This window comes from Sphingobium yanoikuyae, assembly GCF_034424525.1.
Lineage (GTDB): Bacteria > Pseudomonadota > Alphaproteobacteria > Sphingomonadales > Sphingomonadaceae > Sphingobium > Sphingobium yanoikuyae.
On record NZ_CP139979.1, the window covers coordinates 3,357,656 to 3,472,998 of the forward strand.

Here is a 115,343-nt window from a genome sequence, read left to right on the forward strand (position 1 = left end):
GACATCGGCCAGCACGCTCTCGATCCGCCCCGACGCCGCATCCTCAAGCCGGTCCCGGTCGATCTTCACGGAGCCGTAGGCCGGTGTCCCCGGTGGCAGGGCGAGGCCCGTCCCCGTCACCACGATCGACGCGGCGGCCATCACCTCGCCCGCGTCATCGGGCGCTTCCGCCTGCGCCGCAAAGGGCGCCATTGCCATGCCGAGCGCGAGCCATTTTGTTCTGCGCATATATCCTCCCCTGCCGCCCCGTCATGCGAAGGGGCGGCATCCCTCGATAGGATGCCGCCCCTTGCCGGAACATTGGCCTTTGGGCCGATGGCCCTTCTTCCGCTCAGAAGAAGAGGATGGCGCCGGCAGCGATCGTGTCGCCCTCCGCCTCATTGCCATTATGCGCCTTGGACCTGCTGTGGATATATTCGCCGATCAGCGTCACCCAGCTGGTCAGGCCATAACGGCCCTGCCCCACCCAGCTGCTGTTCTTGCGGATAAGCGTCGGGTTGGCGAGCGCATCGGCGGCATTGGCATAATGGAGATTGCTCTCGCCATAGCTGCCGCCGACCGAGAATTTGCCGAAGGTCGCCAGCCCCTGAAGATAGAAGCCGTCGCTGTCGCGCTTGTTGCCGGCGGCATCCGTGTCGAACAGGTTGAGCGCCGTCGTGCCCAGCCCCGAGCCATTATAATAATAGCCGGTAAGGACGATCGGGCCGTAGCCGATCTTGGCGCCGGTATCGAAGCCGCTGCCGGTATAGGAAATGCCATCGACGCGATTATGCCGCTGGGTGATGCCCGACAGCCAGGCGCGGGCCGAGAAGTCGCCGAACTTGCCGTCATAGACGATCTTGCCCTGGAAGCCGGGCGACTTGTTGCTTTCACCCGGTCCCGTCAGCGATTCGAGCGGCTGGAAGACGCCGACCGAGACCTGGAAGCCCGACAGGCTGGGCGAGGTATAAGTGATCTGCGGCTGGAAGTCCGTGTAGATATAGCCGATGCCGATGCGGCCGAGCGAGGTGTTGGACGGCGCGACATTGCCGCCGCTCGCCCCGACCGACAGCAAGGTGATGTCGTTCAAGATGCCTTCCGATCCGAACAGGCCGATGTCGCGACCCAGCTTGAACTCGCCCAGGCCGGAACGGCCGATGGTCATGTAGGTCTGGCGGAAATCGATGCCGGCGGTCTGCAGCGCCACCGGCCGGCCGCCGGCATTGGCGCCGCCGCCGACGGAATAATCCGCACTGTTGATGCCGGGATACATGCCGAAATGGGCGCCGACGTCCCAGCCGCCCTGGTTGGTCGTGACGTCGAACTTCAGATAGCCGGGCAACAGGCCGTTGCGGATCGCCGAACTATTGCCGCCAACCGGCACCACGCCGCCGACGACATCGGTATTCGGCCCCGCCGCCTGGCCATTTTCATGGGTGTAGAAACCATTGACCGATCCGGACATCTTGACCGTGACGTCGCCCACCTCGAAGCCGACGCCGCTGTCGGCGACGCGGACCACGGGCTTCCCGTCCGACGCGGCGGGCGCAGCGGCAGCGGCCGGCGCCGCAGCATCTTCCTTCGCCAGCTGGGCATATTCCTCGTCGGTGAGGATCCCCTTTTCATGCAGCCTTTTCAGCAGCTCCGTCGTCGTCCCGGCGCTGGCCGGCGTTGCCCCTGCGACGAACAGCAACGCCATGGCGGCGCTGCCGAGGAATGTTCCCCGTGCCATCTCATCCTCCCTCTTGTGCGCCGGTCGTGCCGGCTGTCGGGAAGAGTGGGCGGCGGCGATGGCGGCTGAAATTGGACTTTGGTTCTCATCCTCCCCCCGCGCGCCGCGCTATACTTTTGGTCAGGGCGCGACGGCGATGCCCCACGGCCCGGCGCCGACCGCTACCGTGCCGACGACCTTGCCGGCGGCCAGATCGATCACCGAGACATTGTCCGAAAGGCCATTGGCGGCAAAAGCACGCGCGCCGTCCGGGCTGACCGCGACATGCCAGACCCGTTTGCCGACCGGCACATAGGCCCGGACCTTGCGGGTGGCGACATCGACCAGCGCGACATGGTTGGCACGGCCCAGCGCCACGACCGCCGTCTTGCCGTCCGGCGTGAAACGGATGCCGCAGGGCAATAGCTGATAATCCTGCACGCCAGGAATGGTGAAATGCAGCGTCTCGACGATCTTGCGCGTGGCCGGATCGGCAATCTGCACCGTGCCGCCCATCTCCGCCGCGATCCACAACTCCTTGCCATCGGCGGTAAATTCCACATGGCGCGGGCGCTGGTCCGTCTCGGTCGCATCGACCATCGTCTTGCTCGCCAGGTCGATCCAGTTGACGACGCCGTCATCCTCCGATGTCACCACCACCCATTTGCCGTCGGGACTCTGCGCCACGCCCTCGGGCTCCTTGCCGACATCGACCTGGAAGGCGACCTTGCGGCTGTCGAGGTCGATAGCGGTCAGCGCGGCATTATCCTCATTGGCGACGAACAAGGTCCGGCCATCGCGCGACAGGAAGAATTGCTCGGGATCCTGGCCTGAAGGCAGGTCGGCGATGACCTTGCCGGTCGCGCGGTCGATTATCTGCACCGCATGGTCGTTGCTGGCGCAAAGCAGGATATATTTGCCGTCCTTGGTGAGGGTGATACCGCGCGGCCGTCCGCCCACCGGCCAGGTCGCGACCGTCTGCATCGTGGCGGCATCGATGACGCTGATGCTGTTGCCGCGTTCGTTGGAGACATAGAGCGTCTCGGCCCGGACGGACGGGATCGCCGCCGCCAGCGCAAGCCCCGCAATCATGCCCTTCATCATGCCCGCATCCTCTCGTCCTTTTGGCCTGATAGCGGATTAGCCCCCGGCCCGTCGCGGCGGGATTGTACCAATGGCCAATGGGGGCCGGTCCCGCCCTCCCCTACAGTCGTCAGCGACAGGGACGACATGCGGCCAGCACAGGCACGCGGCACAGACGAGGGTTTGGGATGAGGAATTACGGACGGATCGCATTGTTCGGCGCGGCCTGCCTGGCGGGCGCATCGATCACATCGGCACTGATGGCGCATGGCAACGTCACGCCGCAGGCGGTCGACACATCGGCCCTGCCGGAAATCGGTGCCGACTGGGTGCAGCACAATCCCTATCGCGGCAATGCCACGGCGGCCAAGATCGGCGAATCCGCCTATGGCCAGAATTGCGCGCGCTGCCACGGGCTGGACGCGGAAAGCGGTGGCATCGCGCCGGACCTGCGCTATCTGGAAGTCGGCGACAGCGGCGATGAATGGTTCATCCAGCGTTACCAGCATGGCTCCAGCCATGACGGCAAGGTCTATATGCCGCCCTTCGGCGACGTGCTGGGACAGAAGGCCGGATGGGCGATCCGCGCCTGGCTCGAAACCAAGCATCAGGAGTGACCGCGATGGATCGCCGCGCCTTCTTGAGCAGCGCGGCGGCCGCCGCGCTGATTGGCTATATTTCGAGCGGGCAGGCGGCAAAGGCCGCGCCGCTCGGCAAGGTCAGGGAATTGGGTGTCCTTCGGGTCGCAGTCTATAAGGACAACCGCCCCTGGTCCTGGCGCAAGGACGGCAAGCTGACCGGGATCGACGTCGACCTGGCCCAGGCGCTGGCCAAGGGGCTGGGCGTGCGCGCCGACATTGCCGAACTGGTCGCGGACGAAAGCGCCGACGACGACCTGCGCAACGGGGTGTGGAAGGGCGGCCTTTTGGGCTTCCAGCCGGCCGACATCATGCTGCATGTGCCGTTCGACCGGACTTTCGCCGCACGCAACGATCAGGTCGCGATCATCGCGCCTTATTATCGCGAAAGCTTCCAGTTTGCGGCGGTGAAGGGCGAGATCGACGTCAATGCGCCGCCGACCCAATATCGCGGCAAGCGGCTGGCGGTCGAGATCGACTCCATTCCCGATTTCTACCTGATCGGCACATTCGGCGGCATATTGGCCAGGGATGTCGTCCATTTCCCCGGCGGGACAGAAGCCGTCACCGCGCTGATCGATGGCCGGGCCGATGGCGCGCTCGCCAGCCGGGCGCAGATCGAGGCGGTGCTGCACGACAGCGGCGCCACCAACATCGTCCGTCGCACCAGCCCCCTGCCCGCCTTCACCTCGGCCGGGTGGGACATCGGCATGGCGGTGAAGGAGAATAGCCGAAACCTGGGCGATGCGGTCGAGACCATCCTGGCCGACATGACGCAATCGGGCGCGCTCAAGGCGATCTTCGAACGCCATGGCGTCGCCTATGCGCCGGCCGTCGCGGCGGGCTGAACGGGCGACCCAAGGTCCAATTGGCACGGCCGCCGGGCCTCATAAGGTGCTGCATCGACGGCGTTGATCACGCCGGAAAACAAGGGAGGATGACTATGACGGGACGTTTCACGCGTTCGTTCCTGGGGGCAGCCGCGATCGCGCTGGTGGCCGGGGCCGCGCCGCTGCTGGCGGCCGATACGGCAGGCGGGCCGACCGATGCCGACCTGATGAACGACGCCGCATCGACCGGCGACGTGCTGACCTATGGCATGGGACCGCAGGCGCAGCGTTTCAGCACGCTCAACCAGATCAACACCGACACCGTCAGCAAGCTGGTGCCCGCCTTCGCCTCGTCGCTGGGCGGCGAGAAGCAGCGCGGCCAGGAGGCCCAGCCGCTGGTCTATGACGGCACCATCTATGTCACCGGTTCCTATTCGCGGCTCTATGCCTTCGACTCCCGCACCGGCGAGGAGAAATGGGAATATAATGCCCGCCTGCCCGACGACATCATGCCCTGCTGCGACGTCGTCAATCGCGGTGCGGCGATCCATGGCGACAAAATCATCTTCGCCACGCTCGACGCGCGACTGGTGGCGCTCAACCGCCATACCGGCAAGGTGGTGTGGAACAAGCAGATCGCCGATTACAAGGCCGGCTACAGCGCGACCGCCGCGCCGCTGATCGTCAAGTCCATGGTCATCACCGGCAATTCGGGCGGCGAGTTCGGCATTGTCGGCGCGGTCGAGGCCCGCGACGTCGATACCGGCGAGCTGATCTGGCACCGCCCGGTGATCGAAGGCAACATGGGCACCCTGCGCGGCAAGGATAACGGCATCACCGGCAAGCTCAACGCGACCTGGCAGGGCGATCTCTACAAGACCGGCGGCGGCGCAACCTGGCTGGGTGGCACCTATGATCCGGAAACCAATCTTCTCTATTTCGGCACCGGCAACCCGGCCCCCTGGAACAGCCATTTGCGGCCCGGCGACAATCTCTACACCGCGTCGACGCTGGCGATCGATCCCGAAACCGGCGTGATCAAATGGCATTACCAGACCACCCCGCATGACGGCTGGGATTTCGACGGGGTCAACGAGTTCATCCCGTTCGACGCGACGATCAACGGCAAGCCGATGAAGCTGGGCGCCAAGGCAGACCGCAACGGCTATTTCTTCGTGCTCGACCGGACCAACGGCAAATTCGTCAGCGCCAACCGCTTCGTGATGCAGACCACCTGGGCCAGCGGCTATGACAAGAATGGCAAGCCGATCGTGATCCCGGCCGGTCGCCCCGGCGCGCCGAGCGCCACCGAAAAGGGCAGCACCGTCTTCTCCTCGCCCAGTTTCCTGGGCGGCAAGAACTGGATGCCGATGGCCTATAGCAAGGACACCGGCCTGTTCTACATCCCGTCCAACGACTGGGGCATGGACATCTGGAACGAGCCGATCGCCTACAAGAAGGGCGCCGCCTATCTGGGCGCGGGCTTCACCATCAAGCCGATCGCCGAGGATCATATCGGCGCGCTGCGGGCGATGGACCCCAGGACCGGCAAGATCGTCTGGGAATATAAGAACAAGGCGCCGCTGTGGGGCGGCGTGCTGTCGACCGCCGGCAACCTGGTCTTCACCGGCACGCCCGAAGGCTATCTGAAGGCCTTCGACGCCAAGACCGGCAAGGAGTTGTGGAAGTTCCAGACCGGGTCGGGCGTGGTCGGATCGCCGGTCACCTGGGAACAGGATGGCGAACAATATGTCGCCGTCATGTCCGGCTGGGGCGGCGCGGTGCCGCTGTGGGGCGGCGAAGTGGCCAAATCCTTCAAGGACATCAATCAGGGCGGTTCGCTCTGGGTGTTCAAGCTGGCCAAATAAGGAGGCGAGGACGATGATCGTCATGGGGCGCGGACAGACTATGCACGGCGGAAATCGCGGGCAATTTGCCGCGCCCCCGCCTATGATCCATCATCATGGCCAGGGGGCGGACATGCAGGTCGAAGACAGTGATGCGATGATGGAAAGGGTGCTGATCGTCGACGACCACCCGCTGGTGCGCGACGGGCTGCGCAGCGTGATCGCGGTCAGTTTCGACGGCTGCGAGATTTTCGAGGCCGCCAGCCTGGAGGAAGCGCTGGCGACGCTGGAAAAACAGTCCAATTTCGATCTGGTGCTGCTCGACCTCAATATTCCCGACGTGAAGCGGCTCGACGGCCTGAAACTGCTGCGCAGCCGCCACCCGATCCTGCCGGTGGTGATGGTGTCGGGCGCGTTCGACCGGGGAATCGTGCGCGAGGCGCTGGGCGCCGGCGCGGCCGGCTTCATCCCCAAGTCGATGAAGCGCAGTTCGATCGTCGATGCGCTGCACCGGGTGGTGTCAGGCGAAATCTACATGCCCGACGCGATCGACGAGGCGCCGCAGGAAAGCGCCGAGGAAGCCGATATCCTGACCCGGATCGGCAGCCTGACGCCGCAGCAGCGGATCGTGCTGACCCATCTGGTCCATGGCCGGCTGAACAAGCAGATCGCCCATGACCTGAGCGTATCAATGACCACGGTGAAGGCGCATGTCTCCGCGATCCTGCAGAAGCTCAACGTCTTCAGCCGGACCCAGGCGGTGATCCTGGCCAATCGGGTCCATTTCGATGGCGACAACTGACCGCGCAAAATAGGAAATCCCGCGCTTAACTTCGCATATTTCCCGCACATTTCGACATTTTGATGCCGATGTTGGAAATCATGTTGCGCGCCCCATCCCTATCGTCCCCTGTTCCCGACTAGCATGGAACAGGGGCTGTAGGACAGGCAGGGACGGGTCAGAAGCTGGCCTTCAGCCCGTCGATCACGAACTGCGCCGCGAGCGCGGCGAGCAGCACGCCGAGCAGGCGGGTAATCACCGCCTCGATCTTGGTGCCCAGGATCGCCATCAGCGGCCCGGCCGCCAGCAAGGCGCCCAGCATCAGCACCAAAGTCACCGCGACGGCGACCAGCACGACCAGCCGGTCGACCATGCCATCGGCGCGCGACATCAGCAGCATGACGGTCGCGATCGAGCCCGGCCCGGCGATCATCGGCATCGCCATCGGGAAGACGGAGACATCCTCCACCTCCGGCGTCTCGGCGATCTTCTGCGCCCGGTCCTCGCGCCGCTGGGTGCGCTTTTCGAACACCATGTCCATCGCGATCATGAACAGCATGATGCCGCCGGCAATGCGGAAACTGTCCAGTTCGATGCCGAGCACGCCCAGCAGCTGCTTGCCCCACAGGGCGAAGACCAGCAGGATGGCGGCGGCGATGCCGACCGCACGGATCGCCATCGACCGGCGCTGGGCAATGCTCGCCCCGCTGGTCAGGCTGGCATAGATGGGCGCGCAGCCCGGCGGATCGATCACCACGAACAGGGTGACGAAAGCGGATATGAACAATTCCATCATGACGGCGCCCCCACCTTGTCGTCGATCACCACATCATAGCCGGTCCCGTTCCACATGCGGACGGTGACCCGGCGGCTGCCGTCGGTCGCGACATCAGCGGACCAGATCAGGCTGTCATCCTGCGGCACCGGCGGCGCCTCCCCCTTTGCCGGGGGTGGACCTTCGGGCCGCGCGCCGCGCTTGCAGGTCGCAACCTTGCCGGTCAGAAATTCCGGCGCGTCCCGTTCGGTCGCCAGACGATCTCCATGATCGAGGATCCACTGCCAGCGGCCCTTCTTGTCGCGCCGCCACAGGGTGGTGAAATAGCCGACCGATCCGTCCGGCCGTTTCCAGTTGCCGGTGCTGGCGGCGAGCAGGCCGTCGCAGGAGACATAGACGATCGAGGGCGACCAGCTGACCGAGGCCGGCGGGTCCGCCTGCTTTTTCAGCCAGTCCTTCGCCACCACCCGCTGCGGCACGAACATCACCGCGTCGTCCGCCGCCGTTTCGCGAAAGGCGGTCCATTGCCCCTTTTGCTGGGCAAGCCGGTTGAAGGCGATTTCGGCTGCGATCACCGAGCTGGGATCGGGCTGGTAACGCATCGGCGGCTTGGCCGCGACCAGCATCACCAGGCTGAGGGCGAGGAGCGCGCCGCGCCCCGTCACAGCCCCTCCGGCTTGGCGAGGCCCGCACGCGCATGGGCGGCAACCAGCGTGTTGCGCAGCAGCACGGCGATCGTCATCGGGCCGACGCCGCCGGGCACCGGGGTGATGGCGCGGACATGCGACAGCGCTTCGGCGGTGGCGACATCGCCGACGATCCGGCCCTTGCCATCTTCGGTATCGACCACGCGGTTGATGCCAACGTCGATCACCGTCGCGCCCGGCTTGATCCATTCGCCCTTCACCATTTCGGCGCGGCCGACGGCGGCGACGACGATGTCGGCACGGTGGACGATGCTGGCAATGTCGCGGGTGCGGCTATGGGCGATGGTGACGGTGCAATTTTCGGCCAGCAGCAGCGCCGCCATCGGCTTGCCGACGATGTTGGAGCGACCGACCACGACCGCCTCCATGCCCGACAGGTCGCCCAGTTCATCCTTCAGCAGCATGATGCAGCCGAGCGGCGTGCAGGGCACCAAAGCCTCCTGCCCGGTGGCGAGGCGCCCCGTATTGACGACATGGAAGCCATCGACATCCTTGGCCGGGTCGATCGCGGCGATCACCGCTGCTTCATCGATATGCCTGGGCAGCGGCAGCTGAACCAGGATACCATCGACCCGGTCGTCATGGTTCAGTTCCTCGATCAGATCGAGCAGGTCGTCCTCGCCGATGCTGTCGGGACGCTTGAACTCCAGGCTTTCCATGCCGGCCGCGACCGTCATCTTGCCCTTGTTGCGGACATAGACGCTGCTCGCGGGATCTTCCCCCACCAGCACCACGGCCAGGCCCGGCTTGCGGCCCGTCTGTTCCACGAAGGCGGCGACGCCATCGGCCACCTTGTCCCGCAGTCCAGCCGCAAAAGCCTTGCCGTCGATAATCTTGCCGATCGTCATGTCGCGTCTATCCATGTCTCGATGATGGCGGTCAGCCGGTCCAACGCCTGCGCCCCGCCCTGTATCCGCAATCGCTTTAGCCGGTTGGTATCACCCGATTCCAGCAAAATCGCGCCCCTGGGCCAATCCAGCCGCTTGGCCAGCAGCGCGATCAGCGCCGCATTGGCCTTTCCCTTTTCCGGCACGGCGCGCACGCGGGCGGACAACCAGTGCGCGCCATGTTCGTCGATCCAGCGCCCGCCGACATCCTCGCGCGTGGCGCCGGGCGTCAGGCGGACCGCCAGAATGAGGTCATCCCCGTCCCGGCGCCACCCGGTCAGAGACTGTTTGAGAAAGCCGGTACCAGCCCGCTCCCCCGCCCAACCACCCGATCCAGTGTCATCCTGTCGGGTGGTTGGGCGGGGGAGCGGGCTGGTACCGCGCTGAAAAATCGCTCTTTCGCGATTTTTCAAACAGCCGGTCACATCAGGCTGGAGAAGAGCGGCGGCAGGATCGCCTGGCGGATGATGAGAATGCCCAGCAGGACGACCATCGGCGTCAGGTCGAGCGCGCCCAAGTCCGGCATGACCCGGCGGATCGGATTATAGATGGGCGCCGTCATCCGATCGAGCGCGACCATCACGGTGCGCACGAAATCGCTGCCCATGTTGACGACGTTGAAGGCGATCAGCCAGCTCATGACGGCCTGGATGATGATGATCCACCACAGCACGTCGAGCAGGATGACGATGGTCTGATAGAGGGCGTAGGCCATGCGGTCTCCGAAAGAGCGGTTGGCGCTCGCTCTAGCCGAGGCATGGGGCCGGCCACAAGTCGAGACAGTCCCTTATTCCACCAAAGGACGCCATAGTTCTGCAAAAGCCGGTTCGACAGGAAGGGGTAGCGGGACCAGCCTGTCGCGCTATAGCTGGGTCATGGATTTTCGTGACGCCTCCCCCGCCGACGCCCCGCTGATCGCCGCCATGCATGTGGACAGCTGGCGCATCGCCTATGCCCATATCATGGACCCGGCCTATCTGGCGGGCGGGATCGAGGCCGAGCGGCTGGCCACCTGGACGCAGCGGCTCGAACATCCGGCGCCGGGACAGCGCATCATCATCGCCGAACGGGACGGGCAGCCGATGGGCTTCACCTGCATCATCGGCGGGGCCGATGATCGCTGGGGCACGCTGGTCGACAATCTCCACGCCCTGCCTGCCGCGCGCGGCACCGGTCTTGGCACGGCATTGCTGGCGCGCGGGGCGCAATGGGCGATCGAGGGCTGGCCGCAGACCGGCCTGTTCCTGTGGTGCTACAGCGACAATTTGGCCGCGCGCGGCTTCTATGCCTCGCGCGGCGGGGTCGAGGTCGAGGATTGGGACAAGCCCGGCCCGGACGGCCGGACCCTGCCGGAAAAGCGCATCTACTGGGCTGATCCGGCAATCCTGCTCCGATAAATCGGCGCTTATTTGCGGATCAGCGTGCCCGCGCCGCGATCAGTGAAGATTTCCAGCAGCATGGCGTGCGGCACCCGGCCATCGAGGATGACGGCGGCATCGACGCCGCTCTCGACCGCCTTGACGCAGGTTTCCAGCTTCGGGATCATGCCGCCGGTGATGGTGCCGTCGACCTGCAGCGCATGGATCGCCGCCGGATCGAGATCGGTCAGCAATTCCTTGTCCTTGTTGAGCACGCCCGGCACGTCGGTCAGCAGGAAGAAGCGCGACGCCTGAAGCTCGGCGGCGATCGCGCCGGCCATGGTGTCGGCGTTGACATTATAGGTATGGCCGTCGGCGCCGATGCCCACGGGCGCGACCACCGGGATGATGCCGTCCTGGGTCAGCGTGTCGAGGATGCGACGATCGACCGAGACCGGATCGCCGACGAAGCCCAGATCGACATGGCGTTCGATGCCCGAATTGGGATCGGGCGCGCGGCTGTGGCCGACCTTCTCGCACAGGACGAGGCCGCCATCCTTGCCCGAGATGCCGACCGCGCGGCCGCCCGCGCCGCTGATCCAGCCGACGATTTCCTTGTTGATGGAACCGGCCAGCACCATTTCGGCGATCTGGGCGGTTTCCTTGTCGGTGACGCGCAGGCCGTTCACGAACTGCGATTCGACGCCCAGCTTCTTGAGCATCGCGCCGATCTGCGGCCCGCCGCCATGGACGACGACGACATTGATGCCGACCGCCTTCATCAGCACCACGTCCTCGGCGAAGTCGCGTGCAGCCTCCGGATCGCCCATGGCGTGGCCGCCATATTTCACGACGAAGGTCTTGCCCGCATAGCGCTGCATATAGGGCAGCGCCTCGACAAGGGTTTCGGCCTTCGCGAGGAGCGCGGGATCGGGGGCGTAGTTGCTGGTCATGCGCGCGCGCATAAGCCCATATGCGCGCTACGGCAAGTTATCGATCGAGGCGACGGCCCAATGCGACCGCGGCCGAGATGAGCGGCGGCACCAGGATGATCGACAGCAGCACCTTGGTAATCATCTGCCCGACCATCAGGTCCATGATCGGCCGCTCGCCATAGAAGGAGATGGTGATGAACAGCAGGGTGTCGACGATCTGCGACACGACGCTGGCCACCATGCCGCGCAGCCAGACCAGACGGCCCTCGCCCCCGGCCAGTCGCGAGAAGATGAAGACGTTGAGCGTCTGCGACGTGCCATAGGAAATGAGGCCCGCCAGCATCATGCGCGATCCCTGTCCCACGACGATCGGGAAGGCATCGACCGCGGGCGGATACATGCCCGGATCATACGGCAGGGCGATGACGATATGAATGAGCGCGGCCGACACCAGCAGCGGCACGAAGCCCAGCCGCACCAGCGCGGTCGCGGTCTTTTGCCCGTGCAGTTCCGACACGGCGCTGGAAATGATGACCAGCAGCAGGAAGGCGAAGATGCCGGCCTCCACCGCGAGCGGCCCTAGGGCGACCTGTTTCACCCCCAGCACGCCGGCCATGCAGACCATGCCGCCATAAAGGATGGAAAAGACGAAGAGGGAGCGGGTCAGCGGCGCGGGCGATGAAGTCATCGCCAGCCCTTACCGGGATTCGGCCTGCGGGGGAAGATGGCGCGGCACGCCCTGCCCCGTCCCCTTTCAGGCCAGCATGGTGCGCAGCAGCGCGCGCAGCTGGGCGGGCTTTACCGGCTTGTTGAGCAAAGGGATGTTGGCGGCGGCGAGCTGGGTCTTGAGCGGTTCGCCGCGATCGGCCGAGATCATGACGGCGGGGATGCGGACGCCGAAATGATCGTGCAGGCGGGTGATGACCGTGTCGCCGGTTTCCCCGTCCTTGAGATGATAGTCGACCAGGATGATGTCGGGCCGGCGGCCATCGGCGAACAGGGCGGCCGCCTGGTCATAGCCGTCGGCGGTGACGACGCTGCATCCCCAGCCGGTGAGCAGGGTGCGCATGCCCGACTGGATCTGCTTTTCATTGTCGACCACCAGCACCGACAGGTCGCGCATCGACCGGTCGCGGGTCGGCTGGCCGGTATCGCCATCCTCCTCGCGCTGGGGCTGGCCGATGGGCAGGGCGATGGCGAAGGTCGCCCCCTGCCCCGGCTGCGAGCGCAGGCTGATGGGGTGGCCCAGCATGTCGCTGGCGCGCTTGACGATGGCGAGGCCCAGCCCCTTGCCCTGGCTGCGGGTGTCGAGCCGGCGAAATTCCTCGAAGATCAGCGCCTGCTGCTCGGGCGCGATGCCGGGACCACTGTCGGTCACGCTGATTTCCACCCGGTCGTCATGCTGGATGCAGGCGACCGAGACCGTCCCGCGCGGCGTGTAGCGGATGGCGTTGGAGATGAAATTCTGGAGGATGCGGCGCAGCAGGCGCAGGTCGGTTTCGACCCAGAGCGGCTGCGCCTCGATCCGGAAGATCAGGCCAGCCGATCGGGCCATGGGGGCAAATTCGACATTCAGCGTCTGGAGCAGCCGGTCGATGCGGAACGGGCCGATTTCCGGCTGGATCGCACCGGCGTCGAGGCGCGAGATTTCCAACAGCGCCTCCAGCAGATCCTCAACCGAGTCGAGCGCGGTCGAGGTCTGGTTGACCAGCGCGCGGGTCGGCAGCGCCAGCCGCCGGTCCCCCAGCGCCGCGACGAACAGCCGCGCGGCATTGAGCGGCTGGAGCAAGTCATGGCTGGCGGCGGCGAGAAAGCGGGTCTTGGACAGGTTCGCCTTTTCCGCGACGATCTTGGCATCGATCAGCGCCGCCTCGATCGCGCGGCGCTCGGCCACTTCGCCTTCCAGCTTGCGGTTGAGGTCGACCAGTTCGCCGGTGCGTTCCGACACGCGCCGTTCCAGCGTCTCGGCGGTTTCCTGAAGGCTGGCCTGGGCGCGCAGCATGTCGGTGACGTCGGTGAAGCCGAACACCTGGCCGCCATCGGCCATCGCGTTGCTGCGCAATTCGAAATGCCGTTCCCCGGCGGTGCAGAGGCAGACCATCGCCTGCTGGTCCGCGCCGCCACCGCGCCAGTCGAGACAGCCCTGATCGTCCATCGCCAGCGTTTCGCGGCACCAGCGCTGCAATTCGGCATGGCTGCCAAGCGCGCCGGCGAAATTTTCCGGCAAAGCGAGCAACCGGCGCAGCGCGTCGTTCCAGGCGGCCAGCTGTCCACTGCCGTCGAACACGCAGACCCCCTCCGACAGATTGTCGAGCGTGGATTGCAGCACGACGTTGCGTTCGGCCAGTTCGCGGGCACGGGCGCGGGCATCCTCCGCCTTCGCCTCGGTAATGTCGGTATAGATGCCGACGATGCCGCCTTCGCTGGTGCGCAGTTCGTTGATCTGTATCCAGCGGCCATCGGCCAGCCGCTGCACCTGGCCGCCATCGGCGATGCCGTGCTTGGCCAGGCGATCCGACACCCAGCGATCGGGCGCGACCTGTGCCCCGGCCGGCCCCTGACTATGGGCGGCGATGCGGGCGATGTCGTGGAAGGTCAGATTCTGGTCCAGCCGCTCGGCGACCTGCGGCCAGAAGCCGAGATAGGCTTCATTGTAGAGGATCAGCCGGTCTTCGGCATCGAACAGGACGAAGCCTTCGTTGATCGATTCGATCGCATCGCGCAGGCGCACCTGCGCGGCGTCCGCATCGGCATGGGCCTCGGCCAGATCGGCATTGGCCTTGGCGAGGCGGCCCAGCGCATCTTCCAGCTGGAGCGTCCGGTCGCGCACCTTGGCTTCGAGCGAGATGGCGGTTTCGAACATGGAAAAGGCGTTGGCCGACATGTCGGTCGAGCGTTCCACCCGATCCATCAGCGCGCCGTTGATCTTGCGCAGCTTGCGCACCTCCTCGCGCAGGGCATCCAGCTCCGCGTCGGTTTCAAGGGCGGTGCGCAGCTCGCTCATCGGCCGATCGCCAATCCGCTGAAGGTCTGGTTGACGTGCAACGCATGATATTGCTCGCCATAGGTGTTGAAGCCGATGACCCGGTTGCCGGCATAGAGGGCAGAGACATCGCGCGAAATCTGGCGCTGCTCCGCATCGATGCGGTTGAGCACGCAGTCGAAGGCGATGATCCGGTCCACCTCGCCCACGCGGGCGTGCAAGTCGGAGAAGAGCTGGCGCATGCCGGCGATCCGATCCACCGGCTCGCCGATGTTGAGGACGATCCCCTCGTCGATCGCGCAATAGAAGGTCAGGCTGCCGTCCGCATTGGCGCTCTGGATCGAGCGGACATGATATTCGCCGCCGGCCCGGACCATCGGCGGATGCGCCGCGAAAAATTCCATCCCCAGCTCCTCGCCGGCATGGCCGGCCAGGCGCAGATATTCGGCCGCGGCCGGCTCTGCATTGATCTCGGTCACGATGCGTTCGTGCGGGATCGCGCCGGTAATCACCATCTTGGCGGCGCCAGGCTGATAATGCTGCGCCTTGAAGACGTGCATCGGCCGGGTCGAGGAGAGGATCGCGACCACGGCGGCGCGGGCATGGAAGCGGCCGCCATCGAAGATCGCGGTCTGGCGGAAGGCGAGATCGTCGCCGGACGATCCGCCGATCAGCGGAATGTCGCCCAGCGCATCCTGGATCGTCATGGTCAACAATTCCTCCCGGTGCGAGAGGCCGTCGACCAGGAACAGCGCGACATGATTGACCAGCCCGCCCAGCCGGCGGCTGTCCCGTTCCGCCTGCGCCGCCAGCGCGCGCACGATTTCGCGCGCGGCGACCGGATCGAAATTGTCGATGTCGTCGAAACAATGGGAGGTCATGCAGAAATCGGCCGCAGGAAAGCCGATCACGGTCAGGCTGTCATGATCATAGCCCGCATCGGTCAGTTCGCCCGAGCTGGTGCAACCGATCACGGTGGTGCATTCGCTGTGCAGGTTGATCGCCCGCGCCAGGCTGTCCCGGTCATAATGCTGGGAACAGAAGATCACGGCGCCGGCCAGCGGCTCCGTGCCGAGTTGATCCACCAGATCCGCCATCGCCTCGAACGGATCGTCGGCATGGGAGGACGCAAACCCTATCCCTGCCCTTACCCCTGCGCCTGTCGCCATTGTCTCTCCCCATCGCCCATTTTCTTATGCTTTGGGGCATTATCATGTAGCGGGTTCCGCCGGCCTGTCACGCGAAACAAGCCGGCTTCTGGCGCCGTGGATCAGGTGGAAGACCAGCAATGCGACGAATGGCATGGCAAGCCCCAGCAGCAGCGTCGCGGACAGGCGCGGCCAGTGCTTTTCCACGGCCTTGAGCGGATAGGAGAGCAGGCCAAGCGCATAATAGCTGACGGCAACCGTCGACAGCCCCTCAACCAGTTGCTGAAGCTGGAGCTGCATCCGCGCGCTGCGGTCCATCGAGGCGAGCAGGCGGCCATTCTGGTTCTCGATATGGGTTTCGATCCGGGTGCGCAGCAGGGCGGTGAACTGCGCCGCGCGGCCGTTGAGCAGCGCCAGCCGATCGGTCAGCGCCGCGCAGGTGCGCACGGCAGGCCAGAGCCGCCTTTCGGTGAAGTCGGCGAGCGAGCGATGACCGGCGATCGGCACGACATCCAGTTCAGCGAGGCGACTGGCGACGATCCGGCCATAGGCGGCGGTCGCGCTCATCCGATAGGCGCAGCCGCTGTCGATCGACAATATGTCGGCGGACAACTGGATCAGTCGGCCCAGCAGCACATCGTCGCGCACCTCGCCGGCGGCCAGCGCCCGGCCGACCTGCTCCAGCGCCTGTTCCAGCCAGTCGAGATCGGCCCAGGCCGTGCGCGCGGGCGGCAGGCCAAGCAGCGCCAGATTGCGATAATTGCCCAGTTCCTGCAGCCGCTGGACGCAGCGGGCAAGATCGCCGGGCAGCAGGCCGTTGGCGGCCACCACCATCCGGCCATAGCCATCATCATGGATGCGGAAATCGGTCCAGATGCGCGCGCCGCCACCGACATGGCAGGTGACGAGCTGGCCCGCCGGGAAACCGGCACTGGCCACCAGCTCAGCGGCGGCGCCTTCATCCGCGACGATCGCCAGCCGCACGGCGCGGATCACCGCACCCGGCAGATATTCGGCCCAGGCGATCGCGGCACGGGCGTCGGCCGCATCGGGAAAATCCCAGCCGACCGGATCGCTGCCGCCGCGCACCAGGGTGACCGTGCTGGCCTCGCTATGCTGCTCCCAGTGAAGATGGATGTCGGCGCCCAGCCGGGTCTCGCGATGGCGGCTGTCATGCCCTGGACGCAGATCGCCCGGCATGGCGGACACGGCCGCCAGTTCGGCCGTGCGCGCGTCCGCATCGAGCAGGCGGACAAGCTGGATCATCCGTGCCGGGACCGTCAGCGCAGGTTCGCGGCGCAATTGCATCTCGCCCACCACCTGCGGGCGCAGCGCATGTTCGGTGAAGCGCCGCTCAGCCACCACGCGCCGGCTCTCCAGCGGCTTCCAGCAGATCCGCCTCCGCATCGGTGAAGACGCGCGAGCGGACGATGAAGCGCTGCCCCTCCGGGCTTTCGAGCGACATGCCGGCGCCCCGCCCCGGCACCACGTCGATCGTCACCTGGGTATGGCGCCAATATTCGAACTGGGCCGCGCCGATCCACACCGGCACATCGCCCGCGACATGGCCCAGCAGCACATCCTGCGGGCCGACCCGGAACTCGCCGCGCGGGAAGCACATCGGCGCGGAACCGTCGCAGCAGCCGCCCGACTGGTGGAACATCAGCGGGCCATGCTGGTCGGTCAGGCGCGCGATCAGCGCGTCGGCCGCGGGCGTGGCGAGAATGCGGGCAGGACAATCGGCCATCGATCCGATCCTTCAGAACCAAAACCGCCATTGGCAACATTGGCAGAACCAAAGCTGGCGGGCATCCGGGGGAGGATGCCCGCCAAAGGTGCGGAGCGCCGAGAAAGGAGAGAGAAGGGGCGCTCCGCTGTGGATCCGTCAGAAGAAGCCCAGCGCCTTGGGGCTGTAGCTGACCAGCAGATTCTTGGTCTGCTGATAATGGTCGAGCATCATCTTGTGATTTTCGCGGCCGATGCCCGACTGCTTGTAACCACCGAAGGCCGCATGGGCCGGATAGGCGTGGTAGCAGTTGGTCCAGACGCGACCGGCCTGGATGCCCCGACCCATGCGATAGGCACGGGCGCCGTCGCGGGTCCACACGCCCGCGCCCAGGCCGTAGAGCGTGTCATTGGCGATGGCGAGCGCCTCCGCCTCGTCCTTGAAGGTGGTGACGGCCAGCACCGGGCCGAAAATCTCCTCCTGGAAAATGCGCATCTTGTTATGGCCCTTGAGCACGGTGGGCGTCACATAGAAGCCATCGGCCAGTTCGCCGTCATGGGTGGCGCGATCGCCGCCGGTCAGCACTTGTGCGCCCTCTTCCTTGCCGATCGCGATGTAGGAGAGGATCTTTTCGAGCTGGTCGTTCGACGCCTGGGCGCCGATCATCGTCGAGGGATCGAGCGGGCTGCCCTGCTTGATCGCCTTCACCCGCGCGATCGCCCGTTCGATGAACTTCTCGTAGATCGATTCCTGGATCAGCGCACGGCTGGGGCAGGTGCAGACCTCGCCCTGGTTGAGGGCGAACATGGCGAAGCCTTCGAGGCATTTGTCGAAATAATCATCGTCCGCATCCATCACATCCTCGAAGAAGATGTTGGGCGACTTGCCGCCCAGTTCCAGCGTGACGGGGATCAGGTTTTCCGACGCATATTGCATGATCAGCCGGCCGGTCGTGGTCTCGCCGGTGAAGGCGATCTTGGCTATCCGCTTGTTCGACGCCAGCGGCTTGCCCGCTTCCACGCCGAAACCGTTGACGATGTTGAGCACGCCCGGTGGCAGCAGGTCGCCGATGATCTCGGCCAGCACCAGCACCGACATCGGCGTCTGCTCGGCAGGCTTGAGCACGATGCAGTTGCCGGCGGCGAGCGCGGGCGCCAGCTTCCACACCGCCATCAGGATCGGGAAGTTCCAGGGGATGATCTGGCCGACGACACCCAGCGGCTCGTGGAAATGATAGGCGATGGTGTCATGGTCGATCTCGCTGATCGATCCTTCCTGGGCGCGGGCGCAGCCGGCGAAATAGCGGAAATGATCGATGGCGAGTGGAATGTCGGCATGGGTGGTCTCGCGGATCGGCTTGCCATTGTCGATCGTCTCGGCGAGCGCGATGAGGTCGAGATTGGCCTCCATGCGATCGGCCATCTTGAGCAGGATGTTGGACCGCTGCGTCGACGACATCTTGCCCCAGGCGTCCTTGGCGGCATGGGCGGCGTCGAGCGCGGCCTCGATATCCTCCGCCGTGCCGCGCGCGACCTGGCACACGACCTGGCCGGTGACCGGCGAGATATTGTCGAAATACTGGCCCTTGGCCGGTGCCGTCCACTGGCCGCCGATATAATTGTCGTAGCGGTCGCGGATCAGGGTCTGGCCGGCGAATTTATCCAGCGCCTGTTGCAGCATCATCTTGTCTCCTGGGTCGATTTTGTGATCGTCTTTCAGCCTTCAGAAGATGGCAAAGCAGGCCGCCGGTGCAATTGGACCTTCGGTCGGATCGCTCCGTCTGCGGGACGAGGCGGGCATGAAGCGCGACCTGTGCCGCCCCCTCGACAGCGACCCGACGGGCTGCTCTATCTGGCAGGCCCCTTCCCTGCCCGGAGAGATTTCCCCCATGTTCCAAGTTTCCCACCTGGTCATCGTCGGTGGCGGGTTCAGCGGCACGCTGCTGGCGATCAACCTGCTGCGCTACGGGACGATGCGGGTGACATTGGTCGAGCGGCGGCCCGAACGGCTGGGCAAGGGCGTCGCGTTCGGCAGCGCCCTGCCCGACCATATCCTGAACGTCCGCGCCGGCAACATGAGCGCTTTTCCCGACCAGCCGGGCCATTTCGCGCAATGGCTGGCGGAGACGAGTGGCGGGTCGGACGCCAGCTTCGCGACGCGGGCGACCTATGGCCGCTATCTTTCCGCGCTGCTGGACAAGACCCGCGCCGAGGCGGGCGACCGGCTGGACGTGATCGATGACGCGGCGGTCGACATCCGCATGACCGGCGATGGCTGTGTCGTCAAACTGGCGTCGGGCAAGATGCTGGCGGCCGACGCGGTGGCGCTGGCGCCGGGCAATCTGCCGCCGCATGACCTGCCGCCATTCCGGGACAAGGCGCCGCCGCTCTATGTGTCCGAACCCTGGGGCGCGGACATTGCCGAGGGGCTGACGCCGAGCGACAAGATATTGCTGCTGGGCACGGGCCTGACCGCGGTGGATTGCGCGCAGACGCTGGACAGCGCGGGCTTTCGCGGATCGATCTTGGCGCTGTCGCGGCGCGGGCTGGTGCCGCACAGCCATGCGCCGGCCACGCCCTTCCCTGCCCTGCGCGAACGGCCGGCCGCCCATTGCGCCGGGCTGGTCCGCACCATCCGCCAGCGGGCCGAGGCGGTCGGATGGCGCCGCGCGGTCGACGAACTGCGCCCCTTCACCCAGGATATATGGCGGGCGGCCTCCCCGGTCGAACGGGCGCGCTTCCTGCGCCATGCCCGGCCCTATTGGGACGTGCATCGCCACCGCATCGCGCCGCAGGTGGCCGAACGGATCGCTGCGATGCAGGCAAGCGGGCGGCTGCGGATCGCGGCGGGCCGGATCATCGGCGCGCGGGACGCCGACCAGGGACTGATCGTGCAATGGCGGCCGCGCGGCGGCGAACAGGCGCAGGAAATCCGGGTGGCGCGGGTGGTCAACTGCACCGGGCCGCTGGCCGACCTTGGCCGGGCCGACGATGTGCTGCTGCGCCGGCTGGCGGATCGCGGCGCGATCCGGCCCGATGCGCTGGCGATCGGCATCGACACCAACCGGCAGGGCCATGCCATCGCACGCGACGGCAGCGCGCAGGAGCGGCTGCTGGTGGTCGGGCCGATGACGCGCGGCGCCCATTGGGAGATCGTCGCCGTGCCCGATATCCGCCGCCATAGCTGGGACATGGCGCGCGCGCTGACCGGCGCGCAATGGGTGGAGGCGGAAGGGCTTTAGAGCAAATTCCGATCCGACTGCGTCAGATCGGTTGCTCTAAGTTTTTGGTTTAACGCGTTTTCCGAGGCATCAGGTAATTCCACCTGATTAGAAAACGCTCTAAACCGGCAGCTCGACCTGCGCGCGCAGCCCGCCATCGGGGGTGCGCGCCAGCGACACCCGGCCCTGATGCGCCTGCGCCGCCGATTGGACGATCGACAGCCCCAGACCCACGCCGCCGGTGCTGCGGTTGCGGGAGGGTTCGCCGCGATAGAAGGGCTCGAAGGCGCGGGCGATATCGGCCTGCTCCATGCCCGGCCCGTCATCCTCGATCGTGACGATCGCCCGCCCCTCGTCGCGCATCACCCGCACCCGCGCGCGGTCGCCATATTTGATCGCATTGTCGATCAGGTTGGTGAACAGCCGCTTGAGCAGGATCATGTCACCCGCGATGATGACAGGCTCCGCGCCCGTCAGGGTCACGTCGCGGCCCATGTCGGCGAAATCGTCGACCAGCCCCTCGACCAGCAGGCCAAGGTCGAGCGGTTCCTTGAGGCGGGGGCGATTTTCATTGTCGACGAAATCCAGCGTCGTGCCGATCAGCGCCTCCATCTGGCGGATTTCCTCCTCGGCTGCGATCCGCACCGGCGCGGGCGCGGCGGTGAGGTGGAAATGGAGGCGCGACAGCGGCGTGCGTAGATCATGGGCGATCGCGCCGACGACCGAGGTGCGTTCGCGCACATAGCGGGCGATGCGCGCCTGCATTTCGTTGATCGATTGCGCCGCCAGCCGGATCTCGCTCGGCCCGTCGAGCGGGATCGGCTGTTCCTCCTGCCCTGCCCCCATCCGCTCGGCCGAGGCCGCGAAGGCGCGGATCGGGCGGGTCAGCCGCGCGCTGAACCAGAGGCTGAGCGGCACCACCAGCAGGATGCCGACGAGGAAGGCATATTGGCCGAGCAGCCGCCAGAGCGACCGCCCGCCCCGCGCTTCCCGCGTGATCATCCGCCACTGACCGTCGGGCTGGCGGATCGCGGCGGTGAAGGTGCCCAGGATGAAGGGATCAGCAACGCCATCGGGGCCGTAGAGCTGCATCTCCTCGACGAACTGCCCGATCCGCTCGCGATCGCCGGGGTCGAGGCGGATGCGCACATCGGCGGCTGGCAGGGCAAGGCGCCGGGCCAGCAGCGCGGCGATCAGCCGATCGGCCGGGTCGGTCGATGCCGGCGGCGCGGCCGCCTGGCGCACCTCATGCACCACCGGCTCGTCGCGCAGCAGGGGCTGGCCATGGACGATGCGGGCAATCTCATAGACCGACAGCGGCACCCGTTCGGGCGGAATGAAATAGAGCAGCAAGGTGAGGCTGAAGGCGGTCAGCGTCAGGATCACGACCAGGGCCAGCGCCAGCAGATGGGCGTGGATCGAATTGGCCCAGCGCAGGAAGCCCGCCTTCATCCGCGCTGCACCGGCGCCTGGAAGATATAGCCTTCGGACCGGACGGTGTGGATCAGCTCACCGCGCGCGCGGGTGCCGAGCTTGCGGCGCAAGCGGCTGACCTGGGTGTCTATCGCCCGGTCGAACACATCGGCATCCTCGCCGCGCGCCAGTTCGACCAGCGCGTCGCGGTTCAATATCTGCTGGGGATGCTCGATGAAGGCGAGCAGCAGGGCGAACTCCCCCTCCGACAGGCTGATGATGATGCCGGCCGGATCGCGCAGCACCCGGCGCACCGGATCGAGCTGCCACCCTTCGAAATGATAATGGGCCAGCACCGGCTGGCGGGTGTCGGCGACCGGGCGACGGCGGCGCTGCAGCGCACGGATGCGGGCGAGCAGTTCGCGCGGCGACAGCGGCTTGGGCAGATAGTCGTCGGCGCCCATTTCCAGGCCGGTGATCCGGTCCCCTTCCGTCCCCAGCGCCGACACCATGATGATGCCGGCATCCTGCTGCCCCGCGAGCGAGCGGGCGATCGACAGCCCGTCCTCGCCCGGCATCATGACGTCAAGGACGATGATATCGACCGGCTGATGGGCAAGGATGGCGCGCATCGCCGGGCCATCGGCCGCTTCGCTGACGACATAGCCTTCCTGCATCAGGAAGGCGCGGACCAGCGCGCGCAGCGACGGATCGTCATCGACGATCAGGATATGCGTGTCGCCCGGCGCGCTGTCGCCTGTCAGCTTCGCTGTCACCCTCATCCCTCCTCTTCCCATTCCGCCCCTTCTAGCCGCCGGCCCGCGCCGGATTTTGTCAGGCCCGACACAAAGGACGGAATAAGCGCCTGCATTCTGCGCCGATTTTGTCGGCGCTGACAAATTAATCCGCCGCCCCCCTGCTAGAAGGATCGCACAAGAGGACCGGAGCAACCGGGCCGGCAGGGAAGAGGAGTGGGCCGCATGGCGGCAAGCCATCATCATGTCCGTCACTGGAGCCGTCGATCGGCATTGGGCCTGATCGCCTGCGTGCCGCTGGGGCTGGCGAGCATGGCCAATGCCGCCGAGTGCATCGATCCGGCCAGCCTGTCCGCCGCGCAGAAGAGCATGCGCAAGTCGCTGGGCTTTCGCACGTCGAGCGATGCGACCAAGCGCTGCGGCCTGTGCGCCTTCTTCACCGCCGCCCAGCCGGGCTGCGGCAAATGCGCGCTGCTGAGCGGCGGCATCGTGCCGGCCGAAGGCGTGTGCGACAGCTGGGCGAAGAAGAGCTGATGGAGAACCCCGCGCGCCAATATGTCTGGGATTTGCCCATCCGCCTGTTTCACTGGGCGCTGGTCGGCCTGATCGGCTTTTCCTGGTGGAGCGCGGAAACCTATCACATGGACTGGCATCGCCTGTCAGGTCAGGCCGTGCTGTTCCTGATCGTTTTTCGCCTGATCTGGGGCCTGATCGGGTCCGGGCCAGCGCACTTTGCCCAGTTCCTGCGCGGGCCGCGGGCGATCTTCGCCTATCTGACCGGCCGCGCGCCTGCGACGCCGGGCCATAATCCGCTGGGCGGCTGGAGCGTGGTGGCGATGCTGCTGGCGCTGTCGGTCCAAGTCGGCACCGGCCTGTTCGCGGTCGATATCGACGGCATCGAATCCGGGCCGCTGTCGCATCTGGTCGATTTCGATCAGGGCCGGCTCGCCTCCGACATCCACGGCATCAGCTTCACCATCCTGCAGGTGCTGATCGGCCTGCATGTCCTGGCGGTGCTGTTCTACCTGCTGGTGCGGCGGCGCAACCTGATCGGACCGATGGTCAGCGGCCGGGCGAAAGTGAGCGGCGAGCCGGTGGCGGTGCGGCGCGCGTCGCCTGTCGCCTTCGCTGTCGCCATCCTGCTGGCGGGCACGCTCGCCTGGTGGGTCTTTGCCGATCCGATGCTGTGACAGACATGAAAGGGACGAGGATGAGGATACACGATACAGCCCGGATGAAGCGGCCGGCCGCCATGCTGGCACTGCTCTGCGCGGCGCCGCTGGCGGCGGCGCCCGGCGATATCGTCGCCACCCGGATCGCGGGTTTCCGCGAGGTCGGCGCGGCGTTCAAGAATATCAATGACGAGCTGAAATCGGCCACGCCGCAAACCTATGTGATACAGATTTCGGCGCGGCAGATCCGCGATTATGCCCGCCAGCAGCAGGGCTGGTTCCCGGCCGGCAGCGGCCCGAAACCGGGCGTCAAGACGGCGGCCAAGCCGGAAATCTGGAGCCAGCCGGCCGCATTCAAGGCGGCGCAGGACGGCTTCACCGCGCAGGCCAGCAGCTTCGCCACCGTGGCGGCGAGCGGCGACGTGGCGAAGATGCGCGCCGCGGCCAAGACGCTGGGGCAAAGCTGTGGCACCTGCCACCGCAGCTTCCGCGTCGAGGAGAAGCGCTGATGTGGCGCCGGGCGGCCGCGATCCTGTGGCTGGCGCAGCCCGAAGCGCTCTGGGCGCAGGCCGCCGACCTGCCGCCCGAGGCCGCAAGCGGCGAGCCGCTGCCGGCCGGTGTCAGCATCCGCAAGGTCGGTGCGCAGAGCGTCTATGTCGATGCCCATGGCCGCACCCTCTATGGCATGGATATGCGCGCCGTGACCGGGCGGACCGGGCACCAGCCGCTCTGGTGTTCGGGTGATTGCCTGACGCGATGGACGCCGCTGGCCGCGCCGGCCAAGGCGGAGATCATGCCCGCACCGCCCGAGTTCGGCGGCGATCGCAAGGCGCCCCGGCTGAAGCAGGATGGCCCCGACTGGATCGTGATGCAGGGACCGAGCGGGCCGCAATGGGTCTATAAGCGGGTCAATCTGGTCTTCACCCGTGCCGGCGAGCGGCCCGGCACGATCGGGCATGAGGGCGAGGACGCTCTGGTCTGGAACAGCCTCAAATATGTGCCGGCCGCGCCCAAGATCGACGCGCCGGCCGATGTGACGGCGCGGCTGGTGGACGGGCGCTATCTGCTGGTCGATGGCCAGGGCAATTTGCTGGTAACGCATAAAGGCAAGGCCTGTGGCACGGCCTGCGCCGACTGGCGCGTCTTCCCGGCGGGCATGGCGCGACGGGGCATGGGCGCCTGGACCGTGCGGCCCGATGGCGACCGCGCCCAATGGGCCTATCGCGACCGGCCGGTCTTCACCATCGCGGGCGACGACCCGGCGGACATTCCCGCCGAGGCCGAACCGCTGATCCCATGACATTTCGCAAGGAGAAGATGATCGTGCAGAATCATCGCAAACTGATCCTGCTGCTGGGCGCGCTGCCGCTGGCGGCGTCGGTGCCGGCATCGGTGTCAGCGCAGGGCGATGCCCCCGCGAAACCGGCCGCACCCGCAGCGCTGCCCGCGCCGCCCGCCAATGGCGAGATGGGTTTCGTCGTCAGCCATTTCGCGCCGGCCATCTATCAGGGGAAGGAGGATTGCCCGCAGGGCCTGGCCGCCACCCTACGCGAAAATTACCTGCAGACCCAGCCGGCGGGCGAGCGGACGCGGCTGCTGGAAAAGGCGAACGAGAAGGAACTGACCGCGCGCTGGACCGGCTATGCCTTCGGGCCCGACAATCTCAACATCTGCACCCATCCCGACAAGTTCGACCGGCCGCCCCAGCGCATGGTTCAAGGCAAGGTCGCACAGGGACTGAACCTGGACGATGATGCGGGTGGCGCGGCGGCGGACGACAGCTGCGGCCATGCCAATTTTACCGGGCCAGCCGGCGAGCCGGGCGTCGACAACCAGATGTGGCGGGCGATGGGCTGCGTGCGGACCTGGCGCGGGGTCGACGGCATGGGCGGTGATATCGTCAAGGGCCTGACCCAGTTTCTGGTCAGCGGCGAACATAGCCAGCTGCTGTTGCTGACCGGCGTCGACAGTCTGGAAAATGATCCCGACGTGACGGTGATCTACGCCAATACCGAGGATCGGGCGGTGGTGGATTCGCGCCAGAATTTCATCCCCGGCGCCAGCTACAGCGTCACCGCCAATGCCGCCCATCGCAATGTGCTGAAAGGGCGGATCGTCAATGGCGTGCTGACCACCGAGCCGGCCCATATCCGCCTGAAGCAGAATTGGGGGCAAGGGTCGGAGCGGGACATTCGCGGCCGGCGCAACGAATATGATTTCACCAGGGCGCGGCTGCGCTTCACCTTCCAGCAGGACGGATCGATCAAGGGCATCGTCGGCGGCTATCAGCCGATCTGGAACGTGATGGCCAGCGCCTCGGTCGGTGGCGAGGGCGCGGCGACCACGGCGGGCTATGACTGCGCCGCCATGTATGCCGCGCTCAAAGCCATGGCCGATGGCGATCGCGATCCGGCGACCGGCCAGTGCCGCCGCATTTCCAGCGGTATGGAGGCCCGGGCCGTGCCCGCCTTCATCACCGACCGCCTGCCCCAGGCCAAGGTGGCGCAGCGATGAGCCGGCCGTTTCGCCACAGGGCGCGCTGGGCGTTGTTCGCCGGGCTGATGCTGAGCGCCTGCACGGTCGAAAAGGCGCCGCAGACCGCCGCCATGCCCGAGGCCAGCTTCGCACCCTTGAAGACGCCGCTGGGCCAGGTGGCGGGGATGCGCCGCCTGACCGAAGCGCAATATCGCAACAGCATCGCCGATATCTTCGGCCCCGACATCAAGGTCGCCGGCCGGTTCGAGCCGATCGTGCGGCCGGTGCATGAGCTGATCGCGACCGGCGCCAGCGCATCGACCATCTCGCCCGCCGGGCTGGAGCAGTTCGACGCGATGGCGCGCAACATCGCCGCGCAGGTCTTCGCGCCGGATCGCCGCGCCCAGTTCATGCCCTGCACGCCGCGCGATGCGGCCGCGCCCGATGCCGATTGCGCCGCGCGGACGCTGATGCCGATCGGTCGCTACCTGTTCCGCCGGCCGATGACGCAGGAGGAGATCGGCGCCTTCGTCATGATGGCGGGCAAGGGCGCTGGCGATGGTCAGGGCTTCTATGACGGGATGCAGCTGGCGCTCGCCGCCATGCTGGTGTCGCCGCAATTCCTCTACATCATCGAGAGCGCGGAGCCCGACCCGGAAGCGCCCGGCAGCCTGCGGCTCGACAATCATGCCCGCGCCGCGCGGCTGAGCTATCTGCTGTGGAATACGACGCCCAATGAGGCGCTGCTGCGCGCGGCCGACGAGGGCAAGCTGACCGATCCGGCTCAGCTCGCGGCGATCGCGCAGAAGATGGTGCGTTCGCCCCGGCTGGAGGATGGCGTGCGCGCCTTCTTCGCCGACATGCTGTTGTTCGAGAAGTTCGACGAGATGGCCAAGGACCAGATCGTCTATCCCCGCTTCAATCCCGATGTCGCGTCCGCCCTGTCCGAACAGATGCTGCGCATGATCGTCGACCAGTTGGTGACGCGGCAGGGCGATTATCGCGACCTGTTCACCACCCGGCGGACCTTCATCAACCGGGCGCTGGGGCCGCTCTATCAGGCCAAGGTGTCCAGCATGCAGGGCTGGGTGCCCTATGAATTTGCCGATGGCGACGATCGCGCCGGGCTGCTGGGCCAGGCCGGTTTCCTGGCGCTCTATTCCCATTCGGGGCGCAGTTCGCCCACCCTGCGTGGCCGGGCGATCCGCGAGCTGCTGCTGTGCCAGCCGGTGCCCAACCCGCCGGGCAACGTCAATTTCACCGCCGTCCAGGATGTCGGCAACAAGGCGATGCCGACCGCGCGCATTCGCCTGAACGCCCATAATAGCGATCCGGTCTGTGCCGCCTGCCACAAGATCACCGACCCGCTGGGCCTGCCGCTGGAGCGGTTCGACGGCATCGGCGCCTTCCGCCCGACCGAGAATGACGCGCCGATCGATACCGCCGGCGTGTTTGAGGGGACGGCCTTCCAGGGCAATATCGGCCTGGGCCAGGCGCTGGCGGCGAGCAAGTCGACCACCGAATGCGTTGCCGGCCGCGCTTTCCAATATGCGACCGGGCGCATGCCGGAGGATGAGGAGGCGACCGCCATCGCGCTGGAACAGGGCTTCGCCGCCGATGGCTATCGCATCCAGGCGCTGTTCCTGCGGGTCGCGACCATGGCCGATGCCTATCGCGTCAGCACCTTGCCGCTGGCCAAGCCGCAGGTCGCGATGATGACCAGCCCGCATATCCGAGAAGGAGACCGCCCATGAGCTTCACCCTCGATCGCCGCACCGCGCTGCGCGGCATGGTCAACGGCATGGCCGTGGCCGTCGGTCTGCCGCTGCTCGACATCTTCCTCGACGGCAACGGCACCGCCATGGCGGCAACCGGCGCGCCGATGCCGATCCGCTTCGGCACCTGGTTCTGGGGGCTGGGCGTCAATCCGCCGCGCTGGTTCCCCAGCGCCGCCGGCAAGGATTATGAGCTGAAGGTCGAGCTGGCCTCGATCGAGGCGCTCAAGCACAAGGTCAATATCCTGGGCGACTTCACCCTGCCGCTCGACGGCAAGCCCAACCTGCCGCACATCACCGGCGGCATCGGTATCCGCACCGGCATGGCGATCGATTCCGACCGGGGCCTGCCGGGGCCGTCCTTCGACGTGTCGATCGGCGACGTGATCGGCACCCGCACCCGCTTCCGCTCGATCGAACTGTCGGCGACCGGCGATCCGCGCAATTCGCTGTCCGGGCGCGGCAATGGCAATCTCAACCCGGCGGAAGTGTCGCCCGCAGCCCTTTATACAAGGCTGTTCGGTGCCGGCTTCCATGATCCCAACAGCGCGACCTTCACCCCCGATCCGGCGGTCATGGCGCGGCGCAGTGTCCTGTCCGGCGTGTCCGACCAGCGCCAGGCGCTGGAGGCGCGGCTGGGCGCGGCCGACAGGCAGCGGCTCGACCAATATTTCACCTCGCTGCGGCAGCTGGAAAACCAGCTCGACGTGCAGCTGACCAAGCCGGCGCCGATGCAGGCCTGTGTCGTGCCGCCCAAGGTGCCCGACCTGCCGGTCAATGCCGAGATCGAGAATGTGATGCGCAATCACGAGATCATGACCGACCTGCTGGTAATGGCGATGGCGTGCGACAATGTCCGCCTGTTCAACATGAACTTCAACAATGGCGCATCGTCGCTGACGCGGGTCGGCAGCACCATCACCCATCATCAGTTGACCCATGAGGAGGTGCTGGACAACCGGTTGGGCTATCAGCCCGAAGTCACCTTCTATGTCGACAAGTGCATGGAAGCCTGGACCTATTTCATCAAGGCGATGGACGCGGTGAAGGAAGGCGACCGCACCCTGCTGGATAACAGCCTGGTCTTTGCCCATAGCGAGACCGAGTTCGCCAAATTCCACACCATCGACAATATCCCGATGATGACGGCAGGATCGGCCGGCGGGCGCATCCATACCGGCCAATATATCACCGGCGACGGATCGCCGGTCAGCCGGGTCGGCCTGACCCTGCAACAGGCGATGGGCGTGCCGGTCGACCGTTGGGGCACGGGCAGTCTGGAGACGAACAAGATCATCCCCGGACTGATTGTTTGATCCCCTATTCCACCCGCGCCGCGTAGAGGCCGTGGTGCGACAGCATGAACAGGGTCTTGCCGTCCGGGGCGCCGAACAGCAGTTGTAGCGGCCGTTCGGGCACGTCGATCCGGCCGATCGGCTTGCCGTCGGGCGCGTAGACGAAGACCTGACCATTGGCGACATAGACCCGGCCCTGCGCGTCGCTGACCACGCCCTCCCCGCCACGATCGGCGAAGGGCTTGAGGTCGGTCAGCGTACCGTTGCCCGCGACCAGCGCGCTGTAGGTGCGGTTTTCCGATCCGTTGGTGACATAGATGCGCTGGCCCGGCTTGCCCTGAACGAAGCCATAGCTGTCGAGCGTGTGGGAGAAGCGCAGGCCGCGATGGTCGACCGGTCCCTGGGCGAAGACGCGCCAGGCCGGCAGGGCGATGCTGCCGTCGGGCGAGACATAGGCCTGCGCATTGGACTGGGCGGTATCGCGGGCGAACATGTCGGCAAGCGTGGTGAACTGATAGGTCTTGGGATCGATCTGGTCCCTGAACTCGCCATTCACCCACCAGTTGACCGGGAAGATGGTGGCGGCAGCGCCCTGCCCCGCAGCCGTCGCCGGGATGACGCTGACCTGCGTGTCCGGCGCGCCGGGGGTGACGCTGTAGACCGTGCCGTTGCGGCCATAGGAGGAGAGGACGAGCAGATTGCCCGACTTGTCGATGGTCAGGTTCACCGGATCGAGCGCGGCGTCGCGGATCATCTCCAGCCGGCCCGCGTCGGACCAGCGCCAGATGCGCTGGAAGAAACGGTCGATGAAATAGAGCCGGCCCTGTGCGTCCACCGCGCCGCCGCCCAGACCATAGAAACCGTCAGCGAGCTTTTGAACGCTGGCGCCGCCGAAGGTCGAGGGGGCGACCGGATCGGGTTTCGCCGGCACATCCAGTACGGCGAATTCGCGCTCGCGCACTTCCAGGCCGTGGGTGATGTCCTGAATCGCATTCTCGAACGGATATTTGGTGAGGCGCAGGAAGGTGCCACAGCCATTTTCGTCGCAGGTGCCGACCCCGCTTTCCGCGTTCACATGGACGTTGCGGAAGCGGATATCGTGCGAATTGTAGAGCGACACGGCGGTCGGCGCAGGCTTGCGCGTGCGGGTGACGCGATAACCGTGGAAATTGGCGACCAGGATGTTGCGGGAATCGCGGATTTCGAGCGCGACGGCATCGCCGCTCTCGCCCGCCTCCCCCTCGGTCTGGGGCGCCAGCAATTCCCAGTTGGCGACGCGGTTGAGGCCGATTTCGGTGCGGACATGATGTTCGACCGAGGCCTGGATCAACCGGCCCGGCGTTTGCGTGTCGGAGATCAATATGCCCGGATGGCCGAAGGTGCTGGGGCTCCAGATATTGGCGAAGGTGCCCCCGCCGCCCTGCGTCACCCAGAGGCTGGCATATTGGCCACCCCAGCGGCGCGATGCGTCGGGATCGGCGGTGGCGTTGTTGTTATAGGGATTGCGCCGGCTGCCATCGAAGGCATCGGTGCCATGGCCGCCCTGGAACTTGACGTCGTTGACCATGGAACTGGCGCCGGCCTTCCATAGCAAGCCGGTCGCGCGCGGATTGGCGCCATTGGTGTCGAGCGCCAGGCCAGCGACGATCGCGTCGCCACCCTGCGCGCTTTCAATGAGCGCCTTGGGCGCGCCAACGCCCTGAAAGGCGGGCGTGCCATCGGGCAGGACGATCTGGGTCAGGCTGGGGTGGAGGCCGATCAGCACCGTATCGGCGCGCAGCCGCAACGTATCGCTGACCTTGTAGAAACCGGCGGGGAGGTAAACGACACGATGGCTGTCGATCGCCTTCTGCAGTACGGCGGTGTCGTCCGTGACATTGTCGCCCTTCGCCCCCAAGGCGCGGACATTCACCCATTCGGCGACGGGCGGCAGCGGGCGAATGGCAGGCGCGCCGGGCGCCGGCAGGCTGGCGATCGGCTGCGCCTGCATGTCGGTCTTGTAGTCGCCGATCCGGCCAAGGCCCGGCAGGGTCAGGCCATGGGTGAAGGAGGAGACCTTGTAGGCATTCCCCTGCCCAGCCACCGTCCGGCCGCTTTCGCGGAAACGGGCGAAGGTCGGGGTGTTGGCGGCCAGCACATTCTGGAAGCCGACCTGGGTATAGACATTCTTCTCGTTGGAGATGATGACGCCGGCCTTCGACACATTTTCGAACCGGACATCCTGGCCCCAGAGCCAGTCGCCATAGCCCCGGTCGATCTCGATCCCGACCGGCACGTTGCGGAAGGCGACATTGAGCAGGGTCAGGCCCGCTTCATGCTCGCGAATGGCGGCGTCGCGCTGTCCCTCGAACGTCGCGTCGACCAGGGCGAAGGGCCAGGCCGGCGAGGTCTTTTCCGCGAGGATGCCATAGCGGCCGCCCTTGAAGTGCAGATCCTCCGCCTCGTTGGCGACATGGTAAAGGCCGGCGAGGCCCGAACCGATGTCGAAATCGACATGGCTGACGAAACTGTGTTGGGCGGAATGGAAGCGGATCGCGGTCGCCGCCGGATTGCCGTCCATGATGCTGAAATCGATATTGCCGAGCGCGGAATAGAAGGTGCCCGGATTGGCGTCGGCAATTGCCTTGTCGAATGGCACGCTGCCGGCCGGCGGGAAGGCGGCGGGCCAGCTTTCCTTGTCGGTCTGGCGCTTGCCGCCGGTGAAGATCAGCATATGGGCGACGCCGCGCTGGAAGCCGGGCGTGTTGGCGCCGAGCAGGATCACCGGACGCTGGGCGCCAATGCCGAAGATGCGCACGCCCGGCCATAGGAAAAGGGTGCGGCTGATGCGATAGGTGCCCTGGGGCAGGAAGACGATGCCGCCGCCGGGCGTCGCGGCGGCGGCGTCGAGCGCCTGCTGGATCGCGGCGCTGTCATCGGCGCGGCCATCGCCCACGCCCTTCACCGTCACGGCGCGCGCATCGTCGGGCATGGCGGTATAGACGGACGGGGACGCGAAAGCCGGCTGCGCCGCCGCCAGACATAGCAACACCGACGCACAGGCTCCACTCAATCCACGATACATCAGCCAGGCTCCGTAAAAAGAAGATGTCCCGGCCGTGCAGGACCGGGACAAGTTTGGGGGGAGAGATGTTATGTTTTATCAGAAATTGAAGCGGACACCGGCGCGATAGATGCGGCCCAGCGTGTCGTAGAGCGCCGGGTTGATGTCGAGACCGGTGTTGGTCTGGGGCGAGGCGACCGGATCCTTGTCGAACAGATTGTCGACCTTGCCATAGAGGGACACACGGTCGCTGAACTTGAAGGTGGCGCCGATGTCGACATAGAAGGCCCCCTTCATCTTGTTGTAATCGATGGTCGGGTGGTTCGCGGTCGAGGCCGGGCAGGACGACTGGCAGACGACATATTGGTTGCCGAACGTGCCGTCGCTGATCCAGCGTTCCTGCACCGTCAGGCTGAACTTGCCGCTGTCATAGGTCTGCACCGCCAGCCATTTCCAGTCGGGCGTGTTGCCGTTGTTGGCGCCCGCCTGGTCGACCGGATCGACACCGGCAATGCCGGCGTTGACGATGAACTTGCGGATATGGGTGCCCAGCGCGCGGACGGTGAAGTTGCCCGGCAGGCCCAAGGGCTGCTGCCACTGATAGCTCGCCTCGATATCGAAGCCGCTGGTCCGCCAGGAGGCAAGGTTGAACGGCTGGACATTGATATAGTTGAGGCTGGGATTGGCATTGTCGAGGCTGAAGCCGCCGCAGAAGGCCTGATTGCCGTCATAGCAGAACTGGACGATCTGCTGCGCCGACAGGCTGGAGACGACGCCCTTCAGCTTGATGTCATAATAGTCGAACGACAGGCTGAGGCCCGGTAGCCAGGAGGGACGCGCCAGCACGATGCCGATTTCGGTGTTGCGGGCGATTTCGGGCTTCAGATTGGGGTTGCCGATGGTGTTCTGGAATGCCTGAACCGCTGCGCCCTGGAAGGGATCGCTGAAGTTCGGCAGGGTCGTGACGGTCGGCGCGGCGAACAGTTCCGACAGATTGGGCGCCCGGACATCGCGCGAGGTGACGGCGCGCAGGCGGATGCCGTCGAGCGGCGTATCCCAGGTGCCGCCGACCTTCCACGCCCAGACCGTGCCCGACGTGCTGTAATGGGTACCACGGCCCGCGGCGTTCAGATTGGCGCGGCCGACCGCTTCGCTGTCGAACAGCGGCATGTCGATTTCCACGAAGCCTTCATAGACTTCATATTTGCCGCGACCATTCTTGTAGTTGCCGGCTGCCCAGTTGCTGCCCTGCGCACCGTTGAGCAGCGGGTCGGCCGGATAATCGGCGCTGTTGGGGCTGAGGTCGGACACGCCCGCGCCATAGGGGTCGGCGTTCACGCGATAGAATTCGCGGCGATATTCGGCACCGAAGGCGACCGAGAGCGGGCCTGCCCACAATTCCACCGGATTGCCCGAGAAGTTGAGGCTGGCGACGTCCTGGGTCAGCTTGGTGTGCTGGAACGGGCCATTGTCATGCGGCGCGACATAGGCGAGCGCGGCCGCCGAGGGGGTGAAGCCGCCGAAGATGTTGATCGGCTGGCAACCGAGCGCGCGAGCGGCCGGATCGGCGCAGACGATCGCACCGTTGAGGGTGATCGCATTGGCCGCTGCGGCATAGCGGTTCTGCAGCACGATATCCTTCACCCGGATGTCCGAGATGGTGATGCCATGCTCATAATAGGCGTCATAGTTCCAGTCGGTGCCGGCCGCGCCGAACTTGCCCTTGGCGCCGGCGACGAAGCGATATTGCTTGCGATCGGTATAGACCTGCGGATCGGGGAAGGCGGCGTTGGACGAGCCGAAGCCGAAGGAGGTGATGCCGGCCGTGGCGCACTGGTCGCGCACCGACTGGGGCAGATAGGGGTTGGAGCATTGGACGGTCAGGTTGGCGCGGCCATAGCCGGGGCTGGGCTGGTTGTTGGTCTTCACCTGCGCGACATTGACCGTGACATAGGCTTCGTTGTTGTCGGCGAAATCATAGCCGATCCGGCCATAGCCGTTGATGCGTTCCAGCGAGGATTTGAGCGAGGCGCCCGAGCCGGGTGCGCCCGACAGGTCGCCGCCCTCGCAGAAGCTGTTGCCGCGATAGCAGTTGGTGACCGCGCCGGTGCCGGTCGGCGTGCCGTTCGATCCATAGTTGAACTGATAGGGATTGCCATTCTGGTCGAAGGCGATGCCCTGCAGCGGGCCATTGTTGATCAGGCCGTAGCGGGCATATTGATAGGGCTGGGCGTAATCGCGGTAATTATATTGTGGCAGGCCGTTGTTGGTCTGGCCGGTGTTCATCAGCGTGGTGGCGCGATACCAGTTGCGGCTGCCGGCCAGATCGGTGCCGAAGTCGCCGGCACCCACGCCGCCTTCATGGTCATATTCGCCGCTGACCACCAAATGCAGACGATCATCCATGAAGGATTTGCCATAGGCGGCCTGGACCAGCGCGGTTTCGTCATCGCCATATTTGGTGATGCTGCCAAGGATATTGCCCTTGAAGCCTTCGAAATGGGTGTCGGTGATGAAATTGACCACGCCGCCGACCGCGTCCGAGCCGTAGGAGGCTGAGGCACCGCCGGTGACGACGTCGACGCGCTTCACCAGCAGCTGCGGGAACATCGAGATGTCGGGCACGCCGGTGACATTGGCGCCGACGACGCGCTGGCCGTCGAGCAGGGTCAGGGTGCGGATCGCGCCCAGGCCGCGCAGCGAGAAGGAGCTGAGGCCCTGCTGGCCGCTGGAGGTGGAGAAGGTGCCGGTGGCGGCGCCGGTCGACCCCTGGAGCGAGGGCAGCTGGGCAATGGTGTTGAAGATGTTGGGCTGCGCGTTATTGGCGATCTGCTCCTCACCGATGACGGTGGTGGGCGTCGGCGCATTGAAGCCGCTGGTGGTGATGCGCGATCCGGTGACGATGATGTCGGCGCTCTGTGCGGCCGGCGCATCGCTCGTCTGGGCCTGTGGCACGGGTTCGGCCGCCGGTTCGGTCTGGGCCTGGGCGGTGCCGGCCAGCGCCATGATGGCGACGGCGGCCAGGCTGACGCCCGCCATATGCCGATGGATTGCGATCTGCACGTTCATTCCTCTTCCCCTCTTGTCACCAGGCGCCCTCCCGGCGTCGGCGCGCCCATGGCGGGCTATTGTGTGAGTATTAATCCCGAGCGGTCGCCACCGCACTTACGACATAGGTCGTAGGCGGCGGCGAACCGTCGCTTTTTCAGGGCTTTGCGGCGTAGAGCGCGTGGTGCGTCAGGATGAAAAGCGTGCGCTTGTCGGGGCCGCCGAACAGGATCTGGAGCGGCCGGTCGGGCACGTCGATGCGGCCGCTTTCCTTGCCGTCCGCGCCGTAGACGAAGATCTGGCCATTGGCGACGAACACCCGGCCCTGCCCGTCCACCGCGACGCTCTCGCCACCGCGATTGGCGAAGGGCTTCAGCGCCGTCAGCGTGCCGCCCGGCCCCACTGTGCCGCTATAGGTGATATTCTCCGACCCGTTGGTGACGAACAGGCGATCGCCGATCTTGCCGGAAACGAAGCCGTTGGCGTTGAGCCCGTCGGACCAGCGCCAGCCGGTATGATCGATCGGCCCCTGCTGCCAGACGCGGAAGGCCGGCAAGGACAGGCTGCCGTCGGGCGAGACATATTCCTTTGCCTTGGGCGTGCCGACATCGCGGGCGAACATCTGGGCCAGCGTGGTGAACTCGTAGGTCTTGGGGTCGAGCTGGTCGCGAAACTCGCCATTATTCCACCAGTTGACCGGCAGCAGCGTCTTGCCCGCGCCAGTGCCGCGCACCGGGGTCGGCTGGATCAACGTCAGCGCATCCTTGGGACCGGCGGGGTCGAACGAATAGGCGCCGCCCTTCGCGCCGAGCGAGGAGAGGACCAGGACATGGCCCGAGGCGTCGATGGCGAGATTGACCGGATCGAGCGCATGGTCGCGGACGATCTCCAGCCCCTTGCCCTCGCTCCAGCGGTGGATGCGCTGGAAACGGCGGTCGATGAAATAGAGCGCGCCCTGTGCATCGACAGCCGCGCCGGAGATCGACCAGAAGCCATCCTCCAGCTTCTCGACCTTGGTGCCGGACGGTGCGACCGCCGGGACCGCGCTGCCGGCCGGACCAATATCCAGCGCAGCGAACTCGCGTTCGCGCACCAGCAGCTTGCGGCTGACATCCTCGATCGCATTGTCGAACGGATATTTGCTGGCGCGCAGGAAGGTGCCGCAGCCTTCATCGTCGCAGGTGGCATAGCCGCTCTCGCCATTCACATGGACGTTGCGGAAGCGGATATTGCCCGAATTGGTGATCTTCACCGCGCTCTTTTCCGGCGCATAGGTGCGGGTGACGCGATAGCCATGATAGTTGGCGAACAGCAGGTTGCTGGAGTTGCGGATGTCGAGCGAGATGGCGTCGGGGCCGTCATCGACCTCCTGCTCGGTCTGGGGTGCCAGGAACTCCCAGTTGTGGACGTTGTCGAGCACGAATTCGTTGCGGGCATGATGTTCGACCGACATTTCATAGACATGGCCGGGCGTGTCGGTGTCGGTGATGTAGAAGCCCGCCTGGGCAAAGCTGTTGGGGCTCCAGACGTCGGCGAAGGTGCCGCCACCGCCATCCGTCACCCAGATGCTGGGATATTGGGCATCGAGCCGGCTGTCGGTGACCGGGTCGCCGGTGTTGACGCGCAGCGTGCCGAGCATCTTGCCATCGGCGGTGGGCGTGCCGCCGCCGCCCATGATCTTGACGTCCTCGACCAGGCTCTGTTCGCCAGACCGCCAGAGCAGGGCGGAAGCGCGCGGGTTCACCCGGCCGGTGAAGAGACCGAGGCCCGAGAGGATATTGTCGCCACCCTTGCGGCTTTCGAGGATCGGCAGGACCGGACCGAGGCCGGCATGATTGGGGTTGTTGTCGGGAATGAAGAGCTGGGTGATGGCCGGGTGCAGGCCGATGAGGATGCTGTCCGGGCGCAGGGTCAGCTTGTCCGTCACCTTGTAGAAGCCGGTCGGGAAATAGAGGATGCGGTTTGCGTCGATCGCCTTTTGCAGGGCGGCGGTGTCATCCGCCTTGCCGTCACCGACCGCGCCCAGGGTGCGGACATTGACCCACTGGTCCATCGGCGGCAGGTCGCGGATCGCGGGCGCGCGCGGCGCCGGCATGGCGGAGAGCGGCTGGATGTCGGCGGTGGTGGCGTACTCGCCCGTGTGGCCAAGTGCCGGGACAGCGAGGCCATAGGAGAAATTGGCGACCTTATAGGCCTTGCCCTTGCCGTCGATCGTCTTGCCGCTGTCGCGGAAGCGGGCGAAGACCGGGCTGTTCACGGCAAGCGCATTGTCGAAGCCGACCTGGGTGAAGACATTCTTCTCGTTCGAGATGACGACGCCGGCCTTCGACACATTCTCGAACCGGACATCCTTGCCCCAGAGGCTGTCGCTGTAGCCGCGGTCGATTTCGATCCCGACCGGCGTGTTCTTGATCGCGACATTGACGAGGGTGAGGTCGACCTCATGCTCGCGGATCGCCGCGTCGCGCTGGCCGTCGAAGGTCGAATCGAGCAGGGTGAACTGCCAGGCGGGCGAGGTCTTTTCGGTGACGATGCCGTATCGGCCGCCCTGGAAATGGACATTCTCGATCACATTGCCGGCCTGATAGACGCCGGCAAAGGCGGTGCCGAGGCGGAATTCCATATGGCTGAGGAAGGCATGCTGGGCCATGCGGAAGCGCACGCCGGCGGCGGCCGGATTGCCCGCGCCGATCTCGATATCGACATTGCTCATCGACGAATAGAAGGTGCCCGAATTGGCGTCGCGAACGATCTTGTCGCGGGGCACGACGGTCGGCACCGGGACCGGCACCTTGCCGACCTGATATTGATCGCCGCCGGCGAAGATCACCATGGTCGACACGCCCTGCTGGAAGCCCGGCGTATTGGCGCCGAGCAGCAGCACCGGCCGGGTCGGGCCGACGCCATAGACGCGCACGCCCGCCGGCACGATCAGCGAGCGGGTGATGCGATAGGTGCCCGACGGCAGGAAGACGATGCCATGGCCGGTCGTATCGCGGGCCTGGTCCAACGCCTGCTGGATCGCGGCGCTGTCGTCGGCACGGCCGTCGCCGACCGCCTTTACCGTCACCGCATGGGGCTCGGCCGGCGCGACCGGGAAGACCGAGGTCGTCGCGGCGAAGGCCGGTGCCCCAAGCGTTGTTGCCGCCAGCAAAGCCGCGATCATGCTGCGTCCGATCATGTCCGCCTCCCATCCTCATTTTTATAGATGGTGCATGGCTAGGGGAGCGGTCGCGGCTTGGCACTTGCGACAAAGGTCGTAGTTTTCCTGTGGGGTGGCGCGGCCTTATAGCGGGGGAACCAATCCCCCTGCCCCAGCGACCAAGGACGCCCGCTTGCCGATTTCCGCCGACCCTGCCCCCGTTTCGCCCAAAGCCGTGGGACGCGCCATCATCGTCATGGGGGTCAGCGGCTGCGGCAAGTCGACGCTGGGCGCGATGCTGGCGCAGGCGCTGGACTGCCCCTTCCTGGAGGGGGACAGCTATCATTCGGCGGCGGCGGTGGAAAAGATGCGCGGCGGGGAAGCGCTGACCGACGCGGATCGCTGGCCCTGGCTCGACCGGCTGGGCGCGGCGATCGCGGGCACGGTGGCGGCGCAGGGCGTGGCGGTTGCCGCCTGCTCGGCATTGAAGCGCACCTACCGCGACCGGCTGCGCGCGGCGATCGGCGTGCCGGTGCATTTCATCCTGCTCGACAATGACCGCGACGAACTGCTGGCGCGACTGGGCAACCGGCCGGGCCATTATATGCCCGCCAGCCTGCTCGACAGCCAGCTCGCCACGCTGGAACCGCCGCTGCCCGAGGAAGGGGCGATGATCCTGACCACCAATGTCCCGGCGAGCGAACTGCGCGACCGGGCGCTGGCCTGGCTGGGATAGGGTCACACCGACGCGACAGTTGAAAGTTCATAGTGTCGATAGCCAGCGCTGGCGGGCCGAAAATGAGCGTAATGCGCCTGTCACGCGCCGACGAAGCGACAGTGACGCGACACTGGCGCGCTTCCGACGCGACAATCAGGCGACAGTGAAGCGACAGCAAGGCGACAGTCGGACTGGCGCCGGGCGGCGCGCGCGACGCCGAATAGCGAAGCGGCGAAAGGCGTGATGGCGGAAGAGCGGCCTGTTCCATCCGGCAGGATAGATCAGAGAAAGACCGAGTAGGAAAGCGCCGCCAGACGACCGCAGGCGATCAATGTCGGACATTCCTCCCCGGAACGGGGAGGTGGCAGCGCGAAGCGCTGACGGAGGGGCAGGAGCCTATTAGTGCTGCGCTATTGGGCTTGTGCCCCTCCACCGCCTGCGGCGGTCCCCCTCCCCAAGCAAGCTTGGGGAGGAATTGGGTCGCGTGCGGTTCAGCGATAGCGGCCCATCGTCACCTTGAGCCAGACTGGCTTGTCGATGATGTTGAGGCCATAATCGGTCTGGTCGCCGTTCCAGATGCGATCGAACACCCAGTTATCGCCTTCGAAATGGCCTTCCTCGACCTTGACGATCATGCCGTTGGCCGGGGCGCCTTCGCGCGCGCCGAACTGGACGCGGACATGGTCGCCGGTGAAGAGAAATTCATTGGCCGACAGCTGCGCCACGACCATGCCGCCGACCATCGCCTTGTCCCAGGCCGGGGTGTCGGCATTGGGGAACCATTCGCGCTGGCCGAACTGCCACTGGCCAAAGCTGGCCGTGACCGTCCAGTCGCCCATGGTGGTGCTGAGCGGGGTGCCGTCGTCCGGCCGTGCCGCGCCCCAGGTCGGATGGGCGAAGGCGATCTTGGCCCAGGGACGCATGGCCGCGCCGAGTACGCCGAATTTCGAGGCGAAGGCGTGGATGGTCGCATCGTCGAAGCTCTTGGCGCCGAGCGGATAGTTGAAATAGTCGGCATCATCCATGCCGAAGGGCGCGAAGCCGATCGCGCCGCGCCCCAGCGCCGACCAGAAATAGCGGGCATATTCGGCGGCATTGCCGATTTCCGGCACCATCAGCGCATTGTCGGGCCGGGTGTAGAGATCGAGATGCTTGAAGACGTTGCGGCTGCCCCGGTCATAGATGTCGGGCGCGGCGAGATCGAGCGAGGGGGCCGCCGCCTTCCAGATGTCGATCACGTCGCCCTGCGGCCCGCCGCTCGACACGCTCATCGGATCGACCGGCTTGTAGGGATCGGTCAGCGAGGCGTTCACATACATGGGCAGCGGCTTGATCGCCTTGCCCGCCTTGGCCAGTTCCTCGATATAGCGGGCGGTGTACCAGGTGTTGAAGCTGCGGTCCGCGGTATCGCCGAACACGCTCTTCCAGTTGCCCGCCGGCTTCCTGAGCGCACGGGTCAGTTCGGCCGGGACCGGGCCGTCGAACAATTTCTGCGCGGTGGCGCTGAAGTCGCGGGGATTCTGGTAGCTGCCGACCTCATTTTCGGGCTGCACCATGATCACCGTATTCTGCGCATCATGATCGCGCACATAGGTCATGAGCTTCAAAAAGGCGCGCTTGTCCGCCGCCAGCGTGGCCGCGCCATGGGGCGAGAGCACGCCATGATCCTTGCCATCGGCGGTCTTCATGCGCGGGAAGCGGCGATTGTCGAGCTTCACCCAGTCGGGGGTATAGGCAAGGCCGGTATTCTTCCAGGCGCCGAACCAGAGGAGGACGATGCGCTTGTCATGGGCGCGGGCCTCGTCGAGCAGGGTCTGGACGAAGCTGTAGTCGAACTGGCCTTCCTTGGGTTCCAGCTGTTCCCAGGCGACCGGCACTTCGACCGTATTGGCGTGGATGCTGTCGAGCCGGTCCCAGACCTGCTTCAGCGGGGCGGCATAATTGCTGCTGTTATTGACCTGGCCACCCAGCATCAGGAAGGGCGCGCCATCGACGATCAGGGCGTGGCGGCCATTCTTGCTCTCGATATGCGGCACTTGCCCGCCATTCTGGGCCAGCGCGGGGGTGGCGAGCAGCATGGCGCCCGTGAGCAGGGGAAGAAGATTGCGCATCAGATCGGGTCTCTCAGGGCTGTTCGTCTAGGGAAAATATGCGGGTGGCGGCGGTCCATTTGGCGCCGGGGACGGACCAGGGCAATGGCCGCTGGACGCCGTCCATCTGCGCTTCCCAGGCCTGCACCGCCGGATCGGCGGCGTCGGCCGCCGCCTTGGCCGCCGGGTCGAAATCCGGGCCGGTCTCCATCAGCATGACCAGCCGGTTGCCGCTGCGATAGATGTCCATCCCCCGGACATCGGCAGCGCGGATGCTGGCGCCGATGGCCGGCGGCAGCGCGCCGGACGCATGCCATGCCTCATATTGGGCGATGGCGGCTTCATCGTCGGCGAGGTCGATCAGCAATACATGACGCATCACATCACCCAGCCGCCGTCGATCACATGGACCGCGCCGGTGGTGAACGCCGCGTCGTCGCTGGCGAGATAGAGGACCAGACCGGCAATCTCCTCGGCCTTGCCGAGGCGTCCCATCGGCTGGCGCGCGACGAAGGCGGTCTGGGCGGCTTCATAATCGCCGGTGTCGTGCAGACGCTGCTGCAGCGAGGGGGTGTCGACGGTGCCGGGACAGATGCAGTTGCAGCGAATGCCCTGCCCGACGAAATCGGCGGCGACCGCCTTGGTCAGGCCGATCACGCCCGCCTTGGTCGCGCCATAGGCGAAGCGGTTGGGGATGCCCTTCACCGAGCTGGCGATGGAGGACATGTTGACGATCGCGCCCGCGCCCTTTTCCACCATGCCCGGCAGGAAGGCCGAAATGGTGTGATATTGGGCGGTCATGTTGAGCGCGACGGCAAAGTCCCAGTCGGACTGGCTGCATTCGAGGATATTGCCGGCATGGACGACGCCGGCAATGTTGGCGAGGATGTCGATCGGGCCGATGTCTGCGGCCAAAGCGCGCACGGCGGCGCCGTCGGTGACATCGAGGGCAAGGCGCTCGCAGCCCTCCAGCCCGTCGAGCGCATCGAGATCGCGGTCGGTGGCGAAGACGCGGGCGCCTTCCGCCACGAAACGCTCGACCGAGGCGCGGCCGATGCCGCGGGCGGCGGCGGTGATGAGCGCGGTCTTGCCGGCGAGACGGCCGGCGCTCATGCGCGCGCCACCATCGGCAGACATTCGGGACCGATGGGATCGAAAGCCTTGTAGGTCAAAATAAACTCCTGATGGCCCAGTTGTTCGGAAAGGCTGCGCTCGCCCGCCGCCACGGCGAGGATGGCATCATAGATTTCCTGGCCGACCTGATCGAGGGTCGCTTCCCCCTCCAGGATGCGGCCGGCATTGACGTCCATGTCGGCGGCCAGGCGGCGGCCGGTTTCGGGATTGGCGCAGATCTTGATGACCGGCGAGATCGCCGATCCGACCACCGATCCGCGCCCGGTGGTGAACAGGGTGACATGCGCGCCACAGGCGATCAGCTCGACGATCTCGGCATTGTCGGAGATATTGGGGAAGCCGAAGCGCGGCTCGCCATCGGGCACGACGTCGAGCAGATAGAGGCCGCCCATTGGCGGGATATCGCCCGGCTTCAATATGCCGTCGATCCGCGAGCTGCCCGACTTGCTGTAGGCGCCCATGGATTTTTCCTCCTGGGTGGTGAGGCCGCCTTCGGCATTGCCCGGCGCGAAGCTGCCAAAGCCCATGACGGTATAATAGGCCTCCGCCTTCTGCACGCAGGCCTCGATCGCGGCGGCGAGTTCGGGCGTGGCGGCGCGGTCAGCCATGATCTTCTCGCAGCCGACCAGTTCGCCGGTCTCCTCGAAGATGCAGGCCGCCCCCTCCGCCACCAGCCGGTCGAAGGCGCGGCCGACCGCCGGATTGGCGGTGATGCCGCTGGTGCCGTCCGACCCGCCGCAGATGGTGGCGACGACCAGTTCCTCGACGCTCATCGGCACGCGCTCGACCGACGCGATCTGTGCCCGCACCCGATCGACCGCTTCCAGCCCGGCGGCGATGGTGGCGGCGGTGCCGCCCTTTTCCTGGATCACCAGCAGTTCGGCCGGACGGCCGCTGGCCTCCACGACGGCGCGCAGCTTTTCTCGGTTGAAGCTTTCGCAGCCGAGCGAAACGATGACGAGGCCGCCGACATTGGGATGGGTGGCGATCGCCTCCATCACCTTGGCGGCATAGGCGTTGGGATAGCAGCCGGGGAAGCCGATCAGCTGGACATCGGGATCATCGGCCTTGTCGACGATGCGGCGCGCGACATGGTGCGCGCATTCGACCAGATAGGCGACGGCGACGACATTGCGGATGCCCTTGCGCCCGTCGGAACGGAGCCAGCCCTGGATCATGCGCCCTGCTCCAGCGCGGTGCGGGTGTGGCTGCTGATATAATCGCTCTTCATATTGTGCATATGGACCCATTGGCCGGCGACGACCGGCGCAGTCATCGAGCCGATCGGCGCGCCATATTTGATGACCTTGTCGCCCTGCGCCAGCGCCACGCGGGCGATCTTGTGGCCGATCGCGATGCCTTCGCGCGCGGGGATGGTGCCACCGGCGACGGGAAGGATATCGCCCGCCTCGATCGCGCTGACGCAGATCAGCACATTGTCGTTAGGGTGCAGCAGGATGAGGCGGCTGTCATGTTCAAGCATGGCTGTGGGCCTTGGCAAGAGGATGGGCACGGGCGGCGGCGTCGAGCGCCGGCCAGAGCGTGGCTGGAATGGAGGCGCCCAGGCGGGCGATCGTGTCATGGACCTGATCCGCGCCGACCAGGCCGGGGATCACGGCCATGACCTGCGGATGGCGCAGCGGAAATTGCAGCGCGGCGGCGGGCAGCGCGACGCCGGCTTCGCGGCAGAGCGCCGCCATGGCCTGGGCGCGGGCGAGGATCGCCGCGTCCGGGGCGGCATAGTCGAAATGGAGCGGGCCGCTGAGATCGCGGGCGAGGATACCGCTATTATAGGGGCCGCCGACGATGACCTGCACATCGGCGCTGGCGCAGCGGTCGAGCAGTTCCTCCGCGCCGCGATCGAGCAAGGTGTAGCGGCCGGCGATCAGGATCGCGTCCAGTTCCACCCGGTCGAGCAGGTCATGGCAGATCGCGACCTCGTTGACGCCGATGCCGATCGCCCCGATCGCGCCCGCATCCTTGAGGTCGCGCATCGCCCGATAGCCGCCGTCGAGGAAGGCGGCGAGATGATCATCATGCGCGTCGCCATGGGTCAGGCGGCCGATATCATGAGCGAGCAGCAGGTCGATGCGGTCGCGGCGCAGGCGCTTCTGGCTGCTCTCGAAGGACCGCAGCACGGCGTCATGGCCATAATCGAAATGCGGCTCGAACGGGTCGGCATCGACGAAGCCATGGCGTTCGCCCTGCGCATCGGTGGGCCGCAGCAGGCGGCCGACCTTGGTCGAGACCCGCGCCCTGCCCTGCGGGTCATGCTCAGCGAGTGCCGCGCCGAGCCGCCTTTCGGCAAGGCCAAAGCCATAATGGGGGGCGGTGTCGAAATAGGCGATGCCGGCGGCGAAGGCGGCGTCGAGGGTGGCGCGCGCCTCCGCATCGCTGACGACGCGATAGAGATTGCCGATGGGCGCGGTGCCCATGCCCAGGGTCGGGAAATCGATCATGCGGCGGCTCCCTGCGTGACGCGATAGAGGCGTGCAGCATTGTCGGCGAAGATGGCGCGATGCGCCGCGACCGGCACCGAGGCGCAGGCGAGGTCGAGCCAGGCGGCATAGTCGGACGCGAGCGTCAGCACCGGCCAGTCGCTGCCCCAGAGCAGGCGATCCGGGCCGAACAGGGCGACCAGTTCGGCGATGAAGGGGGCGGCCGCGCCCTCCCCTGCCCCCGGCGCCAATTCGGTGAGCAGGCCCGACAGCTTGCACGCGACATTGGGGCAGGCGGCGAGATCGGCCATGGCGGCGTGCCAGTCGGCCGGGATAGTATCGCCCACCAAAGGCTTGGCGGCATGGTCGATGATGATGCTGAGGTCGGGCTGGCGCCGGGCCAGCCGGGCGAGCGAGACGAGATGCTGCGGCCGCACCAGTGCGTCGAGCACCAGGCCATGCCGGGCCAGTGCCGCGAAGCCGGGTGCCAGTTCCGGATCGTCGAAACAGTCGGGTGCGCGGCCCTGCATCATCGGACGGATGCCGACCAGCGGCCCGGCGACCTGCATCGCGGCGACGCGAGCGGCGACGTCTCCTGTAAGATCGACCCAGCCGACGACGCCGGCGATGCGATCGGTTTCGGCCGCCAGCGAGAGCAGCCAATGGGTGTCGGCGTCCGATTCCTGGCTCTGCACCAGGATCGCGGCGTCGACCTTATTGGCATCGAGCCGCGCGAGCAGATCAGCCAGCCCATAGTCGCGATGGATCGCCGGCAGGTCGGCGCCGGGCCAGCTGCAGTCGTTGCGGCCGAGCTGCCAGAGATGGACATGGGCGTCGATCATGCCACCCCGCCCTTGCCACGCATGCGATGGGCATAGGCCGCGACCACCAGGAAGCAGAGTGCGGGCACCACCATTGCGGCGTTGATCGTGCCGGCCATGTCGGAAATCAGGCCCATCAGCGCGGTCAGCACCGCGCCGCCGATGATGGCCATGACGATCATTGACGCGCCCGGCTTGGTCAGCGGACCGAGGCCGTCGAGCGAGAGGACGAAGATGGTCGGATACATGATCGACATGAAGAAGCTGGCGGCCACCAGCGCGACGACGCCGGGCAGGCCGAGCCAGACCGAGCCGACCAGCGCGAGGCCGAGATTGACGAGCGCGAACAGCCGCATCAGCCGCGCACCATCGAAGCGGGAGAGCAGCGCCGCGCCGGCAAAACGGCCGGCCATGAACAGGCCGAGCGACAGGGTCAGCAGCCAGGCGGCATGCTGGGCGGTGATGCCCGGCAGCGCCGCCTGCGCATAGCGGATGAGATAGCTCCAGATGCCGACCTGGGCGCCGACATAGAAGAATTGGGCGGCAACCCCGGCCAGATAGCGCGGACGACGCAGCAACTGGCGATAGCCGGCCAGCGGCGAGGCGGCGCCGGCATGGCCCTCCACCGCCGCCTTCGGGAAGGGTGTTCGCGCGAGCAAGGCCGCCCAGGCCAGCACGACCAGCGCGATCAGCAGATAGGGCAGGCGCACGGCCGAGGCGGCAGCGGCGCCCTGTGCCGGGGCATCGGACAGGATCAGCGTTGCGCCGAGCGCCACGCCGGTGATCGAGCCGAGCGGATTGAATGCCTGGGCGAGATTGAGGCGGCGGGCGGCGCCGGCGGCATCACCCAGCACCGCAACCATCGGATTGGCGGCGGTTTCGAGGAAAGCCAGGCCACTGGCGATCACGAACAGGGCGAACAGGAAGAAGGGATAGCTGACCGCGGCGGAGGCCGGCAGGAACAGCAAGGCGCCGAGCGCAAACAGCAGCAGGCCCAGGATCACCGTCGCCTTGTAGCCGAAGCGCTGCGCCGTCAGCGCGGCAGGAATGGCGAAGCAGAAATAGCCCAGATAAAAGGCCGACTGGACCAGGCCCGAGGCGAAGTCCGAAAGGGCGAAGGCGTGCCGGAAATGGGCGATCAGCACGTCGTTGAGATTATTGGCAAGGCCCCAGAGGAAGAAGAGGCCGATCGTCAGCATGACCGCCATCTTTGTGGCGCCGCTATCTTCCTGTCTGTCTACCCTGGCATCTGCCTGCATCACCCATCCTCTCTATTGGCGAACATGGCAGGCCCGTCCCTGTTGGGATCGGGCCTGCGCAGTCGGGGGAGGTTATACGCCTCCCATGCGGATCAGTAGCTGATCCGGGCCGTCAGGCTGATGCGACGGTCATTGACCACCACGTCACGCGGACGGCTGTCGATGCCGAAATAGGTCGCACGACGGGTGTTGGTCAGGTTGGTGCCGTCCAGCGCCAGCGCGAACTGCGGCGTCACATTGTAGCTGATCGACGCATCGAGCTGACCGAAGGGCTTGTTGAACACCGGCAGGCTGCCGGTGCCGTTGCCCGCCGTGGTCACGACATATTTGCTGCGCCAGTTATAGGCGACGCGGGCCGACAGGCCGCCCTTCTCGTAGATGCCGACGATGTTGTAATTATATTTCGACAGCAGTTCGAGCGGAACGTTGGTGACCGGGCCGCTGGTGGCGGGCGACGGCGCCTGCGAGTCCACATAGGTGAAGTTCGCCTGCATGCCGAGACCGTCGAACGGACCGGGCAGGAAGTCGAAGAACTGCTGATAGGCGAGTTCGAAGCCCTTCACCTTGCCCTTGGCGACATTGTTGTAGGACGTCACTTCATATTCATAGCTGTTGCCATTGTCGAAGGTCACGTCGCGATAGGACACGGCAGTCTGGATGTAGTTCTTGATATTCTTGTAGAAGGCCGCTGCGGTCAGCGAGCCGGTCCGCGAGAAATACCATTCCACCGTGGCATCCAGATTGTCCGACTTCATCGGCTTCAGATACGGATTGCCGCCGCTGGCCGTGTGGATCTGATCCTGCTGCGCGGCGCCCGGTTCGCTGATCGTCAGGCTGGGGTTGAGCTGCGTGAAGGTCGGACGCGAGATGTTCTTCGCGGCGGCAAAACGCAGCTGCAGATTGTCGGTCAGGTGGACGCGCAGGTTCAGGCTCGGCAGGACCGAGGTATAATCCTGCGACACGGCGATCGGGTTGAACACGGTCGGGCCGCTGACTTCATTGCCATTTTCGTCCAGCACGATCGGGGTCTGCTGATAATAGCCCGACACGTCGAGATTGGTGCGGACCACGCGGACGCCGATATTGCCGTCGATCGGATCGGCCTTGAAGAAGGCGGTGGCATAGCCGGTGAAGGTCTTCTGCCGCTGCTGGTTCGTGCCGCTCTGGGTATAGGCCGGCGCGCTGGCGATGCCCAGCGTGTCGAGCGTGTTCTGATAATTGCGGATGATGCCGCGGTTGAAGGCGATGATGTTGCCGAACAGGTCGGCGTCGCCGCGGAAGAAGTCGCCCAGATCAACCGTTTCCAGTTCGCTGGGGATGCCCGACAGGCCGGTATAGCGATAGCCGGTGTCGATCGTGCGGTTCTTGCGGTCGGCGTAGCGGAAGCCGGCCTTGATCGACGACAGGATGCCGGCATCGAAGCGATATTCGGCGTCGAGGCGCGCGGTCTTGTCCGACGCCTTCGATTCATTGAGGTTATCGAGATAGAAGGCGCTGGTGTAGGTCGCCGGGTTGGTGAGGCCGGTTTCCGAACCGATGTTCACGACCGGGACCGAACCGGAAATATCCTGATAGAGGGTGTCGGCAACGCCGTTCAGGCCGAAGATCGAGCGCAGATTCTTGGTCTTGGCATCGACATACTGGCCGTCGGCGGTGATCGTCAGATTGTCGACCGGCTTCCACTTCAGGTTCAGCGAATAGTCCGTCGTGGTCGAATGACGGGTCTGGGCGCTGGTGTTGTTGCCGACCGGCACGTCGATGAAGGTGCCGCTCTCGAAATCGCCATTGTCGGCATAGGTGAAGGCCGCGCCGGGCTGCGGGATGATCGCGCTGCCCGAGCTGTAGGCGAAGAAGCTATAGTCGTCGAAACGGAACTTATAGTCCGAACGGAAGACTTCGGCGGTCAGCTCCAGCGTGTCGCTGGGGCGCCACTGGAGCGCGACATCGGTGCCGAGGCGACGACGATCGCCATAGACTTCGCCGATACCGGTACCATGCGGCAGGGTCGTGGTCTGGCCGGTGCGGCCCAGGCTCGCCAGCACTTCGGCGTCGGTCGCGTTGGTCGGATCGAGCGTGTAGAAGGGCTCGGTCGAGATCGTGTCCTGACGGAAGGCGGTCTTCTGGAAGGAGACGCTGGCGAGGATGCCGATTTCACCGATGCCGGTGTCCCAGCGGTCGCTGACCATCAGCGAAGCCGAGGGCTTGAACTTGTCGGTCAGGTCGAAATAGCTCTGGGTCGCGGTGGCGGCGACCTTCAGACCATCGAAGTCGAACGGCTTGCGGGTGCGGAAGTTGATCGTGCCCGACAGCTGGTCCTCGATCAGGTCGGCCGACGGGTTCTTATAGACATCGATGCCCGACAGCAGTTCGGACGGGATGTCTTCCAGGTTCAGCTGGTTGGCGCCCGAGGCGGTGAAGATGTCGCGGCCGTTGAGTTCGGTGCGGACCTGGGTCAGGCCGCGGATCGCGACCGAGCTGCCTTCGCCATATTGGCGCTGGACCTGGATGCCGGTGATGCGCTGCAGCGCTTCGGCGACGTTCCGGTCGGGCAGCTTGCCAATGTCTTCGGCGACGATGGAGTCGACGATCACGTCGCTGTTGCGCTTGATCGACTGGGCGCTGGAAAGGCTGGCGCGGACACCGGTGACAACGATGCCATCTTCGGACGCAGGAGCATCGCTCGACTGTTCCGCAGCCACATCCTGGGCGTGTGCCTGCACGCTGCACCCCAGCATGACGCTGGCGAGCGAGATACCGGCGAGCAATTCCGCACGCGACGGCACGTTAAAATTCTTGAACATTTGGTCCCTTCCTCTCCCCTGGCCCCTGGTCGGAGCACTGATCGATTCGGCGCCGCGATGCCGCGGCAAAACATATTCCCCTGCCGTGATATTTCCCTATTGGGAGCGATACCAACGCGGCGCCCTATTACTCTCCGTTTCCAATTTGTGAAATATAAAAATTGATTTCACCTGTAGATGGTGTGTAGGGAAGGACCAACAGATGATGGCGCTACCAAAGGCGAGATAGCGCCCGATTGGTGAGGGGATCGGGATGGAAGGCAAGGCGCGCTACCAAGCGCCGGCCCTGAAGAAAGGGCTGGAAATTCTGGAGCTTCTGGCCGGTTCCAGCGAGCCGCTGATCATGTCCGACATCTCTGCCGCGCTAGGCCGGTCGGTCAGCGAGATTTTCCGCATGCTCCAGGTGCTGGAGGAACATGGCTATATCGCCCGCGCCGAGGATGGCTATCGCCTGACCAACCGGCTGTTCACCCTGGGCATGAGCCAGCCGCCGATTCGCGACCTTGCCTCGACCGCCCTGCCGGTGATGCAGGAACTGGCGCGCCAGGCCGGGCAAAGCTGTCACATGGCGGTGGTGTCGGGCGCGGAAATGGTCGTCATCATCGCGATCGAGGCGCCGGGCCTATCCGGCTTTGCCGTGCGCGTGGGCTATCGCCGGCCGCTGCACCGTTCCAATTCCGGCCGCATCCTGCTCGCCTTCCAGTCGCCCGAAAATCGCGAGGCGATGCTGAAGGACATCCGGGCCAGCGATCCGCAATTGGAGGAAGGCGATCTGGTCGCGCGGCTGGACGCCGCCGTCGCGGCGGGCGGCGCGGTGTCGCCCAGCCCGATGCTGACCGGCATCACCGACCTGTCGGCGCCGATCCTGGTCGGCGGGATCGCCCGCGCATCGCTGACCATGCCCTTTGTCGACGGCGCCGCCAACCGGGCGAGCATCGAGCAGTGCAATGATCTGGTGCGCGCCGCCGCGCAGGCGATCGGCGCGGCCATGTCGCCGATCAAGGATGCGCCGTCCCGCGCCACCGCCATGGAGGAAGAGCAATGACCCTGCTGGATCGCCGCAGCGCGCTGATCGCCGCCGCCGGCCTTGCCGCCCTGCCCGGCCTTGCCGCCGCGCAGACGACGACGGCCGACGAGGTGATCGAACTATGGCCCGGCCCGCCGCCCGGCGACACGCGCGCGCGGATCGTCCGCAAGATCGACGACCAGTCGAAAGACCCGGCCAAGCCGGATCGCTGGGTGACGGGGATCGCCCGCCCCGTGCTGGTGGTGCGCCGCCCTGCCCGCCCCAATGGCGGGGCGATGCTGGTAGTGCCGGGCGGCGGCTATGGCTTCCTGTCCTATGACAATGAGGGCACGAGCCAGGCCGCCTGGCTCAACGAACGGGGCATCACCGCCTTCATCCTGCTCTATCGCCTGCCGGGCGAAGGCTGGGCGCAGCGGCAGGATGTGCCGTTGCAGGATGCCCAGCGCGCGATGCGGCTGATCCGCGCGCGGGCCGTCAACTTCGCTGTCGACAAGGGCCGCATCGGCGTGCTCGGCTTTTCGGCCGGCGGCCATCTGGCCGGGTCGCTGGCGACGCGCCATGGCGAGCGCGTCTATGCCCCGGTCGATGCCGCCGATCGGGAAAGCGCGCGTCCCGATGTCGCCGGCCTCATCTATCCGGTGGTCAGCCTGGACGCGCCCTTCACCCATGGCGGGTCGCGCGACATGCTGCTGGGTGAAGGCGCCAGCGCCGATATGCGCCGGGCGCGATCGGTGGAGATGCGGGTGGACGCCGACACGTCGCCCATCTTCCTGGTCCATGCCAGCGACGACGGGCTGGTGCCGCCGGCCAACAGCATCGCCCTGTTCCAGGCGATGGAAGTCGCCAGGCGCCCGGTCGCGCTCCATATCTTCGAGGATGGCGGCCATGGTTTCGGCACGCGCCTGCCCAGGACGATGCAGGCGTCGGCCTGGCCCGGCCTGTTCATGACATTCGCCGCCAAGCAGGGATTGCTGGCGCAATGAAGACAGCGCTGTCGATAGGCCTGCTCGCGCTTGTCGCCAGCACTGCGTCCGCGGCACCGGTCTCCTATCAAAGCTCGCCCGAACGGCGCACCGTCGCGGAAAAGGATTGGGGGCCATGGCTCGGCCCGTTCCGCGCCAAGCTGGTGCCCAGCCTGATGCAGGATTTTGGCGAACGCTATCTCTACGCCCCGGCCAATGCCGCCCTGCCCGCGCCAAAGCCGGGCGAGCAGCGCGTCGTCTTTCTGGGCGATTCCATTACCGATCGCTGGAACCTGGCCGCCAGCTTCCCCGGCAAGCCCTATGTCAATCGCGGCATCGGCAGCCAGGTGACGGCGCAGATGCTGCTGCGCTTCCATCAGGATGTCGTGGCGCTGAAACCGAAGGTCGTGGTGATCCTGTCCGGCATCAATGATGTCCAGGGCTTCCTGCAACAGGAAAGCCCCGAGCAGATCGAGGCCAATTGGGAAGCGATGGCCGACATCGCCACCGCCCATCATATCAAGGTCGTGTTCGGATCGATCCTGCCAGTCAACAACTACACGGATGCAGCGAAGGATGTCGTGGCGGAGCGCAAGCCGGCCGAACTGGTGGCGCTCAACCAGTGGCTGCGTGCCTATTGCGCGCAGCACGGCCATGTCTTTGCCGATTATCATGCCGCGATGGTCGACCAGAATGGCCTGATGGCCGCCGCCTATACCCAAGACGGCGTGCATCCGCTGGACAATGGCTATGCCGTGATGGCGCCGATCGCGGCCAGGGCGATCGCGCAGGCACTAGGAACAAGGAAATGAGGACGACGATGCTGCGTTTCACCGCCCCCCTTCTCGCCGCTGCCTGCGCGATGGCACTGGCCGTGCCGGCCCTCGCCGAAACCAAGGTGCCGGGCGATCCGCATGCCGATGATCCGGTCGGCATCGTCGCCGATCCCTGCCCCACCCATGAAAAGCCGAGCGACGAGGCTGGCTGGAAGCTGTGGAACCTGCACATGCTGACCCGCGATTTCGGGCAACTCTGCCGCTATGCCGCCGCCAACAAGGCGATCGAAGGGCAAAAGGTCCGCGTCGTCTTCATGGGCGATTCCATCACCGACAACTGGATCAACCTGGACCCGACCATGTTCCAGAACGGGCTGGTCGATCGCGGCATCAGCGGCCAGACGACGCAGCAGATGCTGGTGCGCTTCCGCAATGACGTGATCGCGCTGAAGCCGCAGGCGGTCCACATCATGGCGATGACCAACGACATCGCCGGCAATACCGGCGCGGCGACGATGGAGACGGTGCTGGGCAATATCCAGACCATGGCCGACCTGGCCCGCGCGCACGGCATCAAGGTTATCATCGCCTCCGTGCCGCCCGCCGCCGCTTTCCCCTGGAGCCCCGGCATGACGCCCGCGCCGCAGGTCGCCGCGATCAACACATGGCTGGCCGACTATGCCCGCGCCAATGGGTTCACCTTCGTCGACTATCACAAGGCGATGGCGCAGCCCGATGGCGCGATGAAGCCGGGCCTGTCGAGCGACGGCGTCCATCCGACCAAGGAAGGCTATGCCATCATGCGTCCGCTGGCCGAGGCCGCGATCGCCAAGACATTAGGAGCCAAGTGATGCAGGATTTCGGACGCCGTTCCTTCCTGGCGGGCGCGGCTGCGCTGGGCCTGGCCAATGCCGCCCGCGCGGCTAGCCCGATGGGCACCGCCAAGGGCCCGGTGCAGGCAAGCTGGCCCTCGCTGGTCGACAATTACCGCTATCCCGACTGGTTCCGCGACGCGAAGCTGGGCATGTGGTCGCACTGGGGGCCGCAATCGGTGCCGGCGCAGGGCGACTGGTATGGCCGCTTCATGTATATGCAGGGCCACCCGATGTACGAACATCACCTCAAAACCTACGGCCATCCGTCGGTCGCGGGGATGAAGGACATCCAGAATCTCTGGACCGCCGACAAGTGGGATCCCGATGCGCTGATGGCCAAATATCAGAAGGCCGGCGCCAAATATTTCATGGCGCTGGCCTGCCATCACGACAATCTCGATTGCTATGACAGCCGCTATCACGCCTGGAACAGCCTGCGCGTCGGGCCGAAGAAGGACATCGTCGGCATCTGGGAAAAGGCGGCGCGCAAGGCCGGCCTGAAATTCGGCGTGTCGAACCATGCCGCCCATGCCTGGCACTGGTATCAGCCCGCCTATGGCTATGATCCGGTCGGCCCGCAAAAGGGCGTGCGCTACGACGCGTTCCGGCTGCGCAAGGAAGACGGCAAGGGCCAATGGTGGGACGGCCTCGACCCGCGCGAACTCTATACCGGCGGCCATGCCGTGCTGCCCGACGGCATCGACACGATCGAGGCGATGGACAAGTGGCACGACGTCCATAACGGCCAGTGGATCGAGACCGGGCCGAAGGACGACCCGGCCTATGTCACCCGCTGGCTGCTGCGCCAGACCGACCTGGTCGCGAAATACAAGCCCGACATGGTCTATATGGACGATCATGAACTGCCCTTCGGCCCGGTAGGGCTGGAAGCGGCAGCGGACTATTATAACCGCTCGATCGAATGGCACGGCAAGATCGACGTGGTCATGACCGGAAAGCAGCTCAAGCCCTACGCCCGGTTCGGCATCGTCCAGGATGTCGAGCGCGGCTATACCGACCATATCTGGGACGAGCCCTGGCAGACCGACACCTGCATCGGCGACTGGTTCTACAATATCGCCCGACTGACCGACAAAAGCTACAAGAGCGCCGAACAGGTGATCCAGCGGCTGGCCGATGTCGTGTCGAAGAACGGCAATCTGATGCTGTCCATTCCGCAGCCCGGCGACGGCTCGATCGACAGCGAGGCGGAGAAGATACTGGACGCGATGGCCGGATGGATGGTGCATGGCGGCGAGGCGATCTTCGGTTCGCGGCCGTGGAAGCGCTATGGCGAAGGGCCGACCCAGGCGATCGTGGGCATGCAGAATGAGGAGAAGGCCAAGCCCTTCACCGCGCAGGACATCCGCTTCACCACCAACAAGGGCGCGCTCTATGCGCTGTTCCTGGGCAAGCCGGCCGGATCTACGACCATCCGCTCACTGGCGCGCGGCCAAGGGACTGGCACAATCGAGCGGGTAACGCTGCTCGGCGGCGGCCAGCTTGCCTTCCGTCAGGATGGCGCGGGCCTCCACTTCACCATGCCGCACGGCATCGATTTCGTCCCCGCCGTCCGCATCGACGGCCGGGGTCTGGTTTAATGCAAGTACAGGGAATGACTGGGATGATCGCAAAGGGCTTCAAGGCAAGACTGGCGGGGATCGCATTGGGTGCATCCTGCATCGCCATCGCCGCACCGGCACTGGCCGCACCGATGGCGCTGCTGGATCGCAATGGCAGCCGGGTCGCGATCGAACCCTATGCCCCCAATATCGTGCGCGTCACCATCGCGATGGACCCGGACCTGGCGCAGGCGGCACCGGGCGAAGGCCCCAATGCCAAGGCCGATGCCAGCGGCTGGACCCATAGCAGCGACGCGAGCGGCGATATCTTCACCTCCTCGGCGATCTCACTGACGATCGATGCCCAGCCCTGGCCCGGCGCGCCGACCCAGATGCAGCGCTATTTCGCCCCGGCCCTGCCGCCGGTCAGCCTGTCGGTGAAGGATGCCAGCGGTACCGTCCTCACCAAGATGACCGGCTGGGAAATGGCGCCCGTGACCGTCAATGGCGAAAAGACCTTCAAGGTCGGCGCCAGCTTCGACGCGCCGCTGGACGAGCATTATTACGGCCTGGGCCAGAACCAGGAAGGCTATATGGATCTGCGCGGCAAGCAGATCGACTGTTCGCATAGCTATGACGCGCCGGCCGGCGAGACCGTCTGCGTCCCCTTCCTGGTCACCAACAAGGGCTATGGCATCGTCTGGGACAATCCGGCGCGCACGCTGGTGTGGCCGGGCCTGCACAATTCGACCCGCTTCCAGAGCCAGGTCGGCGAGCGCGTCTCCTTCTTCGTCATCACCGGCAAGACGACCGATGACCTCTATGCCGGCTATGCCAAGCTGACCGGCGCGACGCCGCTGCCGCCCAAGGCCGGTTTCGGCCTGATCCAGAGCAAGGCGCGCTACGAGAGCCAGAAGGAATTGCTCGACGTCGCCAATGGCTATCGCCAGCGCAATCTGCCGCTCGATATCATGGTGCTGGACTGGTTCTACTGGACCCGCATGGGCCAGCTCGACATCGACCGCACCTATTATCCCGACCCCAAGGGGATGAACGACCAGCTCAATGCCATGGGCATGCGGTCGATCATCAGCGTGTGGCCGCGGTTCGAGCGCGAAGGCCGCTATTTCGAGTATCTCAAGTCCAAGGGCTGGTTCCTGAAGGACAAGGACGGCAATCCGGTCGATGGCCTGCCGATGCGGTCCGACCGGGCCGGCGCGCTGATCGACAGCACCAATCCGCAAGCGCGGGAATGGTTCTGGGGCAAGCTGCGCGACAATATTGCGAGCCAGGGCTTCGACTGGTTCTGGCTGGACGAGACCGAGCCGGATCTGGTGCCCGACGGCTATTTCTACTCGATCGGTTCGGGCGACCGCTATCATAACCTGTTCCCGCTGGTGCATACGTCGGGCGTGGCCGAAGGCTCGGAGCGCGACCGCCCCAATTTCCGCAACATGATCCTGGCGCGCGCCGCCTATCTGGGCTCGCAGCGCAATGGCGGCCTGTTCTGGTCGTCGGACATCAAGTCGACCTGGGAAGCGCTCGACCGGCAGGTGCCCGCCGGCCTCAACTTCACCGCGTCGGGCCTGGCCTATTGGGGCAGCGATATTGGCGGCTGGCAGTGGCCGAGCGGCCCCAAGGCGCAGCATCCGGTGCTGCTCGATCCGGCCGGCATGACGGCGGCGGGTGCGGACTATACCGATTATCCCGAACTGTTCGTGCGCTGGTTCCAGTATAGTGTGTTCACGCCGACGCTGCGCATCCATGGCCAGCGCCCGGACACGGAATTGTGGACCTATGGCAAGGCGGCCGAGCCGATCCTGGCCGACTGGCTGCGCCTGCGCTACACGCTGATCCCCTATATCTATGCGCTGGGCCGCCACACCTATGACACCGGCGCGCCGTTCATGCGCGGCCTGTTCATGGACTTCCCGAACGATCCCAAGGTGTCGGATATCGGCGACCAATATATGTTCGGCCCCGCCTTCCTGGTCGCCCCGGTGACCAAGCAGGGCCAGACCAAGCGGTCGGTCTATCTGCCCGCCGGCACCGCCTGGTATGATTATTGGACCAACCAGAAATATGAGGGCGGCCAGACGATCGAGGTGGATGCCCCGATCAACCGCATGCCGCTGTTCGTGAAGGCCGGTTCGATCGTGCCGATGGGCGTGCAGGTGAAGAGCACGGCCGAGAAGCAGGCCCTGGAAAGCATCCGGGTTTATCCGGGTGCCGATGCGCGCTTCACCCTTTATGACGATGACGGCACGACCAATGCCTATCGCAAGGGCGGCATGAAGGCCGAACTGGTCTGGGACGACAAGGCAAAGACGCTGACGAGCAAGACGAAGCTGCCCACCGGCCAGGCCATCAGCGGTCTGGTGCAGATCGTCGGTCAATAAGGAGACAAAGAAGATGACGGGTATCAATCGCCGCGAACTGGGCCTGGGCCTGGGTGCCGCCGCGCTGGGCGCGGGCCTGGCCGGCAGCACTGGTGCGAACGCGCAGGCCGCCGCCGCGGCCGCCGGCGCGCCGCAGGGCAGCCTCGCCTTCCCCGCCGACTTCCTGTGGGGCTGCGCCACCGCATCCTATCAGATCGAGGGCGCCGTGAACGCCGATGGCCGCGGCCAGACCAACTGGGACGTGTTTTCTCACACGCCCGGCAAGGTCGCCAATGGCGACACCGGCGACATCGCCTGCGACAGCTATAACCGCTATCAGGACGACATCGCCCTGCTCAAGGCGCTGGGGGTCAAGGCCTATCGCTTCTCGATCGCCTGGTCGCGCATCTTCCCCAATGGCCGGGGCAAGCCCAATGCCAAGGGGCTGGACTATTATAACCGTCTGGTCGACGGGCTGCTGGCGGCGGGCATCACCCCGCATGTCACCATGTTCCACTGGGATCTGCCCCATGCCCTGCCGGGCGGCTGGCAGAATCGCGACACCAGCTACGCCTTTGCCGACTATGCCGGCTACACCGCCGGCAAGCTGGGCGACCGCGTCAATCACTTCATGACGGTCAACGAACTGCGCTGCTTCACCGATTTGAGCTACATGACCGGTGGCAAGGCGCCGGGCCTGAAGCTGCCGATGAAGGAAGTGAACCAGGTGCGCCACCATGGCGTGCTGGCCCATGGTCTGGGCGTGCAGGCGATCCGCGCCGCGACCAAGTCGGGCACGCAGGTCGGCATTGCCGACAATCCCAACATCTATGTCCCCGCGATCGAGACGCCCGAACATATCGAGGCGGTGAAGAAGGCCGTGCGCGAGGAGAACGCCATGTTCCTGACCGCGATCATGGAAGGTCGCTATATCGACAGCTACCTGACCGCGCAGGGCAAGGACGCCCCGGTGGTCAAGGAAGGCGACATGAAGCTGATCGGCGCGCCGCTCGATTTCCTGTCGGTCAATGTCTATACCGGCAACACCGTTCGCGCCGACGAAACTGCGCCGTCGGGCTACAAGATCCTGCCCCATCCGGGCCAGGCACCGCGCATGCCCTCCCCCTGGCTCTATGTCACGCCGGAGGTCATCTATTGGGGGATGCGTGCCATAGCCGAGAACTGGAAGCCCAAGGGCCTCTACATCTCGGAAAATGGCTGCTCGGCGGACGACAAGCTGGCCGAAGACGGCAAGGTCTATGACACCGACCGCGTCATGTATCTGCGCAATTACCTCACCCACCTGCAGCGCGCGACCCGCGAGGGGCTGCCGGTGAAGGGCTATTTCGTCTGGAGCCTGATGGACAATTTCGAGTGGGAGGATGGCTATACCAAGCTGTTCGGCATCCACCATGTCGACTTCAAGACCCAGAAGCGCACGCCCAAGCTCAGCGCCGACTGGTATCGCGAACTGGTGCGCACCAACAAGCTTGTGTGACCCGAGCGCCGCCGCCGTCCCCTTGCGGATGGCGGCGGCGACCTAAAATTCCACGCCATATCGACATATGGCGTCGCATGGGCATTATCCCCTCGCATTGCCGGCCGCTGACTCGCGCCGCGCAATATCCAAGAGAGATAAGGAGTTACCCATGACGATGTCGCCGCTGTCCCGTGCCTCCCGCGCCGCATGGCGGACGCTGGCCTGTGCCGGGCTGCTGTCCGCTTCCGTCCTGGCCGTGGCGGCCACGACCGCGCCGCAGTTCGACGTCGCGCGCATCGTCAACGATATCAAGATCCTGGCCAGCGACGAGTTTGAAGGCCGTGGCCCGGCGACCCGCGCCGAGACCAAGACGATCGACTATATTGCCAAGCAGATGGCGGCGGCCGGGCTGAAGCCCGCCGGCGACAAGGGCACTTGGTTCCAGGACGTGCCGCTGCGCATGTCGAACATCACCGGCACGCCCAGCCTGTCGATGACCGTGGGGGGCGCGGCCCAGCCGCTGACCCAGGGCACGGAAATCGCCGTGCGCGCGGCCGAGACCGGCCAGTCGGCGGTCAAGTTCGCGAACCTGCCGCTGGTCTTCGTCGGCTATGGCGTGAAGGCGCCCGAGCGCGGCTGGGACGATTTCAAGGGCGTGGACCTCAAGGGCAAGATCATGGTCGTGCTGGTCAACGACCCCGATTTCGAGGGCGGCGAAGGCGATTTCGGCGGCAAGCTGATGACCTATTATGGCCGCTGGACCTACAAATATGAAGAAGCCGCGCGCCAGGGCGCGGCCGGCGTGCTGGTGGTGCATGAAAGCGAGCCGGCATCCTATGGCTGGGCGACGGTCAAGAACAGCAACACCAACACCATGTTCGACATCGTCCGTGCCGATCCCAAGAGCGCCCACACCCAGATGGAGGGCTGGATCCAGAAGGATCTGGCCGCCAAGCTGCTGGCCGCGTCGGGCGTCGATTTCGAGGCGGCCAAGGCCGCCGCGCGCAAGAAGGACTTCAAGCCCATTCCCCTGAAGGCAACGATGAGCGCCGACTATGCGGTGAAGTCGGAAATCATCACCTCGCACAATGTCGCGGGCATCCTGCCGGGCAGCAAATATCCCGACGAGACCGTCATCTATTCCGCGCACTGGGACCATCTGGGCATCGGCGCGCCGGACGCGAAGGGCGACACCATCTATAATGGCGCGCGCGACAATGCGTCGGGCACCGCCGCCCTGCTGGAACTGGCCCGCGCCTATGCCAAAGGACCGAAGCCCGAGCGCAGCGTGCTGTTCCTGGCGGTGACGGCCGAGGAGAAGGGCCTGCTGGGATCGGAATATTATGCCGACAATCCGCTGCGCCCGCTGGCGACCACGGCCGGCGTCATCAACATGGACGGTCCCTTCGCCGCCGAGAAGACGGTCAATTTCTCCATCTCCGGCGCGGCGAAGCTGGACCTGCTGACCCTGCTGACGCAGGAAGGCGAGAAGCTGGGCCGCCATTATACGCCGGATGCGCGCCCCGAAGCGGGCAGCTTCTACCGCTCCGACCATTTCCCGATGGCCAAGCGCGGCGTACCCGCCATCTCGTTCAATCCGGGCCGCGAACTGGTGAATGGCGGCGCGGCGCGCGGCAAGGAACTGGGCGATATCTATACCCGCGATCGCTATCACCAGCCGGCCGACCAGTATGACGACAGCTGGAACACCAGCAGCTGGGAGGGCGACATGACCCTGCTCTACAATGTCGGTCGCCGCGTGGCCGACGGCCATGACTGGCCCAACTGGTCGAGCGACAGCGAATTCCGCGCGGCCCGCGACGCCAGCCAGGCGCAGCGCAAATAAGATGTGAGGTGTGGCGGCCGGTGCCTACCGGCCGCCATGTCATATCGGCAGTTCGTGGGTCGACTTGATTTCGGACAGGGCGACGGTCGAGTTGATTTCCTGGACGCCGGGCAGCTTGCTCAGCCGTTCGAAGAAGAAGCGTTCATAGGCCTCGATATCCTTGGCCACGATGCGCAGCATGAAGTCCATCGTGCCGAGCAGCACGAACGCCTCCAGCACTTCGGGAAAGCCGCCGATCGCGGCGCTGAATTCGTCCAGATTGGCGCGGCCATGGGCGTTGAGCTTTACCTGAGCGAAGACCTGGGCATTGAGGCCGACCTTGCGCCGGTCGAGCAAGGCCACCCGCTTGCGGATCAGCCCTTCCTTTTCCAGCCGGTCGATGCGGCGCCAGCAGGGCGACGGGGTCAGCCCGACCTTGTCCGCGATCTCCGCCGTGGTCTGGCTGGCATCGCGCTGCAATTCGCGGAGAATCTTCCGCTCGAAATGGTCGAGTTCGATCATATTTTCCTACATATCGTCGATGAGGGGATAATTCATCCTCATATTGGCGATAACGGGCTTCAAATCAGGCAAGATTCTTCTCTGGCGACCGGCGATAAGGCGGCATCATCCCGAGGAGAAGAATATGGTTTCCCGTCCTGCCCGCCTGAACCCGCCGATGCAGTCGGTGCGGCTGCTTGATCCCGCCAGCGGGCTGGACGGCGTGATTGCCATCCACAGCACCGCGATCGGGCCGGGCGCCGGCGGCTGCCGCTTCTGGCATTATGCCGACATCGGCGCGGCGCTGGACGATGCCTGCCGCCTGGCCGAGGGCATGAGCTACAAGAATGCAATGGCCGGCCTGCCCTTTGGCGGCGCCAAGGCGGTGCTGCGCCGGCCCGAAGGCGAGTTCGACCGGGTCGCGCTGTTCCAGGCGTTCGGCCGCGCGGTCGAGGAACTGGGTGGCACCTATGTCACGGCCGAGGATGTCGGCACCAGCGTCGCCGACATGCAGGCGGTGGCCAGCCAGACCCGTCATGTCGCGGGCCTGGATGTCGCCGAGGGCGCGGCCGGCGGCGATCCGTCTCCCTGGACCGCGCTGGGCGTGTTCGAGGCGATGCAGGCGGCCGCCCGCCAGTCGCTGGGCGCCGAACTGTCCGACCTGACGGTCGCGGTGCAGGGCACCGGCAATGTCGGCGCGGCGCTGTGCCGTCGCCTGGCCGATGCCGGCGCCCGTCTGGTGATTGCCGACATCGATCCGCGCCGCCGCAACACGCTGGCCGCCGTGCTGAACGCGAATGTGGTGGACGTGGCCGACATCGCCGCGGTCGAGGCGGACATCTTTGCCCCCTGCGCCCTGGGCGGCGCGCTCGATCCGCAGAGCGTGGCGGCGATGCAGGCGCGCCTGGTCTGCGGCGCGGCCAACAACCAGCTGGCGACGCCCGATGTGGCGGAGTTGCTGCGGGCGCGCGGCATCGTCTATGTGCCCGACTATGTCGCCAATGCCGGTGGTATCATCAGCGTGTCGGCCGAATATCTGGGCGAGGACCGCGCCAGCGTCGCCGCCCGCGTCGACCAGATCGGTGGCCGGGTCGCCCAGATACTGGACCAGGCCAAGCGCGAGGAGCGCTCCCCCGCGCTGGTCGCCGACGAAATGGCCGAGGCCATCATCGGCGAGGCCGAACGCCAGGCGGCGTGATTGCAAGCCGCAATGATGCTGCGCATCAGCGGCTTGAAACGCTCAGACGCCGCGCGGGCTTGATCAAGGCGTGATGTGGAAAACCCATCACGCCTTGATAGTCCCCCTTCCCCTCTGCGCTGCCGGTCAGTCCCGGCAGCGCAGGGTAGCGAGCGCGGCCAGCAGCATGACGGCGCCGGCAAAGGCCATGGTCCAGATCGGTTCGGTCGGGAAGAAATGGCGCATGATCGTGCCCATCACCGTCGCCACCAGCAATTGCGGGATGACGACGAAGGCGTTGAACAGCCCCATATAGATGCCGAGCTTGGTCTGCGGCACGCTGGAGGCGAGCATCGCATAGGGCATGGCGAGGGTCGAGGCCCAGGCGATGCCGATCGCCACTTCCGACAAGAGCAGCGCCTGTGCATCGCGCAGGACCAGGAAGGACAGGAAGCCGAACGCGCCCAGCGTCAGCGCCAGCGCATGGGTTTGGGCCTGGCCGATGCGGCGGGCCAGCGGCTGGAGCAGGAAGGGCGCGGCGAAGGCGGCGACGCCATTATAGGTGGCGAACAGGATGCCGACCCAATTGCCCCCTTCATTATAGGCGGCGCTGGTCGGATCGGCCGATCCGAAGACATATTGGGCGACCACTGGCGTGGTGTAGATCCACATGATGAACAGCGCCGACCAGGTGAAGAACTGGACCAGCGCCAGCTTCTTCATCATCGCCGGCATGGTCGCGAAATTGCCGACCACATGGCTGAGCAGATTGTCGGTCCGGCCCTGCGCATGAAGGCCGCGCGCGACGATGCGAGCGATGCCATAGGCCGCGAGCAGCCCACCCAGCAGATACAGCTCCTTTTCCAGTGCCCAGCCCCAGACGGCGGCGATGATGGCGAGGCCAGCGACGATCCAGAGCGGACCGCCGGCGGGGACCGACGGCGCTTCCGCTTGCCTTGCCGCTTCGCTGGCCTGGGCAAAGCGGGCCATCTGATCGGGCGAATATTCGCGGGTGGTGAGCACGGTCCAGAGCACGGCGAGGAACAGCGCGGCGCCGCCGATATAGAAGCTGATGCGCACCGTGTCGGGGATCATGCCGGCGGGCGCGACATTGGAGACGCCCATCTGGTCGAGCAGCCAGGGGGTGGAGGAGCCGATCACCGCGCCGGTGCCGATGAAGGCGGTCTGGATCGCATAGCCGGCCATATGCTGTTCCTTTGCCAGCATGTCGCCGACAAAGGCGCGGAACGGCTCCATCGAGACGTTGAGCGAGGCGTCGAGGATCCAGAGCATCAGCGCGGCGGCCATCAGGCCGGGCGCATTGGGCATGCCGAACAAGGCGAGCGCGGCGAACAGCGCACCGGCGAAGAAATAGGGCCGGCGGCGGCCGAGGCGGCACCAGGTGCGATCGCTATAATGGCCAATCACCGGCTGCACCAGCAGGCCGGTCAGCGGCGCGGCGATCCACAGCAAGGCGAGATTGTCGAGATTTTCCCCCAGCGACTGGAAGATGCGCGACATGTTGGCGTTTTGCAGCGCGAAGCCGATCTGGATGCCGAAGAAGCCGAAGCTGATATTCCACAGCCCCCAAAAGCCCTGGCGCGGCCGACCGTCGGACGTCGTCGCGCCCGTTTCCAGCCCCATCTCATTCATTCCGGCCATCCCCATCCTTCGCCTTAACTTCGCACATTTCCCGCACATTTTGACATTAAGTTGCGAGCGCCTGATCCTATCGGAAAGTCTGCCTTCTGCGGGGCCCTTGCAATCCGCAGCATAGAGGAGCGCCTTCCTGTAGGACAGGCCATAGCCGCTTCGTCATTGCGAACCCGACGATAGCCGGGTGAAGCAATCCACTGGATTGCCGCGGGCCTGCGGCCCTCGCAATGACGAGGTTCACTGGACTGTCACCGCTTGCGCTTGCCGCCGCTGGCGACGAAGCGGATTGCCTGGCCGCCGCCGGGCGCAAGATCGAGGCTGAGGACATCGCCCTTCTTCACCTGCTTCTTTTCGATCACGATCGCGTGGCGTCCCTCGGTGCGATAGTCGGCGCCGGGGCCGTCGCGGTAGATTTCGGCGGTGTAGCTGCGCCCGGCATCGAGGAAGTCGAGCGTCACCTTGCTGGAGCGCGCCTGTTCATCGCCGACCGCGCCCAGATACCAGTCGTCGCTGCCCTTCGCCTTGCGCGCGATGGTGACATAGTCGCCAACCTCGCCATTCAGGGCGCGGGTGTCGGACCAGTCGGTCGGCACATCCTTGATGAACTGGAAGGGGCCGGGATATTTGGCGTAATTTTCCGGCGTGTCGGCCGCCATCACGACCGGGGAATAGAGAACGACATAGAGGGCGAGCTGCTTGGCGATGGTCGAGTGGATCGTGCTGCCTTCCGAACCCGACAGGCTGAGCACGCCGGGGGTAAAGTCCATCGGGCCACCCAGCAGCTGGGTGAAGACCAGGTTCGCCTCATGCTCGGGCGGGTTCTTTCCGCCGACCCAGGCATTATATTCCATGCCCCGGCCGCCTTCGCGCGCGACCCAGTTGGGATAGGTGCGGCGGAGGCCCGTGTCCTTTACCGGTTCATGGCTGTCGATGCTGACATGATATTTGGCGGCGGTCTGCACGACGCGCAGATAATGATTCACCATCCACTGGCCCTCATGCCATTCGCGATGCTTCGCGCCATCGGCATCGACCCGCTCGATCTGGCCGGCATCGGTGACATAGCCGGTCTTCACCACCTGCTCGCCATGGTCAGCCGCCCATTTGAAGGCGGTGTCGAGCTGGCCGTCATAATGGCTGGCCGAGCCGCCGGTTTCATGATGGCCGATCAGGGTGACGCCCTTGGACCTGGCATAGACGGCCAGGCCGTCGGCGTCGAAATCTTCGGTCGGCTGCGAGAAGTTCATATCCTTGCCATTGCCGAACCAGTTGCCGTCCCAGCCGACATTCCAGCCCTCGACCAGCACGGCGGGGATGCCGCTGGCAGCAGCGAAATCGATATAGCGGCGGACATTGGCGGTGGTGGCGCCATGTTTGGGGCCGCGCGCCCAGCTCCATTCGCCCTTGATCATGTTCCACCAGACGCCGACGAACTTGCCCGGCTTGATCCACGAAACATCGCCGAGCTTGTTGGGCTCGTTCAAGTTCAGGATCATGTGGTTCATGTAGAGGCCGGCGGCATCGTCGGCGACGGCGATGGTGCGCCAGGGGGTGGAGAAGCCGGCGTCGCGCGACACCTTGGGCGCGCCTGCCCCCGGCGTCAGATCGGCGCGGAACGTGTTGCCTTCGGCGCGGGCGAGATTCATGCCCGCATAATCGACCAGCGCGGCTTCATGCAGGGCGACATGGGTGCCGTCGGCCAGCTTCACCGTCATCACCGTCTGGGCGGTCCCGACCGCGTCGAGCGGGGTGCGGTTGTAGAGATATTCCTCGCGGTTCCACCCATAGGCGGGCTTCCACCATGCTGTGCCGCCCTGCGCGAAGGCGAACTGGGTCAGTTCTTCGGCAATATTGGCGTGATGGAGGTTGGCCTGATCGGGCAGGCTGTAGCGGAAGGCGACGCCATCATCGAACAGGCGGAAGGTCACATCCATCTCGCGCTGGAGATCGCCCTTTTCGCGGAAGACCAGCGTCAGCTCATTATGATGGTCGCGGATCCTGCTCCATTCGCCCCAGGGCTGGGTCCAGCTCGTGTCGCTGCTCGCCTGCTTGCTATCGGCCAGCGTCAGGTTGCGCTCGATCTTGGGCGCGTCGGTGAACATGAAGCCCAAACGGGAATCGGCGATCAGCGGCTTGCCATTGCGCTGCACGGCGTAGCTGGGACGCCCCTCGCCATCGAGGCTGATGGTGAGGGTGATATGGCCGTCGGGCGAGGCGGCCCTGGCCACCACATCGGCGCGCGCGGCGGTGGGCGCGAGCGCCAGGGCAATGAGCGGGAGGGCGAGCGCGGTCAGTCGCGTCATGGAAGAATCCTTGTCTTTCGGCGCGTCATTGCGAGCGCAGCGAAGCAATCCATGGGCAGTCCATTTGGATTGCTTCGCTACGCTCGCAATGACGAGGGAGAATGTCATTCTGAATGGTCAAAGGCGGCGACGAGGCCGGATGCGGGGGCGAAATTCCAGTCGGCGATGCGGCCGGTCGACAGCTGGCCCTGCCAGCGGTCCGCATCGGCCGGGCGCCAGGCGACGGGGCCGGTGCCGAGGTTGAAGACGCAGAGGCGCTGTTGCCCGTCCTGCGTCCGTTCAAAGGCGAGCAGATCGTCCGGCGTATCGAGAAAGGTGATCGTGCCGCTGCGCAGTGCCGGGGTAGCGTTGCGCAGGGCCAGCACCTGCCGCGTCCAGTGGAGCAGCGAGGCAGGGTCGGCTTCCTGCGCGTCGACGGCGAGCGGGCGGTGCGCTTCCCCCACCGGCAGCCAGGGCCTGGCATCGGAGAAGCCGAGCCAGGGCGCCGCGCCGGTCCAGGGCATGGGCGTGCGGGCGCCGTCGCGCGACAGGGTCAGCGGCCAGTTGGCGATCGCTTCGGGATCCTGCAGATCCTCGAACGCGATATCGACCTGCGGCAGGCCCAGTTCCTCGCCATAATAGAGGAAGATGTTGCCGCGCAGGCAGGCGAGCAGCAGCATCTTCATCCGGCAATAGGCATGGGCGTCGATGTCACCGGCCCAGCGCGAGACGGCGCGCGGCGCGTCATGATTTTCGAACGCCCAGCTTGGCCAGCCAATCCCCTGCTCCGCCGGCCAGCGCGACAGCGCGTCTTTCAGGAACGGCGCGGTCAATTTGGGGGCGTAGAGGAAGTCGAAGCCATAGGCGGTGTTGAGGCGATGATCGCCCTGGGTGAAGGCCTTCATCTCCGCATCGCTGTCATCCCCGCCGACTTCGGCGACGGTGAAGCGATCGGGATATTCGTCGAACACCGAACGCACCTTTTCCAGGAACAGCGGAATGTCCGGGTGGCTCTGGCTGTAGCGCTTGATCTGGAAATCATAGGGGCGCGTGCGGATGCGGCCGTCTTCGGGCGCGGGCGGATTGTCGCGCAGTTGCGGGTCAGGCATCGAATGGTTGATCGCGTCGATGCGGAAGCCGTCGACACCGCGGTCCAGCCAGAAGCGCACGATATCCAGCACCGCCGCCTGCACCTTTCCATTGTGCAGGTTGATCTGCGGCTGCTCCTTCAGGAAATTGTGCATGTAGTATTGGCCGCGCCGCGCGTCCCAGGTCCAGGCCGGGCCGCCGAACACCGACTGCCAGTTGTTGGGCGGCGTGCCGTCGGGCTTCGCATCGGCCCAGACATACCAGTCGGCATGGTCATTCTGGCGGCTGGAGCGGCTTTCGATGAACCAGGGATGTTCATCGGAGGTATGGGCCCAGACCTGATCGACGATGATGCGCAGGCCCAGATCATGGGCGCGGGCGATCAGCGCGTCGAAATCGGCGAGCGTGCCGAAGATCGGATCGACATCGCAATAATCCGACACGTCATAGCCGAAGTCGCGCATCGGGCTCTTGAAGAAAGGCGAGAGCCAGATGGCATCGACGCCGAGCGAGGCGACATAGGGAAGATGGGTGGTGATGCCGGCCAGATCGCCGATGCCGTCGCCATTGGAGTCGGCGAAGCTGCGCGGATAGATCTGGTAGATGGTGGCGCCGCGCCACCAGGGAGTCAGTGCGTCGGTCATTGCGGATTAGCGCTCCGTACAGCGCAGACGCTGTAGCCAAGGGGAGGAAGGTCGAGGGCGAGGCTGCCGGGCGCGGACGCGCGCGGGGAACAGGCCGCGCCGGCAAGGGTGTCGAAGGCGGTGGAGGCGGTATCCACCTGAACCTGCGCCCTGATCGGCGCGGTCGATGTGTTGAAGGCGATCAGATATTCCGCGCCCGTGTCGGGATCGAAGCGGGAGACGGCGAACAGGCCCGGTTCGTCGCCGCGCGCGCGGATCGTCTCGCTGCCCCGGCGCAGCGCGGCATGGCCGGTGCGCAGGCGGGCGAGCGCCGCAATCTCGCGATAGAGCGGATGGGCAGGATCGAAGCGCGCGGTGGCGGTAGTGGCAGTGCTGCCGAGCAGGCGATTGTCGTTATAGCTCGCCACCTGGCTGCCGAACATATCCTCGCGCGCGTCCTGATCGCCGCCGTCGCCGACGAAACCCTGTTCATCGCCATAATAGATGGTCGGCACGCCGCGCAGCGTCAGCAGCATGGCGTTGGCGAGCATCACCCGGCGCAGCACTTCATCCTCGCCCGCCTGCGGGAAGGCGCGGCGGACGAAGGTGGCGAAACGGCCCGCGTCATGATTGCTGACGAAGGTCGGCAACTGGCGCGCAGTGGCGGCGCCGCCCTGATAGAGGGCATCACCGGTCAGCATGCGTTCCCAGGTGGCGGTCGCCGCCTTGCCCGCGACGGTTTCCAGCGAGGCCTGGCGGAAGGCGAAGTCGAGCACGGCGGGGAAGCCGCCTTCGCGGGTGTGCCAGGCGAGCGGGCCGGCATCGACCGTCTCGACATAGACTTCGCCGAAGACATGGAAATTGGGGATGCCGCGCGCCCTGGCCCGCGCCTGCATGGCGGGGACGAACTGCTGCCAGAAATGCGGGTCGACATGGCGGGCGGTGTCGATGCGGAAACCGTCAATGCCGAAGCGGTCGATCCAGCCGCCGAAAATGTCGATCATGCCGGCGATCACGCGCGGATGTTCGGTCATCAGATCGTCGAGCCCGGCAAAGTCGCCCATGGTCGCGCTCTCGCCCGAATAGGTCGTCTCGCCGCGATTATGATAATAGCGCACATCGTTGAGCCAGGCCGGGTTCTTCGCCGCCTGCTCGCCCTTCGGCACGAACGGGGTATAGGCATAGGCCGGGTCGGTGAGCTTGTCGAAATTGGCGGCGCTATGATCGGCGTCGCCGGCAAAGCCCGGATTGATCGCCGGGCCGGCCACGCCGCCGCGGCGCTGATAGGGATAGTCGGCGCGCGAACGATAGGGACAGGGCCGGTCGGCGCATTCGCGATAGCGGATCACGTCGGCCGTATGGTTGGCGATGATGTCCATATAGACTTTCATCCCCCGGCCATGGGCGGCCTTCACCAGCGCGGCGAAATCCGCGTCGGTGCCGAAATGCGGATCGACATGCTCGAAATCGGTGATCCAATAGCCGTGATAGCCGGCGCTTTCCTGCCCCTTGGGGCCCTGTACCGGCTTGTTGCGGAAGATCGGCCCGACCCAGATGGCGGTGGCGCCCAGCCCCTGAATATAGTCGAGCTGGCGGATCAACCCCTGGAGGTCGCCGCCATGGTAGAAGCCCTTGGACGCGGGATCATAGCCGGTCTGAAGCCGGTCGCCCTTGAGGCCGCCCTTGTCATTGGCGGGGTCGGCATTGTCGAACCGGTCGGGCAGGACGAAATAGATGACTTCATCTTCGGGCAGGCGGGCGCGGAAACCGTCATCCTGCGCCATCGCCGGAGCGGGAAGCGCGCAGAGCGCAGCCAGCAGCATTGCCGTTCGTCCGCGCATGGCCTTCATCCCTCCCCTTGCCGCTTGTGCCCGATTGCCGCGGCTTGGCCCCTTCTTAGTCGGCGGGGACAGGGCGGGCCAAGGGAGCGGCATACGTATTCAGACCGGTTTCAAACCCTTCTATTCCCAATGGAGACTCGCTGGCGTAGGGTCGCGCCATGGCCGCCAACGACAAAGTGACATCCTTCGACATCGCCACGCTGGCCGGCGTGTCCCAGCCGACCGTGTCGCGCGCGCTGCGCGGCGACAAGACGGTGAGCGAGGCGACGCGGCTGCGGGTCGAGGCGATCGCCCGGCAGCTCAACTATACGGTGGACAAGAATGCATCCTCGCTGCGGCGGGGCAAGAGCAATACGCTGGCCCTTTTGTTCTTCGAGGATCTGCTGCCCGACGAAAGCTGGATCAACCCCTTCTTCCTGTCGATGCTGGGGCCAATCCTGCAGACCTGCGCCAAGCGCGGCTATGACCTGCTGACCAGTTTCCAGCAGCTGTCGACCGACTGGCATGTCGATTATGAGGATAGCCGCAAGGCCGACGGCATCATCCTGCTGGGCTATGGCGACTATGAAATCTATCGCACCCGGCTGGAGCAGCTGGTGGCGCAGGGCACGCATTTCGTGCGCTGGGGATCGGTCGACCAGCATGCGCTGGGGATGACGATCGGCTGCGACAACCGGCGTGGCGGGCGCGACGCGGGCGCGCATCTGATCGCGCGCGGATGCAGCCGGATCGCCTTTCTGGGCGACGCATCGAGCCATTATCCCGAATTTCGCGATCGTTATGCCGGCCTGTCCGACGTGCTGCGCGAAGCTGGCCATGCAGTCGACCCCGGCCTGCATGTCGATGCGCTGTCGACCGAGCAGTCGGGTTATGAGGCAGCGAGCCGCCTGATCGCGCGCGGCGTGACGTTCGACGCGATCTTTGCCGGGTCGGACCTGATCGCGATCGGTGCGATGCGGGCGCTGGACGAACATGGGCTGTCGGTGCCGGGCGACGTCGCCCTGATCGGCTTCGACGATATCCCGGCCGCCAGCCTGACGCGACAGCCGCTGACCACCGTGGCGCAGGATTATCTGCACGCGGGCGAGGTGCTGGTCGACGCGCTGATCGGCCAGATCGACCGCAAGCCGGTGACGCCGACGCTGCTGGCGCCTCGGCTGGTCACGCGGATGACGGCTTAAAACTTCCCTCCCCTCCCTCTCAGGGAGGGGTTGGGGGTGGGTAGGCGAGCGGAGCGAGCCTTGCTAACCTGGCCTCATGCGCCGCGTTCCTGAACATATGACGGCCAATGCCCGCGCGCTGCGCAACGGCCAGACCGATGCGGAGCGGATGATCTGGTTGCGCATATCCTGCTATCGCCCGCGCTTCACGAGGCAGTTGGTCATCGGCCCCTATATTGTCGATCTGGCATGCCGTTCGGCGAAACTGGCGATCGAGTTCGACGGGAGCCAGCATCTGGATGCGCAGGCCTATGACGAACGTCGCTCCCTGTTTCTAAGGGAACAGGGCTGGACGATGTTGCGCTTCTGGAATGGCGACGTGATCGAGAATCCGGATGGTGTGGTGGAAGCTATCTTGAACAGGGCCGCCGAGTGCCTCGGCGGCACCCACCCCCAACCCCTCCCTGGAAGGGAGGGGAGACGAAAGACCTGATCCCCCTCCCCCCAAAGAAAAACGGACCGCCCTCCCCTCTAAGGGGTGGCGGTCCGGGGAGGGGGATTGCCCGCGTGCAGTCGGGCAATCCGGGGAGGAATTTCAGGACTTGCCCGACCGGCCCGGAGGCCGATCAGAACTTGCCCGGTCGGCCGCAGGCCGATCAGAACTTGTAGGTCAGGCCCAGATAATAATCGCGGCCGTAGCGCTGATAGTCGATGACCTGGCGCTTATCGCCATTCTGATAGGTGACGAAGGGCTGGTCGGTGAGGTTCTTGCCCTGCAGCAGGATCGACAGGCCGGTGAGCGGCCCCGACTGGAATTCATAGCCGATCTGCGCGTCGAGAATGCCCTCTGCCTTGGCGGTGCGGAAGGTCGGCGCGGCCGAAAGGCCGGCGACTTCGCCCAGGAAGGAAGAGCGATAGCGATAGGAGACGCGCGCCTGGAAACCGCTCTTTTCATAATAAGCGGTGCCGCTGGCGACCCATTTGGACAGGCCCGGCAGGGTGACGACATCGGTCGGGTTGCTGCCATATTTGACTTCGCTGTGGGTGTAGGACCCGCTGGCGAAGATGCCGAAGCCGTCGAGCGTTTCGCTGAATGCCTTGAACGGCAGCGAGACGGTGCCTTCCGCCCCCATGATCGTGCCCTTGCCGGTGTTGGCCGGGGCCTTCAGCAGGCCGATATAGCTGCCGTCAGCGATGATCTGGTTGCGGATGTCGGCAGGCAGCGAGGCCAGCACGTCCGAGAAATCATAGGCGATATTGTTGTTGGGATCGACGAAGTCGGTCAGATTCTTGAAATAGCCCGCGAGCGAGACATAGCCGCCGCCCGGAAAATATTTCTCGATCGACAGGTCGATATTGGTCGACTGATAGGGACGCAGCGCGATGTTGCCGCCGTTCGAGCTGAACGGGCTGTACTGCGGGTCGGAGCCGAGGCCGACATTGGCCAGGTTGAAATTATATTCCTGGTTGATCCGTTCCTGGTCCATGCGCGGACGGACCATGGTCTGGGCCGCACCCATCTTCACGAAGAAGCCGGGCTCCAGCTCGACCGAGAATTGCGCGCTGGGCAGGAAATTGGTGAAGCTCTCCTTGCCCGAGGCCGGGACGACGGTGACGACGCCGTTGGAGAAGTTCGAGATGGTACCGGTCGACGCCTGGCGGGTGTGGATCACCTGCACGCCGATCGCGCCCTTGAGCGGCTTGCCGCCCAGATCGCCGTCCAGCGTCATCTTGGCATAGCCGGTGAAGACATCTTCCTTCACGACATTGTCGCGCACCAGCGAGGACGGCCGGTTATCATACACGGCATCCAGAACATTGTTGTAGAGATAGAGCGGGTCGAGCGTCAGCATCGCCGGCACGCCCAGATAGTCGAGCGAGACATTCTTGCCGAGCAGTGCCTCCTGCGGCACCGGCGCCGAGCCGGGCGTGCCATTGGCGATGGTGCAATCCGTGCCGCCGGTGGGGCAGAGGAAATAGCTGGTATAGGCGCTGGTCTTCTTGCGCCGGCTGTAATTGCCGCCGACTTCCCAGTTGCTGAAGATGCTGCCCGAAATGTCGCCGACCAGGTTGGCGCGGAACGACTTCATGTCGTCGATGAACTTGGGCCGGTTGAGGAAGCCCGCCTGCACGACGGCGGTGGTGCCATTATAGCCCCAGCCATTGGGGTCGGTCAGGCTGATGACGTTGGTGTCGGTATAGTCGAGCGTCGGCACGATGCTGAACAGGCCGTTCGACTGGCGCTCGACACGCACCGTGTCGGACACGCCCGACCGCAGATAGCCGGTGCCCGAATAGGTTTCGAGCAGGAAGTCGGTGCGCTTGGCGCGCGACCAGCTGGCATCGACATTGAGCTTGAGCCGATCGTTCAGGCGGATGTCGTTGTTCCAGCCGAGCGAGATGGTGTCGGCCTTGCGCTTGTTATAGTCGTTGCGCTGGACGCCATAGACGTTGGAGAAGGTGGCGCCGGTGACGAAGCCATTTTCGACCGTCACGTCGCTGACGCCGACGTCGGTGCCCCAGACGAGCGGGAATTCGATGCCGCGCAGGCGCTGTTCTTCCTCGAAATGCGAGGCGAGGACGTCGAAGGTCGAGTGGAAATTGTCGCTCGGCTGCCATTCCAGCGTGCCGACCATGCCGTAGCGCTTCAGCAGGTTCGACTGCACATAGGGCTTGGCGCCGCCGATGATCAGATTGCCGTCGGCATCGGTGGGATAGCCCCAGGCGTTGAAGCGCTCATTCTGCGACGGGGTCTGCGAGGCGGCGAAGCCCAGCGACAGGCCCAGCGTGTCGTCGGCGAACTGATCGACATAGGTGGCCGAGGCGCGATAGCCATAGCGTTCGCCATCGGGATTGAGCTTGTCCATGCCGTTCATCTGGCCGCGCAGCGACACGGCGAGGATGCGGTCATTCTTGTCGAGCGGACGCAGCATGCGCAGGTCGACCGTGCCGGAGATGCCGGCGGCGATCAGCGCGGCGTCGGCGCTCTTGTAGACATTGACGTTCTGGAAGAATTCCGACGGATACTGGTCATATTCGACGCCGCGATTGTCGCCGACGGTGACCTGTTCGCGGCCATTGAGCAGGGTGGTCGAGAAGTCCGGGCCAAGGCCGCGGATCGACAGGCGCTGGTCGCGCCCTTCGAGGCGCTGGGCGGTGACGCCGGGCAGGCGGGCGAGCGAGTCCGCGATCGACACGTCGGGCAGCTTGCCGACATCTTCGGCCGAGATGGAATCGACGATCAGCACGGAATCGCGCTTCACCTTGGCGGCGGAGGCGAGCGAGGCGCGGATGCCGGTGACGACGATGCCTTCGGATTCGCCGGCGGCGGGTGCGGCGGGCGTCGCGGTTTCGGCGTCGGTCTGCGCATGGGCGACCGCGGCGAGCGAGAAGGAAGCCCCTGCCAGCAGCGCAGCGCGCAGGACGGTATGACGGAATTGATGCATGACAGTGATCCTCCCCAGGACGCATCTTGAGCGTTTCTTGCCGACATGTGTCGGTCTGGTTCAAATAGCGCCGCCCCCGACCCTCTGCACAGATTCCAGCATACGTATTCAGCCATATTCACGACATGGCCGGTTACCGTAGCGGAAATGGCCGAAATAGCGGGTTCAGCCGTGCGATAGGACCGATGGCATGGGCGCAGCCGCCGACAAAAATATGCGGCTAATGCTTGAAAGCCACGCGCGCTTTCCTAGATTGGTCCTGTCACTCTTCCCCCCCTTTGGAGTGACACCTCCCTGAACCTGGCCCCGTCGTCGAGCTTGCTCCGGCGGGGTTTTCTTTTGCCCGCCAGATCGGGGCGGGATGCGGGTCAGGATGCGGGCAGGAAGCCGGCGCGTTGCAGCCGGGCAACCGAATCGCGCGCGACGGGGACGCTGAGCCCGCCATCCAGGGTGATGAGCCAGCTGCGCCCGGCGGGATCACAGCGCAGGATGGCCCGATGGGCGATCCACCAGCTGCGATGCACCTGCGCGCCGGCCACCCCCTCCATCTCCGCAATCGCGTCGCGCAACCGCATCAGCAGCAATTCGCTGCCGCCCGCGCCATGGACGCGGACATAATGATCCTCGCTCTGCAGCGCCAGGATCGGCCCGGCAAAGCCGGCCGACAGGCGATGGCGCAGGGCGGGGTCTCCGGACGATGTGGCGGCGGCGTCTTCGGCAGGCGGGGCATCGATGGGCGGCGGCAGGATGCCCCGCTGGGCCAGCCGCCGGTCGGTCTGTTCGGCCCAGTGGGTGACGACCAGCACGGTGAGCGCGCAGAGGAAGGAAAAGGGCAGCAGGCCGGTAAAGCCGTCCAGATCGCGAAAGGCGGTGCGGCCGACATTGCGCCAGAGGAAGGCCAGCGGCACGACGCAGAGCGACACGCCGGAAAAGACGGTGATCGACACCGACAGGTCGATCCGCCGCGCCAGCCGGCGCAGCAGCCAGATCGCCGGCCGGACGAGAATATAGGCGCCCATCAGCAGCAGCCACCAATGGCCGATCCGCCCCGGCAGACCGTCGCGCATATAGGTGCCGAACGGCCCCATGAAGCCGATGATGCCGGCCAGCAGCAGCATCGCCCACAGCTCCAGCAAGATGCGTCGGTTGAAAATCGGCTATTCCCCTCTCCGCCTCGCTTGTCGCCCTGCCCATTCGCGAAGCGCCGGCTGGAAAATGCCCGGTTTTGCGGGACATTGGCAAGCCCTCTTTCCGCGTAACGGATTGGCGCTTGCCGGCCGGCGGGCAGGTGCCATCAGCAGAGCGGACGGCCGCGCCGCGCCCCTGGGCGACGGCCGAGACGAGGAGAGAATCTGGTGACCAAGCCCCCTTCCCGCCGGCTGCCTATCTTGGCCATGCTGCCCGTCCTGATCGGCGGACTGGCGCTGGATGGCGCGCCGACCCTGGCGCGGCCCAGGGCGGATGGCGCGCTGTTCGGCCAGCCGGTGATCCGCACCCTGACATTGCCGGCCGACATGCGGCCGCAAAGCGCCACCTACACGCCGTCGGGCCGGATATTGCTGACCTATGCCCGGCCCGGCGAGAGCGATCCGCGGCAGATCAACCTCGCCATCATGGACGATGATGGCAGCCATATCCGCCCGATCTTCAGCGGGACGATCCCCGCCCGGCCGAAGGATAATGGCATCCGCTACATGGTGTTTGCCGACAATAAGCGCATCTTCCTGGGCGATTTCGTGATCGAATGCCCGACCAGCCTGGACGATTGCACGCAGGCGCAACTGGTGCCCGTCACCTATCCGCCGCAGGTGGCCGATGGCGCGCATATCTGGCATCGCTGGTCGGAAATGGTGGTGGCGCCGGACAATCGCCATATCGCCTGGACGACCCTGCTCGCCAATTATTCCGCCGCGGTGCTGACCGGCGAACTGACGCGCGGCCCGGATGGCTATGTCGTCACCCGGCCGCAGATCATCAGCAGCAGCGATCCCTTCCGCCCCGATCCGGCCCATGCCGATGGCGTCATCCCGGCGCCGATCCGCGGCGGCGAGGTGAAGCAGTTCGTCCATGGCGGCAGCGCCCTGTCGCTGGTCGGCGCGGTGAAGCGCGACCTGCCCGATTCGGTGGTGATGGACCTGGCAAGCGGCAAGGTGACGCCGATCACCGACACGCCGGGCTATACCGAGACGACGATCTTCTCGCCCGACGAGCGGCTGGGCATGGTGATGACCACCCGCTTTTCGCAGACCGACCCGGCGATATTGGGGCTGATGCCCCGCCCCTATCCCGACAGCCTGAACATGGGACTGAGCATGTTCGCCTATACCTATGCCGTCACCGGCGTGCGCACGGCACGGCCGGGCAATGTCGGGCCGGCGCTGATCGACATCGCTCGGTCGCAGCGCGAGGACGGCTATCTGGGCGCGAACCTCAGCAGCCAGGCCGACTGGGTGTTTCATTCGCCCATGTCCTGGCATCCCGACAGCCGCCGGGCGACCTGGATCGAGGGGCTGCGCGGCAGCGAGACCAAGCGGGTCCAGATCGTCACCCTGCCCGGATACAAGGCCGGACCGGCGGTCGCCCCGCGCGCCGTGCCCGACAGCCTGCCCTATGGCGATACCGACCTGTCCACCCTGCCGGCGCTGGCGGGCAAGAGCCAGAATATCGACGTGAAGGTCTATGGCCGGCGGTCGGGCCATATCCAATATCGGCGCACGAGCGGCGCCATCGAGAAAATCTATGTCGATTTCAGCGACGACGGGAAGCAGGTCTATAGCGGGCGCGAGACGACGCAGATCAACATGCGCGGCCAGTCCAGCTACGAAGCCGACATCCGCCTGACCGGCCCCAAGCCCGGCATCATGAAGCTGCAGATGACCTTCGGACCGCTGGGCGGCCCCAAGCCCGCCGCGATCGACTTCACGCCCCAAGCCGATGGCCAGCCGCGCAGCCGGGGCTTTGCCGAATATGGCGGCCAGCGCCTGAGCGTGGACCGGCTGGCGCCATGAAGAGCCGCCGGACGATCAGGCCATGGCGCTGATCGTCCGGCGGAAGCGGGCGAGCGCGATCAGGAAGAAGGCGATGCCGATCGCGGCGGTGGCGGCGAATTGTGGCCAGACGACGCCTATGCCGGCGCCCCGGAACAGGATCGCCTGACCCAGTTCGACGAAATGGGTGGTCGGCGCGAACAGCATCACATCCTGCACCAGCTTTGGCATGGATTCGCGCGGGGTGGTGCCGCCCGAGAGCATCTGCAGCGGCAGCAGCACGAGGATCATCAGCATGCCGAATTGCGGCATGTTGCGCGCTAGCGTCGCGAGGAAAATGCCCATCGAGGTTGTGGAAAACAGCACCAGCGCGGCGCCTGCGAAGAAGAGCGCCAGCGATCCGGCGACGGGCACGTGCATCAGCCCCTGCACCACCAGGTTGATCGACAGAGACGAGGCGAGCAGCACGACCAGCCCCATCGACCAGACCTTTGACAGCATGATCTCGAACGGGGTGACCGGCATCACCAGCAGATGCTCTATCGTGCCATGTTCCCGCTCGCGGATCAGCGCCGCGCCGGTGAGGATGATCGACAGCATCGCGATCTGGTTGATGATCTGTGCCAGCGCGCCGAACCAGGTATGGTTGAGCGTCGGGTTGAAGCGCGCCCGCACCGCCAGGTCGACCTTGGGCACGCTGTTGGCGCGATAGCGGTTGACGAATTCATTCACCTCGGCGGTCGCGATCTGCTGCACATAGCTGCTGCCCGAGAAAGCCTGGCTCATGCGCGTGGCGTCGGTGTTGAGCTGGATTTCCGCCGTCCGGCCGGCCAGCACGTCGCGCTGGAAGCCGTAGGGAATATGCAGGACGAAGGTGAAGTCGCCCGCGTCCATGCCCGGATCGATCTGCGCCGGCGCAATCATCCGGGGCAGCGTGAATTGCGGCGGATAGAAAGCGGCGACGATCCGCTGCGACAGCGGCGATTCATCCTCGTCGACGATTGCGATGGCTGCATTGTGCAGCGTTTCCGGCTTGGAATTGGCCGAGGTATAGATGGAGACGGTGAAGACGAACAGGATCAGCACCAGCATGATCGGGTCGCGCCACAGGCTCCACAGCTCCTTCACGCCCAGCCGGTAGATGTTGGAAATCGTCGCGAGCATCGGCGTCAGGCCTCCTGCTTCTTGAGCAGCATGATCGCGATCCCGACGATCAGCGGCGCGGAAATGGCGAGCGGCAGGAAGGAGCCGGCCAGATCCGAAAAGCCCAGCGCCTTGGCAAAGACGCCGCGGCTGATGGTGAACATGTGGCTGGCGGGATAGATGTCGCCGATGATCCGCGCGCTGCCCTCCATCGAGGAGACGGGGTCGGTCATGCCGCCATAGGTGGTGGCCGGGATCATCGTGCCGATCATCGCCAGGAACATCGCGGCGATCTGGCTGCGCGTCACGGCCGAGGCGAGCAGGCCCATGCCGGTCGCAGTGACGCAATAGATGGATGCGGCGAGCAGCAAGGTCGGGAAGCTGCCCTTCACCGGCACACCGAAGATGAAGATCGCCATCAGCACCATCAGCAGGAAGTTGACAAGCGCCAGCACGACATAGGGAAGCTGCTTGCCGAGCAGGAATTCGCTGCGGCTGACCGGCGTCACATAGAGGTTGATGATCGATCCGATCTCCTTTTCGCGCACCACCGCCAGCGCGGTCAGCATAGCCGGCAGCATGAGCAGCAGCAGCGGGATCACGATCGGCACCATCGCCGGCAGGCTCTGCACATCGGGATTGTAGCGATAGCGGTTCTCGATCGAGAAGCTGCTGCCGACCGCGCTGCCGCGCGCGGCCGCCTGCTGGCTCAGCCAATGCTGGTGCAGCCCCTGGATATAGCCCTGCACCGTTTCGGCGCGCTGCGGATTGGCGCCGTCGAACCAGGCGCCGACCGTGACCTGTCGCCCGGCCGCGATATCCCGGCCGAAGCCCGGCGGAATCTCGATCACCAGCGCCAGTTCGCCATCCTTCATGCGCCGGTCGAGATCATCATAATCGCGGATCGGCGCATGTTCGACGAAATAGGAGGAGCCGGAAATGTCGAGCGCATAATTCTGGCTGAGAATGCTGTTGTCGCGGTCCAGCACGGCATAGTTCAGCTCGTTGATGTCGGTGGTCATGCCGAAGCCGATCACCAGCATCAGGATCAGCGAACCGATCAGCGCGAGCGTCGCACGGACCGGATCGCGCTGCAGTTCCAGCGTCTCGCGCCAGGCATAGGTGAGCGCGCGTTGCGGGCTGAAGCCGCGCCTTATCGTGCCATGTTCCGCCTGCGCCATGTCCTTGAGCGCGCTTTCCTCGTCGGGCGGGCGGGTGTCGCCGCCGGCATCGACCAGATAGCCGATGAAAGCCTGTTCCAGATCAGGCGCGCCGCGCTTCTCGATCAGGCGCGCGGGCGCATCGCTGTCCAGCACATGGCCGGCGTGCATCATCGACATGCGGTCGCAGCGCATCGCTTCGTTCATGAAATGGGTGGAGATGAAGATCGTGACCTTGTCGCGCCGCGACAGTTCCGCCAGCAATCGCCAGAAGCCGTCGCGCGCCACCGGATCGACGCCGGAGGTCGGCTCGTCCAGGATCAGCAGTTCCGGCTTGTGGACCATCGCCACGGCAAGGCTGAGGCGCTGACGGATGCCGAGCGGCAGGCTGTCGGGCAGTTCCTCCATCACCGGGCCAAGATCGAACCGATCGGCCATTTCCGCGACGCGGGCGGGAATATCGTCGCGCGCGACATGGAAGAGATGAGCGTGGAATTCCAGATCTTGGCGGACGGTGAGTTCGGTGTAGAGCGAGAAGGCCTGGCTCATATAGCCGACCCGCTTGCGCGTGGACATGTCGTCCGGGTCCACTGCATTGCCGAACAGCCAGGCCTTGCCCTCGGTCGCGGGCAAGAGGCCGGTCAGCATCTTCATGGTGGTCGACTTGCCGCAGCCATTGGACCCCAGGAAACCGAATATCTCGCCCCGGCGAATGCGGAAGCTGACATGGTCGACCGCGGTGAAATCGCCAAAGCGCATGGTCAGGCCCTGCGCCTCGATGGCGATATCATCCTCGCTGGCTTCGAGCGGCGGGATGACGACCGGCTCGTGGCCGCGCTTCTTCTCCTCGGGCAACAGCGCGATGAAGGCCTCCTCCAGCGAACTGGTGCCGGTGCGCGCGAAAATCTCGGCCGGGGTGCCGGTGTCGAGGATCTGCCCGTCATCCATCGCCACCAGCCAGTCGAAACGCTGCGCCTCGTCCATGTAGGCGGTGGCGACGATGACGCTCATCTGCGCCTGGGTCTGGCGAATGTCGTTGATGAGATCCCAGAATTGGGCGCGGGCCAGCGGATCGACGCCGGTGGTCGGCTCGTCCAGGATCAACAGGTCGGGATCATGGATCAGCGCGCAGCACAGGCCGAGCTTCTGCTTCATGCCGCCCGACAGCTTGCCCGCCGGCCGGGCAAGGAACGGGTCGAGGCCGGTCGCGCGGGTGAGCGCATCGATCCGCCGTCGCCGCTCCGCCCCGTCATGGCCGAACAGGCGGCCGAAAAACTGCAAATTCTCCTCGACCGACAGGGTGGGATAGAGATTCTTGCCCAGTCCCTGCGGCATATAGGCGATGCGCGGGCAGACATCGCTGCGATGGCGCTTGTCGCGCATGTCGCCGCCCAGCACATGGACATCGCCATCCTGGATGACATGGGCGCCGGCGACGAGGGAGAGCAGGCTGGACTTGCCCACGCCATCGGGTCCGATCAGGCCGATCATCCGCCCGCCCGGTATGTCGAGATCGATGCCGCGCAGCGCCTGCGTCTTGCCATAATGGAGGCGGACGCCGGACAGGCGGACGACCGGATCGACCGTCGGCGCGCCGATGGGGTCGGCCTGATTCACTGGACCGCCCGCGATCCTTCGGGAAGGGCGCGGACCGCAAGCGAGGCGGGCCAGGCAACGCCCGGATCGATCCGGACATAGGCCATGCCGGGCAGGCCGGTCTTCACCTGGGCGATATGCTTGCGCAGCAGCGCCGGATCGATCCGGGCCTTGACCCGAAACATCATCTTCTCGCGCTCGCTCTGGGTTTCCACCGTCTTGGGCGTGAACTGGGCGACGTCGGCGACGAAGCTGATCCGCGCCGGGATCGGATAGTCGGGAATGGCATCGAGCACGATCCGCGCCTCGCTGCCGATGGCGACACGGCCGGCGGCGGTGGCGGGCAGGAAGAAGCTGATCGTCACGTCGGACAGGTCGACCAGGCTCAGCACCCGGCCACCGGCCGTCACCACCTCGCCGGGCTGGGCGACGCGATACTGGACGCGGCCGTCGCGTGGCGCGCGCAGGCTGCTGTCGTTGATGTCCGCCTCGATCCGCTGGATGGTGGCGCGGCCGGCCTCCACGCGCGATCGCGATCCGATCACCTGATTGCGGGCATTGGTGATGGCGACCTCGGCCGAGGCGAGCTGGGCACGGGCCGCCTCCACGGCGGCGGCGGCGCCTTCGGTCTGGGCGGCGTCGTCATCGCGCTCCTGCACTGCGGTCGCACCTTCGCGGGCCAGGGTTTCGGACCGGGCAAGGCGCTTGCGCGAGGCGTTGAGCTCGGCGATGCGCTGGCGCACCACGGCCTGGGCCGCGGCCTTCTCGCTCTCGCGCTGGGCCACCTGGGTCTGGGCGACGAGGACGGCATTCTGCGCCTCGGCCAGTTGCGCGACGGCCTCGGTCCGCTGTGCGTCCAGCACGTCGACATCCATATGGGCGACGATCTCGCCGGCCTTCACCAGCTGCCCTTCATCCGCGACGATATCCTTGATCCGTCCGGCGGATTTGGAGGCGACGTCGATCTCGGTCGCTTCCAGCCGGCCATTGCCGCCGACAATGCCTTCGGGCAGGCCGGCCGGCTTCAGCAAAGTCCAGAGCAGGAAGGCAATGCCGGCCACCGCCGCCACGATCAGCCCCCTGACGATCCAGCGCTTGTTCATGCTCATGGTTCCCCCTGGTTCCCGGACGGGGCGGCCGCGATGCCGCGATTGACCACAAAGCCGCCGCCCAGGGCGGCATAGAGGCTGACGATGCTGGAGAGTTCCCCCCGGCGAAGCTGGACCAGCGCCTGTTCCGCATCGAACAGGTCGCGCTGGGCATCGAGCACTTCGAGATAGGTGGAGCGGCCATTGTCGAACCGCAACTGGGCGAGGCGCGCCCGTTCCCGCTGGGCATCGACCAGTTGGCGCGTGGTGCCGATCTGCAGGGCGATCTGGCGCCGCCGGACCAGCGCGTCGGACACGTCGCGAAAGGCGGACTGGATCGTCTTTTCATAGGTAGCGACGGCCTCGTCCCGGCGCGCCTGCGCCACGTCCAGATTGCCCTTCAGCCGACCGGCGTTGAACAGGGGCAGACGGATCGTCGGCGAAAAGCTCCACACCTCGCTATTGCCGCCGAACAGGCCGTCGAGGTCCGGGCTGGTCGTGCCATAGGCGCCGGTCAGGCTGATATTGGGGAAGAAGGCGGCGCGGGCGGCACCGATGTTGGCATTGGCGGCGCGCAGCTGATGCTCGGCCGCGACGATGTCCGGCCGGTTGGTGAGCAGTTCGGACGGCAGGCCGGCGGGCACCTGATAATCGCCGCCCGGTCCGGCCAGCCGCAGCGATCCGGGCGCGATCTCCACCGGCTGGCCGACCAGCAGCGCCAGCGCGTTGCGATTGACCGCGCGGTCGAGGTTCAGCACATGCATGGTGGTGTCCGCCTGCGCCAGCAGCACCTGGGACTGGGCCAGGTCCAGCTTCGACCCAGACCCCACCTCATAGCGGCGGCGCATGATGCGCAGCGTTTCCTGCCGGGTGGTGATCGACTGCTGGGTAAGGGCGGCGCGCTCCTCATATTCGCGCTCCAGCAGATAGCCGAGCGCCACCTGCGCGATCAGGTCGGTCGCGACCGCCCGGCGCGATTCCTCGGACGCCAGAAACTGTTCGCGGGCGGCCTCCTTCAGATTGCGCAGCCGGCCCCAGAAATCGATTTCCCAGCTGGCGCTCAGTTGGGCGGTGATCGATTTCACGTCGACGATCTGGTCGCCGATCACCGGCAGGCTGTAGAAGGCCTGACCGCGCGTGCCCGTCGCCACGGCATCGAGCTGGGGATAGAGCGAGGCACCCTCGATCCGCCAGGCGCCGCGCGCCTGCGCCACGCGGGCGGCGGCGATGCGAATGTCCCGATTATTGGCCAGCGCCTGGGCGACCAGCCTGCGCAATTCGGGATCGGGAAAAACCTGCTCCCAGTCGCGCCCGGCCAACGAAGCCCCGTCCGGCGTCGCTACGGCATAGCTGTCGGGCACCGGCAGGGATGGCTGGACATAATCGGGCGCAAAGGAACAACCGGTCAGGGAAAGAGCCAGAAGCATCGTCAAGGCCTCAGGGACAACCCTCCCCTTCGCGCCATGACCTATCGCAAAATCGGAATTGCCAAGCGACACCAAGCACCCCTTTTCGAGCAACATGGACCCCTATTCAATCGATATAGCATCGACCGACTTCATCTATTCTCGATTTTGTGAGACATGATGTTTCAGAACATCACAAGGACTCACGAATAACTTATGCCTTTAATATATTTGTGTTTATCCACCACAACCAGTATCGTCAATCGCACCTGACCTGACCGCTCGCGCCGTTGCGAGGGGCGCAACGCGACAAGGGACGCAGGATGATCCGCAACCGCCGCGCGCAACCACGACACTTGCCCGCCCCCTGGTCGAGCCTGGCATGGCTGCTGGTTGTCCTGTCGCCTTCTTTTGCGACAAGCGCCCTGGCCGGGGAACCCGTAGAAACCCTGATAGGGCGGATCGCCCTGCCCGATGACCAGAATATGGCGAGCGTGGAACTGCGCTTCCTCAACATGGGCACGGCACCCGCCACCATGCCGCTGCCCGACCGGGTCGAGGCGCTGGTGGAACAGGATGGCGCGGCGCGCCGGCTGTGGCTGCGCCGGGCGCCGGGCGTGCCGGAGACGGTGGAGATTGCGCCGGGCGGCTTTGCCCAGGCGCGCTATCAACTGGCCGCGAGCGACATGGCCGAGGGGGCATTGCTGTCGATCCCGGCCTGGAATTCGCCGCAGGTGGCGCTGCATGGCGCGGCGGCCGCGCGGATGGCGGCCGCTTCGCCTGTGCCTGTTCCACCGCCGCCGCCGCCACCCGGAACCCCGGTGCCGCCGCCGGTCGCGCCGCCGGCCGATCGCAGCGCGGGCAATGCCTTCATCGGCAATCTGGCGCCCTATGAGCCGATCTATGCAGTCTATGGCCCCGGCACCAATACCGATGCCCGGCTGCAGCTGAGTTTCGAATATCGGCTGTTCGGATCGCGCGATGCCGCGCACCTGCCCAGTTCCTGGCGGGACGGCCTGCATTTCGCCTATACCCAGCGCATGTTCTGGGATCTGGGTGCCAATTCCATGCCCTTCCGCAACATCGATTATCAGCCCGAGCTCATCTATGTGACGCCGACCCGGATGCTGAAGAACGGCATGTCGCTGGCGCTGCAGGGCGGGCTTCGGCACGAATCCAACGGCCGGGACGGCGATGCGTCGCGCAGCATCAACAGCGTCTATGTCGCGCCGATGGCGGCCTTCTCGCTGGGCGAGGAACGGCGGCTGCTGGTGGCGCCGCGCCTGACCTTCTATGTCGGCGACAAGTCCGACAATCCCGATATCGTCCGCTATCGCGGCCATGCCGGCCTGTTCCTGCAGGTCGGCGATGATGACGGGCTGCGCCTGTCGACCAACAGCCGGTTCAATTTCGGATCGGGCAAGGGCGCGATCAACGCCGACCTGTCCTATCCGCTGCCGCACCTGCTGGGCGGTGGCCCCGATCTCTATTTGTTCGCTCAGGGATTTGCCGGATATGGCGAGAACCTGTTGGACTATAATCGTTCCATAACAAGATTGCGGATCGGCTTCGCGCTGGTGCGCTAACCGCCGGGTGGCTTGCCCCCGGCCGCTCGACGCGACTGAAAGGGAAGCCGATGTCCTCTGCCCCGCCCGTTGCCTGGCATGCGCTGCCGCCCGAAGAGGCGCTGGCAACGCTGTCCGTCGAAGCCACCGGGCTGGACCAGCGCGATGCCGAGGCCCGGCTGCGGCGCTATGGCCCCAACGCCCTGCCCGAAGCGCCGCGCCAGCATCCGCTGCTGCGTTTCCTGGCGCATTTCAACAGTGTGCTCATCTATTTCCTGATCGGCGCGGCGCTGGTCGCGCTGCTGCTGAATCATGGCATCGATGCTGCCGTGATCCTGGCCGTGGTGCTGGTGAATGCGGTCGTCGGCTTCATCCAGGAAGGCAAGGCCGAAGAAGCGCTGGGCGCGATCCAGGACATGATCGCGCCGCATGCCATGGTGCTGCGCAGCGGCGAACGGCGGGTGGTGGCGGTGCCCGATCTGGTGCCCGGTGACATCGTGCTGCTGGAAGCGGGCGACCGGGTGCCGGCCGACATCCGGCTGCTGCGCGCCCGCGGCCTGCTGATCGACGAGGCAGCACTGACCGGCGAATCGGTCGCTGCGGAAAAGCATCAGACGCTGATCGCCGCCGACGCCGGCATCGCCGATCAGAGCAACATGGCCTTTTCCGGCACGCTGGTGGCCGCCGGCCAGGCGACCGGGCTGGTGGTCGAAACCGGCAGCCATACCCAGATCGGCCGGATCAGCGGCATGCTGAAGGCGGTCGAGGTCGGCAAGACGCCGCTGGTGCGGCAGATCGACGATTTCGCCCGGCTGATGACCTGGTCGGTGCTGGCCGGCGCGGTCGTCCTGTTCCTGTTCGCGGTGCTGGCGCGCGGTTTCCACTGGATCGATGCGCTGATCGCGATCGTCGCCCTGTCGGTCGGCGTGGTGCCGGAAGGGTTGCCCGCCGTCATCACCATCACGCTGGCGATCGGCGTGCAGCGCATGGCCGCGCGCCAGGCGGTGATCCGGCGCCTGCCAGCGGTCGAGACGCTGGGGGCCACATCGGTGATCTGCACCGACAAGACCGGCACGCTGACCCGCAACGAGATGACCGTGCGCCACCTGTTGCTGCCGGGCGGCGACCTGCATGTCAGCGGATCGGGCTATGCGCCGACGGGCGCCATCAGCGCGGCCGAGGGCGGCGACGATGCCGAGGCGCTGGCCGATGCCGCGCCAATCCTGCGCTGCGGCCTGTTGTGCAACGATGCCCTGCTGCGCCAAGCGGATGACGGCTGGACCGTGCAGGGCGACCCGATGGAGGGCGCTCTGGTGGCGCTGGCGATGAAGGCGGGGCTGAGCGCCGACCATGTGCGCGACGAATGGCCGCGGATCGACGAAATCCCGTTCGACGCCGCCTATCGCTTCATGGCGACGCTGCACCGCGCGCCCGATGGCAGCAGCGCCATCTTCGTCAAGGGTGCGCCCGAAGCGCTGCTGGCGATGACCGGCGCGGATGTCGCCGCCTGGGACGCGCGGCTGTCGGCCGCCGCCGACCGGGGCGAACGCCTGCTGGGCTTTGCGGTCAAGCGGATCACGGGAGCGCCCGACCGGATCGGCTTCGACGATCTGAAGAGCGGGGTCGAGCTGCTGGGGCTGATGGGCTTCATCGATCCGCCACGCGACGAGGCGCGGCAGGCGATCGCCCAGTGCCGGTCGGCCGGCATCGCGGTCAAGATGATTACCGGCGACCATGTCGGCACCGCCATCGCCATCGCCCGCCAACTGGCCCTGGACGATGATCCCCAGGCGATGAGCGGCGCCGAGGTCGAGGCGCTGGATGATGAGGCGCTGGCGGCGCGGGTACGCGATGTCGACGTGTTCGCCCGCTCCTCCCCCGAGCACAAGCTGCGCATCGTCCGCGCGCTCCAGTCGCACGGGCTGGTCGTCGCCATGACCGGCGACGGCGTCAACGATGCGCCGTCGCTGAAACAGGCCGATGTCGGCACGGCGATGGGGATCAAGGGCACGGAGGCCGCCAAGGAAGCGGCCGAGATGGTGCTGCTGGACGATAATTTCGCGTCGATCGTTGCGGCCGTGCGCGAAGGGCGCACCGTCTATGACAATATCCGCAAGGTCATCAGCTGGACCTTGCCGACCAATGGCGGCGAGACGCTGGCGGTGGTGATCGCGATCATCGCCGGCTTTGCCCTGCCGATGACGGCGACGCAGATATTGTGGATCAATCTGGTGCTGACGGTGACGCTGGGGCTGGTGCTGGCGTTCGAGCCGACCGAGCCGGGAACGATGGAGCGGCGCCCCCGTGCCGCCGGCGCGCCGCTGCTCTCCCCCTTCCTGCTGTGGCGCATCATGCTGGTATCGGTGCTGATGGGGGCGATGGCGCTGGGGATATTCTTCTATGCCCAGCATGTCGGCCACGACATCGATACCGCCCGGACCATGGTGGTCAACATGCTGATCGTGGGCGAGATATTCTATCTGTTCAATGTGCGCTTCCTGCACATGCGATCGCTGACGCTGCGCGGCGCGATGGGCACGCCGATCGTGCTGGCGGCGATCGTGGCGGTGGTGATCGCCCAGTTGCTCTTCACCTATGCGCGGTTCATGCACGATATTTTCGACAGCCGGCCGCTGTCGCTGACCGACGGGCTGATAATCATCGGCCTGGGCGCGGCGATGTTCGCCGTGCTGGAACTCGAAAAGCTGGCCGCCCATCGGCTCGCCTGGTTCGAGGATATCTGACCGCCATTATCCACAGTCCCACAGCCGCAGAAGAAGGAGGAAATCATGCCGACGACCATGCGAGCCGCGATTGCCCGGACGTTCAAGGCGCCGCTGACGATCGAGGAGATAGCGATACCCGAGCCGGGGCCCGGTGAGGTGCTGGTGAAGATCGTCGCCAGTGGCGTATGCCATACCGATTTGCACGCGATCGATGGCGACTGGCCGGTGAAGCCGACCCTGCCGCTGATCCCCGGCCATGAGGGCGTGGGCCATGTCGTGGCGCTGGGCGCGGGTGTCACCGACCTGAAGGAAGGCGACGCCGTCGGCATCCCCTGGCTGCACGATGCCTGCCGCGCCTGCGAATATTGCGAGACGGGCTGGGAAACGCTGTGCGAGCGGCAGCATAATACCGGCTACAGCGTCAACGGCACCTATGCCGAATATGCGATCGCCAGCGCCCCCTTTGCCGGCCGCCTGCCCGACAGCGTCGATTTCGTGACGATGGCGCCGATCCTGTGCGCGGGCGTCACCGTCTACAAGGGGCTGAAGGAGACCGAGGCGAAGCCGGGCGAATGGGTGACCATTTCCGGCGTCGGCGGGCTGGGCCATGTCGCCGTGCAATATGCCAAGGCGATGGGCCTGCATGTCGTGGCGCTGGACATTGGCGAGAGCAAGCTGGAGCTGGCCCGGTCGCTGGGCGCGGACCTGGCGCTGGATGCGCGGGCCGACAATGTCGTGGCGGAAGTGCAGAATGCGACCGGCGGCGGCGCCCATGGCGTGCTGGTGACGGCGGTGTCGCCCCCCGCCTTTGCCCAGGCGATCGCCTGCACCCGCCGCCGCGCGACCGTCAGCCTGGTCGGCCTGCCGCCGGGCGATTTCCCGACGCCGATCTTCGACGTGGTGCTCAAGCGCGTGACCGTGCGCGGTTCGATCGTCGGCACCCGGCGCGACCTGGCCGAAGCGATCGCCTTCGCGGTCGAGGGCAAGGTGAAGGCGCATGTGACGCCCCGGCCGTTCGACGATGTGAACGCCGTGCTGGACGAATTGCGCGCCGGCAAGGTGGACGGGCGCATCTCGCTCACCCTGTAACGGGCGGCATGGCCGGGCGCGGGCGGTGCATGCCGCCCGCGCCGCCGGTCAGCGGCGCGCTTCGAAGATGGAGATGCGGCGCGGCTGGCGCGGCTGCACCGCCTGGCCCAGTTCACGTTGCAGCATGGCCAGCATCCAGGCGCGGTGCCGGGCCATGAATTCGGCGAATCCCTCTGCCCTGGCCGGATCGAACACGGGCACCTGCCAGTCGGCGGGCTGATCGAGATAGGGCGGGATCACGTCGCCCGCCGCCTCGGCCGGCAGGTCGACATGGCTGCCCCAGTAGCGATTGTCGCGGAAGCGGATAAATTGGGCCGGGGCGAAGCCTGCCTTGATGAGATAATCGGGGCCTGACCGGCCGCTCTCGCTGCCATAACGAGCGGTGCCGGCGACCTTGAAGTCATTTTCGACGATGCGGACATCCTGCGCCCAGCCATCCCAGTTGGTTGCCACCACCATCTGCACATCCATGCCCTTGCCGACATGGATCACATTCTTCTCCACCAGCACGTCGGAGACATTGCCGGCGAGCTGGAAGATGCGCAGCGCGTCGTTGCGGCTGACATTGTAGCGCGCGACGGTGCCGCGATTGCCCAGATTATCCTTGTCGTTGCGGCCGGGCGAACAGATCAGCAGGAAGCCGCCGGCATTGTCGTGGCTGTAATTGTAGAGCAATGTCGTGCGACGCGAATTGAAGTCGCTGTCAAAGCCCTGCCCGTCATAGCGGGTGCGGGTATAGGCGGCCTCGTTGAGCTGGATCAGACTGTTGTCGGTGCTCCACTGCCAGATGCCGGCATTATAGCCGGGTGCTCGGGCACCGGCATAGCGCACGATATTATGTTCGATCAGGGCGCCGTCGGTGCCGCGCGGGACGATGCCGTCGCCGCCGATATCCTCGACCAGATTGTCGCGAATCACGATCTTTTCGCTGGGGAACCAGTCCTTGGCGCTGATCCGGTCGGCGATGCCGGCAATGCCGGACCGGTCGACCTTCCAGACGATATTGCGTTCGATCACCAGATCTTGAAAGCGGGTCGGCAGCTTCTTGCCGGTCGCGCTGAAGACGATGCCACCATTATCCTTGCGATCATTCACGCCGCGCACGTCGTGAATATACATGTCGCTGATGCGGATACCGCGCGTCACGCCCCGGTCGACCGCGGAGACCAGCACGCCGAAACGCTGGGCCGGGGCGGAATTGTCGTTGGTGACTTCCAGCCCGCTGACGCTGACATATTCGGCATTGATGACGCCCACGCCATGGGGCGAGACGCCGCCGACATCGATGCGCGGCCGCGCGCCGGTGCCGAAGGCGGCGACGCTGATCGGTGCGCCGGAGCGGCCCGATCGGGTGATGGTGAGCGGCTCCTGCCAGCGCGATCCGGCCATCAGCAGCACCTGATCACCCGGCATCAGCGGATAGTCGCGCACCCGCGCCAGGCTGCGCCAGGGCTGGTCGGCGGTGGTGCCGGCGGCGCGATCATTGCCGGTGGCGCTGTTGACATAATAGGTCGTCGCCTGCGCCGCGGATGTCGCACCCGCGGTCAGCACCAGGAAAGGCAGGAAGATTGTCAGCGCCCGGCCATGCCGGCTTTTACCCATGATCATATTGCGCGCCATTCTATCGGTCGCGCGCTGAATGCAAGGTGAAGTCGCCTCAGCCGGGTGTGCGGCAGGCCTGGCGCAGGTCGATTTCGGGTGCCGGGGATGGGGCAGCGGGGAGAGCGATGCCCTGTGCCTGCGCCACCCGTTCGATGATGCCACCGCCGCCCGGCAGGGCTTCGGCCTGGGCATAGGCCGGGTCGGCCTCCGCCTTTGCCAGCGGAATATAGCGCGCGCCGGCGGCATCGAGCCGGGCCATGACATCGGGCAGGGTGTCGGCGGTCCAGGCGCCGACATGGAGCAGCAGCACATGCGGGATCGGGCGGCCATGAACGCGCTGGGCATTGGCCTTTGCCCGCGCGATCGCCTGATCGACCACGGCCAGATAGTGGCGCTTCATCGCCGCGATCATGCGATCGTCGCCCTGCGCGCGGCAGCGGGCATAGGCGTCGCTATAATCCCAGTCCTCGAAAGCCAGGCTGACGCTGGCGATGCGATAGCCGCGCCGTTTCAGGAAGGCGGCGGCGCCGTCATGGCGGGTCGCGTCCTTGCCGCTCGACAGGTTGGGGAAGCGCAGCCAGTGCCAGTCCCCTTTCCCCATATGCTGTTCCAGCGCCGGCTCGCCAGCGATCACGTCCGCCTGCCAGGCGTCGAGCGAGGGCGCGCCGTCGAGATTGAGGTGGCTGTAACTATGGTTGGCGAGTGGATAGCCGGCCTGACGCCAGAGCGTCAGCACCGCGTCCGACGCCGGATCCTCCGCCAGTCCGCGCGCATTGACGAAGCCATAGGCCTGCGCGACATGATGCGCCTTCAGCGTCGCGAGGAAGCGGCGGGCGATGTCGGCGCGGGTGGTGCCGGGCGGCAACTGGCCATGGGCAGGCAGATCATCGACCGTGATCGCGACATCGAACCGGGGCGGATCGCCCGCCTGCGCCGCCGCTGCGCTGCCCAGCAGCAGGCAAAGGGCCATGGCCCGCTTCATCATTCCTGCCTCTCCCGCTGAATGTCCGCAGCGGTCCTAGCCGGGTCGCGGGGATCATTCGAGCAGTTTCAGCACATCCTGTTGCCGGGCATTGGCCTGGGCCAGCATCGCCGTTGCCGCCTGCGACAGGATCTGGCTCTTGGCGAGAGCGGTGGATTCGGTGGAGAAGTCCGCATCCTCGATCCGCGAGCGGGCGTCGGTCAGGTTGACGATATTGGTGTCGAGCTGGCTGGAGATGGATTCCAGCCGGCTCTGCGCCGCGCCCAGATTGACGCGGGCGGTCGAAATCTGCGCCAGCGCGGCGTCGATCACCGTCAGCCCCTGCTGCGCGGTCACGCCGATCTGGGCGTAGGATTTATAGTCGGAATCGGTGAAGGCGACATAGCCTTCCGGGTCCATCCAGCCGGTGCTGCCCAATTCATTGGTGCGATGGACGGCGGCCACACCGACATCATAGTCGAGCGTCAGGTCGATATTGCTGATCCCCACGAAGCGCATCGTGCCGTTCACCGCAAGGTCGGTGCCCAGCAGGGTGAAATCGTCGCCGTTGCTGCGCAGGGTCGGCAGGGTGATGGCGACATTGTCGGTCGCATTGGCACCGGCCTGGACATTGATGACGGTGCTGCCGGCACTGTGCATGAGTTCATCGCGATAATACCCATAGCCGCTGTAATCGAGCAAATCGCCATCCGCATTATAGTCGCGGGCCGCCGTCCCTTGCGCCGTGTTCGAAAACAGGTTCACGCCGTTGAACTCGCTATTCTGCAGCAACGCGTTGATCTGGGCGACGGTCTGATCCATTTCGGTCTGGAGCGCGGCGCGATCCTCCGGCCGGTTGACGCCATTGGCCGCCTGCAACGTCAGTTCGCGCATGCGCTGCAGGCTGTTCTGGACCTCGCCCAATATGCCTTCGGCGGTCTGGGTCAGCGATATGGCGTCGGCCGCGTTGCGCTTGGCCACTTCCATGCCACGCAGCTGGCTGGTCATGGTCTGGGCGATCGCCATGCCGGCCGCATCATCCTTGGCCGAATTGATCCGCTTGCCGGTCGACAATTTCTCGCTTGCCTGGCCCTGGGCCTTGGTGGCCGCCTCGATCGCCCGCTGCGCGCGCAGCGCCGCGCTGTTGGTTCCGATCACGCTCATGGGATGTCCTCCATCCATGCCAGGCAGGAAGATGCCGGCGTCTGTGGGACCGGGCGACGCGGGTCGCAAAGCGCCGCCCGGCAACCGAAAGGCGTTGCCCCCAAACGGTCGCCCCCGTGATGGCCGCGCCACAGCGCCCGGCCTATCCGGTTAATTCCCGGATAAGATTGAAACGGCAGGGAATTTCCCGGCTTGGCAGGCGGGTGATCCGGGCTAGGACAGGGCCATGGCCACCCTGTCCCCCATGAGCGCCCGGCCGCGCCCTTTTCGCCTGGAGGCGCGCGCCATCGACTGGCGGCTGGTGGCGCTGCTGCTGGCCTATCCCTTCGCGTTCAAGCTGGCGCATATGGCGGCCAGCCCGTGGGGTGGCGCCCATTTCTTCAGCCTCTGGTATCCCGCCGCCGGCGTGCGGCTGGCGCTGCTATGGCGGATCGGCGCGCGCTACACGCCGGTCCTGATCGTCGAGGAATGCGTGATCCAGTTGCTGACCGGCACGATCGTGTCGGACGGCCCCGAATTTCTCAACCAGCTGGGCGGGGTCGCGCGCGCGCCCGCCGCCTATGGCCTGATGATCGCGCTGGTGCGCTTCATCGAACGGCGCAGCCGGTCGGAACTGGCGATCGCGCCGATGCCCTTCGGCCTGGCCGCGGTGCTGGCGCCGACGCTGGTGTCCTTCACCGCCGGCTTCTGGGAATGGCTGTGGCCCGGCGTGTCGGGCACCCTGCCCAGCCAGCCGATCGCCACCACCATCGCCGCCTTCCTGGTCGGCGACCTGCTGGGCGTGCTGCTGGTCGCGCCGCCCCTGCTGTGGATCGGCACGCGCCGTGAAGAAGCGCGGCGGCTGATGCAGATCGGACGCGGCCGTGCGGTCGAGGCCGCCGCCGTCTTCGTCTTTGCCTGGCTGCTCGCCTGGGGGCTGGCGCGGGTCGAACCCCAGATCGCGGTCACGCCGGTGCTGATCGGCGCGATCTGGGTGGGGCTGCGCTGCGGCCGGCTGGGCGCGTGGATCGCGATCATCCTGTCGGCCGCGATCATCCTGCCCTGGTCGGCACCATTGTCGGCCAGCGCCACCCGCTTCGCGCTGCACATGGGCCTCGCCGCCATGGCGATCGCCACCTATCTTGCCGGCAGCTTTGCCGAGGCGCAGATTCGCGCCCGCGAGGATATCGCCCGGCGCGATCGCATCCTGTTCCAGGCCGAACGGCTCAAGACGCTGCGCGCCATGTCGGTGGCGATCATCCACGAGATCAGCCAGCCGCTGTCGACGCTGGCGATCGAGACCCGGCATCTGTCCGCCCTGTCGCGCGATCCCCAGCCCGACCCGGCGGAGATGCGCGAGAGCATCGAACTGGTCGATCGCAAGGCGGCTTTGCTGGCCGACATGGTGCGACGGCTGCGCAGCTTTGGCGGGCGCGCCGTCGATGAGCCATCGCCGATCATCGTTGGCCAGATGCTGCGCGACTGTGCCGGCATGGTCGGCGGCGAGGCGCGCAGCCTGGGCTGTGCCATCAGCCTGCCGCCGATGGATGCGCGGTTGCAGGTCACCGGGCATGAGATCGAACTGACCCAGATATTGCTCAACCTGCTGCGCAACGCGATGCTGGCGGCGCCCGGATCGACCATCGAGATTGCCCTGGAAAGCCGGGCCGATCAGGTGACGATCCATGTCGCCAACCCGGTCCCTTCCCCCTCCCCCGACTATGGCGGGATGGGCATCGGCCTGCTGGTGGCGCGTGCCATCGCCGACGCCCATGGCGGCACGCTGAGCCGCGACATCGCGCAGGGCCGCGCGCGCGCCAGCCTGTCGCTGCCCCGCACGGAGCCCAGCCATGACTGACCCGGCCGATCCCGCCATCATCCATGTGGTCGATGACGATCCTGATCTGGGCCGGGCGGTGGCGCGGCTGCTGGGGCGGCACGGCTATCGCACCCAGGCGTTCGACACACCCCGCGCGATGCTGCGCGCCCAGGCCGACGAGCCGGCCCATTGCCTGGTCACCGACGTGATGATGGCGGACATGGACGGCTTTGCCTTTGCCGAGCGGATGCGGGCGCAGGATCCGGCGGTGGCGATCATCTTCATGACCGCCTGGCCGACCACCAGCAGCGCGGTGGATTCGGTGCGCCGCTATGGCGGGTTCGACTATCTGGAAAAGCCGATCGACGAGGGCCGGCTGCTGGCCGCCGTGGCGGAGGGCGCGCGCTGGAGCCGGCAGCGGCGCGGGGCGCTGGCCCGGCTGGCGCCGCTGACCCCGCGCGAGCGCGAGGTGCTGCACTGCCTGGCCCAGGGGATGAGCAACAAGATGGTCGCCGCCGCCCTGTCGCTGAGCCCCAAGACGATCGAGGATCATCGCGCCGCGATCGTCGCCAAGACGGGCGCCAGCAGCCCCGCCGCCCTGATCGCCCTGGTGCGGGAGGCGAGCGGCACCGAGGGCTAGATTGTCTTGTTGTGCGCGGCGATGGTCGGGCTATCTAGGCCGATGATCGATCCCCGCGCGCTTCGCACCTTCCTCGCCGTCTGCCGTGCCAACTCGATCAGCGGCGGCGCGCGGCTGCTCAACATCTCCCAGCCATCGGTGTCCAATGCGATCGCGCAACTGGAACAGTCGGTCGGCGCAGCCCTGTTCGCCCGGTCGCGCAGCGGCATCAGCCTGACGCCGGAGGGCGAAGTGCTGCTGCGCCGGGCGGAGGCGGTCGACAGCCTGATCAGCGGCGCGGAGGAGGAATTGCGGCTGGCGCGTGCGGGCGTGACCGGGCCGCTGCGGGTCGGCGGCACGCCGGGCGCCCTCGTCAGCCTGCTGCCCGACGCGGTGCGGCGGCTGGAGGACAAGATGGGCCATTTCGCGCTGCATGCGGTGGAACGGCCCGACCATGACCTGGCCGACATGCTGCACCGGGGCGAGATCGAGCTGGCCTTCGTCACCACGGGGCTGGAGGAGCCGCCCGAGGGGATCGAGGAAATCACCTTCGCGCAGGATCCGTTCGCGCTGGTGGTCGGCCGCCGCAACGATCATCTGCCGGCCGAGGTCTCGCTGCGCGACATGATGGCCAAGCGCTGGGTTTTGCCGGAAGCACGCGGCGCCTTCCGCCGGCAGATCGACGCCCTGTTCATGTCGGCGGGCGTGCCGGTGCCGCAGGATGTGATCCGGTGCGATTCGCTGCTGACGACCAAGGCGATGGTGCGGAACAGCAGCCGACTGACCATCCTGCCGATGAAGGTGGCGGCAGCCGAACTGTCGATCGGCGTGCTGCGCGCGATCGCCATTCGCGAAGCGACCTTCCAGCGCAGCATCGGCATCCGCAAGCTGAAGGATGCCCGCCTGTCGCGGCTGGGCGAGGCGCTGCTGGACATCATGATCCATAGCTCCAAGCTATGACGTTCCCAAAAATCATTATTATTCTTGCGTATAAATTCGGCGCATAAGGGCATTCAACAAGAGACTTCGGGAGAGCCCTCGTGCGGCAGCTGATCCGCAATATTGCGATTTTCGACGGGACCGGCAGTGCGCCCTTCCCCGGCGCGGTCATGATCGAGGGCGATCGCATCGCCGACATTCTGCGCGACGAAGCCGCGATCGATGCGGCGCAGGCCGACATGGTGATCGACGGCCAGGGCGCGACGCTGATGCCCGGCATGGTCGACGCCCATACCCATCTGACCTGGGGCAGCTCGGTCGAGAAAATCTATCATCAGTTCATCCTGCCGCCCGAAGAGCTGAAGGTCGCCGCCTGGCGCAATGCCCGCGTGCTGCTCGACCATGGCTATACCAGCCTCTATTCGGCCGGCGCGCTGGGCGACCAGATCGAACCGGAACTGGCCCGCGCCATTGCGGCCGGCGAAACCCCCGGCCCGCGGCTGGTGCCCTCCACGCTGGAGCGCAGCCCGGAAGGCGAGGAAGGGGTCGAGACCGGCGATGTGTTCAACGGGCGGGGGCCCGAAGCGATGCGCGCCTTCGTCGCCTATTGCGCGGCGGAGGGCGTCAAATCGCTCAAGCTGGTGATTTCGGGCGAGGATGCGCTCAAGCCTGGATCGTCGCAGGATATCCTCTACACCGACGCGGAAATGATCGCGGCCGGCGAGGCAGCGAAGGAGGCAGGCCTGTGGATCGCCACCCATGCCTATAGCCCGCGCGCCATCAATCTGGCGCTCGAAGCGGGTGCCCGCATCCTCTATCATTGCTCCTTCGCCGACGATGCGGCGGTCGACGCCATGGCGGCGAAGAAGGACGCCATCTTCTACGCCCCCGGTCCCGGCGTATCGGTCGCCGCGCTGGAGGCCAATCCGCCGCCCCATATCAATATGGCGTCGATGAAGGCGAGCGCGGCCGAGCGGCTGGAACTGGAAAAGACATTGGTGCCCAAATTGAAGGCGCGCGGCGTACGCGTGCTGCCCGGCGGCGACTATGGTTTCCCCTTCAATCCCCATGGCCGCAACGCCCGCGACCTGGAACATTTCGTCACCTATTATGGCTTCACCCCGGCCGAGGCGCTGCATGCCGCCACCATGCTGGGCGGCGAGCTGATGGACCAGCCCGTCGGCCAGGTGAAGCCGGGCTATCTCGCCGACCTGCTGCTGGTGGAGGGCGATCCGACGACGGACGTCCGCCTGCTGCAGGATGCGGCCAATATCAAGATGATCATGCTGGGCGGGCGGATGCACAAATCCCCCGTGCCCGAGCCCCTGACGGTCTGACCGGAAAGACGCTTTCATGTTCGACGTTGCGATCATCGGCTGCGGGCCGGTGGGGGCCTTTGCGGCCAATTTACTTGGGAAAGCGGGCGTCTCGGTCCTGGTGATCGAGCGCGAGGCCAACCCCTATCCCCTGCCCCGCGCGGTCCATCTGGACCATGAGATGATGCGCCTGTTCCAGTCGGCCGGCGTCATCGACCGGGTCGCGCCGGGCATGCGCGATACCGAAGGCCATCTGCATGTCGGCGCCGATCATGGCGTGATCCGCTACATGGGCACGGTGGGCCGTCCCCGCCCCTATAGCTGGTCCAACGACTATTTCTTCTACCAGCCCGAACTGGAAGACCATCTGCGCGACGCGCTGGACGTCTATCCCAATGTCGAGCTGTCGCTTGGCACCGCGTTCGAGGCGCTGGCGCAGGACGAGGACGGCGTCACGCTGACGCTGCGGTCGGACGCCGGCGAGGAACAGGTCCGCGCCCGCTATGTCATCGCCTGCGACGGCGCGCGCAGCGCGGTGCGCAAGGCGCTCGACATCAGCCTGGATGATCTGGATTTCGAGGAACCCTGGCTGGTGGTCGATGCCGAAGTCGACGGCCCGGTCCGTTTCCCCGACCTGTGGGGCGTGCCGCAAGCGGCCGACCTGCAGAAATTGTCGGTGATGATGTGCGATCCCAAGCGCCCGGCGACCATCGTGCCGGGACGCGGCAATCATCGCCGCTGGGAATTCATGCTGCTGCCCGGCGAAGACGATCAGGCGATGATGCAGCCCGATGCCGTGGCTGCGCTCGTCGCCCCCTATCTTGACGGCGTGCCGCACAGGATCGTGCGCGCGGCCACCTATTGTTTCCATGGACTGATCGCCGAGCGGTGGCGGCAGGGCGGCGTCTTCCTGGCCGGCGATGCCGCGCACCAGACGCCGCCCTTTTTCGGCCAGGGCATGTGCCATGGCCTGCGCGACGCCGCGAACCTGGCGTGGAAGCTGGAACTGGTGCTGGCGGGCAAGGCGCCCGAAAGCCTGCTCGACAGCTATCAGCCCGAACGCGATCCCCATGTCCGCGCCGTCATCTCCGCTGCCGTGGGCGCGGGCCGCTATATCTGCGTGCTCGACCCCGACGCCGCCGCCGCGCGCGACCATCAACTGCGCGAAGCTGCCAAGGGCGCCCAGAGCGGCACCGCTGCCGACCTGATCCCCGCCATCGCCACCGGCATCATCGCCACCGGAACGCCGGGTGCGGGCGAACGCTTCATCCAGCCGCGTGTCGGCGACCGGCTGCTGGACGATGTGACCGGCGATGGCTGGCGCCTGTTCACCCGCCAGCCGGTTGTCGGCGGTGACGTGACCGTGATCGATGTCGCGGACCTGGGCGATGACGGCCATGTCGCCGACTGGCTCGATGCGCGCGGCGTCGAGGCGGTGCTGGTCCGCCCCGACCATTATGTCTTAGGCACTGGCGCCCCCGCAGAACTGATCGCCCGACGCGACGCGCTGATCGCCGGCACCGCCCCGCAGGAGATTGCGGCATGACCCTCTCGCTCGCCCAGGCCCGCGCCATCATCGACGCCGCGCTTGCCAAGGCACGCGCCGATGGCGCCCAGCCGCTGGCCGTCATCATATTGGATGCCGGCGCCCATCCGGTCGCCTTTGCCCGCGAAGATGGCGCCAGCCTGTTCCGTTTCGACATCGCGAAGGCCAAAGCCTCGGGTGCGCTGGGGATGGGCGCGGATACGCGGGTGCTGGCCACCCGCGCCGCGTCCAACCCTGTCTTTTTCCAGAGCATCGCGGCGGCCACCGGCCAGATGGCCTTCTCGCCCGGCGGGGTGCTGATCCGTGATGCGGACGGCGCGCTGACCGGCGCGGTCGGCATCAGCGGCGACACCGGCGAGTGCGACGAAGCCTGCGCCATGGCCGGCATTCAGGCCGCCGGCCTCTTCCACGGAGACACGAAATGAAGCTGCGCAGCATCGAACTGGCGCTGCCCCATGCGGCAGAGGCCGCCGCCTTCCTGACCGACATCTGGGGCATGGCCCCGGCAGCGCAAGAAGGCGAAACCCATTATCTGCGTGGATCGGGCAGCTATCCCTATCTCGTGGCGCTGACGGAAGCGGCGGACGCCTATGTCCGCTCCACCACCTTCGTCTGCACCGCCGACCGGCTGGAGCAGCTGAAGCGCAGCGTCACTGCCGCCGGCCTGCCCGCGACTCCCACCGTGTCGAAAGATTTGGGCGGCGGCCATGGCATCATCGTCGAACTGGCCGAGGGCGAATTGCTGCGCTTCCTGGTCGATGCCGAGGAGGTTGCGCCGATCGTCGGCGCCGACCTGCCGGTGAAGTTGACCCATGTCGTCTTCAACAGCGCCGATGCGGAGGCGACCGGCCATCTGGTCGAGGAGGCGCTGGGCTTTCGCGTGTCGGACCGGACCAAGGGCATGGTGTTCGTGCGCTGCAATGACTCGCATCATTCCACCGCTTTCGCCCGCGCCGGCTTTGCCAGCCTCAACCATATCGCCTTCGAAATGGCGGACATGGACGCGGTGATGCGCGGCATCGGCCGGTTGCGCGACCATGGCATGGTGCCCGCCTGGGGGCCGGGCCGCCATGGTCCGGGTGCCAATGTCTTCGCCTATTTCATCGCCCCCTTTGGCCCGGTGATCGAATTTTCGACCGCCGTGGAAAAGGTGGCCGAGGATTATCAGGCCGGCGCGCCGGAGGACTGGACCTGGCCCGAGGGCCGGATCGACCAGTGGGGCATGTCCGACAAGGATTTCGCCGGGCTGCGCGCCGCCGAGGAGAAATTCCGCCATCGCCGCGACTGGGATGCCCAATCGCTAGACCTGATCAACGAGGAACAAGCCTGATGCGCTATGTCAGTTTCCGCCGTCCCGACGGCACCCCCAGCTTCGGCCGGATCGAGGGCGAGACGATCGTCGAGCTGGCAACCGATGGGGCGCCGAGCCTGAAGGCCGCGCTGACCGACGGCAGCCTGTCGGGCCTGGCCAATGGCGCATCCTATGCCGCCGCCGATGTCGTACTGCTGCCGGTGATCCCCGATCCCGCCAAGATCCTCTGCGTCGGCCTCAACTATGCCGAGCATGTCAAGGAAACCGGCCGTGAGCAGAAGGCGCATCCGGCGATCTTCGTGCGCTATGCCGACAGCCTGATCGCCGACGGCCAGCCGATGGTGAAGCCGGCCGTGACCGAGCGTTTCGACTATGAAGGCGAACTGGCGCTGGTGATCGGCAAGCCCGCGCACAAGGTCGCGGCCGCCGACGCCTGGGACTATGTCGCCGGCTATGCCGCCTTCAACGACGGCAGCGCGCGCGACTGGCAGCGCCACAATATCCAGTTCACGCCGGGCAAGACCTTTCCCGGCACCGGCGGCTTCGGCCCGGCGCTGGTGACGCCCGACGAGATTGACGATCTTGCCGCGCTGCGCGTCCAGACCCGCCTCAATGGCGAACTGGTGCAGGACCAGCCGGTCAGCGACATGATCTGGGATATCCCCACGGTCATCGAATATGTCACCGCCTTCACGCCCTTGAGCCCCGGCGACGTGATCGCCACCGGCACGCCGGGCGGCGTCGGCGATAAGCGCACCCCGCCGCTCTACATGAAGGCCGGCGACAAGGTCGAAGTGACCATCGGCACCATCGGCACGCTCAGCAACCGCATCATCGACGAACAATAACAATCATCAACCCGCATACCGGGGGAGGACAGACCATGCGTAACATCCACATCACCATTGCGGCCCTCGCCAGCGCGAGCGCCATCGCGATCGCCGCGCCGGCCTTCGCACAGGACGCGCCCGCGCCCGAACAGGCGGCACAGCCGGCGGACAATTCCGACATCATCGTCACCGCCCAGCGCAAGGCGGAGAAGGTGACCGAGGTGCCGATCTCCATCACCGTGGCCAATGCCGCCCAGCTGGAGCGGCAGCAGGTCAACACGATGAACGACCTCAACCGCATTGCGCCGAGCCTGGAAATCCAGCAGGCGCCGGGTCAGAATACCGGCGGCGGCGGGTCGATCCGCGGCATCGGCACCCAGACCTTCTCCGCCGGCGCCGTCGCATCGGTCGGCGTGGTCGTCGACCAGGTGAGCCAGGGCAACGCCAATATCTCCGACCTGTTCGACGTCAGCCGGATCGAAGTGCTCAAGGGGCCGCAGGGCACGCTGTTCGGCCTCACCACCTCGGCCGGCGTCATCAACATCACCACCAATGCGCCCGATCCGACCGGCTTTGTCGCCCGCGTCCGCACCGAATTGTCCGACGCCGGCACGCTGGGGTCGAAGTTCGGCAACCAGGTCGTGCAGGGCATGATCAACGTGCCGCTGGCCACCAACGCCGCGATCCGCCTGTCGGGCGTCGCCAATTTTCGCCAGGGCCCCAACCGCAACGCCAGCACCGGCGACTATAATGACACCGATCGCTACGGCATTCGCGGCCGCTTCCTGTGGGAGCCGACCGATCGCCTGACCGTCAATGTCATCGGCGACTATACCAAGAGCCGGATCGAGAATGGCGGCGACTTCTTCACCTTCGTCAAGACCAGCGGTCCGGGCACGGCGCTGGGCGGCCTGCTGGCCGACACCACCGGTATCACCGCCCGGCTTGCCAGCTGCGGCGTGACGCCGGGCGAAGGCAATCGCGACTATTGCAGCGACGACAGCTATGTCGGCCATACCGAAAATTACGGCGGTTCGCTGCAGGTCGATTATGAGGCCGACCCCTTCACCCTCACCTCCATCACTGCCTATCGCAAGTCGAACGAGACTGGCTATGGCGCGGCGAGCAACGTGTTCCGGGCCGATCCGCTGGAATTGCAGGTCGCCAACGGCCCGACCAACCGGCGCCTGAGCCTCTTCACCCAGGAATTGCGGGTCAGCTCGCCTGCCGACCAGTTCCTCGAATATACCGCCGGCGTCTTCTACTCGAACCAGAAGCAGACCCGCGATCCTGAAACGCTGGCGGTGTCGGTCGTGCCCTTCCCCGGCCTCGTCATCCCGATCGTGCGCAATCCCGGCGCCGACATCGACATCCAGGATGAATCGCTGGCCGTGTTCGGCCAGGGCACCTTCCACCTGTCGCCCGCGCTGCGGCTGATCGCCGGCGGCCGCTACACCACCGACCGGCTGTCGATGGACCGCTACGACTATTTCACCCCGGCCGATCCGTTCAGCCGCACGGTGCTGGACGTCCAGAAATTCTCCTGGCGCCTGGGCGCACAATATGACTTGGCCAACGACACCATGGTCTATGCGACCGCCTCGCGCGGGTTCAAGGGCGGGCAGATCGCCATCCCCTCGGCGCCGGCCAAGCCCTTCGTCGTGCAGCCGGAAATCCCGACCGCCTATGAACTGGGGCTCAAGAGCACGTTGTTCGGCGGCTGGGTCGCGGACCTCAACGTCTTCTACAGCAAGATCAAGAATTTCCAGGCGCAGCAATGCACGGTGGACAGCACGGCGGTCATCTCCTGCGTCCAGACCAACATCAACGGCGTGAAGTCGCGTGGCGCGGAAATCAACTTCTTCGGCAAGGTCTTCGACGGCCTGTCGCTCAACACCGGCTTCATCTATGCGAAGGCGACCTATCCGGGCGGCTTCATCGGCACCGATGGCACCAATATCGGCGGCAGCCAGCTCGCCTATGCGCCCAAATACAAGTTCACTTTGTCGGGCGAATATGAAGCGCCCGTCACGAGCCGCCTGAAGGGCTTCCTGGCAGCGGACACGGTGTGGAAATCGAAGGTGCGCTACGAAGCCAATTCGAACGACGAAACCACCTTCCGTTCGCACTGGCTGGTCGGCGGCCGCATCGGCCTGCGCACCGATGACGATCGCTACAGCGTCGCGATCTTCGGTCGCAACCTGTTCAACGTGCATGAGCCCTCGCTGATGCAGAGCGACTTCCCCTACACCACCGACCAGGGCGAACAGAATATCGGCGCCATCTATGGTCCGCAGTCCTTCCGCCAGATCGGCATCAGCCTGGACGCGAAATTCTGATCCTCCTGAGGCGGGGCGCCGCTGGTGGCGTCCCGTCTTTTTTCCTAATCCTTCTGGCCAGAGGGGACATATGAAGCCGATCAGGGACGCCATCGCCGCACTGGGCACCGATCTGGGACCGGACATACTCGGCCAGTGCCGGGCGCTGTTCGATGCCGAGCAGGCGGCGCTGGCGGCGGCGATCCCGGTGTCGCAGGCGGACATCCCCTATGGTCCGGACGCCCGCCACCGGCTCGACCTCTATGCCCCCAAGGGCGATGCCCCCGCCCCCATTCTGGTCTTCGTCCATGGCGGCGGCTTTCTGAAGGGCGACAAGGGCAGCGCCGACGCCTGGCCCAATGCCAATGTCGGCCGGATGGCGGCGCAGGCCGGTTTCCTGGGCGTCGTCATCAATTATCGCCTTGCCCCCGACCATGGCTGGCCCGCCGGGGCGGAAGATGTTGCGGCCGTCGTCGCCTGGCTCAAGGATCATGCCGCCGAGCATGGCGGTGACCCCGATCGCATCGTCCTGATGGGCACGTCGGCCGGCGCCGTCCATGTCGCGGGCTATCTGAAACTCGCCGGATCGGACGCCGTGCGCGCTGCCGTGCTGCTGTCGGGCCTTTATGGTTATACCCCGCTCGATCCGCGCGACATGCTCTATTATGGTGAGGCTTCGCTCTACCCGGAACGCATGCCGCTGGAAGCCATTGCTTCGACCGACCTGCCGCTGCTGATCGCCTGCGCCGAGTTCGACCCGCCCCGCTTCCAGGCCGAGTTCCTGAGCCTGTTGCAGGACCGGCTGGCGCGCCATGGCGCCATGCCGCGCGCCTTCATCCAGTCGGGCCATAATCATTATTCCATGGCCATGCATCTGGGCACCGCCGATCGGCGGCTGTTGCAAGAAATCTGCGCCTTCGTGCGCGAAACCACTGCCTGACAATTATAATAGGAGAGACGGAACATGCTGGATCGCCGCACCCTTCTGGCTACCGGCGCCGCGCTGATGGCCGCCCCCGCCATTGCCGCGCGCAAGAGCGCCAACCCCAATTTCCCCAAGGGCTTCTACTGGGGCGCGGCCACCGCGCCGCATCAGGTCGAGGGCAATAATATCGCCAGCGACCTGTGGTTCGTGGAGAATCAGCAACCGACCGTCTTCTCCCAGCCCTCGGGCGATGCCTGCAACAGTTTCGCGCTGTGGGAAACCGACCTCGACCTCGTCAAGGCCATGGGCCTCAACGCCTATCGCTTCGGCATCGAATGGGCGCGGATCGAGCCGGAAAAGGGCCTCTTCTCCCAGGCGATGCTCGATCATTACAAGGCGGTGATCGACGGTTGCCATGCCCGCGGTCTGGCCCCGATCGTCACCTTCAGCCATTTCACCGCGCCGCGCTGGTTCAGCGCGCAGGGCGGCTGGACCAACCCGGAAAGCGCGCAGCTTTTCGCCCGCTATTGCGACAAGGCGATGCGCGCGCTGGGCCAGGGCATCGCAAGCGCCATCACCCTCAACGAACCCAATATCCTGCTGCTCCTGAAGCCGATGCTGCCGCCACAGGTGTGGGACATCCAGAAACTGACGCTGGAAACCGCGGCCAAGCGGCTGGGCGTGCCCAAATATGTCTGCGCTAATGTCGCCGGCTTCGACGATCTGCCCGCGCTCCAGACCGGGCTGGAAGCCGCGCACAAGGCGGGCAAGGCGGCGATCAAGGCGGTGCGCGGCGACCTGCCGGTCGGTTTCTCGCTGGCGCTGATGGACGATCAGGCGGTCGGTGCCCATTCGGTGCGCGATGCCATGCGCAAGCAGCTTTATGGCAACTGGCTGGAGATCGCGAAGGGCGACGATTTCATCGGCGTCCAGAATTATGAGCGTGCCCTGTGGGGCGACAAGGGCCGCCTGCCCGCGCCCAAGGGTTCGGCCGTCAACTGGTCCGGCACCGAAGTCTGGGCGCCCTCGCTCGGCGGCGCGGTCCGCTTTGCCCATGAAGCGACCGGTGTGCCGATCCTGGTGTCCGAACATGGCGTGGGCAGCGACGATGATGCGGTCCGCGCGAAGTTCATCCCGGAGGCATTGGCGGGGCTCAAGGCCGCGATCGACGATGGCGTGCCGGTGCTGGGCTATTGCCACTGGTCGCTGCTCGACAATTTCGAGTGGATCTTCGGCTACAAGCCCAAATTCGGCCTGCACAGCGTCGATCCGGTGACCTTCGCCCGCACGCCCAAGCCCAGCGCCGCCGTCTATGGCGCGATCGCCCGGCGCAACGCGCTCTGACGGGGGAGGATCGCCATGAAGCGCCTTGTGCTGCTCCCGCTGCTGCTGGCCTCGCCCGGCATCGCCCAGATGCCGACGCCCGTGCCCGCCACGGCCCCGGCCGAACCCGATGCCATCCCGCTCTATCCCGATCTCAAGGCGCCCAAGGGCATAACCGAAAATTGGGTGCGCTTCGGCGACGATCTGGCGGTACGCAACGTCACCGTGCCGACCATCACCCCGGTCCTGCCCGATCCGGCGAAGGCAACTGGCGCGGCGGTGATCGTCGCGCCCGGCGGCGCCTTCATGCTGCTGTCGATGGATCATGAGGGCTGGAATGTCGCGCGCTGGCTGGCCGATCATGGCGTCGCCGCCTTCGTCCTCAAATATCGGCTGAACCAGACCCCGGCCGACACGGCCGAGGCATCGGCCTATATGGGCAAGCGCATGGCGGAATCGCTCAGCGATCCCAGCGTCCCGCCGACGATCAGCGAGCCGCGCGCCACGCTGGATGCACTCGCGGCACTGAAGCGGGTGCGGGCGGGCGCTGGCCAATGGGGCATCGATCCCCGGAGGGTCGGCATGATCGGCTTTTCCGCCGGCGCCATGACCGTGATGAACGCCACGCTGGAGGGCAAGGGCGCGGATCGCCCGTCCTTCATCGGCTATGTCTATGGCCCGATGCTGGCGCGCGACGTGCCCGCCGACGCGCCGCCGATGTTCGCGGCGATCGCCAATGACGACAGCCTGTTCCCCAATCCCTCCTATGCGCTGGTCGAAAGCTGGCGCCGGGCGCATGTGCCGGTCGAACTCCACGCCTATGAGCGCGGCGACCATGGCTTCGGCATGGGTAAGCCGGGCACGACGACCATGGGTCTGCTGCCGCAATTTCTGAGCTGGATGGACATGCGCGGCCTGCTCACGAAGGCGGGGCAATGACCGGCGCCGTCTCGATCCGGCGGGAGGCGGCGATCAGCGTCGGCATCAATGGCGCGCTGAGCCTGGCCTTCTTCCTTGCCTTGTTCGGCACCCAGCCCCGCCTGCTCGCCTGGGCGGCGCCGGATCGGCTGGCGCTCGATTTCGTGCCGCAGAGCATTGCCGTTGCACTGATGAGCGCGCTCGTCCCGGCACTGATCGCGCGCAAACGGGTGGGTGGCGCCCTGCGCCCGATCCTGCTGCGCGCCGCCGGCTTTGCGCTGGCCGGTGCCGCGCTGGGCGGGCTGCTGTCGCTCGCGACCGGTGGCCTGCCGCCGATCGGCTGGGGCGCCGCGCTGGCCATCAAGATTGCCTATGGCGGCGCGCTCGGTGCGCTGGTCGCCAGCCTGGCGCTGCGGCGGATGCTCTCGTCCGCCCCAATCATCTGACATGAGGATCGCCCCGATGACCTTCCGTTCCCTGCGTCTCGCCATGCTGCTGGCCGGCACTGTTCTCGCCATGCCGGCCCAGGCCGACGATCTGGCCGACGGCTTCAACAATCCGCCCCAGTCGGCCCGGCCGCGCGTGTGGTGGCACTGGCTGAACGGCAATGTGACAAAGGACGGGATCGACAAGGATCTCGACTGGCTGGCGCGCATCGGCATTGGCGGGGTGCAGAATTTCGACGCCAATCTGCAGACGCCGCAAATCGTCAAGGAACGGCTGGTCTATATGACCGACGGCTGGAAGGACGCCTTCCGCCACGCCGTCCAGACCGCCGATGCCAAGGGGCTGGAATTCGCCATCGCCGCCTCGCCGGGCTGGAGCGAGACTGGCGGCCCCTGGGTCAAGCCGCAGGATGCGATGAAGAAGCTGGTCTGGGCGCAAACCGAGGTCGAAGGCGGCAAGCGGATCAAGGGCACCCTGCCCGCCCCGTCCAATGTGACGGGCGCCTTCCAGAGCGCGAAGTTCAGCGATCCGCTGGCGGGCGACGCGGAGATACCGGACCAGCCGCGCGCCTATGGCGAGGCACGGGTGCTGGCCTATCCGATCGCCGAGGCCGCCCTGCCGACGCCGCATATCCTTGATGCTAATGGCCAGCCGATTGCGGGCGCCGCGGCGCTGGACGACAGCGATCTGGAAAGCGTGGCGCAGATGGCCAAGGGCGATGAAGCGCATCCCGGCACGCTGATCCTTGATTATGGCAAGCCGGTCACGGTGCGGTCGGCAAGCCTGTTCGTGCCCCATGCCCGCCCGCCCTTCGGCGACCCCGCCTATCGCCCGACGATCGAGGCGGAAACGGCGCAGGGCTGGCAGCCGCTCGGTCGCTTCTCGCTGACCGAAGTCGCCTCCACCACCAGCTTTGCGCCGGTCACGGCGCAGCGCTTCCGGCTGGTCCTGTCGCCCAATGACGCCGCCAAGTCGCCGGGCCTGGGCGATGGCGCGCCCGGTGCGGTGATGATCGACGTGTTCGGCCGCCCGGCCAGCCAGACGCTGGGCATCGGCGACCTGCGCCTGTCAGCCGAGGCGCGGATCGACCAGTTTGAAGCGAAGGCCGGCTATGCCATCGCATCCGATTATAACCGCCTGAACATGGGTCTGGCCGATGCGCCGGCGATCGATCCGGCCAGGGTTATCGACCTGACCGACCGGCTGCGTCCCGATGGCACGCTCGACTGGACCGCACCCAGGGGCACGCGCTGGCGCATCGTCCGCATGGGCTGGTCGCTGACCGGCAAGACCAACCATCCTGCCACGCCCGAAGCCACCGGGCTGGAGGTCGACAAATATGATGCGGCGGCCGTGCGCCGCTATCTCGAAACCTATCTCGCCATGTATCGCGATGCGGTCGGCGCCGACTGGATCGGCAAGAAGGGCATCAGCGCGCTGCTGACCGACAGTATCGAGGTGGGCGCGTCCAACTGGACACCGCGCATGGTGGAAGAGTTCAAGGCGCGGCGCGGCTATGATCCCGTCCCCTTCCTGCCGACCCTGACCGGCGCAGTCGTGGGATCGGCCGCGCGCAGCGATGCCTTCCTGCATGATTATCGCCAGACCCTGGCCGATCTGCTGGCCGACGCCCATTATGGCACGGTGGCGAAGGTCGCGCATGAGCATGGCCTGACCGTCTATGGCGAGGCGCTGGAAAATGGCCGGCCGGTGCTGGGCGACGACCTGGCGATGCGGTCGCATACCGATGTGCCGATGGCGGCGATGTGGACCTTCAATCGCGGCAGCGCACCGCGCCCGACGCTGATCGGCGACATGAAGGGCGCGGCGTCGGTCGCCCATATCTATGGCCAGAATATCGTGTCGGCCGAAAGCATGACGTCGGCCTTCGCGCCCTGGGCCTTTGCCCCGGCCGACCTCAAGCGCGTGATCGACCTGGAATTCGTGTCCGGCGTCAACCGGCCGATCGTCCACACCTCCGTCCACCAGCCGGTGGATGACAAGGTGCCGGGCCTCAGCCTCATGATCTTCGGCCAATATTTCAACCGCCACGAAAGCTGGGCCAATATGGCCAAGCCCTGGGTCGACTATATGGCGCGCACCGGCTTCCTGTTGCAGCAGGGCCGCGACCATGCCGACATCGCCTATTTCTATGGCGAGGATGCGCCGATCACCGCGCTGTTCGAACATGGCGTGCCGGCCGACCTGCCCAGCGATTATGCCTATGACTTCGTCAATGCCGAGATTTTGGCGACCAGGGCGTCGGTGCAGGATGGCGACCTGATCGCCGGCAAGGCGCGCTACAAGGCGCTGTATCTGGGCGGATCGAGCAAGGTGGTGACGCTCGCCACCCTGCAGCGCATCGCCGCGCTGGTCGAGGCTGGCGCTACCCTGATCGGCACCGCACCCGACCGCGCGCCCGGCCTGCAGGATGATCCCGCCGCCTTCCGCGCGCTGGTGGCGAAGCTGTGGAGCGGTCAGCCGGTCGGCAAGGGCAAGGTGATCGCCAGCGCCGATGTCGACGCCGCGCTTGCCGGCACGGGCATCGGCGCCGATTTCCGCGTGACCGGCAGCAGCGATGCCGGTGCCTATCGCTTCCTCCACCGCGCTTTGCCCGATGGTGACCTCTATTATGTGACCAATGGCAAGGCGCAGGCCGAGCATGTCGAAGCGCGCTTCCGCGTCACCGGCCGCCAGCCCGAAATCTGGCGCGCGATCGACGGCAGCGCCGCGCCGCTGTCCTACCGAACCGAAGGCAGCGACACGGTCATCCCGCTCGATGTCGGGCCGGAGGATGCCGTCTTCATCCTGTTCCGCAAGCCGGCGCAGGCCCCCAGCCGGACGATCGCGCCGGCGGCCGTAAAGCAGGTCGCCACCCTGTCGCAGCCCTGGACCGTGCGCTTCCAGTCGGGGCGCGGCGCACCGGCCGAGATCGCGATGCCGACGCTGACGGCGCTCGACAAGAGCAGCGATCCGGGTGTGCGCTATTTCTCGGGCGAGGCGACCTATGCCAGCAGCTTTACCCTGCCCAAGGGCGCCAGGCCCGGCGCGCCGCTGTGGCTTGATCTCGGCAGCGTCGGCGATGTCGCAGAGGTGCGGGTCAATGGCCAGGTCGCGGGCACCAGCTGGTTCGCGCCCTATCGGCTGGACGTCGGCAGACTGGTGAAGCCCGGCCGCAACGCGATCGAGGTGAAGGTCGCGAACCTGTGGGTCAACCGCCTGATCGGCGACCAGCAGCCCGGCGCGGACAAGATCACCTTCACCGCCGCCCCCACCTATCGTCCCGATGCACCGCTGCGTCCGTCGGGCCTGATCGGGCCGGTCACGCTGTCAACCGAACAATAAGCAAAGCGCACACGGATGCTCGCTTGAACGCGCGAAAGTCGCCGCCTATCAGGCGGTCATCATGACCGACGATCAGCAGAGCATCCGCGCCATCCTCGACCGGCTGCGCGCGCCGGCGGGCAATCCCGTGGCCCGCGCCCGCTGGCTGGTCGAACGGCAGGTGCCCGAAGCGCGGCGCGGGCCCGGCTGGGACCGGCACTGGCGCGAGCTGGAAGCCTATCTGGACAGCCCGGTCAGCTGGTCGGGCAATCGCGATGCGGACGGGATCGAAGGGTGGGACGATGACGTCTGACCGGCTGATCGACATGATGATCGCGCGGCTGGTGATCGCCCATGGCAAGAGCAAGCATCATTGGCGCAAGGCGATCGGTCCGGTCCGAATCTACAGCCGCGCTACCCATCCCCATTGCAACTGGGCCTTCACGCCGAGCGGCACGCCGGGCGAGATATCGGTGATCGAAACGCTGCTGGACGATCTGCACCTGCGCCATCCGCTGATCGATCGGTAACACCAAGCCCGCGCGGCGCTTGAGCGTTGCAAGGTGCTGATGCGCCAGCATCACTGCACCTTGTCAAAAACAAAGAGGCGCGGACGGCCGGTCGCCATCCACGCCCCCTTGCGACCCCGAAGGGATCGGAATCAGCCGGCGAGCTGCGTTTCCAGTTCGCCCAGCACGCGATAGCAGTCGAACACCTTGGCGACCGAGCTGTTGGGCTCACGGCCCTCGCGGATCGCGCTGATGAACTCGCGGTCCTGCAATTCGATGCCATTGTTCGAGATGGCGACGCCGGCCAGGTCGATCGGCTCTTCCTTGCCGTTCACCAGATCGTCGTAGCGCGCGATATAGGTGTCGGTATCGCCGATATAGCGGAAGAAGGTGCCCAGCGGTCCGTCATTGTTGAAGCTCAGCGACAGGGTGCAGATGGCGCCGGTCTCGCTCTTCAATTGGATCGACATGTCCATGGCGATGCCCAGTTCCGGATGGATCGGCCCCTGCATCGCGTGAGCGGCGACGATCTTGCCCGCCTGATAGGCGAACAGGTCGACCGTGTGCGCGGCATGATGCCACAGAAGATGGTCGGTCCACGACCGCGGCTCGCCCTTGGCATTGATATTCTTTCGGCGGAAGAAATAGGTCTGCACGTCCATCTGCTGGACGTTGAATTCGCCCGCCTGGATGCGGTTGTGGACGAACTGATGCGACGGGTTGAAGCGGCGGGTATGGCCGACCATGCAGACAAGGCCGGTTTCCTTCTGCTTCGCGAGCACCGCCTGCGCATCGGCCCAGCTGTCGGCGAGTGGGATTTCCACCTCGACATGCTTGCCCGCATTCATGCAGGCGATCGCCTGTTCCGCGTGCATCTGGGTCGGCGTACACAGGATCACCGCATCGACATCGTCACGCGCCAGCGTCTCGTTGAGGTCGGTCGTCACATGGCCGATGCCATATTTCTCGGCGACCTTCTTCGTCGCCTCCAGTTCGCGGCCGATGATCGAGGTGACGGTGACGCCGTCGATATTCTTGAGGCCATCAAGATGCTTTTCGCCAAAGGCGCCGGCACCGGCGAGGGCAATACGCATGGAATTTTCTCCATCTAAAGCCCCTCCCTGGAAGGGAGGGTTGAATAGAGACACCTGTCTCTATTCAAGGGTGGGTGCCTCCGAAGGAGGCTCGCTACGCTCGCACCCACCCCCGGCCCCTCCCTAGAAGGGAGGGGAGGCAGGAGTGCGAACCGAAATTCAGTCCATCGGTTCGAGCACCAGGTGCCCGACCGCGGTGTTGGAAGCAGGAACATGATAATGGCGGTGCAGCGGCCGGACCTTGTCGCCCAGCGCCCCGCGCATGATCAGCCACATGACCATCTCGATCCCTTCGGACCCGGTCTCGCGCAGATATTCGATATGCTCGATCGCCCGCAGCGCCTCGCCATCGTCGCTCTGGCTCATCAGGTCGAGGAAGCGATTGTCCCACTCGGCATTGATGAGACCGGCACGCGGGCCCTGAAGCTGGTGGCTCATGCCGCCCGTGCCCCAGATCTGCACGTTGAGATCCTCGGGGAAGCTCTCGACCGCGCGGGCGATCGCCTCGCCCAGCCGCCAGCAGCGATTGCCCGATGGCGGCGGATAGGTGACGACATTGACCGCGACCGGGATTACCCGGCACGGCCAGGCGTCGGGCTGGCCGAACATCAGGCTCAACGGCACGGTCAGGCCATGGTCGACATCCATCTCGTTGATGATGGTCATGTCGAATTCGTCGAGGATCAGGCTTTGGGCGATGTGCCAGGCCAGGTCCGGCTCGCCGATCACGTCGGGCACCGGGCGCGGCCCCCAGCCCTCGTCGGCCGGCTTGTAGCGTTCGCCACAGCCGATCGCGAAGGTCGGGATGATCTTCATGTCGAAGGCGGAGGCATGGTCATTATAGACCAGGATCACGACATCGGGCTTTTCCTGCGCGATCCATTGCCGCGACCAGTCATAGCCGGCGAACAAGGGCTGCCAGTAAGGTTCGGCGGTCTTCTTGAGGTCCATGGCAGCGCCGATGGCGGGCACATGGCTGGTGGCGACGCCGGCAGTGATGCGGGCCATCAGCGTTTCTCCTTGATGGAGCGGACGCCCTGAGGCGAGCGGCCGCCGGCGATCATCATCGCCTGATAGTCTTCCGGGCTCATCCCGGTCATGGTGCCGACCGCCTGCAGGAAGCTGAGGCCGTCGGTCGAGAACACCTTGGCGAGGAAATAGATGTTCCCGCCCAGGTCCAGGCAGCGATTATAGTCGCGGTCGAGGATCGCCTGTTTCTGCGCCTCGGTCATCGGCCATTCGTCGATATAGGCGCGCTCGCCGGCCAGCCAGCGGACGCGGTTTTCCGCCTTCATCAGGCTCATCGCGAACTGGTTCATCCAATAGCCCTGTCGCGCCCGCGCCGCCGTATAGACGCGGGTGCCGGGGATATCGTCGAACTCGGCGAGATATTCGTGGATATCGATGCTCATCTCATCCTCTCTTGGCATCCATCCCCCGGCCCTTCCTTCCAACAAAGGACCGGGGGATGAACGCGCCCCTCCGCGGGGATAGGGTTACAGGCTGCGGTTACAGGCCGCGCGCCTTCAATTGCGCGTCGAGCCGGGGGAAGACCCGGCGGGCATTGCCCTCGAAGATCGCGGCACGCTCGCCCTCGCTGATGTCCAGCGCATCGACATAGCGCTTGGTATCGTCGAAATAATGACCGGTGGTGGGATCAATGCCGCGCACCGCGCCGACCATTTCCGACCCGAACAGGATATTCTTGTTGTCGATCACGTCGGCCAGCAGGTCGACGCCGGGCTGATGATAGACACAGGTGTCGAAGAAGATGTTGTTCATCAGATGGGTCGACAGGTCGGGCTTCTTCAGCATGTCGGCCAGACCGCGATAACGGCCCCAATGATAGGGCACCGCGCCGCCACCATGCGGGATGATGAACTTGAGGGTCGGGAAATCCCTGAACAGGTCGCCTTCCAGCAACTGCATGAAGGCGATGGTGTCGGCCGCGATATAATAGCCGCCGGTCGCATGCATCGCCGGATTGCAGCTGCCCGACACATGGATCATCGCCGGCACGTCCAGCTCGACCATCTTCTCGTAGAAGGGATACCAGTAACGGTCGGTCAGCGGCGGATGCTGGAAATGACCGCCGCCCGGATCAGGATTGAGGTTGCAGCCGATGAAGCCCATGTCGACGCAGCGTTCCAGCTCGGCAATGCTGTTGGCCATGTCCGCCTTGGGCGACTGGGGCAGCATGCACACGCCGACGAAGGTTTCGGGGAACAGGCCGACGACGCGCGCGATCAGGTCGTTGCAGCGCATCGCCCATTCCTTCGCCACCGCCGCGTCGCCAACATGAGGGGCCATGGCCGAAGCGCGCGGCGAGAAGATGGTGAGGTCGGCGCCGCGTTCCTTGATCAGGCGCAACTGGTTCGCCTCGATCGTCTCGCGGATTTCGGCATCGCTGATGTCGGGATAGGCGGGGGCAGGCACGCCCGCCTTGAACGCCGCCTTCTGCTCCTCGCGCCAGGCGTCATGCCCCTTGGGCAGCACGGTATAATGGCCGTGGCAGTCGATAATCATGGTCATGCCGGGTCGGCCTTTCCTGTCTGTTCTGCTTTTGCTTGGATGATGCTGTCGATCTTGGCGCCCAGTCCTTCGGGCGGCGCCTTCAGGCCGAGCGTGCCGATCGCCTGCTGGCGCTCGACCGTGCCGCGCGTCATCGCGGAACCGGTGCCAAGGCCGTCGAGCGTCTTGACCACCTCCGCCATCTCGGCCGCGCGGCGCAGCCCGTGGACCATCATGCGGTCGAGATTATAGTCGGCGCGGATATCCCAGGGACGCGGCTTCTCGCTGGCGTCGAGCGATCCGATCACCTCGTCCAGCACACCCGCCGCATCGGCCGCCAGCATGCATTCGGCGGTCAGCGCCTCCAGCCCCTTGACCATCACCGACCGGATCATCTTGATCGCCGACGCCCGACCGACGGCTTCGCCGACGACGCGGATATTGGTGAATCCCAGCCGGGCCAGCCCTGCCCGCGCGGCA

Annotated in this window: 93 protein-coding genes (2 of these 93 running past the window's edge); 45 read left to right on the forward strand and 48 right to left on the reverse strand. The window is 66.0% G+C overall.

What is annotated here, in order from left to right:
• From U0025_RS15530 to U0025_RS15540, 3 genes are all read right to left on the reverse strand, one after another.
• Positions 1–228 carry the beginning of a TonB-dependent receptor gene (locus U0025_RS15530; RefSeq protein WP_004208338.1) on the reverse strand. 1,818 nt of this gene lie to the left of the window's left edge, so the window shows 228 of its 2,046 coding nt (coding positions 1–228); it begins with the start codon at positions 226–228; its stop codon lies beyond the left edge, outside the window.
• A 103-nt stretch (positions 229–331) separates the two neighbouring features.
• Positions 332–1,711, reverse strand: coding sequence for a porin (locus U0025_RS15535; RefSeq protein WP_004208339.1), 1,380 nt, complete (start codon positions 1,709–1,711; stop codon positions 332–334).
• A 120-nt stretch (positions 1,712–1,831) separates the two neighbouring features.
• Positions 1,832–2,794 carry a PQQ-dependent catabolism-associated beta-propeller protein gene (locus U0025_RS15540; RefSeq protein WP_004208340.1) on the reverse strand — a complete coding sequence of 321 codons (963 nt, stop codon included), beginning with the start codon at positions 2,792–2,794 and terminating at the stop codon, positions 1,832–1,834.
• A gap of 167 nt (positions 2,795–2,961) precedes the next feature.
• Here U0025_RS15540 and pedF point away from each other — a divergent pair, with 167 nt between their 5' ends.
• The 4 genes from pedF to U0025_RS15560 all read left to right on the forward strand — a co-directional run bounded on the left by pedF (position 2,962) and on the right by U0025_RS15560 (position 6,890).
• Positions 2,962–3,390 (forward strand): cytochrome c-550 PedF, encoded by a 429-nt coding sequence (gene pedF / locus U0025_RS15545; protein ID WP_004208341.1) that lies wholly within the window; start codon positions 2,962–2,964, stop codon positions 3,388–3,390.
• A gap of 5 nt (positions 3,391–3,395) precedes the next feature.
• A complete protein-coding gene (locus U0025_RS15550) occupies positions 3,396–4,259 on the forward strand; it encodes a substrate-binding periplasmic protein (protein WP_004208342.1) in 864 nt (287 codons plus the stop codon).
• A 95-nt stretch (positions 4,260–4,354) separates the two neighbouring features.
• Positions 4,355–6,109: a methanol/ethanol family PQQ-dependent dehydrogenase gene (locus U0025_RS15555; protein WP_004208343.1), complete on the forward strand. Its 1,755-nt coding sequence runs from the start codon at positions 4,355–4,357 to the stop codon at positions 6,107–6,109.
• A 13-nt stretch (positions 6,110–6,122) separates the two neighbouring features.
• Entirely contained in the window at positions 6,123–6,890 is a 768-nt protein-coding gene (locus U0025_RS15560; RefSeq protein ID WP_004208344.1) for a response regulator, read from the forward strand.
• Positions 6,891–7,047: 157 nt separating this feature from the next.
• On the opposite strand, the gene U0025_RS15565 is transcribed toward U0025_RS15560, so the two are convergent.
• From U0025_RS15565 to U0025_RS15585, 5 genes are all read right to left on the reverse strand, one after another.
• A complete protein-coding gene (locus U0025_RS15565) occupies positions 7,048–7,665 on the reverse strand; it encodes a MarC family protein (RefSeq protein ID WP_004208345.1) in 618 nt (205 codons plus the stop codon).
• On the reverse strand, positions 7,662–8,309 hold the full coding sequence (locus U0025_RS15570; RefSeq protein ID WP_004208346.1) for a Cif family virulence factor: 648 nt from the start codon (positions 8,307–8,309) through the stop codon (positions 7,662–7,664). The genes U0025_RS15565 and U0025_RS15570 overlap by 4 nt, the downstream gene beginning before the upstream one ends.
• Positions 8,306–9,199 (reverse strand): bifunctional methylenetetrahydrofolate dehydrogenase/methenyltetrahydrofolate cyclohydrolase FolD, encoded by an 894-nt coding sequence (gene folD, locus U0025_RS15575; protein ID WP_004208347.1) that lies wholly within the window; start codon positions 9,197–9,199, stop codon positions 8,306–8,308. The genes U0025_RS15570 and folD overlap by 4 nt, the downstream gene beginning before the upstream one ends.
• Entirely contained in the window at positions 9,196–9,519 is a 324-nt protein-coding gene (locus U0025_RS15580) for a DUF167 family protein (RefSeq protein ID WP_037491718.1), read from the reverse strand. Before U0025_RS15580 ends, folD begins: the two co-directional genes overlap by 4 nt.
• A 140-nt stretch (positions 9,520–9,659) precedes the next feature.
• Complete coding sequence (locus U0025_RS15585; protein ID WP_004208349.1) at positions 9,660–9,953, reverse strand: YggT family protein; 294 nt, start codon at positions 9,951–9,953, stop codon at positions 9,660–9,662.
• Positions 9,954–10,113: 160 nt separating this feature from the next.
• Here U0025_RS15585 and U0025_RS15590 point away from each other — a divergent pair, with 160 nt between their 5' ends.
• The gene (locus tag U0025_RS15590; RefSeq protein WP_004208350.1) at positions 10,114–10,635 is read left to right on the forward strand and encodes a GNAT family N-acetyltransferase; all 522 of its coding nucleotides are present in this window, start codon (positions 10,114–10,116) and stop codon (positions 10,633–10,635) included.
• An 8-nt stretch (positions 10,636–10,643) separates the two neighbouring features.
• On the opposite strand, the gene argB is transcribed toward U0025_RS15590, so the two are convergent.
• The 7 genes from argB to adh all read right to left on the reverse strand — a co-directional run bounded on the left by argB (position 10,644) and on the right by adh (position 19,068).
• On the reverse strand, positions 10,644–11,561 hold the full coding sequence (gene argB, locus U0025_RS15595) for an acetylglutamate kinase (RefSeq protein ID WP_004208351.1): 918 nt from the start codon (positions 11,559–11,561) through the stop codon (positions 10,644–10,646).
• A 25-nt stretch (positions 11,562–11,586) separates the two neighbouring features.
• Positions 11,587–12,219, reverse strand: coding sequence for a queuosine precursor transporter (locus U0025_RS15600; protein WP_004208352.1), 633 nt, complete (start codon positions 12,217–12,219; stop codon positions 11,587–11,589).
• A 66-nt stretch (positions 12,220–12,285) separates the two neighbouring features.
• Positions 12,286–14,535: a hybrid sensor histidine kinase/response regulator gene (locus U0025_RS15605; RefSeq protein ID WP_004208353.1), complete on the reverse strand. Its 2,250-nt coding sequence runs from the start codon at positions 14,533–14,535 to the stop codon at positions 12,286–12,288.
• Positions 14,532–15,683: an FIST N-terminal domain-containing protein gene (locus tag U0025_RS15610; RefSeq protein ID WP_004208354.1), complete on the reverse strand. Its 1,152-nt coding sequence runs from the start codon at positions 15,681–15,683 to the stop codon at positions 14,532–14,534. The genes U0025_RS15605 and U0025_RS15610 overlap by 4 nt, the downstream gene beginning before the upstream one ends.
• 42 nt (positions 15,684–15,725) lie before the next feature.
• The gene (locus tag U0025_RS15615) at positions 15,726–17,027 is read right to left on the reverse strand and encodes a DUF3422 domain-containing protein (protein WP_004208355.1); all 1,302 of its coding nucleotides are present in this window, start codon (positions 17,025–17,027) and stop codon (positions 15,726–15,728) included.
• Positions 17,017–17,409, reverse strand: coding sequence for a DUF779 domain-containing protein (locus U0025_RS15620; protein ID WP_004208356.1), 393 nt, complete (start codon positions 17,407–17,409; stop codon positions 17,017–17,019). The genes U0025_RS15615 and U0025_RS15620 overlap by 11 nt, the downstream gene beginning before the upstream one ends.
• 138 nt (positions 17,410–17,547) lie before the next feature.
• Positions 17,548–19,068, reverse strand: a complete 1,521-nt coding sequence (gene adh / locus U0025_RS15625) for an aldehyde dehydrogenase (protein WP_037491722.1) — start codon at positions 19,066–19,068, stop codon at positions 17,548–17,550.
• A 208-nt stretch (positions 19,069–19,276) separates the two neighbouring features.
• Between adh and U0025_RS15630 the strand changes: the two genes are divergently transcribed.
• Positions 19,277–20,629: an FAD/NAD(P)-binding protein gene (locus U0025_RS15630; protein ID WP_037490489.1), complete on the forward strand. Its 1,353-nt coding sequence runs from the start codon at positions 19,277–19,279 to the stop codon at positions 20,627–20,629.
• A 99-nt stretch (positions 20,630–20,728) separates the two neighbouring features.
• On the opposite strand, the gene U0025_RS15635 is transcribed toward U0025_RS15630, so the two are convergent.
• Both U0025_RS15635 and U0025_RS15640 read right to left on the reverse strand, forming a co-directional pair.
• The gene (locus tag U0025_RS15635) at positions 20,729–22,060 is read right to left on the reverse strand and encodes a sensor histidine kinase (protein WP_004208360.1); all 1,332 of its coding nucleotides are present in this window, start codon (positions 22,058–22,060) and stop codon (positions 20,729–20,731) included.
• On the reverse strand, positions 22,057–22,803 hold the full coding sequence (locus U0025_RS15640) for a response regulator (RefSeq protein ID WP_037490491.1): 747 nt from the start codon (positions 22,801–22,803) through the stop codon (positions 22,057–22,059). The genes U0025_RS15635 and U0025_RS15640 overlap by 4 nt, the downstream gene beginning before the upstream one ends.
• Positions 22,804–23,001: 198 nt before the next feature.
• Here U0025_RS15640 and U0025_RS15645 point away from each other — a divergent pair, with 198 nt between their 5' ends.
• The 7 genes from U0025_RS15645 to U0025_RS15675 are packed head-to-tail and all read left to right on the forward strand — an operon-like array spanning position 23,002 to position 29,514.
• Entirely contained in the window at positions 23,002–23,310 is a 309-nt protein-coding gene (locus U0025_RS15645; RefSeq protein WP_004208362.1) for a high-potential iron-sulfur protein, read from the forward strand.
• Complete coding sequence (locus U0025_RS15650; protein ID WP_004208363.1) at positions 23,310–23,966, forward strand: cytochrome b/b6 domain-containing protein; 657 nt, start codon at positions 23,310–23,312, stop codon at positions 23,964–23,966. Before U0025_RS15645 ends, U0025_RS15650 begins: the two co-directional genes overlap by 1 nt.
• A gap of 20 nt (positions 23,967–23,986) precedes the next feature.
• Entirely contained in the window at positions 23,987–24,457 is a 471-nt protein-coding gene (locus tag U0025_RS15655) for a c-type cytochrome (RefSeq protein ID WP_004208364.1), read from the forward strand.
• Complete coding sequence (locus tag U0025_RS15660; RefSeq protein WP_004208365.1) at positions 24,457–25,248, forward strand: COG4315 family predicted lipoprotein; 792 nt, start codon at positions 24,457–24,459, stop codon at positions 25,246–25,248. The genes U0025_RS15655 and U0025_RS15660 overlap by 1 nt, the downstream gene beginning before the upstream one ends.
• 17 nt (positions 25,249–25,265) lie before the next feature.
• The gene (locus U0025_RS15665) at positions 25,266–26,462 is read left to right on the forward strand and encodes a hypothetical protein (protein WP_037491728.1); all 1,197 of its coding nucleotides are present in this window, start codon (positions 25,266–25,268) and stop codon (positions 26,460–26,462) included.
• Entirely contained in the window at positions 26,459–28,177 is a 1,719-nt protein-coding gene (locus U0025_RS15670; protein WP_004208367.1) for a DUF1592 domain-containing protein, read from the forward strand. Before U0025_RS15665 ends, U0025_RS15670 begins: the two co-directional genes overlap by 4 nt.
• Complete coding sequence (locus U0025_RS15675) at positions 28,174–29,514, forward strand: DUF1552 domain-containing protein (protein WP_004208368.1); 1,341 nt, start codon at positions 28,174–28,176, stop codon at positions 29,512–29,514. Before U0025_RS15670 ends, U0025_RS15675 begins: the two co-directional genes overlap by 4 nt.
• Before the next feature lie 4 nt (positions 29,515–29,518).
• Here the strand turns inward: U0025_RS15675 and U0025_RS15680 are convergent, their stop codons facing one another.
• From U0025_RS15680 to U0025_RS15690, 3 genes are all read right to left on the reverse strand, one after another.
• Positions 29,519–32,557 carry a glycosyl hydrolase family 28-related protein gene (locus tag U0025_RS15680; RefSeq protein WP_004208369.1) on the reverse strand — a complete coding sequence of 1,013 codons (3,039 nt, stop codon included), beginning with the start codon at positions 32,555–32,557 and terminating at the stop codon, positions 29,519–29,521.
• Between the two features lie 78 nt (positions 32,558–32,635).
• Entirely contained in the window at positions 32,636–35,605 is a 2,970-nt protein-coding gene (locus U0025_RS15685; RefSeq protein ID WP_004208370.1) for a TonB-dependent receptor plug domain-containing protein, read from the reverse strand.
• A 136-nt stretch (positions 35,606–35,741) separates the two neighbouring features.
• Positions 35,742–38,765 (reverse strand): glycosyl hydrolase family 28-related protein, encoded by a 3,024-nt coding sequence (locus tag U0025_RS15690; RefSeq protein WP_004208371.1) that lies wholly within the window; start codon positions 38,763–38,765, stop codon positions 35,742–35,744.
• Between the two features lie 154 nt (positions 38,766–38,919).
• On the opposite strand from U0025_RS15690, the gene U0025_RS15695 reads away from it, so the two are divergent.
• The gene (locus U0025_RS15695; RefSeq protein ID WP_004208372.1) at positions 38,920–39,462 is read left to right on the forward strand and encodes a gluconokinase; all 543 of its coding nucleotides are present in this window, start codon (positions 38,920–38,922) and stop codon (positions 39,460–39,462) included.
• Between the two features lie 473 nt (positions 39,463–39,935).
• Here the strand turns inward: U0025_RS15695 and U0025_RS15700 are convergent, their stop codons facing one another.
• The 9 genes from U0025_RS15700 to U0025_RS15740 all read right to left on the reverse strand — a co-directional run bounded on the left by U0025_RS15700 (position 39,936) and on the right by U0025_RS15740 (position 49,987).
• Complete coding sequence (locus U0025_RS15700) at positions 39,936–41,555, reverse strand: DUF5597 domain-containing protein (RefSeq protein WP_004208373.1); 1,620 nt, start codon at positions 41,553–41,555, stop codon at positions 39,936–39,938.
• 13 nt (positions 41,556–41,568) lie between these two features.
• Entirely contained in the window at positions 41,569–41,913 is a 345-nt protein-coding gene (locus U0025_RS15705) for an L-rhamnose mutarotase (protein WP_004208374.1), read from the reverse strand.
• The gene (locus U0025_RS15710; protein ID WP_080604469.1) at positions 41,913–42,671 is read right to left on the reverse strand and encodes an SDR family oxidoreductase; all 759 of its coding nucleotides are present in this window, start codon (positions 42,669–42,671) and stop codon (positions 41,913–41,915) included. The genes U0025_RS15705 and U0025_RS15710 overlap by 1 nt, the downstream gene beginning before the upstream one ends.
• Positions 42,644–43,846: a UxaA family hydrolase gene (locus U0025_RS15715; RefSeq protein ID WP_004208376.1), complete on the reverse strand. Its 1,203-nt coding sequence runs from the start codon at positions 43,844–43,846 to the stop codon at positions 42,644–42,646. The genes U0025_RS15710 and U0025_RS15715 overlap by 28 nt, the downstream gene beginning before the upstream one ends.
• Positions 43,843–44,151 (reverse strand): UxaA family hydrolase, encoded by a 309-nt coding sequence (locus U0025_RS15720; protein ID WP_004208377.1) that lies wholly within the window; start codon positions 44,149–44,151, stop codon positions 43,843–43,845. The genes U0025_RS15715 and U0025_RS15720 overlap by 4 nt, the downstream gene beginning before the upstream one ends.
• Positions 44,144–45,127: an aldo/keto reductase gene (locus U0025_RS15725; protein ID WP_004208378.1), complete on the reverse strand. Its 984-nt coding sequence runs from the start codon at positions 45,125–45,127 to the stop codon at positions 44,144–44,146. Before U0025_RS15725 ends, U0025_RS15720 begins: the two co-directional genes overlap by 8 nt.
• Complete coding sequence (locus U0025_RS15730) at positions 45,124–45,948, reverse strand: amidohydrolase family protein (protein WP_004208379.1); 825 nt, start codon at positions 45,946–45,948, stop codon at positions 45,124–45,126. Before U0025_RS15730 ends, U0025_RS15725 begins: the two co-directional genes overlap by 4 nt.
• The gene (fucP, locus tag U0025_RS15735) at positions 45,945–47,126 is read right to left on the reverse strand and encodes an L-fucose:H+ symporter permease (protein WP_217653174.1); all 1,182 of its coding nucleotides are present in this window, start codon (positions 47,124–47,126) and stop codon (positions 45,945–45,947) included. Before fucP ends, U0025_RS15730 begins: the two co-directional genes overlap by 4 nt.
• A gap of 152 nt (positions 47,127–47,278) precedes the next feature.
• Positions 47,279–49,987, reverse strand: coding sequence for a TonB-dependent receptor (locus U0025_RS15740; protein ID WP_004208381.1), 2,709 nt, complete (start codon positions 49,985–49,987; stop codon positions 47,279–47,281).
• 253 nt (positions 49,988–50,240) lie between these two features.
• On the opposite strand from U0025_RS15740, the gene U0025_RS15745 reads away from it, so the two are divergent.
• From U0025_RS15745 to U0025_RS15780, 8 genes are all read left to right on the forward strand, one after another.
• Positions 50,241–51,032 carry an IclR family transcriptional regulator gene (locus tag U0025_RS15745; protein WP_004208382.1) on the forward strand — a complete coding sequence of 264 codons (792 nt, stop codon included), beginning with the start codon at positions 50,241–50,243 and terminating at the stop codon, positions 51,030–51,032.
• Complete coding sequence (locus U0025_RS15750) at positions 51,029–51,997, forward strand: alpha/beta hydrolase (protein ID WP_004208383.1); 969 nt, start codon at positions 51,029–51,031, stop codon at positions 51,995–51,997. Before U0025_RS15745 ends, U0025_RS15750 begins: the two co-directional genes overlap by 4 nt.
• Positions 51,994–52,788 (forward strand): GDSL-type esterase/lipase family protein, encoded by a 795-nt coding sequence (locus U0025_RS15755; protein WP_004208384.1) that lies wholly within the window; start codon positions 51,994–51,996, stop codon positions 52,786–52,788. The genes U0025_RS15750 and U0025_RS15755 overlap by 4 nt, the downstream gene beginning before the upstream one ends.
• A gap of 8 nt (positions 52,789–52,796) precedes the next feature.
• Positions 52,797–53,603: an SGNH/GDSL hydrolase family protein gene (locus tag U0025_RS15760; RefSeq protein WP_004208385.1), complete on the forward strand. Its 807-nt coding sequence runs from the start codon at positions 52,797–52,799 to the stop codon at positions 53,601–53,603.
• Positions 53,603–55,228, forward strand: coding sequence for an alpha-L-fucosidase (locus U0025_RS15765; RefSeq protein ID WP_004208386.1), 1,626 nt, complete (start codon positions 53,603–53,605; stop codon positions 55,226–55,228). The genes U0025_RS15760 and U0025_RS15765 overlap by 1 nt, the downstream gene beginning before the upstream one ends.
• A 23-nt stretch (positions 55,229–55,251) precedes the next feature.
• Positions 55,252–57,588 carry a glycoside hydrolase family 31 protein gene (locus U0025_RS15770; RefSeq protein ID WP_004208387.1) on the forward strand — a complete coding sequence of 779 codons (2,337 nt, stop codon included), beginning with the start codon at positions 55,252–55,254 and terminating at the stop codon, positions 57,586–57,588.
• Positions 57,589–57,601: 13 nt separating this feature from the next.
• On the forward strand, positions 57,602–59,065 hold the full coding sequence (locus tag U0025_RS15775) for a GH1 family beta-glucosidase (protein WP_004208388.1): 1,464 nt from the start codon (positions 57,602–57,604) through the stop codon (positions 59,063–59,065).
• A gap of 151 nt (positions 59,066–59,216) precedes the next feature.
• Complete coding sequence (locus U0025_RS15780; RefSeq protein WP_004208389.1) at positions 59,217–60,893, forward strand: M28 family metallopeptidase; 1,677 nt, start codon at positions 59,217–59,219, stop codon at positions 60,891–60,893.
• Positions 60,894–60,932: 39 nt separating this feature from the next.
• Here U0025_RS15780 and U0025_RS15785 read toward each other — a convergent pair whose 3' ends face one another.
• A complete protein-coding gene (locus U0025_RS15785) occupies positions 60,933–61,394 on the reverse strand; it encodes an Lrp/AsnC family transcriptional regulator (protein ID WP_004208390.1) in 462 nt (153 codons plus the stop codon).
• Positions 61,395–61,518: 124 nt separating this feature from the next.
• On the opposite strand from U0025_RS15785, the gene U0025_RS15790 reads away from it, so the two are divergent.
• On the forward strand, positions 61,519–62,571 hold the full coding sequence (locus tag U0025_RS15790; RefSeq protein WP_004208391.1) for a Leu/Phe/Val dehydrogenase: 1,053 nt from the start codon (positions 61,519–61,521) through the stop codon (positions 62,569–62,571).
• A gap of 126 nt (positions 62,572–62,697) precedes the next feature.
• On the opposite strand, the gene U0025_RS15795 is transcribed toward U0025_RS15790, so the two are convergent.
• The 4 genes from U0025_RS15795 to U0025_RS15810 all read right to left on the reverse strand — a co-directional run bounded on the left by U0025_RS15795 (position 62,698) and on the right by U0025_RS15810 (position 70,041).
• Positions 62,698–64,203, reverse strand: coding sequence for an MFS transporter (locus U0025_RS15795; RefSeq protein WP_037490504.1), 1,506 nt, complete (start codon positions 64,201–64,203; stop codon positions 62,698–62,700).
• A gap of 251 nt (positions 64,204–64,454) precedes the next feature.
• A complete protein-coding gene (locus U0025_RS15800) occupies positions 64,455–66,509 on the reverse strand; it encodes a glycoside hydrolase family 97 protein (RefSeq protein ID WP_004208394.1) in 2,055 nt (684 codons plus the stop codon).
• Between the two features lie 104 nt (positions 66,510–66,613).
• On the reverse strand, positions 66,614–68,221 hold the full coding sequence (locus U0025_RS15805) for an alpha-glucosidase (protein ID WP_004208395.1): 1,608 nt from the start codon (positions 68,219–68,221) through the stop codon (positions 66,614–66,616).
• Entirely contained in the window at positions 68,218–70,041 is a 1,824-nt protein-coding gene (locus U0025_RS15810; protein ID WP_004208396.1) for an alpha-amylase family glycosyl hydrolase, read from the reverse strand. Before U0025_RS15810 ends, U0025_RS15805 begins: the two co-directional genes overlap by 4 nt.
• A 158-nt stretch (positions 70,042–70,199) precedes the next feature.
• Here U0025_RS15810 and U0025_RS15815 point away from each other — a divergent pair, with 158 nt between their 5' ends.
• Together U0025_RS15815 and U0025_RS15820 are read left to right on the forward strand one after the other, a co-directional pair.
• On the forward strand, positions 70,200–71,222 hold the full coding sequence (locus tag U0025_RS15815) for a LacI family DNA-binding transcriptional regulator (protein WP_004208397.1): 1,023 nt from the start codon (positions 70,200–70,202) through the stop codon (positions 71,220–71,222).
• Positions 71,223–71,298: 76 nt separating this feature from the next.
• Positions 71,299–71,694 carry an endonuclease domain-containing protein gene (locus U0025_RS15820; RefSeq protein WP_004208398.1) on the forward strand — a complete coding sequence of 132 codons (396 nt, stop codon included), beginning with the start codon at positions 71,299–71,301 and terminating at the stop codon, positions 71,692–71,694.
• A gap of 163 nt (positions 71,695–71,857) precedes the next feature.
• On the opposite strand, the gene U0025_RS15825 is transcribed toward U0025_RS15820, so the two are convergent.
• Together U0025_RS15825 and U0025_RS15830 are read right to left on the reverse strand one after the other, a co-directional pair.
• Positions 71,858–74,647, reverse strand: coding sequence for a TonB-dependent receptor (locus tag U0025_RS15825; RefSeq protein WP_004208399.1), 2,790 nt, complete (start codon positions 74,645–74,647; stop codon positions 71,858–71,860).
• A 368-nt stretch (positions 74,648–75,015) separates the two neighbouring features.
• Positions 75,016–75,765 carry a LytTR family transcriptional regulator DNA-binding domain-containing protein gene (locus tag U0025_RS15830; RefSeq protein ID WP_004208400.1) on the reverse strand — a complete coding sequence of 250 codons (750 nt, stop codon included), beginning with the start codon at positions 75,763–75,765 and terminating at the stop codon, positions 75,016–75,018.
• Positions 75,766–76,002: 237 nt separating this feature from the next.
• Between U0025_RS15830 and U0025_RS15835 the strand changes: the two genes are divergently transcribed.
• Positions 76,003–77,655 carry a hypothetical protein gene (locus U0025_RS15835; protein WP_004208401.1) on the forward strand — a complete coding sequence of 551 codons (1,653 nt, stop codon included), beginning with the start codon at positions 76,003–76,005 and terminating at the stop codon, positions 77,653–77,655.
• Positions 77,656–77,670: 15 nt separating this feature from the next.
• Here the strand turns inward: U0025_RS15835 and U0025_RS15840 are convergent, their stop codons facing one another.
• From U0025_RS15840 to U0025_RS15855, 4 genes are read right to left on the reverse strand one after another with little or no spacing between them, the layout of a single operon-like run.
• Positions 77,671–78,798, reverse strand: coding sequence for an ABC transporter permease (locus U0025_RS15840; protein WP_004208402.1), 1,128 nt, complete (start codon positions 78,796–78,798; stop codon positions 77,671–77,673).
• Between the two features lie 5 nt (positions 78,799–78,803).
• Complete coding sequence (gene rbbA, locus U0025_RS15845; protein ID WP_004208403.1) at positions 78,804–81,554, reverse strand: ribosome-associated ATPase/putative transporter RbbA; 2,751 nt, start codon at positions 81,552–81,554, stop codon at positions 78,804–78,806.
• Positions 81,551–82,642 carry an HlyD family secretion protein gene (locus tag U0025_RS15850; protein ID WP_004208404.1) on the reverse strand — a complete coding sequence of 364 codons (1,092 nt, stop codon included), beginning with the start codon at positions 82,640–82,642 and terminating at the stop codon, positions 81,551–81,553. The genes rbbA and U0025_RS15850 overlap by 4 nt, the downstream gene beginning before the upstream one ends.
• Positions 82,639–84,048, reverse strand: a complete 1,410-nt coding sequence (locus U0025_RS15855) for an efflux transporter outer membrane subunit (protein WP_004208405.1) — start codon at positions 84,046–84,048, stop codon at positions 82,639–82,641. The genes U0025_RS15850 and U0025_RS15855 overlap by 4 nt, the downstream gene beginning before the upstream one ends.
• 302 nt (positions 84,049–84,350) lie before the next feature.
• On the opposite strand from U0025_RS15855, the gene U0025_RS15860 reads away from it, so the two are divergent.
• Genes U0025_RS15860 through U0025_RS15870 form a run of 3 tightly spaced genes read left to right on the forward strand, consistent with a single transcriptional unit; the run spans position 84,351 to position 89,407 of the window.
• Positions 84,351–85,613 (forward strand): phospholipase A, encoded by a 1,263-nt coding sequence (locus U0025_RS15860; protein ID WP_004208406.1) that lies wholly within the window; start codon positions 84,351–84,353, stop codon positions 85,611–85,613.
• Between the two features lie 50 nt (positions 85,614–85,663).
• Complete coding sequence (locus tag U0025_RS15865; protein ID WP_004208407.1) at positions 85,664–88,336, forward strand: HAD-IC family P-type ATPase; 2,673 nt, start codon at positions 85,664–85,666, stop codon at positions 88,334–88,336.
• A gap of 45 nt (positions 88,337–88,381) precedes the next feature.
• Complete coding sequence (locus tag U0025_RS15870) at positions 88,382–89,407, forward strand: zinc-dependent alcohol dehydrogenase (RefSeq protein WP_004208408.1); 1,026 nt, start codon at positions 88,382–88,384, stop codon at positions 89,405–89,407.
• A gap of 48 nt (positions 89,408–89,455) precedes the next feature.
• On the opposite strand, the gene U0025_RS15875 is transcribed toward U0025_RS15870, so the two are convergent.
• The 3 genes from U0025_RS15875 to U0025_RS15885 are packed head-to-tail and all read right to left on the reverse strand — an operon-like array spanning position 89,456 to position 93,134.
• On the reverse strand, positions 89,456–91,015 hold the full coding sequence (locus U0025_RS15875; protein WP_254792249.1) for a right-handed parallel beta-helix repeat-containing protein: 1,560 nt from the start codon (positions 91,013–91,015) through the stop codon (positions 89,456–89,458).
• A gap of 49 nt (positions 91,016–91,064) precedes the next feature.
• Positions 91,065–91,994, reverse strand: coding sequence for a polysaccharide deacetylase family protein (locus U0025_RS15880; protein ID WP_004208410.1), 930 nt, complete (start codon positions 91,992–91,994; stop codon positions 91,065–91,067).
• A 51-nt stretch (positions 91,995–92,045) separates the two neighbouring features.
• Positions 92,046–93,134: a flagellin N-terminal helical domain-containing protein gene (locus tag U0025_RS15885; protein WP_004208411.1), complete on the reverse strand. Its 1,089-nt coding sequence runs from the start codon at positions 93,132–93,134 to the stop codon at positions 92,046–92,048.
• 226 nt (positions 93,135–93,360) lie between these two features.
• On the opposite strand from U0025_RS15885, the gene U0025_RS15890 reads away from it, so the two are divergent.
• From U0025_RS15890 to U0025_RS15965, 16 genes are all read left to right on the forward strand, one after another.
• A complete protein-coding gene (locus U0025_RS15890) occupies positions 93,361–94,971 on the forward strand; it encodes a sensor histidine kinase (RefSeq protein WP_004208412.1) in 1,611 nt (536 codons plus the stop codon).
• Positions 94,964–95,572 carry a response regulator transcription factor gene (locus U0025_RS15895; protein WP_004208413.1) on the forward strand — a complete coding sequence of 203 codons (609 nt, stop codon included), beginning with the start codon at positions 94,964–94,966 and terminating at the stop codon, positions 95,570–95,572. The genes U0025_RS15890 and U0025_RS15895 overlap by 8 nt, the downstream gene beginning before the upstream one ends.
• A gap of 42 nt (positions 95,573–95,614) precedes the next feature.
• Entirely contained in the window at positions 95,615–96,511 is an 897-nt protein-coding gene (locus U0025_RS15900) for a LysR family transcriptional regulator (protein ID WP_004208414.1), read from the forward strand.
• A gap of 80 nt (positions 96,512–96,591) precedes the next feature.
• Entirely contained in the window at positions 96,592–97,827 is a 1,236-nt protein-coding gene (locus U0025_RS15905; protein WP_004208415.1) for an amidohydrolase family protein, read from the forward strand.
• A gap of 16 nt (positions 97,828–97,843) precedes the next feature.
• On the forward strand, positions 97,844–99,352 hold the full coding sequence (locus tag U0025_RS15910; protein WP_004208416.1) for a bifunctional 3-(3-hydroxy-phenyl)propionate/3-hydroxycinnamic acid hydroxylase: 1,509 nt from the start codon (positions 97,844–97,846) through the stop codon (positions 99,350–99,352).
• The gene (locus U0025_RS15915) at positions 99,349–99,777 is read left to right on the forward strand and encodes a GlcG/HbpS family heme-binding protein (RefSeq protein ID WP_004208417.1); all 429 of its coding nucleotides are present in this window, start codon (positions 99,349–99,351) and stop codon (positions 99,775–99,777) included. Before U0025_RS15910 ends, U0025_RS15915 begins: the two co-directional genes overlap by 4 nt.
• A complete protein-coding gene (locus U0025_RS15920) occupies positions 99,774–100,682 on the forward strand; it encodes a VOC family protein (protein ID WP_004208418.1) in 909 nt (302 codons plus the stop codon). Before U0025_RS15915 ends, U0025_RS15920 begins: the two co-directional genes overlap by 4 nt.
• Entirely contained in the window at positions 100,682–101,512 is an 831-nt protein-coding gene (locus tag U0025_RS15925; RefSeq protein WP_004208419.1) for a fumarylacetoacetate hydrolase family protein, read from the forward strand. Before U0025_RS15920 ends, U0025_RS15925 begins: the two co-directional genes overlap by 1 nt.
• Positions 101,513–101,547: 35 nt before the next feature.
• Positions 101,548–103,833: a TonB-dependent receptor gene (locus U0025_RS15930; protein WP_004208420.1), complete on the forward strand. Its 2,286-nt coding sequence runs from the start codon at positions 101,548–101,550 to the stop codon at positions 103,831–103,833.
• 70 nt (positions 103,834–103,903) lie between these two features.
• Complete coding sequence (locus U0025_RS15935; protein WP_004208421.1) at positions 103,904–104,752, forward strand: alpha/beta hydrolase; 849 nt, start codon at positions 103,904–103,906, stop codon at positions 104,750–104,752.
• Between the two features lie 24 nt (positions 104,753–104,776).
• Complete coding sequence (locus U0025_RS15940; RefSeq protein WP_004208422.1) at positions 104,777–106,081, forward strand: family 1 glycosylhydrolase; 1,305 nt, start codon at positions 104,777–104,779, stop codon at positions 106,079–106,081.
• A 15-nt stretch (positions 106,082–106,096) separates the two neighbouring features.
• On the forward strand, positions 106,097–106,999 hold the full coding sequence (locus tag U0025_RS15945; protein WP_004208423.1) for an alpha/beta hydrolase: 903 nt from the start codon (positions 106,097–106,099) through the stop codon (positions 106,997–106,999).
• A complete protein-coding gene (locus U0025_RS15950; protein ID WP_004208424.1) occupies positions 106,996–107,424 on the forward strand; it encodes a hypothetical protein in 429 nt (142 codons plus the stop codon). The genes U0025_RS15945 and U0025_RS15950 overlap by 4 nt, the downstream gene beginning before the upstream one ends.
• A 16-nt stretch (positions 107,425–107,440) precedes the next feature.
• On the forward strand, positions 107,441–110,770 hold the full coding sequence (locus U0025_RS15955) for a glycosyl hydrolase (RefSeq protein ID WP_004208425.1): 3,330 nt from the start codon (positions 107,441–107,443) through the stop codon (positions 110,768–110,770).
• A 61-nt stretch (positions 110,771–110,831) separates the two neighbouring features.
• On the forward strand, positions 110,832–111,062 hold the full coding sequence (locus tag U0025_RS15960) for a hypothetical protein (protein ID WP_004208426.1): 231 nt from the start codon (positions 110,832–110,834) through the stop codon (positions 111,060–111,062).
• Positions 111,052–111,279: a hypothetical protein gene (locus U0025_RS15965; protein WP_004208427.1), complete on the forward strand. Its 228-nt coding sequence runs from the start codon at positions 111,052–111,054 to the stop codon at positions 111,277–111,279. Before U0025_RS15960 ends, U0025_RS15965 begins: the two co-directional genes overlap by 11 nt.
• A gap of 131 nt (positions 111,280–111,410) precedes the next feature.
• On the opposite strand, the gene U0025_RS15970 is transcribed toward U0025_RS15965, so the two are convergent.
• The 5 genes from U0025_RS15970 to U0025_RS15990 all read right to left on the reverse strand — a co-directional run.
• Entirely contained in the window at positions 111,411–112,352 is a 942-nt protein-coding gene (locus tag U0025_RS15970; protein ID WP_004208428.1) for a Gfo/Idh/MocA family oxidoreductase, read from the reverse strand.
• 159 nt (positions 112,353–112,511) lie between these two features.
• Positions 112,512–113,360, reverse strand: coding sequence for a class III extradiol dioxygenase subunit beta (locus U0025_RS15975; RefSeq protein ID WP_004208429.1), 849 nt, complete (start codon positions 113,358–113,360; stop codon positions 112,512–112,514).
• Positions 113,360–113,764, reverse strand: a complete 405-nt coding sequence (gene ligA, locus U0025_RS15980) for a protocatechuate 4,5-dioxygenase subunit alpha (RefSeq protein WP_004208430.1) — start codon at positions 113,762–113,764, stop codon at positions 113,360–113,362. Before ligA ends, U0025_RS15975 begins: the two co-directional genes overlap by 1 nt.
• 97 nt (positions 113,765–113,861) lie before the next feature.
• Entirely contained in the window at positions 113,862–114,884 is a 1,023-nt protein-coding gene (locus tag U0025_RS15985) for an amidohydrolase family protein (protein ID WP_004208431.1), read from the reverse strand.
• Positions 114,881–115,343: the 3' portion of an NAD(P)-dependent oxidoreductase gene (locus tag U0025_RS15990; protein WP_004208432.1), read on the reverse strand. The gene runs 434 nt beyond the window's last position; only the last 463 of its 897 coding nucleotides appear in the window; its start codon lies off the right edge, out of view — the gene reads right to left on this strand; its stop codon occupies positions 114,881–114,883. Before U0025_RS15990 ends, U0025_RS15985 begins: the two co-directional genes overlap by 4 nt.

Excerpts from the sequence above, each read along its gene's own strand:
- U0025_RS15870 (WP_004208408.1), top strand. The coding sequence starts at position 88,382 with ATGCCGACGACCATGCGAGCCGCGATTGCCCGGACGTTCAAGGCGCCG.
- U0025_RS15755 (WP_004208384.1), top strand. The coding sequence starts at position 51,994 with ATGAAGACAGCGCTGTCGATAGGCCTGCTCGCGCTTGTCGCCAGCACT.
- folD (WP_004208347.1), bottom strand. The coding sequence starts at position 9,199 with ATGACGATCGGCAAGATTATCGACGGCAAGGCTTTTGCGGCTGGACTG.
- U0025_RS15685 (WP_004208370.1), bottom strand. The coding sequence starts at position 35,605 with ATGAACGTGCAGATCGCAATCCATCGGCATATGGCGGGCGTCAGCCTG.
- U0025_RS15600 (WP_004208352.1), bottom strand. The coding sequence starts at position 12,219 with ATGACTTCATCGCCCGCGCCGCTGACCCGCTCCCTCTTCGTCTTTTCC.
- U0025_RS15915 (WP_004208417.1), top strand. The coding sequence starts at position 99,349 with ATGACCCTCTCGCTCGCCCAGGCCCGCGCCATCATCGACGCCGCGCTT.
- U0025_RS15655 (WP_004208364.1), top strand. The coding sequence starts at position 23,987 with ATGAGGATACACGATACAGCCCGGATGAAGCGGCCGGCCGCCATGCTG.
- U0025_RS15560 (WP_004208344.1), top strand. The coding sequence starts at position 6,123 with ATGATCGTCATGGGGCGCGGACAGACTATGCACGGCGGAAATCGCGGG.
- fucP (WP_217653174.1), bottom strand. The coding sequence starts at position 47,126 with ATGCTGACGATCGGCCTCTTCTTCCTCTGGGGCCTTGCCAATAATCTC.
- U0025_RS15555 (WP_004208343.1), top strand. The coding sequence starts at position 4,355 with ATGACGGGACGTTTCACGCGTTCGTTCCTGGGGGCAGCCGCGATCGCG.
- U0025_RS15745 (WP_004208382.1), top strand. The coding sequence starts at position 50,241 with ATGGAAGGCAAGGCGCGCTACCAAGCGCCGGCCCTGAAGAAAGGGCTG.
- U0025_RS15770 (WP_004208387.1), top strand. The coding sequence starts at position 55,252 with ATGATCGCAAAGGGCTTCAAGGCAAGACTGGCGGGGATCGCATTGGGT.
- U0025_RS15955 (WP_004208425.1), top strand. The coding sequence starts at position 107,441 with ATGACCTTCCGTTCCCTGCGTCTCGCCATGCTGCTGGCCGGCACTGTT.
- U0025_RS15825 (WP_004208399.1), bottom strand. The coding sequence starts at position 74,647 with ATGCATCAATTCCGTCATACCGTCCTGCGCGCTGCGCTGCTGGCAGGG.
- U0025_RS15760 (WP_004208385.1), top strand. The coding sequence starts at position 52,797 with ATGCTGCGTTTCACCGCCCCCCTTCTCGCCGCTGCCTGCGCGATGGCA.
- U0025_RS15795 (WP_037490504.1), bottom strand. The coding sequence starts at position 64,203 with ATGAATGAGATGGGGCTGGAAACGGGCGCGACGACGTCCGACGGTCGG.
- U0025_RS15960 (WP_004208426.1), top strand. The coding sequence starts at position 110,832 with ATGACCGACGATCAGCAGAGCATCCGCGCCATCCTCGACCGGCTGCGC.
- U0025_RS15925 (WP_004208419.1), top strand. The coding sequence starts at position 100,682 with ATGCGCTATGTCAGTTTCCGCCGTCCCGACGGCACCCCCAGCTTCGGC.
- U0025_RS15660 (WP_004208365.1), top strand. The coding sequence starts at position 24,457 with ATGTGGCGCCGGGCGGCCGCGATCCTGTGGCTGGCGCAGCCCGAAGCG.
- U0025_RS15910 (WP_004208416.1), top strand. The coding sequence starts at position 97,844 with ATGTTCGACGTTGCGATCATCGGCTGCGGGCCGGTGGGGGCCTTTGCG.
- U0025_RS15725 (WP_004208378.1), bottom strand. The coding sequence starts at position 45,127 with ATGATCGATTTCCCGACCCTGGGCATGGGCACCGCGCCCATCGGCAAT.
- U0025_RS15865 (WP_004208407.1), top strand. The coding sequence starts at position 85,664 with ATGTCCTCTGCCCCGCCCGTTGCCTGGCATGCGCTGCCGCCCGAAGAG.
- U0025_RS15605 (WP_004208353.1), bottom strand. The coding sequence starts at position 14,535 with ATGAGCGAGCTGCGCACCGCCCTTGAAACCGACGCGGAGCTGGATGCC.
- ligA (WP_004208430.1), bottom strand. The coding sequence starts at position 113,764 with ATGAGCATCGATATCCACGAATATCTCGCCGAGTTCGACGATATCCCC.
- U0025_RS15715 (WP_004208376.1), bottom strand. The coding sequence starts at position 43,846 with ATGATCCAGGGCTGGCTCCGTTCCGACGGGCGCAAGGGCATCCGCAAT.
- U0025_RS15640 (WP_037490491.1), bottom strand. The coding sequence starts at position 22,803 with ATGAGGGTGACAGCGAAGCTGACAGGCGACAGCGCGCCGGGCGACACG.
- adh (WP_037491722.1), bottom strand. The coding sequence starts at position 19,068 with ATGCTGCAACAGGCGCTGGATAAATTCGCCGGCCAGACCCTGATCCGC.
- U0025_RS15675 (WP_004208368.1), top strand. The coding sequence starts at position 28,174 with ATGAGCTTCACCCTCGATCGCCGCACCGCGCTGCGCGGCATGGTCAAC.
- U0025_RS15540 (WP_004208340.1), bottom strand. The coding sequence starts at position 2,794 with ATGATGAAGGGCATGATTGCGGGGCTTGCGCTGGCGGCGGCGATCCCG.
- U0025_RS15885 (WP_004208411.1), bottom strand. The coding sequence starts at position 93,134 with ATGAGCGTGATCGGAACCAACAGCGCGGCGCTGCGCGCGCAGCGGGCG.
- U0025_RS15985 (WP_004208431.1), bottom strand. The coding sequence starts at position 114,884 with ATGACCATGATTATCGACTGCCACGGCCATTATACCGTGCTGCCCAAG.
- U0025_RS15610 (WP_004208354.1), bottom strand. The coding sequence starts at position 15,683 with ATGGCGACAGGCGCAGGGGTAAGGGCAGGGATAGGGTTTGCGTCCTCC.
- U0025_RS15550 (WP_004208342.1), top strand. The coding sequence starts at position 3,396 with ATGGATCGCCGCGCCTTCTTGAGCAGCGCGGCGGCCGCCGCGCTGATT.
- U0025_RS15945 (WP_004208423.1), top strand. The coding sequence starts at position 106,097 with ATGAAGCGCCTTGTGCTGCTCCCGCTGCTGCTGGCCTCGCCCGGCATC.
- pedF (WP_004208341.1), top strand. The coding sequence starts at position 2,962 with ATGAGGAATTACGGACGGATCGCATTGTTCGGCGCGGCCTGCCTGGCG.
- argB (WP_004208351.1), bottom strand. The coding sequence starts at position 11,561 with ATGCGCGCGCGCATGACCAGCAACTACGCCCCCGATCCCGCGCTCCTC.
- U0025_RS15950 (WP_004208424.1), top strand. The coding sequence starts at position 106,996 with ATGACCGGCGCCGTCTCGATCCGGCGGGAGGCGGCGATCAGCGTCGGC.
- U0025_RS15620 (WP_004208356.1), bottom strand. The coding sequence starts at position 17,409 with ATGGCCGATTGTCCTGCCCGCATTCTCGCCACGCCCGCGGCCGACGCG.
- U0025_RS15940 (WP_004208422.1), top strand. The coding sequence starts at position 104,777 with ATGCTGGATCGCCGCACCCTTCTGGCTACCGGCGCCGCGCTGATGGCC.
- U0025_RS15805 (WP_004208395.1), bottom strand. The coding sequence starts at position 68,221 with ATGACCGACGCACTGACTCCCTGGTGGCGCGGCGCCACCATCTACCAG.
- U0025_RS15635 (WP_004208360.1), bottom strand. The coding sequence starts at position 22,060 with ATGAAGGCGGGCTTCCTGCGCTGGGCCAATTCGATCCACGCCCATCTG.
- U0025_RS15645 (WP_004208362.1), top strand. The coding sequence starts at position 23,002 with ATGGCGGCAAGCCATCATCATGTCCGTCACTGGAGCCGTCGATCGGCA.
- U0025_RS15790 (WP_004208391.1), top strand. The coding sequence starts at position 61,519 with ATGGTTTCCCGTCCTGCCCGCCTGAACCCGCCGATGCAGTCGGTGCGG.
- U0025_RS15565 (WP_004208345.1), bottom strand. The coding sequence starts at position 7,665 with ATGATGGAATTGTTCATATCCGCTTTCGTCACCCTGTTCGTGGTGATC.
- U0025_RS15785 (WP_004208390.1), bottom strand. The coding sequence starts at position 61,394 with ATGATCGAACTCGACCATTTCGAGCGGAAGATTCTCCGCGAATTGCAG.
- U0025_RS15975 (WP_004208429.1), bottom strand. The coding sequence starts at position 113,360 with ATGGCCCGCATCACTGCCGGCGTCGCCACCAGCCATGTGCCCGCCATC.
- U0025_RS15590 (WP_004208350.1), top strand. The coding sequence starts at position 10,114 with ATGGATTTTCGTGACGCCTCCCCCGCCGACGCCCCGCTGATCGCCGCC.
- U0025_RS15750 (WP_004208383.1), top strand. The coding sequence starts at position 51,029 with ATGACCCTGCTGGATCGCCGCAGCGCGCTGATCGCCGCCGCCGGCCTT.
- U0025_RS15880 (WP_004208410.1), bottom strand. The coding sequence starts at position 91,994 with ATGATGAAGCGGGCCATGGCCCTTTGCCTGCTGCTGGGCAGCGCAGCG.
- U0025_RS15670 (WP_004208367.1), top strand. The coding sequence starts at position 26,459 with ATGAGCCGGCCGTTTCGCCACAGGGCGCGCTGGGCGTTGTTCGCCGGG.
- U0025_RS15775 (WP_004208388.1), top strand. The coding sequence starts at position 57,602 with ATGACGGGTATCAATCGCCGCGAACTGGGCCTGGGCCTGGGTGCCGCC.
- U0025_RS15930 (WP_004208420.1), top strand. The coding sequence starts at position 101,548 with ATGCGTAACATCCACATCACCATTGCGGCCCTCGCCAGCGCGAGCGCC.
- U0025_RS15665 (WP_037491728.1), top strand. The coding sequence starts at position 25,266 with ATGATCGTGCAGAATCATCGCAAACTGATCCTGCTGCTGGGCGCGCTG.
- U0025_RS15740 (WP_004208381.1), bottom strand. The coding sequence starts at position 49,987 with ATGTTCAAGAATTTTAACGTGCCGTCGCGTGCGGAATTGCTCGCCGGT.
- U0025_RS15970 (WP_004208428.1), bottom strand. The coding sequence starts at position 112,352 with ATGCGTATTGCCCTCGCCGGTGCCGGCGCCTTTGGCGAAAAGCATCTT.
- U0025_RS15780 (WP_004208389.1), top strand. The coding sequence starts at position 59,217 with ATGACGATGTCGCCGCTGTCCCGTGCCTCCCGCGCCGCATGGCGGACG.
- U0025_RS15895 (WP_004208413.1), top strand. The coding sequence starts at position 94,964 with ATGACTGACCCGGCCGATCCCGCCATCATCCATGTGGTCGATGACGAT.
- U0025_RS15900 (WP_004208414.1), top strand. The coding sequence starts at position 95,615 with ATGATCGATCCCCGCGCGCTTCGCACCTTCCTCGCCGTCTGCCGTGCC.
- U0025_RS15890 (WP_004208412.1), top strand. The coding sequence starts at position 93,361 with ATGGCCACCCTGTCCCCCATGAGCGCCCGGCCGCGCCCTTTTCGCCTG.
- U0025_RS15875 (WP_254792249.1), bottom strand. The coding sequence starts at position 91,015 with ATGATCATGGGTAAAAGCCGGCATGGCCGGGCGCTGACAATCTTCCTG.
- U0025_RS15810 (WP_004208396.1), bottom strand. The coding sequence starts at position 70,041 with ATGCGCGGACGAACGGCAATGCTGCTGGCTGCGCTCTGCGCGCTTCCC.
- U0025_RS15700 (WP_004208373.1), bottom strand. The coding sequence starts at position 41,555 with ATGCGCAATCTTCTTCCCCTGCTCACGGGCGCCATGCTGCTCGCCACC.
- U0025_RS15680 (WP_004208369.1), bottom strand. The coding sequence starts at position 32,557 with ATGTATCGTGGATTGAGTGGAGCCTGTGCGTCGGTGTTGCTATGTCTG.
- U0025_RS15535 (WP_004208339.1), bottom strand. The coding sequence starts at position 1,711 with ATGGCACGGGGAACATTCCTCGGCAGCGCCGCCATGGCGTTGCTGTTC.
- U0025_RS15720 (WP_004208377.1), bottom strand. The coding sequence starts at position 44,151 with ATGCTTGAACATGACAGCCGCCTCATCCTGCTGCACCCTAACGACAAT.
- U0025_RS15690 (WP_004208371.1), bottom strand. The coding sequence starts at position 38,765 with ATGATCGGACGCAGCATGATCGCGGCTTTGCTGGCGGCAACAACGCTT.
- U0025_RS15710 (WP_080604469.1), bottom strand. The coding sequence starts at position 42,671 with ATGTCTGCCGATGGTGGCGCGCGCATGAGCGCCGGCCGTCTCGCCGGC.
- U0025_RS15650 (WP_004208363.1), top strand. The coding sequence starts at position 23,310 with ATGGAGAACCCCGCGCGCCAATATGTCTGGGATTTGCCCATCCGCCTG.
- U0025_RS15730 (WP_004208379.1), bottom strand. The coding sequence starts at position 45,948 with ATGATCGACGCCCATGTCCATCTCTGGCAGCTCGGCCGCAACGACTGC.
- U0025_RS15820 (WP_004208398.1), top strand. The coding sequence starts at position 71,299 with ATGCGCCGCGTTCCTGAACATATGACGGCCAATGCCCGCGCGCTGCGC.
- U0025_RS15705 (WP_004208374.1), bottom strand. The coding sequence starts at position 41,913 with ATGCGTCATGTATTGCTGATCGACCTCGCCGACGATGAAGCCGCCATC.
- U0025_RS15630 (WP_037490489.1), top strand. The coding sequence starts at position 19,277 with ATGTTCCAAGTTTCCCACCTGGTCATCGTCGGTGGCGGGTTCAGCGGC.
- U0025_RS15920 (WP_004208418.1), top strand. The coding sequence starts at position 99,774 with ATGAAGCTGCGCAGCATCGAACTGGCGCTGCCCCATGCGGCAGAGGCC.
- U0025_RS15850 (WP_004208404.1), bottom strand. The coding sequence starts at position 82,642 with ATGAGCATGAACAAGCGCTGGATCGTCAGGGGGCTGATCGTGGCGGCG.
- U0025_RS15815 (WP_004208397.1), top strand. The coding sequence starts at position 70,200 with ATGGCCGCCAACGACAAAGTGACATCCTTCGACATCGCCACGCTGGCC.
- U0025_RS15965 (WP_004208427.1), top strand. The coding sequence starts at position 111,052 with ATGACGTCTGACCGGCTGATCGACATGATGATCGCGCGGCTGGTGATC.
- U0025_RS15765 (WP_004208386.1), top strand. The coding sequence starts at position 53,603 with ATGCAGGATTTCGGACGCCGTTCCTTCCTGGCGGGCGCGGCTGCGCTG.
- U0025_RS15860 (WP_004208406.1), top strand. The coding sequence starts at position 84,351 with ATGATCCGCAACCGCCGCGCGCAACCACGACACTTGCCCGCCCCCTGG.
- U0025_RS15585 (WP_004208349.1), bottom strand. The coding sequence starts at position 9,953 with ATGGCCTACGCCCTCTATCAGACCATCGTCATCCTGCTCGACGTGCTG.
- U0025_RS15830 (WP_004208400.1), bottom strand. The coding sequence starts at position 75,765 with ATGCTGCTGCTGGCCGGCATCATCGGCTTCATGGGGCCGTTCGGCACC.
- U0025_RS15855 (WP_004208405.1), bottom strand. The coding sequence starts at position 84,048 with ATGCTTCTGGCTCTTTCCCTGACCGGTTGTTCCTTTGCGCCCGATTAT.
- U0025_RS15935 (WP_004208421.1), top strand. The coding sequence starts at position 103,904 with ATGAAGCCGATCAGGGACGCCATCGCCGCACTGGGCACCGATCTGGGA.
- U0025_RS15800 (WP_004208394.1), bottom strand. The coding sequence starts at position 66,509 with ATGACGCGACTGACCGCGCTCGCCCTCCCGCTCATTGCCCTGGCGCTC.
- U0025_RS15840 (WP_004208402.1), bottom strand. The coding sequence starts at position 78,798 with ATGCTCGCGACGATTTCCAACATCTACCGGCTGGGCGTGAAGGAGCTG.